Here is a 99543-nt window from a genome sequence, read left to right as displayed (position 1 = left end):
TCGATAAGCGCATGAAAGCGTCACTTGCAGTGAGGGCGCTCGAGAACGCGCTGATGCAGCGCGGCTACCCGACAGGCGTCATCGTGCATTCCGACAGTAAGAATAGAGGTGCCTGGTCTTCTTGAATGGTTTGACCCACACAGCGATCGACCCAGAACAGCCGGTCAGGTGCCGTGAGTGCTTCCGAAAGGTTCTGACTCACATTCTGATCGACCAGCGTGTCTTTCCTCGGACCTGTCGACCATTCGAGAACACTCACGGCGAGGCTTTCGCCTCGCCGTGACCATGTGACTCAAGAAGGGCCTGAACACCTTTTCTCTTTACTGTCTTGTCCAGGTTACCGGTCGATACGAAAGCAACCCAAATAAATATCGATCGGAGGAATATCATGGCTACTCATCTTCCCAACGCTGTCGTCGGTGGGGTTGATACACATAAGGAATTACACGTCGCAGCAGTTGTTGACGAACACGACCGGGTGATCGGGACGGAGAGTTTCCCAACAACCCGGCACGGGTATAAACAGCTCGTGCAATGGTTACGCTCATTCGGTCAAATCGCTCGTATCGGTGTGGAATGCACCGGCACCTATGGGGCAGGCCTGTTGCGCTACCTCCACGCACAAGATATCGAAGTACTCGAAGTCACTGGCCCAGACCAAGCCCTCCGACGGCGCAAAGGCAAAGACGACACCCTCGATGCTGAGAACGCTGCTCACGCAGCCTATGCCCGGGTGCGCGCCGTGACACCGAAAACCCGTGACGGGCTCGTCGAGTCTTTGCGGGTGCTGAAAGTATCACGGAAAACAGCGGTTGCGGCCAGGCGTGTCGCTCTGCAAATGATTCGCATGAACATTGTGTCAGCGCCAGACGAGCTTCGTGATCAGCTTCGAAACCTTACCCGTATGAAACTGGTTCGAACGCTTGCTGCGTGGCGGCCTGACCTCACGAGATATCGTGATGTTTCTGGTGCTTACAAGATCGCTTTGAAGACCCTTGCGAGGCGGTATCTTGAGCTCACTGATGAGATCGCTGATCTGGATGTCATGATCAAAAACATTGTCGATCATCTCGCCCCAGACCTCATCAACAAACCAGCAGTAGGGTATGAATCCGCAGCACAACTGTTGATCACCGCCGGTGATAACCCAGAACGGCTCACCTCAGAAGCCGCTTTCGCAGCACTGTGTGGAGTGAGCCCGATCCCAGCATCATCGGGAAAGACCCACCGGCATCGGCTCAACAGGGGTGGTGACCGGCAAGCAAACTCTGCTCTGCATATCATCGCAATCGGCAGACTTCGAACCGACCCGAGAACACAAGAGTATGTTGCGAAGAAACTCTCCGAGGGGCACTCGAAGATGGAGGCCCTCAGATGTGTGAAACGGTATCTCGCACGAGAAATGTTTTACACTCTGAAAGCTCGCACCGCGGTCATCAACCAGACGCAGATTGCTGCTTGACACTTAGAAGGGCGTCCGCGGAGGTCAATTTCGAAGCAGGAGCTTCCAACACGCGCTCAAACGTTCGGGTTTGCGGGGCTCGATGGGGCGAGTGGGCGCGTGTGGAGATAACGCGGCGATGGAATCGTTCTTCAGTCTGTTGCAGAAGAACGTGCTCGATCGAAAGTCGTGGGGCACCCGTGAGGAGCTCAGGCTCGCGATTGTGCACTGGATCGAGGCGCGGTATCACCGCAAACGTCGGCAGCGTCGGCTGGGGAAGCTGACACCGGTCGAGTTCGAGAGCATAATGATGGATGCCGTCGCTTTGGCGGCATGAACCCCGGACTCAAGCAAACCTTCAGCAGACCCCGGATACAGGCCATGAGCGCCTGGTCCCGACGGGCCCGGGCCGATGGCTGACGCTTCTTGTAAGCGTAATACGAGCTCACAGCAATCCGTGCAGCAGTCCCTTTCAGGGCACGCACGATTGGCTCGACTCCAAACTCGTGTTTGTTCTCATCAATGAAGGTGACGATCACTTTGATGGGCGGTCGAGCTCCGCCGCGAAGAAAGCCGAAGCCCGGCGCAGGATCTCATTGGCCCTCTTAGCTTCGGCCAGCTCGGCCCGAAGCCTGCGGTTCTCTGTCTCAAAATCGATCGATTCTGCTGGCGTGCTACGACCCGAGGCTTTGTACTTACGCACCCACACCCGCAAGGTCTCTTTGTTGACACCAAGCTCAGCTGCCACACGACCGATCGCGCCGGTGGCGGTTGCAGGATCGGCCTGGGCATGAACAACTAGTTCAACTGCACGAGCCCTAAACTCGTCGGTGTACTTTACTGGCAAGAGAGAATCTCCTCCTTCCAATCTCCCTACCTCCATTATCCCCGGAGCGATACAAACCACCACCTCCGCCCGAAATGGGCACCCGTGCTCCCCGCGTGAGCGGGGATGATCCTCGGGGACCTCTATATGGCCCTCTACCTCGTGAGTGCTCCCCGCGTGAGCGGGGATGATCCTGCGGCAGCGAGCGGATTCACGTACGTGCCGGGGTGCTCCCCGCGTGAGCGGGGATGATCCGGTAACACGATCCGCACCATCGACCGAGACGGCGTGCTCCCCGCGTGAGCGGGGATGATCCGGTCCGTCCACGAGAGGCCCGCGAGAATGTCTGGTGCTCCCCGCGTGAGCGGGGATGATCCGAAGTCGAGGCCCTCGACCTGGATACGCCCGCCGTGCTCCTCGCGTGAGCGGGGATGATCCGTTCGGGCCCATGACTGTCTGGGCGTTGCAGGAGTGCTCCCCGCGTGAGCGGGGATGATCCGCTGCGCGCCGCTGGTCCTGAACCTGTTCTCCTCCCCACGGTCGTGGGGAAAATCCGGCGAACACCACAAGAAAAATAGGAATCCTAATCGGATCTGCGTATATAGGAAGACAATCCGGAGTGGATCATGTGGAGACAGGGCGCCGCCCGTCTTGAAAGAGATGACTACATGGGATTCATGCGGGCAATAAGAGGATGATCTTGGCCGCGCAAATGCGCGATTCGATCGAAGACAAAGTCGTCGGGGTCTTGCCCAGAGAATGGTGGCCGACTTCGCAGATTGGAGGAGGATGGATCGGGGATAATGGGAAGAGATTTTTACCGAAGGAGCAACGATGACGTCGCGCGATACGAGAACCGCTGTTGATAAAGCGATGGCACTTCTTCGAGCGTTCGGTGACGAAGGCTCGGTAGGTGTCGGTGTCTCCGAACTTGCGCGACGCTGCGACCTGTCAAAATCCACGGCATTCCGTCTTCTTGGCATCCTCGCAAAAAATGGAGCGGTCGAGCGCGCGGGTAGTTCATATCGCCTCGGCCCAATGTTGTTCGATCTCGCCGAACCCCCACCATCTCCGCATATCGATCTGCTCAACGAAGTCCTGACGCCCTACCTCGCGAAACTCTTTGAAGTAACGCGTCAGACGGTGCACCTCGCCGTGCTCGCGGGCCACGAAGTCATGTACCTGAACAAGCTGCACGCGCAGTTCAAGGTGTCCTCGCCTTCGCGTATTGGCGGCCGAGCTCCGGCCTACTGCACGGCGGTTGGCAAGATGATGCTCGCTTACGACCATGACGCGATGGAGCAGGTGCTCGCCGGGGATCTCCAGGCGTGGACACCCCACACCATCACCGATCCGGAGCAGCTCCGGGAAGAGCTCATCGAGATTCGTGAAACGAATATCGCCTACGACCGGCAAGAAATCATGATGGGACTGAACTGCATTGCGGCCCCGGTCATGAGCCCGGCGCGCATCCCCATCGCATCGTTTAGCGTCTCCGGCCGGGTTGGCGTCATGGATCCCGAACGCTACGAGCAACTCCTGCGCAAGGTCTGCTTCGAAGCGGCCAAGGCCATCGCGGCGCGTCGCCGCCGGCGGCCATTGCCCTAATGCCCGACCTCTATATTCAGCCCAGCCCTGGTAATCCGGACGGGCTCATCGTGCCCGCCCAGGACTTGAGCGAAAAGTTCTCCCGCAGCTCGGGTCCGGGCGGGCAGGGTGTGAACACCACGGATTCGCGCGTCCAGCTCAGCCTGAACATCGCCGAGTCGCCAGCCTTTACCGCAACACAGCGCGCCCGGATCCGAAAAAACCTCTCAGCGCGGCTCGTTGACGATGTCCTGACGGTTGACGCTTCCGAGGAGCGCAGCCAACACCGCAACCGAACCGAGGCTCGACGGCGGATGGCCGAGCTGCTCCGAACGGCACTCATGCCACCACCACCGAAAAGGCGAGCAACGCGACCGACGCGCGGCTCAATCGAGCGCCGACTCACCGCAAAGAAGAACCGCAGCTCCATCAAGCGGGCCCGACAACGTCCGGGGCGCGAAGACTAGGACCTACTGCCGCGCGAGCACCCGCGCTAGCCACTTTGGCGGCCGCTCTGCGATGTGCATCGCGAGATAGATGAGTGCGCCACCGGCAAGCAGCCGACCAGTGACGTGCTCGCCGCCGAACGCTACCGCGAATGCCGCGGCAAATACCGGCTCCGCGGTCATGATGATCGCTGCCCGCGACGCACTGATGCGAGCCTGCGCCCAGGTCTGTAGCACGAGCGCGCCGATGCTCGCCGCGATCGCCATGTAGAGCAGCGAGGCCCAACCGCCGGCGCTCGGGGGCACGCTCACGCCGCCGGGCAGGGCGCCGATGAGGCAGATCGCGGCGAGCGAGATCATCTGCATGCCAGCCAGGGCGATCGCATCCATGCCCACGGCCCAGCGCCCGAGCAGCACGATGTGCAGGGCGTACAGCGCGGCACCGAGCAACGTTGCACTCTCGCCGATCCCGAGCGAAAAGCCCTTGAGGCTCAAGACGCCGAGCCCAATGGTCGCAATCAGGACCGCGAGCTGAGTCGTGCGCGGAATGGATATCCGGGTCATTGCCCACACCACGATCGGGGTGAGGACGACGTACATTCCGGTCACGAATCCCGACACCGACGCCGGCGTCCGCTCGAGTCCCCATGTCTGAGCGATCTGGGCGAGCGCATAAATCGCCCCCAGGGCCAGCCCGTTGCGCCACGCCTCGCGCGACTGCGCGGCGAGCCGCCGCCACCAGATCGCCACCATGAAGAGGGCCGCGACGGCAAAGCGCACACCGAGGAAATCGAGCGGCGGCACCGTCGCGAGCAGGTCCTTAATGAGGAAGAACGTGGAGCCCCAGATCGCCGTCACGGCAAGCAGTGCGAGCACCGGCACGATAGCCGGGCGGGAGGCTGCAAGACAGGACACGTAAGCATCGTAGAACTTCGCGATTCGAGAAATATTTCGGTTACCCGAAACTCATATGTTAGGTTGTGCTTACACTCACCCGTCTCGCTCATTGTGGAGGATCACCACTCATGAAACGTCTGGTTGCGGCGCTGCTCGCCGTGGTCGTCATTGCCCTGTCCGCCTGCTCGCCGAATGCCGCCGATAAGAAGGGCTCGAGCGCTGCGCTCAAGGTCTTTGCTACGACGGGTTACCTCGGCGACGCGGTCGCGCGAATCGCGCCGGACGCGGACGTCACGGTCATGGTCAAGCCCGGCGGCGATCCGCACACCTACCAGCCCTCGACCAAGGATGTCGAAAAGCTCCGTGATGCCGACCTCGTCATCTGGAACGGCCTGTACCTCGAGGCCATGATGGAAGACCAGCTCCGCTCCCTTGGCGATAAGCAGCTCGCCGTCGGCGAGAAGATCGACCAGTCCAAGCTCCTGCCGTGGCCCGAGAAGGACCACGATGGCAACGACCTGTACGACCCGCACATCTGGAACTCGCCCGACATCTGGTCCGACGTCGTCGACCAGATCGCCACGCGCCTGTCCGAGGCCCAGCCCGATAACGCCGAGACCTTCGCCGCGAACGCCAAGGCCTTCAAGGACGAGATCGCCAAGCTCAAGACTGAAACCAAGGCCAAGCTCGCCGCGATCCCCGCCGCCCAGCGCCACCTCATCACCGGCCACGACGCCTTCCAGTACTACGGGGCCGTCTTCAAGCTCGACATTCGCGCGACCGACTTCGTCACGAGCGAATCGCAGCTCTCGGCGGCCGAACTCGACGAACTCGCGAGTTTCATCGCGGACAAGAAGATCCCGACGATCTTCCAAGACAACCTGAAAAACCCGCAGGCGATCACCTCGCTGAAGGAGGCCGTGCGCGCGAAGGGCTGGGAGGTGGAAGTCTCCGATAAGGAACTCTTCGCCGACTCGCTCGGCGACCACTCGCCCGTGGACACCTACCTCGGTGTTATCGAGCACAACACGAACGCGATCGTCGCGGGCCTGACGGGTAAGTAGCCGTGGCTGCGCTTGAGATCGCACACCTGAGCGTCGCCTACCAGGACGTCGTGGCACTGCGCGACGCGAACCTGGCGGTGCCGCCCGGCGTCATCATGGGCGTCGTCGGCCCCAACGGCGCCGGCAAGTCCACGCTCATCAAGGCGGCGCTCGGCCTCGTGCCGACGCGCGGCGGGTCCGTGCGGGTGCTCGGTGAACCGTTCGCGCGGGTGCGCCATCGCGTCGGCTATCTGCCGCAACACTCCTCAATCGACCGCGACTATCCCGCGACCCTGCTCGATGTGGCCCTGCTCGGCACGTTCGATGCGCGGCGCTGGTGGGCGCGCACCTCGCGCGCGGATCGGGCGGCAGCGCACGAGGCGCTCGCGGCCGTAGGGCTCGACGACCTCGCGCACCGCTCGCTTGGGGAGGTCTCCGGCGGCCAGCGCCAGCGCGCGCTGCTGGCGCGCACCCTCGCGCACGACGCGGACCTCTACCTCATGGACGAGCCCTTCGCCGGGGTCGACGTCGCGAGCCAGGACGCCATCACGCGCGTTCTGCGCTCGCTGCGCGCGGCCGGTAAGACCGTCGTCATCGTCCACCACGACCTTGCGACGATCCCCGAGCTGTGCGACGAGGTCGCGCTGATCGACGGTAGCGTCGTCGCCGCGGGGCCCGTCGGCGAGGTCTTCACGCGAGCGCTCATCGATCGCACCTACGGGCTCGCGGGGGTGCGCACGACGTGCTGAGCCTCGCCGATTTCCTCGCGACGCACACCTTCCGGCAGATGGTCCTCGGGTGCACGCTCATCGGGGCGCTCGCGGGCGCGATGGGCTGCTTCATCTACCTGCGACAGCGCACGCTCATGTCCGACGTCATCGGGCATGCGGCGACGACGGGCGTCATGCTCGCCTTCCTCATCGGCGCCGCGGTGCTCGGCGTCGACGGGCGCTCGCTGTGGCTGCTCGTCATCGGCTCGGTGCTCATCGGCACGCTCGCGGCCGTGCTCGCTGACCGGATCGCGGCGAGCACGCGCGTCGGGATCGACGCGGCGATGGCGGTGATGCTCGCGCTGTTCTTCGGCACGGGCCTCATCCTGCTGCGGGTGATTGAGCGCTCGAGCCTGCGCGGGCGCGGCGGGCTGAAGGACTACTTCTTCGGCAACGCCTCGCTGCTCACAACCTCCGACGTGCGCACCATCGCCGTGCTCGCCGTCCTCATCTCCGTGGGCCTCGCGCTCGGGTATCGGGCGCTCGCGGTGCACGTCATCGACCCGGTGGCCGGCAGCGTCGCGGGCGTGAGCGCGCGGCTCGTCTCCCCGCTGCTGCTCGTCGGCGTCGCGATCGCGGTCGTCGTCGGGGTACGCGCCGTCGGCCTCATCCTCATGGTCGCGCTCGCGGCGATCCCGCCCGCCGCAGCCCGGCAGTTCACGCGCCACCTGCACACGATGGTGGCGCTCGCCGCGGCGATCGGCGCGGGCGGCGCGCTCATCGGCAGTTACCTGTCCGTCGCGTTCGGCAAGGTGCCGACGGGCCCCGTGATCGTCCTCGTTCTCACGGCCGCCCTGGCGCTTAGTCTCCTTTTCGCGCCGGGGCGGTCCGTGCTGAGGCGGGCGGCGCTATGAGCTTCGCCATGACCGTCTTCGTGCTCGCGCTCGCGACCGCGCTCATGTGCGCGCTGCCCGGCACCTTCCTCGTGCTGCGCCGGCAGTCGATGCTCGTGGACGCCATGAGTCACGCCGCGCTGCCGGGCATCGTGCTCGCGGCGCTCGTGCTCGGTTCCATCAACTCGCCCTTCCTCATCCTTGGGGCGGGCGCGGCCGCGATGCTCGTCGTCTTCGGCGCGCAATGGCTGCGTTCGACAGGGCGCATCACCGGGGACGCCGATCAGGCGCTCATCTTCCCGGGCCTGTTTTCCGTTGGCATCATCCTCATCTCGACGCGCTTTGCGAAGGTGCACCTGCACGAGGACGCCGTCATCGTCGGCGATCTCAACTTCGCGGCGTTCGATCTGACCTACCTGCGCCTGCTGCTCGGGGTGCTCGCGCTGAACGCGCTCTTCCTGCTCATCTCCTACCGCCCGCTTGCGGCCGCGACCTTCGACGAGGGCTACGCCCGCACTCGTGGGGTGGCGACGAGCGCGCTGAACTATGCGCTCATGGCGCTCGTCGCCCTGACCGTCGTCGCGGCGTTCAATGCGGCGGGTGCGGTGCTCGTCGTCGCGCTCATGATCGTCCCGCCCGCCACAGCGCTGCTCATAGCGCGCACCGTCCCGCAGATGCTCGCGATCTCGCTCGTCATCGCCGCGGCCTCCGCCGCCGCGGGGTTCTGGCTCGCCTATGTCACCGACGCTGCCACCTCAGCGACGATGGCCGCCGTGCAGGGCGCCATTTTTGTTCTCGCGTGGGGCGCGCTGAGGATAGTTCGGCTTCGGACACATTGCGCCACGTACAATTCAGATCAACGAGGTGCCCGTTCAACGTAGACGAGAAGGAGGCTGGCTAGATGACGATACGCGTAGAAGTAGTCGGTGATCTCCTACGTTGGGCAGTTAACCGGGCAGGGTGGGATAAGGCTACGATCGATCGGCGGGCGCCGCGGTTACAGGACTGGATCGACGGAAAAGTCGAACCGACACTGAAGCAGCTCGAGAAGTTCGCTCGCGATACGCACACTCCCTTTGGGCTCCTATTTCTGCAAGAACCACCGGTCGAGAAGATTCCAATTCCGGATATGAGGACGATGCGAAGCCAGGGGATCGAGCGGCCCTCCGCTGATCTCCTGGACACCATCTATCTGTGTCAGGATCGTCAAGATTGGTACCGCGAATTTGCTCGTGAAAGCGGAATGCGCGACCTAGATTTCGTCGGCTCTGCAACGACTGTGTCCTCCCCCCTTCTCGTCGCGCAGAAGTTGAGACGAGCCTTGGGGTTTGAGTTCGCGAATAGGTCAGAATTCGCCAGCTGGAGTGACGCGCTTCGGCAGTTGATCGATCGTATCGAGGACCTTGGAGTGCTCGTTATGGTGAGTGGCATAGTCGGTTCAAACACTCACCGAAGTCTGAACCCAGAAGAGTTTCGGGGGTTTGCCCTCTCCGATCCCATTGCGCCATTGATCTTCGTTAACGGCGCCGACACCAAGGCAGCCCAGCTCTTTACTCTGATCCACGAACTCGCTCATATTTGCCTAGGTAGAAGTGCTCTTTCCGATGCCTCTATGAAGGCCTTCGAGGGAACAGGGGACGAACTATGGTGCAATGCGGTGGCTGCCGAGTTTCTGGTGCCCGCAAGAACGTTACGGTCAGAGTTTAAGGGTCGGGTGGCCGCTGAAGAACTCGATCGATTAGCAAGGATGTTCAGAGCAAGCACACTTGTGGTGCTCAAGCGGCTCTTTGACGCGGGCTTCCTGGAATGGGATGCGTTTTCAGAGATCTATGACCAGGAACGCCTGCGTGTTGTGGGCATGCTGGCGGGCCAGAACAACGGCAGTGGAGGGGGGAATTTTTACTACACTCAACCACTTCGCCTGAGTCGTCAGTTCGCCCGGTCCGTAATTGCTAGTGCTCGCTCCGGTTCTACTGCGTACCGCGACGCGTACTCTCTCCTCGGAACCAAAAAGCACGAGACTTTCGAGAATCTTGCCGCAGAGCTTGGGGTGGCTTGATGTTTTTGCTCGACGCGAATGTTTTCATTGAAGCAAAGAATCGATACTACGCCTTTGACATTGCTCCGGGGTTTTGGGACTGGCTTGAGAAGGCTCATTCCTCGTCAATCGCGTGCAGCCTTGACGCGGTCCGGAAGGAGCTCCTTGTCAAGGAGGATGAGGTATCGAAGTGGGTGAAGGACAATCCGTCGTTCTTCCGGCCTCTCGACAAGGGAGCGACTAGGCATTTTCAAGAGCTCACGAGTTGGGCAACATCTAACGGGTTCAATCAGTCCGCAATCCAGCAGTTCACCTCCAATGATGCAGACTATCTACTGGTTGCCTATGCGCGAGAACACCAACACACGGTGGTGTCGCATGAAGTATCCCACCCCACAAGGCGTAGAAAGATATTCATCCCAGACGCCTGTAGGGCTATGGGTGTCGAGTCTGTAGACACCTTTGACATGCTGCGCAAGACCGGCGCCCAGTTGGATCTTCGATCAAAGGACCGCCTTTTCTAGGACCCCTTGCGGTCAAGGCGAGCGGTGCGGGAAAAGGCTAAGACGGCCTCGATGCGACGCACGAGGCCGTCCGGGTCGGAGGCGCCGGGGGCAGCGTCACACGCTTAGCTAGCGGGACGGAAACGGTCTGCCACGAAACCCGTGAACTGCCGAAGTAAGTCGACGTCCCGTTCTAAAGCGCCGAGTGTAACCAGCCTGTTCGTTGGGCGGACGCGCCTCCGAACAGCACATGGGTGCAAGCGCCGGGGAGGGCGTCGGCAATGTGCTCGATCCCGTGGCGCTCGCGAACATCCCGCCGACGATCGCGGGCGCGGTGCGCGCGGGGCTATCGGAGGCGATCACCACGGTGTTCATCGCGGCGCTGCCCGTCGCGCTCATCGTGCTCATTGCGACCGCGCTGATCGCGAACAATCCGTTGCGCGACGCGCACGAAAACTAGACCGGCAGGCCGATCTCGCTGAGGACGTCGAGGAGCTCGGCGGCGAGCCCCGGGTGGATGGCGTAGGTCAGCTCGCAGTTCTCGCGTCCGCGACCCGGGCCGCCGACGATCGCGCCGGCTTCGCGCGCGATGAGGGCGCCCGCGGCGTGATCGAAGGGGTGCAGGCCCTTTTCGAAGTAGGCGTGCACGCGCCCGGCAGCGACTCCCACGAGGTCGAGGCTCGCGGCGCCGAAGCGGCGAATGTCCGCGGCCTTGTCGATGAGCGCGAGGACCTGGCGGGCCTGGTCGACGCGCACGTCGGCGTCGTAGGCAAAGCCCGTCGCGGCGAGCGAGGTGGCGAGCTCACGCGGGCCGGCAAGGTGGAGGAGTTCACGCGAGTGGTGGTGGTAGGTGCCGTCGTCGATCGAGTAGCGAATGAGTTCGGCGCCGCCGCCGTGGGAGGCGCGCCAGATCTCGTGCAGGTTGGGATTGACGACGACGCCGGCGTAAGGGGTCCACGTCTCGGGCTCGGCGGGGCCGGCCGCGTAGACGACCCCGATGGAGGTGGCCCACGCTGGGATGTCGTAGGTGTAGTTGACGGTGCCGTCGATGGGATCGACGACCCACGTCAGGCCCGTCGTGGAGGCCTGTTCGCCGGATTCTTCGCCGTAGAACCCATCGCCGGGGCGCAGCCGGGCGAGCTCGTCGCGGATGAAGGCCTCGGTGGCGCGGTCGGCCTCGGTGACGAGATCCGTGGGGGTGGATTTGCTTGCGGCAACCGTGACGCCTTCGCCGCGCAGCTGCTTGGCCTTGGTGGCGGCGCGGACCGCGATATCGCAGGCAAGATCGGCGATCTTCGCGGGGGAGGGCAGGGCGGCGGGAAAGTTCGTCATGCCTTGACCATACGTCGCGGTGTTCGGGATGTGTAACCCCGTTTGATTCGTCGTAACCAAGAGTTTTATTCTGGTGCTTCGGGTACCACTTGCCGGGCGCAAAGCGTCCGCCCCATGACCAGTTGGGAACACCTGCATGACTACGACCCGAGAACATCTCCCCTCCACCACGGCGGATTCCGGCGATTCGCGCTACCGCTGGAAGGCCGTGTGGGCCTCCATGGTGGGATACGCGATGGATGGCTTTGACTTCCTCATCCTCGGCTTTGCGCTGCTGGCGATATCAGCGGCCCCGGCCGACGGGGGATTGGGGCTTTCCCAAACCGAGGCCGGCTCACTCGCCACCTACACGCTCTTGGGAGCAGTGTTAGGTGGTTTTATTTTTGGCGCGCTCGCCGACACCTATGGGCGCGTGCGCGTGCTCATGTGGTCGATCATCATCTTCGCCGTGTTCACGGCACTGACCGGCCTGGCGCAAAACTACTGGCAGATCGCGCTCTTCCGCTTCATCGCGGGCGTCGGCATCGGCGCGGAATACGGCATCGGCATGACGCTCGCCGCCGAGGCGTGGCCCGCGAAGCTGCGCGCGAAGGCCACGAGCTTCGTGGCGATCGGGTGGCAGGTGGGCGTGCTCGCCGCGACCTTCGTTTCCGCCGCCGTCGTCTACCACTGGGGCTGGCGCGTGCTGTTCTTCATCGGCGTGCTGCCCGCGCTCGTCGCCGTCCTCGTGCGCCACACCGTCGAGGAGCCGGCAGCGTTTGAGGAGCGCAAGGCCGAGGGCATTGGGCGCTCGCTGAAGGACCGGTTCCCGATCCACGAGCTGGTGAAGGATGCGCGCACGACGAAGACCTCGCTCGGCATCACGATCCTGACGAGTGTGCAGAATTTCGGCTATTACGGCCTCATGATCTGGCTGCCGACGTTCCTGTCCAAGACGCACGGCCTGTCGATCCAGAAATCGGCCGTGTGGACGGGCGTGACCGTGCTCGGGATGATGATCGGCATCATGGCCTTTGGCTATCTCGCCGATCACCTCGGCCGGAAGCCCGCGTTCATCGCCTTCCAGATTGGCGCGGTCGTCTCGGTGATCGCCTACGCCCAACTCGCCACCGAAATGTCGCTGCTCATCGGCGGCTTCTTCCTCGGCATGTTCGTCAACGGCATGATGGGCGGCTACGGTGCAGTCACCGCCGAGTCCTACCCGACGCATTCGCGCGCGACCGCGCAAAACGTGCTGTTCAACATCGGGCGCGGCGTCGGCGGGTTTGCGCCGCTCGTCGTCGGATCGATCGCCGCGGCCTACTCCTTCCAGCTAGCCGTCGGGCTGCTCGCGATCATCTACGTCATCGACATCATCGCGACGCTCTTCCTCATCCCCGAGACGAAGGACGTCGAGATCGCCTAGCCGCGCGCTGCGGTGTACTGGGCAAGGTGCTTGCGGAACGCGGCCTCCGAGATCACGGGTACGCCGTAGTTGCGGGCGGTGCGGGCCTTGCCGCTGAGGGAATCGGGATCCGCCGCCACGACCACTCGCGTGGATTTCGAAATCCCGCCGGTTGTTAGGCCGTGGTGGCGGATTTCGGTGATCCAGTCTTCGCGGGGCCGGGAAAGTGTCCCGGTGAAGACGACGCGATCGCCCTCCGAAAGCAAGGTGGTGCGCGGCTGCTCGGCGGAAGTCTTCGCGGCCTGGAGCGCCTGCGTGACGTCTGAGGCGGACAGCCCCATGCACTGCGCTGCGGCCGTGAGGTCAGCGAACTCATCCGGCGTGATGACGCCGTCAGTCCAGGCTTCCGTCGCGAGCGACCGCAAGAAGCGCCGGTGGAGCTCCGTCACCCGCTCGCGGGTCAGGCCGCTTACCCGAGCGAGGCTCGCGAGCGCGCGGCCCTCCGTCGTGGAAATGGACGTATCCAGCAGCGCCTTGGACAGCAGGTCGAGGTAGGCGGCCTCGTCGGTTTCATCGGCCGCGACGACGGCGTGTGAGACGAGCTCAGCCATCCACGAATTCGGAGCCGGGGGCTTGCCACTGTGGCGCCGCGCGATCCGCGTCGCACGCCGGCCGAGCGAGCGTGGCCACGCGTAGCGTTGGGATCGTTCGAGATCATCGCCCCACCGCGGATCGAGCATGGTGTAGGGGATGAGGGAGGTCAGGAGTTGGCTCGTGGCCGCCGCATCGCCGAGGGCGCTGTGGGCATTGGTCAGGTGGATGCCCAAGGCTTCGCAGCAGTGCTCGAGCTTCGAGGTACCAAGAACGTGGCGGGACCACTGCATCGAACACACGGCGTGCGGGCGCTCGGAAAGCGAATAGCCGGCCCGCGAGAGCTCGGCATGCAGGAAGCGCATATCGAAGACGGCGTTGTGGGCAACGACGACGCGGCCGGTCACCATGTCGAGCAGGTCGTCACAGATCTCGGAAAACTCTGGCGCATCGAGGACTTCGGCGGCGGTAATGCGGTGGATGTGGGAGGCGCCGACATCTCGTTTCGGGTTGATGAGCGTCGTGAAGGAGTCTTCTTTCGCCCCGGTCCGATCGAGCAGCACCACCCCCACTTCGACAATCCGATCGGTGTGCTCGGCAGCAAACCCCGTCGTTTCAAAATCGATGACGCAAAAACCCGACACTGGACCTCACTGGAATGGCAGACGTGCCCTCAGCCTAGCCCGCCCGCGATCGCTGAGGGCTTGCAAACGTGTAAATGTCGCCTCGAGTTGAGAAACTGGAGGGGTGAGCCAGCCCAAGCCCCTGATCGATCGTCTGCTGCAGCGCGACGCCGAACACGAAGACGCCCATGAGCTCAACGAGGAAGCGCGCCACAATATCCGGCACAACTCGATGACCTTCGTGCTCGCAAACGCCATGCAGAACATCGCGGATCAGGCGGCTAAGGCCTCGACCGTTTTGCCGTGGGTCATTGCGGCGACGGGCGCGCCCGGGTGGATGACGGGCCTGCTCGTGCCGATCCGCGAGTCCGGTTCGATGCTGCCCCAGGCCGCGATGCAACCGTGGGTGCGCTCGCGCCGCACGCGCGCAGGGATCTGGATCGCGGGCGCCATCGGCCAGGCCGTCGGCGTCGCCCTCATCGCGATCGCCGCGGCGACGCTTTCGGGCGTCCTCGCCGGATCCGTCGTGCTCATCGGGCTCGCAATCCAGGCGCTTTCGCGCTCGCTGAACTCGATCGCCTCCAAAGACATCCAGGGCCGCACGATGCCCAAGGGCCTGCGCGGCCGGGTCTCCGGTCTGTCGACGATGATCTCCGGCATCGTCGCGGTCACCGTGGGCCTCGCCATCCGCGTCTTTGGCGGCGAGGACCTCTCGCGGCCCGTCCTCGCGCTCGTCATCGGCGGCGCGGCGCTCGCGTTCGTCGTGGGCGCGATCATTTTCCGCGGCGTGCGCGAGGGGGAGGGCGATGAGGTGCCCACCGAGCGCGAACGCAGCTCCTGGGTGAGCGATTCCTGGCGGCTGTTCGTCGACGACGCGCCCTTCCGTCGCTTCGTCATCGTGCGCTCACTGCTGCTCGTCTCGGCGCTCGCGCCGCCCTTCGTCGTGGCGCTATCCGCGCAGCGCTCGGGATCGTCGATGTCGTCGGTCGCGACGTTCATCATCGCCTCGGGTGTGGCCGCGCTGCTCGGCGGTCGCGTCTCCGGGGTCGTCTCTGATCGATCCTCGCGCAAGACGATGATTTACGGCGCTGGCATCGCCTCCGCGCTCGTCGTCATCTTCATCGCCTCGAACTGGATCGAGCCGCTCATCACCCAGTGGTGGTGGGGGCCGGTGATCTTCTTCCTGCTCACGCTCATCCACACGGGCGTGCGCGTGGCGCGCAAGACCTACGTCGTCGACATGGCCGAGGGCGATAAGCGCACCCAGTACGTGGCGGTCGCAAACACCGCGATGGGCGTGATCCTGCTCATTACGGGCGGCATCTCCTCGGCGCTGACCGCCTTCGGGCCGCTCGCCGCGCTCGCGTTTTTGGGCGGGCTCGGGGTTGCCGGCGTCCTTGTGGGGCGGACGCTGGAGGAAGTGAGTGTGGGACGATGACGAGCATCTTGCGCCTCCGCATTGGACCGCGCGCCGCGAGCGGCGCGGGCCGGCCGCTCGGCCTCGTCGAGATCCTCGATCACACGGGCGCGCTCGTCGGGCATATCTCGCGCGCGGAACTCTCGGGTGCGGAGGCCTCCGGAACGTTCCGGTTCTCGCCGATTTCCGGCGCCGACGTCGTCATGGGGATTCGCCGCCGCGGCGTCACCAACCCGCTGCGCAACCGCATCCTCATCGCCCACGCCTCCGGCACCGACGAACTGCAGGAACGCAAACTGGCGAACTTCATGCGGTTTTCCGCCGACGGGATCGTCGCCGGCCAGGAACTGACGATCAAGGTGCGCTTCGGCGGCGACGTGGCGATCACCCACGGCAACCGCGGGATCGCGACACTGCGCCCGCTCGATGCGCGGCGCTCGACGGTCGATATCGTCGCCGACGCCGACGAACGACTCGTCGGGATCTGCGTCCTCAGTCTGCTGATCTACCGCCGCTACGAGCAAGACGTCGACATCGCCGCCGAGTACTTCGCCTAGCCGAGCCCCTCGATCTCGCCGGTGAGGTAGCGCTGGATCGTAGGGCCGTACAGTCGGACGACGTCCTCCACCTCGAGGGAGGCGAGCGGTTCGATCCGTACAACGTGCCGCGCGATCATGAGGCCCACCATCTGGCTGCCGACGGCCGAGGCCCGGACCCGGCGTTCGGCCTCGTCGCCGCGCGCATGGGTGGCGAGGCGCGTGATGAGCCGGGTGGTGATAAACGTGCGCAGCAGCGCAGAGTTCCCGCCGATCGAGTGCCGCACGAGCGCGATCATCGCGGGTCCCGCAGCCGATGCCCACGCGCGTTCGCCCGCGCGCACGAGCTCGGCGCCCCAGCTGTCACTGTCGTCGGGGGAGAGCTCGAGGTCGAAGGCATCGGGGTTGATCGTCGCGCCAAGGACGGCGTCGAAGAGTTCTTCCTTGGAGCCGAAATAGTGGTGAATGAGCGATTGGTCGCCGCCGCTACGACCCGCGCCGCCGATCGGCGCAAGGGTTCTAGGCGATGCCCGCGACCCCGCGGACCTTCGCGATGAACGCCTCCAGTCCGGCGCGCGAGGATGGTCCGGTGCGCGCGATCGGGCTCCCATCGACGAACGCGATGACGGTCGGAACGGACTGAATCCCGACGGCCCCCGCTGCCCGCGGGCACTGGTCGACATCGACGGCCACAAAGCGGACCACATCATCGCCCTGCATCGCCTTGGCCACGTCCTCGAAGATCGGGGAGAACTGCGTACATGGCCCGCACCACGTCGCCCAATAGTCAACGAAGACGATCTTGCGCGAGGAGATGAGCTCGGGGAAGGTCTCGTCGCTCGCCTCAATCGTGATGGTCGGCTTGTCGACCCCGAGGAGCTTTTTCAGCAGGCGCATCGCTTAGTCCTCGGGCACGAACTCGGCGTGCCCGGCGGCACGGAGTGCCGCGCGGATGCGGCGCGCGACTTCCGTCATCGTGGCGTCATCGGTCGCGCCCTTCTTGTGGTCAGCATCGAAGTCATCCGAGCCATTGGCCGGAAACAGGTGCAGGTGCGTGTGGGGCACGGCAAAGCCCTCGATGACGACGCCCGTGCGCTCAGCGTCGAACTCCTCGCGCAATTCCTTACCGATCGTGTGCCCGACGGCAAACATGTGGGCGGCCAGATCGGCCGGCATATCCGTCCAGCGATCGATCTCCTCGCGCGGGACGACGAGGACATGCCCATCGGTTTGTGGGAAGGCATCGAGGAAGGCGACGACCTTCTCGTCCTGCCAGACGAAGCGTCCGGGGATCTCGCCATTGATGATTTTCGTGAAGATAGAAGCCATACCGGCAGCCTATCGCGGGGCCCACCTCAGATGCCGAGTCGCATCCAGGCTGTGCCGCGCGATCGCAGCCCCAGGACCACGGCGCGAGCAGCCATGAAGACTCCCGCCATCGCGATCCACAACCAGATGACGCCCCATGTGCCGCCCGGCGCGAACCGGGACACGAACCAGAGCGCCGGCAGGTAGGCAACGAGCGTGAGGATGCCCGCCCACGCCAGGAAGCGGCCATCGCCCGCGCCGATGAGGACCCCGTCGAGAACGAAGACGTAGCCCGCGAGCGGCATGAGGATACCGATGACGATGAGGCCGCCGACGGCCGCGGCGCGCACCTCCGGCGAGCTGGTAAATAGCGGAACGATGAGCCATGCGCCGGCCGCAATGACGATCCCGATGACCGCGCCGGCGGCGAGTCCCCATCGCACCATAATCCGGAGCATCGAGCGGACGCGGTCGGCGTCGGAGGCCCCCAGGCCCTGTGCCACGAGTGCCTGGGCGGCGATCGCAAGCGCGTCGAGCGCGAAGGCTGTCAGGCCCCACACGGAGTTGACGATCTGGTGACTGGCGAGCACGACGGGCCCGAGGGCCGTGGCCGTCGCGACGGTCGCGAGCAGCGCCAGGCGCAGCGCGGCCGTGCGAATGAGCAGCGGGACGCCGGACTTGGTCGACGCGAGCAGACCGGTGCCGCGGGGACCGAGCGTCACGCCGAGCTTGCGTGCCTTGATCCCGACGATCGTGGCGAGCGCCAGGCCCATCGCCGTCTGCACCAGGGCGGTCCCAAGTCCCGAGCCGGCCACCCCCATCCGCAGCCCGTAGATGAGAGCGGCGTTCGCTCCGATATTCGCCACGGCTCCGATCGAGGCGACGATGAGCGGGGTTTTCGTATCGAGCAGGCCGCGCAGCACGCCCGTCGCCGCGAGCACCAGCAGCATGCCGGGGATCCCGGGAGCCGAAGCCCGCAGGTAGGCAAGCGCATGCGGCAGCGTGAGCGGATCGGGGTTGAACGCGCGCGCGAGCGGGGAACCAAAGGCCAGCAGGGCTGCGGTCAGGATGAGCCCCAGGAGCAGGGCGAGCCACATGCCGTCAATCCCGTCGCGGACGGCACCCGGCCGGTCGCCCGCCCCGGCCTTGCGGGCAGTCGCCGCCGTCGTCGCGTAGGCGAGGAAGACACACAGCCCGACGACGGTCATGAGGATCGTCGAGGCGAGGCTGAGGCCCGCGAGCTCGTGGAGACCTAGGTGTCCGACCATGGCGGAGTCGGCCAGGACGAAGATCGGTTCCGCGATGAGCGCCCCGAGCGCAGGCAGCGCGAGGGACAGAATCTGACGATGGATGGGTGCCGGCGGCTGCGAACCTTGAACCTCATGTGGAGGGTTAGGGGTGTTCACAGGTTGCTCCATCACTGGTGGAAAAATGCTCTGGCTATCCACACCACGTGGATAGGTCGCGGACCGATTCTACGGGATTTTTTGTTTCGTCCAGAAGGAACTATCCACAGTTATCCACATAGTTATCCCCCCTTTGGGGATAGCGTCGGCGCGTCGCACACAGCAATTCCACAGGGTTTTAGGGGTTACCCACACGATTTAGGGCGGTCATCCACAGGAAGGTCAAAGGGTGGTCAAACTCCCGCTAGAACTGTCGGATCACCTGGGTACAATCGAATGTGCTGTGTGCCAGCGCCCCACATCGACCAGGAACATCACCACTTCATGAGCGACGCCCCTCCCGAGGATTACGGATATAACTCCGGCGGCTATGACCGCACGCCTCCGCATGACATCACGGCCGAAATCTCCACCCTCGGCGGCATGTTGCTGTCCAAGGATGCGATCGCGGACGTGGTGACCGAACTGCGGTCCACGGACTTCTATCAGCCCTCGCACTCGCTCATCTTCGATGCCATCACCGATCTGTATTCGCGCGGTCAGCCCGCCGATGCCGTGACGGTCGCCGATCAGCTGCAAAAGGGTGGGGAACTTAGCCGCGTCGGGGGAGCTCCCTACCTCCATACGCTGATCTCGTCGGTTCCCACCGCCTCGAATGCTGCGTTCTATGCGCAGATTGTGCGGGAGAAGGCCGTGCTGCGTCGCCTCGTGGAGGCAGGAACCCGGATCGCCCAGCTCGGTTACGCCACGGACGGCGGCGACGTTGAAGACCTCGTGAACTCGGCTCAGGCCGAGGTCTACGCGGTGGGGGAAAACCGCAACACCGAAGACTATGTGGCACTTCGCCATATCCTCGACGAGGTCACCGAGGAAATTCAGACTGCGGCTGCGAGCACCGATGGGCTCATGGGAGTCCCCACCGGCTTCCGGGATCTCGATCAGCTGACGAACGGTCTGCATCCCGGCCAGATGATCATCATCGCGGCCCGCCCGGCGATCGGTAAGTCGACGCTTGCGCTCGATATCTGCCGCTCCGCCTCGGTGCACAACAAGCTCGCCTCGGTTGTCTTCTCGCTGGAAATGTCCCGCACCGAGATGACGACCCGTATCCTTGCCGCCGAATCCGGGATCATGCTGCAGGAGTTGCGCAAGGGTAAGTACCTGTCAGATCAGGACTGGGCCAATATTGCCGCGACGTTGTCACGGTTGTCGGAAGCCCCGATGTTCATCGATGACTCGCCGAACATGTCGCTCATGGAGATTCGCTCCAAGTGTCGCCGGCTCAAGCAGCAGCACGATCTGAAGCTCGTGGTGGTCGACTATTTGCAGCTCATGAGCTCGGGCAAGCGGGTGGAATCCCGTCAGCAGGAAGTCTCGGAGTTCTCGCGTGCGCTCAAGCTCCTGGCAAAGGAGATCGAAGTTCCCGTGATCGCGGTGGCGCAGCTGAACCGTGGACCGGAACAGCGAACCGACAAGAAACCGATGATGAGCGACCTGCGTGAATCGGGATCACTCGAGCAGGACGCTGACGTCGTCATGCTGCTGCACCGCGAAGATGCCTATGGGCCCAGTGAGGAGCGTCCGGGCGAGGCGGACATTATTGTGGCCAAGCATCGTAATGGTCCCACGGCAACGATCGGCGTTGCCTTCCAGGGCCACTACGCGCGCTTTGCCGATATGGCGAACTAGCGCGCGGGCGAGGATGAACTCAACCGCTCAACGATTGCCTCGGCGAGGTCTTTGGACGACTTTGGGTTTTGCCCGGTGAACAAGTTGCCATCGATCACGATGTGCGAACGCAAGGGGATCAGCCCCTTTGAGTAGTCGACTCCGACGCGCTTGAGTTCGTCTTCCAGCAGCCAGGGCGCCTTGCGACCAAAGGAGTTGAGTTTCTCCTCGGCGTTCGATAATCCGGTCATTTTCCGGCCGGCGAACGGATTGGTTTCGTCATCCTTCGTGGCCGCGAGTATCGCCGCCGGAGCATGGCAGAGCAGCGCTAGCGGGCGGTCGGAGGTGATCCGCTTGGATAGCAATGCTCCGGAGACGGGATCGTGAGCGAGGTCTTCCATGGGGCCGTGACCGCCGGGGTAAAAGATGAGGTCGAAGTCGTCCGGATCGACATCGGACAGATCAACGGGATGGTCGAGGATGGGCTGAAGCTCGGCGAGTTTCTTCTTCAGCTCATTGATGGTTCCGGGTAGGCCGCCACCACCTGTCACGCTCAGGCTGATGTCGTCGACGACGGGAGTGGCGCCGTGGGGTGTCGCGACGGTGACGTCCCAGCCGGCCTGCCGGAAGGTCTCGTAGGGGACGACGAATTCTTCGGCCCAAAAGCCGGTGGGGTGTTTCGTTCCGTCGGACAGTGTCCAAAACCGGGCGGCGGACAAGACCATAAGGACGGTCGTCATGATGGACCTTTCTCGTGGGGATGCAAGCGGTCCGGTCACGCCGTGCGGAGTAACCGGGCCGTAGCGCTGAGGAGTTAGCCCTCGACGCCGAGGGCGACGTCCGTGGACTTGACCAGTACGGTCACGTCCTTACCGGGCTCAAGCCCGAGATCATCTGCGGACTCGCGAGTGATCGAGGAGGTAAGCGTGTGACCGCCTACGATCTCGACCTTGACCGTAGCCATGGCTTCGCCCTTGGTTACGGACACGACTTTTCCGGTGATCTGGTTTCGAATGGACATCTTCATGAGGTTCTCCATTCTCTAGGCGGGCGGCGGCGGGGGCGCCGGGGGTCCGTCGATATTGCGTTGTTCCGTCTCGGGATACCCAAGGCCAGCAGAATCATGATCCGAGTCCTCTGACTCCACGACCGGGAAGGGTGCGGGTTCCTCGGCGACCGTCTCGAACTGGCGGGTCTTGTCCACGTCGTCCGCACGCGGCGCTGGATCCGAAGGGATGCCGGTGCCCCAGTCATGTCCGCGGCCCTGCTGAGATGCCTCGGAGGCAGGAGCGGGTCGCTCCCATGGGTTTTCCGGCGCGGGCGTTGGCAGCTGAGTGGTTGGTGTCTCGTGGATCGACGGCGCCTGACCCCAATCGTGGGTGGGGCTTTGCTGTGGCTGATCGGGGGCCGCGCTCGGCGGAGCAGCGGGCGGGACCGCAGTTGACTGCGGAGCATTCCACGCCGGCGGCGTTTCCGAGGGAGCAGCGGGTGCGGCGGGTGGCGCGATCGGCTGGTTCACCTGCTGCACCTTCTGCTTGGCCTGCTTCAGTGCCGGCAATGCTCCCGGAACGACGAAACGAGCGACGAGATCAATCGTGGCACCCCACAGGGCATAAGCGAAGACGAGGATGAAGGACATCCCCATCCTTCCGGAGCCAAAGCCGCTCACGCCGAGCGCGTTCAATTCTTCGAGAATGCCGAGCTCGCCCGAGATCCCGGTCAGAATCATCGCGATAATGCCGGCTATAGCGAAGACCACGGCAAATACCCCGGTCCGAATCATCGGTGCTGGGGGCAGCTTGCGGCTGAGATAGACCGCGAGGCCGAACAGCAGTGCCAACGCGGCGACGATCGAAATCAGCGAGGCCCAGGCGGGCAAGAAACTAAACAGTCCTGCGGAATAGGAGCCGAACCCCGCCCCGGGAGAGCTGAAGGTCATCGGAGACCCGATTGCGAGTCCGGGCCCTGCGAAGAAGAGGTGGCCGAGAGCAAAAATAGCCGCCGCGAATCCGCCACCGGCGCCCGTGCTGCGTAGTTCCCCGGTGGACAATCCGCCGAGCACGAGCACCACCAGCGTGATGAGACCCGTGCCAAGCATCGTGTAGGCGAGGAACGGGAAGGCTTCCCGAGCGCGAATCCCCCAGAGCTTCAGCGGAGTATCGGCGACCGTAATCCGATTGATCTCGAGGATCACGCACAGGACGAGAGCGATGAGGAAGATGGCCACGATAGGAAAGCCGAAACCCGATCGCATCGTGATCGAGAAGGATCCGCCGGTGCGGAACAGGGACCCGATCGCGGAGAGCACCAGGTGCATGAGGTAGAGCGTCAACCAGAGCGACACAATCCCGGCAACCAGCGCACCGAGGGATCCGAAGGGGCGGTTCTTTCGGAGCTTTTTCAAGATGAAGTAGCCGACGATCGACACGATGATGGTGCCGGTCAGCACGGCGATCGACGCGTGCGCCCCCTGATCGCCGAACAGGGGCCCACCGCCGCTCATGTGGATGCCACCGCCGAAGGACATCCCTGCCGCAATAAACAGCAGCGCGATGAACGAGGCGTTGAAGGGACCGGTCCCACCAGAGACGGCCATGAGGAGAAGCAGACCAAGAAGGCCAACAACGAAAGCCGTCACCCACATGAGACTTGCCGTGATCGCGCCAGACTTGATGGCATCGCTGTACTTGCTCAGAATCGGCGGCACCTGAGCGGCTGAGGCACCCGCCGGCATCTGGTAGGCCGCCGTTGGCGGCTGCTGCGGCTGCGGCTGTGGCTGCGGTGGAACAGGTCCCCCCGACGAATTGCTATTCGACATTGTTCACTCCGATTGACATGGAAGGTGGCGGTTACAGGCCCTGAGCAGTTTCCGGGTCGACGGTGGACCGGGCACCGAGCTCGGCGTCCAGGCGAAGGATTCCGGGGCCGTCATCGCCGATCATCTTGATGCGACCGATGATCTCCGAGACAGTGGATTCCTCTTCAATCTGCTCGTTAACGAAATCATAGAGGAGCGGGAAGGAGTCGATGTCGTCCTCATCGCGGGCGAGACGATAGAGGGCGCGGATCGACTCGGAGACCTTCTGCTCGTGCTTGAGCGCGGCCTCGAAGGCGTCAATGGACGTCAAAACCTTGACGGTGGGGAATTCGATCGTCCCGATCTCGGGGTGGCCGTCGCGATCGAGGACGTGGTCGATGAAGCGGTTGGCGTGCACGACCTCTTCTTCCGCCTGGATCCGCATCCAGGTAGCCATGCCCGGCAGGTCCAGGTAATCGAGCTCGATGGCGAGTTGGCGGTAGACCGTCTCGGCAGTGAGTTCGAGGGTGATTTGATCGTTGTAGGCGGCAAGGAGCTTTGCAGGTATGTCCATGGTCACAAGGCTAGGCGGAATCGCCGACACTAACCACCGTGGAGCACTTTTTAGCGGCGCTGGCCCACCCCCTACGATGGGAGTATGAGCGAAGAGCAGACCGCCATCGATGTCCGAATTAACCCGCAATTAGCGCTCGCCGTCGGTGCGGGCAGCTTCGTGTACTACGCGCTGCCGGATGTGATTCGCTCTCGAGCTCTGCGCACCGTCATCAAGACTGCACTCATCGGCGCGATGGGTGCGGCGGTCGTCCAACACCAGCGTAACGCCGAAGTGGAGATCGAACCGGACGACCGCGAGGACTTCGCCGAGACCCTCGCCGATATTCCGACGCCGACCCTCATCGCGGGCGGTCTTGCCCTGACGGGGGCATCGATCGCGCTGACGGTGTGGATCGAAAAGAAGATCTTCGCGCGCGGCGAGGCCCGCCGCGCCGCCGGCGTGAGCGGCGCCCACACGCGGCAGGCGATCGGCCTGGCTGCCCTCGGTGCGATCGCGGGAGCAATCGAGTGACGCCCGCGACGCTGACCTACCGGGTCCACGGCTGTACGGTCCACGAGCACACGCTGCACCTGCCGCTAGATCGCAGCGATTCGGCCAGCGAACTCATCCCCGTCTTCGCGCGCGAGATCATCGCCGACGGCGGCGAGAACCGCCCCTACCTCGTCTTCCTGCAGGGCGGGCCCGGCTCGCCCTCGCCCCGCCAGGGAGATCCCACGAGCGGCTGGATCGGTCGGGCGCTGAAGGAATACCGCGTCCTGCTGCTCGACCAGCGCGGCACCGGGCGCTCCCACCGCCTCGACGAACTCACGCTCTCCGGCCTCGGCAGCGATGCCGAGCGCGCGGACTACCTCACGCACTTCCGGGCCGACGCGATCGTTGCCGATGCCGAGGACTTCCGCGCCGCGCTCGGCTCCGGGCCGTGGTTCGCGCTAGGCCAGTCCTACGGCGGCTTTTGCCTCACGACCTACCTCTCGCGCGCGCCGGAGGGCCTCGCCGGGGTCTATATCACCGGCGGGCTACCAGGCGTCGGCGTCAGCGTCGACGACATCTACCGCCGCACCTACGCGCAAACGATCCGGCGCAATCGCGTCTACCTCGAGCGCTTCCCCGACGCCGAACTCATCCGCGAGATCGCGCGCCACCTGGAAGCCTCCGACGAGCGCCTGCCCACCGGCGAGCGCCTCAGCGCCCGACGCTTTCGCACCCTCGGCATGAACCTTGGCACGACGACGGGCTTCGACGCCCTGCACTTCCTGCTGGAAGACCCCTTCGTCACCGTGCGCGGCCGACGCCGCCTGTCGATCCCGTTCCTCGTGCGCGCCGCCGACCAGCTCTCCTTCGCCGATCGGCCGCTGTACGCCCTCATGCATGAGACGATCTACGCCGGCGCCACGCCCGCCCTCGCCGGCATCCCCACGGCCTGGGCGGCCGATCGCATCCGCAGCGAGTTCGACGGCATGGCCGAGGACGACTCGCCCGACGGCGAGCAGTTCTACCTCACCGGCGAGCACATTTACCCCTGGCAGTTCGACGAGGATCCCGCGCTCATCCCGCTGAAGGGCACCGCGGAGCTCCTCGCCGCGAAGACCGACTGGAGCCCGCTCTACGACGAAGCGGTCCTTGCCGAAAACGACGTGCCCGTCGCGGCCGCGGTCTACGCGGAGGACATGTTCGTGCCGACGGAATACTCCCTCGCGCTCGCGGATATGCTCGGCGCTCGGGTCTGGCTCACCAACGAGTACCAGCACGACGGGTTGCGCGCCTCCAGCGGCGAAGTCCTGGGCCGCCTCATCGACCTCGCGAAGCAATAGCGGCCGCCGCGACCCCAAGCGCGACCCCGGCAAGGTCGGCGGCCACATCGGACAGCGCCCCGCCGCGCCCGGCGACGACTTCCTCCTGCGCGAGCTCGCTCGCGGGCGCAAAAATGAGCTGGCTGCCGACGACGAGCAGCGGCGAGAACCCCGCGCGCAGGCCTAGAAACGTCGGCGCGGCAAACAGCGCAGCGTGCACGAGCTTGTCGGCGCCCGGCGGCGCGAGCCGCAGCACCTTGACCGTCGCGGAGACTTGCGAACCCGCCGCGGCCGGGCGCGGCTGGCGCGCCGAACGCGGCCCGGGAATCCCAAGCGCCGCGGCCTGGGCGGCAAGGCTCGCAAAATACAGCGCTTTCACGGTGGTGTGCATGACACTAGTCTGGCACGTGCCCGCGGCCGTAACCCGTTAGGCTAAACCCGATGCCTACCGCGCCCGATCCCTCCCGGCGCCGGCGACCCCCCGGTGCATCGCGCGCGCCCTCTCCGGCCCGCGCGGCGGTTGCGCGTGCCATCATCCTCGTCTGCTTTGTCGCGGGCCTGACCGGCATCATCCTGCTGCCCACCTACGACGTGGGCCCCGCCCGCACGGCCACCACCCCGACGGCGACGCCGCTACCCGCGCCGCAGGTCGCGAACGGCCTGGCCAAGGCCACACCTCCGGCGACGACGGAGCCCGCCACCCCGAGCCCCACGCCCACGCCATCGCCGAGCCCCACGCCGTCACCAACGCCGACGGCCGATGAGGGCGGCATGCTCTCGGGCGAAATCCCGCAGCTCGCCTCGGGCACGCTGCAGCCGGTCTCGAAGGATAAGCCGGGACGCGAGAAGGGTCAGCCGATGCCCTACCGCATCGAGGTGGAAGAAGGCCTGCCGGTCGATCCGGACGTCTTCGCCGAACGCGTCCACGGCATCCTCAACGATCCGCGCTCCTGGCCTCGCACCTTCACCCAGGTCGCCTCCGGCGGCCAGATCCGCGTCGTCCTCGCCTCCCCGGACACCGTCGACAAACTCTGCGCGCCGCTACCCACCCACGGCCGGGTTTCCTGCCAGCGCGGCGATGCCGCCGTCATTAACGTCGTGCGCTGGTCCGAGGGCGCCGAGGCCTTCACCGAGGCCGGCGGCACCCTCAGTGAGTATCGCAACTACCTCATCAACCACGAGGTCGGGCACCTGCTCAGCCAGCTACACGAAAAGTGCGCCGGCCCCGGCGAGGTCGCCCACGTCATGCAGCAGCAGACCCTGAAGACCGCGCCCTGCACCCCTAACGGCTGGCCGAACCCCTAACGCGGGCATCCAGCCAGGCGAGCGCACTCGCCACGTCGCTGCGCCAGCGGTAATCGGCCTTCGCATCGCCGCGCGTCGGCCCACCATTAATGATCCCGACGGGCTTTCCCGCCGCCTTCGCATCGAGCACGAAGCGATACCCGCTCGTCACCGCAAGGCTCGTCCCGACGGTCAGCACCGAGCCCGCCGCAGCCGCAAGCTCGCGCGCCCGCGACTTTTTCACCTCGGGCACGTTCTCCCCGAAGTAGACAACGTCGGGCTTCAGCGCGAGCGAACCACACACGAGGCAGGGCGCCATGACGAAACGATCGACCCACGCCTGATCGAGCGTGACATCGCCATCGGGATTGACGAGCTCGGGGGCCACCCGAACCGCATCCAGGTAGCCGGGGTTTGCCGCCGCCAGCCGAGCATCGAGCGACGCGCGCGCCTCCGTCGCGCCACAGTCCAGGCAGCGCACAATATCGAGATCGCCATGCAGAGTAACGACGTCCGCCGCGCCCGCCTCGGCATGCAGCCCGTCGACGTTTTGCGTCACGAGCCCGGCGATCAACCCCGATGCCGCCCACGACGCCAAAATCTCGTGCGCCCGGTTGGGCCGCGCCCGATCCATGTGCCGCCAGCCCACAAAGGAGCGCGCCCAATAGCGGTGACGCGCCTTCGGGTCGTGGCGAAACTCCTGATAGGTCATGGGCCGGTGCCGCACCAGCGAGCCGTTCGGGCCGCGATAGTCCGGGATCCCCGAATCCGTGGAAACCCCCGCGCCCGTGAGCACCAGCGGCCGCGTCTCGCGCAGCAGCCGCAAAATCCCGGCGCTCGCGATGTTCGCGTCCTGCAGCGGCGCCGTTTCCGCGACGACGCGCTGAATCGAGCGAATTGCGCTGTGATGCGCGAGCGCCGCAGGGTGGGAGGTATCGAAGGAATCGTTGTCGGCCATGGTGCCTTCAGGCTATCGCGCGCCCAGTGTCTCGAGCGCAAAAATGTGTCACCATTGGGCCAGACACCCTCCAAGCTCACAAAGGATGAGACGTGACTGAAAAGCTCAAGATCATTGACGCTGTGAAGGCCATTAACTGGAACCGCATCGAGGACGAGAAGGACCAAGAAGTCTGGGATCGTCTCACCGCGAATTTCTGGCTGCCGGAGAAGGTGCCGGTATCCAACGACATCCAGTCCTGGGCGACGCTGAACGAGGACGAGAAGACGATGACGACCCGCGTCTTTACCGGCCTGACGCTGCTCGACACGATCCAGGGCACGGTCGGCGCCGTCTCACTGCTGCCGGACGCCACGACGCCGCACGAAGAAGCGGTCCTGACCAACATTGCCTTCATGGAGTCGGTCCACGCTAAGAGCTACTCCTCGATCTTCTCCACCCTGATCTCGACCGCGGAAATCGATGAAGCCTTCCGCTGGAGCGAGGAGAACCCGAACCTGCAGAAGAAGGCCGAGGTTATCCTCGGGCTCTACCACGGCGATGACCCGGAAAAGCGCAAGATTGCCTCGGTCATGCTCGAGTCCTTCATGTTCTACTCCGGCTTTTACGCCCCGATGTACTGGTCCGCGCACGCCAAGCTGACCAACACCGCTGACCTCATCCGCTTGATCATCCGCGACGAAGCTGTCCACGGCTACTACATCGGATACAAGTACCAGCGCGCGATCGAGAACCAGTCGGCTCAGCGCCAGGCCGAGCTGAAGGACTTCACCTACGAGCTGCTCGATGAGCTCTACGACAACGAAGAGCAGTACACCGAAGATCTCTACGATCCGCTCGGCCTGACCGAAGACGTCAAGATGTTCCTGCGCTATAACGCGAACAAGGCACTGATGAACCTTGGGTACGAGGCGCTCTTCCCGAAGGATGCGACGGCCGTGAACCCGGCGATCCTCGCTGCCCTGTCCCCGAATGCCGACGAAAACCACGACTTCTTCTCTGGCTCCGGTTCTTCCTACGTCATGGGTAAGGCCGAAGAGACCGAGGACGAGGACTGGGAGTTCTAGCTCCGAATGGCTAAGGGCACGGGACGACGCTGGATCCCGCTCCTCGGTGCGATCATCTTGTGGCTTGGTATCGCCTTCACCGTGTTGATGGTGGCAGTCGTCATCTACAACGTCGTGAATGGCGATCCGGTCAGCTGGGTGGTGTTTCCGATTGCGCTCGGATTAAACCTCCTTGGATACGTGCTCATTAGATTCAGTGGCGAGCGCTTCGGCGATGTCATGAACACATGGACCGGATAGGAACGAAGCGGCGCAAGCTCCTATCAGTCCTCGCTCTTGCCGTGGGCACCCTGATCGCGGCAGCTGCGGTGTCCGGCCACCGCAGCTATCCGCCAGCCCAGGCACTTTTCCAGGCTGGCGTCTGCCCTAACAAGGACGGTCAGATCCAGGAGATCCCCGTCGGAGACGCGGCTTCGTCGGTGATCTTGGATGCCTGCGACAAGGGGTGGTCGGTTGCCTCGCCGGCCCCGAGTACTCCCGAGACGGATGAGGGCCAGGCCCTTGCGGCGCTCGCACGCAACGCCCTGCGCGATGTGTCGACGCTGTCGCCGAAAGTTGCCGGAATCGTGCCCACCCAGCGGGTGGCGTATGCCGGCTGGTCGGCGAATTGGCGGTACGTGTGGCCGCGAGACGCTGCCTTTGTTGGTACTGCGCTAGCGAGAACCGGGCAGCTTGAGTCAGCGACCGAGATCTACCGGTTTCTCGCCGCGCACCAGCTCGATGATGGGACGTTCCGGGCCAGATATAAGCCGGATGGCACTCCTCCCGACGACCGCTCAGCGCAGTTCGAATCGGTGGGTTGGTACGTCTGGGGACTCTCCCAACTCGTGCCACACATGGGACCGGATGAGCGAAGCGCTCTCTGGGCAGAGTTCGGAACGTCCATTCTCGCGGCGACGGATGCGATGCTGCGGGAAACCGCCACGGGTCTGCCTGCGCCGAGCTCGGATTACTGGGAGCGTGGCGAAACCAGCCTGACGCTATCGACGGCTGCGGTGACCCTCGCCGGGTTGCGGGCCGTTTCACCCATCGTGGAAGGGATCGAGCTGTCGGAGGAACACTCACGCATCGTGGTGCTCGCCGAGGCCACGGCGGCCCGACTCGTTGACGAGATTGTGGAGCATTTCGGGCCAGACTATGGCCGTTACGGCGGAGGCACGGCGCCCGATGCTGCGGTGGCGTTCACGCTCCCACCCTTCCAACCGCTCGCACTGCCCGGGGCTTTCGAAGCTTGGCAGGAATCTCTGCCCCGCCAGTTCGTCGAGGTATCCGGCGGCTACGCTCCGGGGGCCGGGTGGAAGAAGGATGGCCTGTCGTGGACACCCGAAACTACGCTGCACGCCTGGGTGGCGGCGGAGGCGGGGTTAGCGACGAAAGCCAAGAAGATCTTGGCGTGGACGGCCGCCCACACCACGCAGACGGGAGCGATCCCCGAAAAAGTCTCCGTCGAAGGAAAGCCGAGCGCGGTGGCACCGCTTGCCTGGTCCGCTGCCAACGTCGTCCTCGCCTACCTAGCGTTGGATGACCACGAACCGCTTGAGAAAACCCTGGAGACAGCTCGCCCGTGAGCTACTGAAGGATCCGTCCCTCGGCATCGATCGATTGCGTGTTAACGAGCAGCAAGATCGCCTCAATAATCGCCCAGATCGCGGTAATGACTGCGCCAAATCCGAGCGTGAAAACCGTGATGAGGAGCTGCGCGAGACCGCGGCCGATAAAGCCGAGATAGAAGTTGTGGATTCCCAGGGTCCCGAGAAAGAGCGCTAACAGGGCTGCAAGAATGCGCGAACGGTGGGAGACATGGGCGGGTCGAAGCGGGGGATAAGGAGCGTAGTACGGATCCGGCTGAGGGTAGTTTTCAGGAACCGGATTCTCTGGGCCGCCCTGAGCATAGTGAGCATCTGGATAGGAATAGCGCGGCCCGGACTGGTGCGGGGGATTGCGGCGCTCATCCTGCCACGGATCGTGAGGCGTAGACATCGATGCTCCTAGCTTCTCGCAGCCTTCATAAGCGAGATTATCAGCGCGGTTAACGGCATTGCTACGACCGTTTGACCAGTTCACTGACCGTGACAAACATGTATCCCTTGGCCGTGAGGTTGCCGATGAAGGTATCGAGTTCACTCATGAGTTCATCGCTTGGATCGCTCCGACCATCGTGGGCGAGGGCGATCATGCCGGGCGAAGCGGAGGCTTCGTTTCGCTTCCGCACCTCGGCGGCGTGGGCGCCGGGGAAATGGTGGGACCACAGCACGGCCGTCAAACCGAGATCGGCGTAGCTGCGCAACGACGGCGAATCTAAACGGCCGTAGGGCGGGCGGCCAAGGCGCGGTGCCGGGGCGCCAGCGGCGATAATCGCCGCTTTAGTCTCGCTAAGGCGCCGGCTGAGGTCGGAAAAGCTCTGCCGCAGATAGTCGACGTGCTCCCACTCGTGAACCCCTACTTCGTGGCCCTCCCGGGCTTCACGGGCGATAAGATCCGGCAGTTTTTCACCGCCGAGCCGATAACAAAAAAGGTCGCCTTTGCTCGATGCTTAGCCAAGATGTCGAGGACTTTCGGGGTCCAGCGTTCATCCGGGCCGTCATCGAAGGTGAGCGCTACGAGTTTGTCGGCGGGATTGGTTCGAAACACCGTCTCGACGCGAAGCGCCGCCGGCACATCTTCGCTGCGCGGAGCGACCCGCTCGGAAGGCTTCAAATGGCGAGGGAGGGCGCGACCGATTCCGAGGCCTAGCGCCAGGATAAGAACAGCGCAGATCGTGGCGAGAATGATCCGTCGCCGCCGCCCCCCGGGTGGATTCATGAGACAACTGTACTGCGCCATAATGGGGATATGAGTTTCCTCGTGGATCTGGCCCTGGATCTCGTCGGCGACGCGTTCATATCAAAGCCCTCGCAACGCAAACGTCGCATGCGAAAACTCAAGGCCTGCGCCACCGATGTTACGCGCGGCGACCTGCCTGCCTTGAAGCCCGAAACCCCCGCGACGGGCGCTATCCAACCTGGATCAATCGCGTGGGCGAAGCTGCCCACCATCGAACCGGTCGTGGTGCTCGCGCTGTCAGACGGCCTATATTGCGGCGCTGGTAGACCCCGCGACGCCGGGGGCGATCCGGCTGGAGCACCTGGCCAAATTCGATGTCCTGAAAAACCGCAACGCGGTCGATATCTCTCACCTGAAGAAGCTGCCCGCCGATCAGCTCTATAGCGAAGGCAAGCAGCTTCGCCGCTCGGACTTTCAGCTCGTTGCCGCAGCCCTCGGCTACCCAACTGGCGAAGGACGCTCATGATCAAGCGCGCAATCGGCGGGATCCTCGACTTCATGACCGACGGGCTCCCGACGGAAAAACTCTTCCGCGGGTGGTACGTGCGACGCCTCGCCCTGCCGGCCACACCTGTGCCGACCGGGGCGGTCCCGCCCCTGAGCTATGACACGTCCCTTCACGTCTACCGAACGGGCATGGTCGCGTGGGTCAAGATTGACAAGCCGGAGCCCGTCATCGTGCTGGCCAAAGACAGCGAAGCAGCGTATCTGGGCCGGCTCGTTGCCGCGAGCGATCCGGCAGCCCTCGCCTTTGCGAGCCTGCGACGTGCCCGTTTCCTGCGCGGGCGCACCGCGCTCGATCTCACCCGGGCCTATCGCCTGCCGCTGGACCTCACGGGCAGGTTCGCCCGCCGCGCGGACGCGCTGAAGCTGGAGGATTGGCGAGTGGCCGAAGAGGAATTTGGACAGATCGGGCCAGCTCTTGGTCGGCCAGGAGACTGACCTCCTACCAGGCGGCACACCTGCTTGAGCAAAACCGTACCCTCGACCAGGATCATGGTCATGACGACGCGCGCCTTCTACCGGCATCTTGGTGGCAACTGGTTCGAACCGACGGAGCACGCCGAGGGGGCGTGGAACCCGGAACAGCAACACATGGCCGCGGCCTGTGGCCTGCTCGCCCAGGAACTCGAACGCCACGTCGAACTCCAAGACGGCCCCACTCCGGCCGGTCCTGCCAAGCGCTTCGCCCGCCTCGCCTTCGACATCATGGGCCTCCTGCACGGCGGCCGCTTCCAGGTTATCGTCGAGACGATCCGGCCCGGCAAAACAATCGAACTCATCCAGGCCGTGATGGTCAAAGACGGCCGCGAACTCCTCGTGCTGCGCGCCTGGCGCCTCATGACCTCCAACTCGGCGGAAATGGAAGGCTACGAGGACACCGACATTCCCGGGCCCGCCGAATGCGAGCCCTATCCGGAGATGACGAAATGGCCCGGAGGCTTCATCCGCGCCACCACCTTCCGGCAATCGGCCCGCTCCCGACCGGGCAACGGCGTCGTGTGGATGACGACGAAGCACGACGTGTGTGAGGGCCGGGAAACCAGCCCGTTTGCCCGGCTCATGGGCATGGCCGACACGACGAACGGCGTCATGCCGCGCGGCTCGAAAGACGAGTGGATGTTCCCCAACGTCGACCTGACGGTCTACCTCTACCGCGAACCGGCCGGGGACTGGATCGGCTTCGACGTCCAACAGTCCATCGGCCCCGACGGCATCGGCGTGACCTCCACCGTGCTGCACGATACCTCCGGGCCGTTTGGCCGCGCCGAGCAGATTCTGACGGTGCGAGACATGAGGTCTCATCCTTAACCGGGCGGACATATTCGCGTCACTTTCGTCCGTACGCTGAAGTCGTGAGCACAGTGGAAAACCCGATCGTCAGCGTGCGCGGTTTGACGAAAACCTACGGCCGCGGCGACGCCCGCGTGCATGCGCTGCGGGGCGTCGACCTCGACATGTCCTCGAGGGTGAGGTGTTCGGTCTCGCGGATCCGGGCCGCGGCGGCGAGGCCCGATTGCAGGGACGCGAAGGCGTCGGCGAGCGTCGTGACCGGGTCGACGATGTTGGAGGCGTAGAGCAGGAAGGCGACGAGCGTGGAGACGGCGAGTTCGCCGGAGCTCACCCGCCAGGCCCCGAGCCCAAGGATCGTGATGATGGCGAGCGCCGCGAGCGTCGTGCCAAGCAGTGGCAGGTCGAGCACCGCCATGAGGACGACGGTGCCGATGAGCGAAACCGTGCCGTTGACGATCTGGACGACGCTCGTGGCCGCGGCTTCCCGCAGCAGCACCGTATCGGAGGTCACGCGGGTGACGAGCTCGCCGGTTTTGAAGGCCCGAATGTCCTCGAGGTGGGCGCGAAAGAACCGCTGGATGAGGCTCGTTCGCGCATCGAGGACGATGTTTTCGGCCAGCCGCCCGAGCACCACCGCTTGCGCGAGGTAGGCGATCGAGCCGACAGCGAGCAGCGCGATAAGGATCGTGACGGGCCGCGCCAGCGCGCCCGGCGTGCCCAGGGTGTCAAGGACCCACTTCGTTGCCAGTGGCGAGGCGAGCCCGACGCCCGTGCCGAGCAGCCCTAGGACGATGCCGAGGCAGATCGTCGCAAGGCGGGGGCGCACATAGCCCCCAGCAGGGCGATGCCCTCGCCAAAGGGCGGGGCCTTCGCCTCGGTTGCGGGCAAATCGGGCGAGGTGGCAGGAGCGGTCATAGCGGAATCCGTCCAGAGGAAACATGGGTGGCAGCGCCCTGAGCCTACTGGGCCCCCGGGCGCCCACTCTTCCTCCTTGCGGCCCATTTTTAGGGCATAGACAGCCGGATTCAAGCCTTTTTGAGACACTAGTACCATGACTGAAAAATCCGTTAAGCCCAGCATCCTTGTCGTGTGCACCGGCAATATCTGTCGCTCCGCCATGGCCGACGTCATTTTGACGCAGCGGGCCGCCGAGCGCGGCCTTGCCATCGAGGTCGACTCGGCCGGCATCAGCAATGAGGAGGCGGGCAACCCGATCGACGATCGCGCGCAGCGCGTGCTGCGCGATGCGGGCTACGAGATCCCGCGCCACGCCGCCCGCCAGGTCCGCCCCGGCGAGCTCGCCGGCTACGATCTCGTCCTCGCGATGACCGACCGGCACCTCTCAGCGCTCAAGCGCATCGCCGAACGCGACGGGGTTAGCGCGGATAACGTCCGCATGTGGCGCGAGTTCGATCCCGAGCTGCCGAGCGGAACGCCCGTCGGCACCGAGTTGGACGTGCCGGACCCGTGGTACGGCGGCCACCAGGACTTCCTCGACACGCTCGCCGTTGTTGAGGGTTCTGCCGACGCCGTGCTCGACGCCGCCATCGCCGCCGCGAAGGCGAACTAGAGGTAGCGGCCCAGCCCCTCGAGGGCCGCGAGGCCCGTCGGTTCGCCGCCGAGCATCTCGATCTCGACGATGGGGGCGGACAGCGCGCTCGCAAGCTGCCGGATGTAGTCGGCTTCGCTCGCGCGTCGCTGCTCAAAGACCTCCCCAAGGCCCGGCGGGGTGCGGCGGTTGACGGCCAGCGCGCCGACGGAAATCCCGAGTTCACTGAGCGAGCGGGCAAACTCGATCGTCTCGAGCACGGGCATCCGCTCGGCAGTCAGCGCAAGGACGAAACTCGTCGCGGCGGTGTCGCTCAGGTGTTCGCGAAACCGCGTAAAGAGCGTGCGGCGCCGGTCCAGCACCGCGCGGATATCGGCCTCGCGCTCCTTGTCCTTTTTGCGGTAGCCGAGCGCCTCGGCCGCGTCGGAAAACGATTCGGACTTCTTCCGCCGCGAGATCAGTGCATCGGTGTACAGCGCCATCATGTCCGGCAGGTGCATGAGCCGCGCGGTGTGCCCCGTCGGAGCCGTGTCGAACACGATGAGGTCGTAGCGCCCGGCGGCATCATCGACGACGATCTGCGCGATGCGCTCCATGAGCGCCGACTCGTGGGTGCCCGGCGAATCGCGCACCACCGCGAGGTAGGTATCGACCTGGCCCTGCATCCCGTCGGCGACGAATTTCTTCATCGTCTCGCCGACGACGGCCAGGTGCTCGGCCGCGATCGCGGCCGGGTCGAGCTCGACGCCATCGAGCCTGCCGGCCCCCTCCCACAGGGTGACGGGAACGGCACCGACGCTGCGGTCCCACAGGTGGCCGAGGTTGTGGGCCGGGTCGGTCGATACGACGAGGACGCGCCCGCCGGCCTGCGCGCGGGCGAGGGCCGTGGCGGAGGCCAGCGTCGTTTTGCCGACGCCGCCCTTGCCGGAAAAGAACAGGATGCGGTGGTGATCGGCGAGATCGCGAATCGCGGGCATGTGACTCCTAGCAGCAGCCGATGTGGTCAAAGGGGGAGCGCTCCATCCCCATGCGGGTGTGCCATTCGTGCAGGTCTTCGCGCAGGTAGGGCCACAGCTCGGCGGTCTCATAGGCCATGGGGTTCGGGATGCCGAGCGCCTCGCCGAGGACGACGAGCATGAAAAAGTCGTTCTCATCGCGCGCGGTGCGGGCCATCGTGCCCCGGTAGCGCGCGTAGTAGTACTCGTGCCAGCCGGCCTTAAACGCCTGCCATTTCTCCTTCAGGGTGCGAGGTTCGAAGTCGAGCGAGCCCGCGGGAATGCGGCGCTCGCCATTGATCTCGACGGCGTCGTAGCGCTCGGGATCCTGCGTCATGACCTCTCCTCTCCTCGCGCCGGGTGGGCGGCCGGCCACGTCGGCCCGACCGCCCACCAAGGCTGCGCAATCGCGCGTTAGATATCGTGCTCGACGGGTTCGGCGGCGCGAACCTCGGCATCCGGATCACCCTGCGTCGGCGCCTTGACCATCGCGCGGATGGACTCGACGGAGACGAACAGCGCACACACCAAGATGATGATGTCCAGCACGAGCAGCAGCCAGTTGCCGTCCTTATAGAACGTGCCCAGCTGCACGACGAGCGCGAGCACGCTCATCGCCAAGATGACGCCGAACGGAATCATTGTCACGAGCGCGAGGCGCTTCTTGCGTAGCAGGATGACGGTCACGATCGCGAGCGAGAGCGCCGCCATGAGCTGGTTGGTCGTACCGAACAGCGGCCAGATGATCATGCCGCCTTCGCCGTCGGCGCCGGCCGCAAAGCTCAGCGCGAGGCAGACGACAAGGACGATCAGCGTCGCGGAGATGTGCCGCAGCTTGACCCCCATGAGCTCGCCGGCTTCCTGCACGACGAAGCGCTGCAGGCGCACGCCGGTATCCATCGTCGTGGCGGCAAACAGCACGGCCATCGTCGCAAGCACCGTCGCGGACAGCGAGTGCGGGATGCCGAGCGCGCTTTCCATGATCGCGCCGCCGCCGTCGACGAAGGCGTTCACGCCACCCTGGCCGAAGGCCGAGTAGACGGCCTCCCAGTCGGCCAGCGTCTTGAAGCCCGCGGTCGTCGCGATGATCGCACCGAGCGCGAGCAGACCCTCACCGACGGCCCCGAAGTAGCCGACGAAGCGAGCATCGGTTTCCTTATTGAGCTGCTTGGAGCTCGTACCCGAGGCCACCATGCCGTGGAAGCCGGAGACCGCGCCGCACGCGATCGTGACGAACAGCAGCGGCACGATCGAGGGCGTGCCTTCGGGCACCGCCTGGTTGACGGCCGGCGCGACGACGGTCGGCATCGTGATGAGCACCGAGATGTACAGCAGGCCGAGCCCAACAAAGAGCTGCAGCCCGTTGATGTAGTCGCGCGGCTGCAGCAGCACCCACACCGGCAGCATCGAGGCGACGCCGGCATACAGGAACAGCAGCAGGATCCAGAACGCCTTGGCGGACAGACCAAGGACGGTCTCCGGCAGCACGACGGGCACCTGGTCGCCCAGGATGATGAGGGAGTACAGGGCGACGACGCCGACGACGGAGACGATCGGCAGGTTCCACTTCAGGCGGTAGATTGCCTGGCCGACGAGCAGCGCGACGACGAGCGCGCCCCACGTGGGAATGACGGCCGTCGGCGTGCCGACGAGCAGGCCCGCGATGACGACGGCGAAGGCCGCGTTGACCATGAGCAGCAGCAGGAAGATGACGACGAGGAAGAGCACCTTGCCGCGATCGCCGATGTAGCGCCCCGACAGGGAGCCGATCGACTTGCCCTTGTTGCGAACCGAGGCCCACAGCACGCCGAGGTCGTGCATGCCGGCGAAGAACACCGTGCCGAGCGTGACCCAGAGGAAGGCCGGCAGCCAGCCCCAGATGACGGCGACGGCGGGGCCGACGATGGGCGCCGCGCCCGCAACCGAGGTGAAGTGGTGGCCCCACAGCACGAGCTTGTTCGTGGGGACGTGGTCGATGCCGTCTTCAAATTCGTGCGCCGGCGTGACGAACTTCGAGTCGAGCTGCAGCACCTTTGCCGAAATGAAGCGAGAGTAGAGGAAGTAGCCCGCCAGCATCATCGCGATGCCGACGACGGCGAGCACAAGTGAGTTCATAGGAACACTCCTAGATCCAGGGGTGCGCGGCGCCGAAAGTCACGGACATGGTTCGGCTGCGTGGCGCACACCACGAGGGTGGGTATCCCTAAGCTAATGCACCATGTGGTGAAAATGACACACCTTGCCGATATGTCACCAAATCGTGTCCTTAGCGCGGCTGCACCGGCGGCTCGGCCGACCACGGGAAGACGATCCAGTCATCGGTCTGCTTCCACACGTAGTTCGGCACGACGATCGAGCGCGGCTTGTGGTAGATCACGGCGGAGCGCACGTCGGCGCCCTCAAACTCGCCGAGCAACTCCATCACCTTGGCAAGCGTCTTGCCGGAATCGGCGACATCGTCGACGACGAGGATCTTCTTGCCGGGCAGGTCGGTGGTGTCCATGAGCGGATCGAGCAGCAGCGGCTCGTCGAGGGTTTCGTTGACGTCGGTATAAAACTCGACGTTCATCGTGCCCATGGCCTTGACACCGAGGGCGTAGGAGACGGCGCCGGCGGGCAGCAGGCCGCCGCGCGCGACGGCGACGACGAGATCGGGCCGCCAGTGATCGTCGACGATCTGTTGGGCCAGTTGGCGCGCGCTCGCGCCGAAATCGTTCCAGGTCAGCACCTCGCGGACGATGTCCGCATCCGTGCTCGCGCCGTCGTCAAAAGCAGTCATGAATCGATTCTAAAGCCCGCACCCACAACGTACGGAAGATCACGACGAATCGGACATCGCTGGGCCTGAAAGTCCCGGCTCGGCCCTGTTTGACTCACTTTCGGCCTACTTACGACCACCGATAAGGACACTGATGTCTCACTCATTCGTGTGGTCCTGCGTGCTGGCGCTCGGCTCCGATGGGCTTGCGGCGGCGCGCGAAGCGAACCTGCCCGTGCTCTCGCACCTGGCAAACGTCCACGGCGCGCCCGTCATCGCCTACCTCGGCCCGGCCATCGCGATCGCCGCGATTTGCTCCTCGTTCTTCGGCCACTACCTCGGCGCGGCCGAGGGCGCGGCTGGCATCGTGCGAAATATCGCGCCGAATGCGACGAAGTCGATGGGGGAGAAGAAGCTGGCGCTCGGCGTGGCAGCGTTCATCTTCCTTACGACGTGGGCCGCTGCGATCATCAACCCCGAGATCCTCGCTCTGATCGAATCGCTGTCCGGCCCGGTCATCGCCTCGATCCTCTACCTCATGCCGATGTACGCGATCTACAAGGTGGAGGCGCTCAGGCCCTACCGCAAGCAGGCCTCGAACATCTTCATCATCATTGCGGGCCTCGTGGCCGTGGGCGGGGTGACGTTCTCGCTGTTCCGCTAACGCTCGGACCGAACGATGCGGGCGAGGCGCCGCGCGGTGGTAGAAAGCCGCGCGCCGTCGCCCGTAATCATGCGCAGTTCGCGGCCAAGGCGCAGCGTCGTCGGGATCTCGACGAACGTGCCGGCCGCGAGCTCCGCGGCAATGGCCAGGCGCGGCACGACGGCAAGGGAGCCGTGGGCCACCGCCCGCAAGATCGCGGCAGCCGAGGAGACCTCGGGCAGCTGCGAGGGCAGGTAGGTGCCCTCGCGTAGGCATGCTTCGGCGAGGACTTCGCGAGTTCCCGAGCCCTCCTCACGCAGCACGAGCGGCAGCTCGATGAGGCGGGCCGCGGTGAGCGCCGCGTCTCCGGACAGGGCGTGGGCCGCTGCCGCATCTGGGGTCGCGATGAGGACGAGCTCGTCGCGCGTGATCGGCCACGTCGTCACACCCGGTGGATCGAAGGCGCCCTCGATAAAGCCAATCTCCGCGGCCCCCGACGAGATCGCGGCATGCACCCGAGCGGAGTTCATGACGTCCACCGAGATATTCGGCTCGCGCCCGAGCGCCGAGAGCCAGGCGGGCAGCAGATGCTCGGCGATGGTGAGCGAGGCCGCGATGTGCACGCGCGCCCCCGGAGTTATGGCCGCGCCGGCCGCGGCCGCGGCAAATGCATCGTCGGTGGCGTCCAGGGCGAGCAGGGCGTGCCGGGCGCTGCGAGCCAGGGCAAAGGCGGCCGGCTCGGGCATGAACCCGGAGGCTTTGCGAGCGATCAGCGGCCTGCCAAGGGATCGCTCGAGGGCCGCAATCCGGGAGGACACGAGCGGCTGGGAGACGTCGAGCTCGCGCGCAATCGCGGTCAAAGATGCGTGCGCGTCGAGGCATTCGAGGATCTCAAGGTCCCGGCGGGAGAGCGTCGGCATAACAAAACCTTATAACTGCCACCCGACCGGTTATGGCTGATGCGGGCCGGGAGGGCCACAATAGCGGGGTGCTATCTGACGACCCCCGCGTAGTTCGACCCTCCCGCGGCCACCGCGCCCGCACCTGGATCGCTGGTTTCCCGCGCCTGCTGCCCGGCATCGCCATCGCGGCGCTCGCGGCCGGTATCGCCTATGGCGTCAATGCGTTCGTGCCGCTGCTGTCCGCGCTGCTTGTCGCGATCATCCTGGGCGTCCTCTTGCGCAATACCGGTCTCATTCCCGCGGCCGCCGAGCCCGGATTCGCGTTCGTGGGCCGCACGATTTTGCGGCTCGGCGTCGTCCTGCTGGGATTGCGGCTCTCGATCCCGCAGGTCCTTGAACTCGGCTGGGGCGTCATCGCGATCATCGTCGTGACCGTCGCCTCGACCTACGCCATCGGGCTGGGGCTAGGGCGATTGCTGCGCATCGAACACGCGACGACGGTCCTAACCGCGACGGGTACCGCGATCTGCGGGGCCGCCGCCGTCGCAGCGATGAGTTCCGTCGTGCGCAGCGATGACGAGGAAGCAAGCACCGACGAAGCGGCCGCGACCGCCGTCGCCTCCGTCACGCTCTTCGGCACCGTCGCCCTGCTCGCGCTGCCGCCGCTGGCGGCGCTCCTCTCGCTCGCCCCGAACGCGGCGGGGGTGTGGATCGGCGCCGCCGTCCACGAGGTGGGGCAGGTCGTCGCGGGTGCCGGAATCGCCGCCTCGCACGTGACCGACGCGAGCGCCGCGACCGCGCTGGTTGATACCGCCGTCGTCACCAAACTCGGCCGAGTCGTCATGCTCGCGCCCCTCGTCGCGCTCGTCGGCGCCCTCGAAACCCGCCGAGCCCAGCGGATCGCCGCCGAGCAGGTCTCCCGCAGCGAAGCCGACGACGTCCTTGCCGGGCGCCGCGTCGATCACACTCGAGCGCGCGATACCTCGCGGCCGCCGATCATCCCGGCGTTCGTGGCGGGCTTCTTGCTGATGGTCATCATCCGGTCGCTGACGGATCTGCCGGCCGCATTCCTCGCCGCGGCCGATTCGGCGGCGACGATCCTGCTGATCTGCGCCATGGTCGCGATGGGTGCGGGCGTGCGGCTTAAAAAGCTCGTGACTTCCGGGGCGAAAGCCCTCGGACTTGGCGCAATTCTTGGTGTGGTGGCCGCCATCATTTCGCTGCTGGGGACGATTATGTTGGTCTAAAGCGCCGCTTCAGGCCATCAAGGGGGGCCATGATTGGCGATCGCCGCGACCAACGCGTCGCCGTCCTACGCACATACATCACCGCATTTTTCATCGTCACGCTCGTGGCCCGGATCCTCATCGCCCTGTTCATCACGCGCGAGGGTTTCCAGTTCTCCGCCTGACTTGAGCCTAGGACGTGGATCGGCGTCGGGGGATTTGCCCTCATTGCCGTGGTAGGTCGCCGTTACTACGCGGCGAAGGAAGCAGCCCACAGCGACAGGTAAGTGGTTGTAGCCGCCGCCGTGAGTTGGCCGACGGATCCGTGCAGATCGTCGATGCACTCGGAACCGCTGCAGGTGCATTCCTCGCGTCGCCCACGTCTTTCGAGATTCGCGAACTTAACCGCCGTCGAAGCCTGATTCGCGAGATTTCACCTGTCTCAAGTCCCAGATAAATGTGCGGTCCACCGCCTATCGTTAGGGGCGTGATCACCATTGCTGCCCCCCGCGAGCCAGCGCCAGAAACGCGGGTTGCTCTCGTTCCTGAAACTGCCTCTGCCCTCACGCGCGCGGGCCATCGCGTCCTCATCGAAAACGGTGCGGGCCTCGCCGCCGGGCACACCGACGCGGACTACGAAAAGGCTGGCGCCGACGTCGTCGCCGGGATCGACCTCGCCGCGATCGACGTCCTCGCGCACATCACCCCGCTACCGCCCGAAGCGATCGCGCGGCTGCGGCGCGGCGCCGTCACCATCGGCCTCATGGCGCCCTTTACCGACGAGCGCCTCGCGGCCCTGACCGAGGCGGGCGTCACCGCGCTCGCCTTCGAAAAAGTCCCGCGCACCTCGCGCGCGCAGGCGATGGATGTTCTTTCCTCGCAGGCGCTCGCGGCCGGCTACCGCTGCGTGCTTGAAGCGGCGATCCGCCTGCCGCGGTTCTTCCCGCTTGCCATGACGGCCGCGGGTACCGTCCCGCCCGCGAAGGTCGTCGTGCTGGGCATCGGCGTCGCCGGGCTGCAGGCGATCGCCACCGCGAAGCGGCTCGGCGCGAACGTCGCTGCGAACGACATCCGCCCCTCCTCGGCCGAAGAGGCGCGCTCCGTCGGCGCAACCTTCATCGACGTTGGCCTCGATACCGCCGAAGGCACGGGTACCGGGGGCTATGCGCGCGCCCTCGGGCAGGATTCCGCCGCCCGGCAGCAGGCCGCGCTCGCCCCGCACATCGCCGACGCTGACGTCCTCATCACCACCGCGGGCGTGCCCGGCAAGACCGCGCCGCGCCTCGCGACGGCCGAGATGATCGCCGCGATGCGCCCCGGCAGCGTCGTGATCGACATGCTGGCGGCCTCCGGCGGCAACGTCGAAGGCTCCGTCGCGGGCGAGGATGTCAAGGTCCCCTCCGCCCGTGGCGACGGCGAGATCACCATCGTCGGACTCACGGTCCCGGCCGCCGACCTGCCCGCCGACGCCTCCCGCCTGTACGCGAAGAACGTCCAGAACATCATCAACCTGCTGGTGACTGACGACGGCTTTACCGTCGACTTCGCCGACGACATCCTCGACGGCGCAGCCATCACACACGACGGCGTCAACCGCCTCGCCGCCCCCGAGACCGGCCCGAGCGATCCGGAACCCGAACCCGATCCCATTCCGGCCGAAGATGCCCAGCCCACCGAAGGAGACCAGCCGTGATCACGATCCTCACGATCTTCGTCCTCGCCGCATTCGTCGGCGTCGAAGTCGTCTCCAAAGTCTCCTCGACGCTGCACACGCCGCTCATGAGCGGCGCGAACGCCATCCACGGCATCATCCTCGTCGGCGCAATCCTCGTCACGGCGCACTCGCCGAACTGGATCCTGACGGTCCTCGGCTTCATCGCCGTGCTGCTCGCCACCGTCAACCTCGTCGGCGGTTTCGTCATCACCGACCGCATGCTCGAGATGTTTAGTGCGAAGAAGGCGCCCAAGCCCGTCGGAAACGAAGGAGAGGCCAAGTGAAGCTCCTCAGCTACGACGTCGCCGCCCTGCTCTACCTCGTCGCGGCGGTCTGCTTCATCCTGGCCCTCAAGGGCCTGTCCAACCCGCGGCACGCGCGCCGCGGCAACGTGCTCGGCGCGGCCGGCGCGGCCCTCGCCGTCGTCACCGCGCTGCTCTCCACCGACTTCTACGGCGCGAACCTTGCCGTCACCCTCGTGGCGATCATCCTTGGCTGCCTCATCGCCGTGCCGTGGGCGCGCATGGTCAAAATGACCGACCTGCCCCAGCTCGTCGCGATCTTCAACGGCGTGGGCGGCGGCGCCGCGGCCGTCGTCGGCATCATGGAGCTCACCGAATGGGGCGGGGCGAGCTCGACGTTCGCGACCTCGGCCACGGCCTTCGCGATCCTCGTCGGCTCCCTGTCGTTTGCCGGCTCGATGCTGACGTTCGCCAAACTCCAGGGCATCATGACGGGCCGACCGATCGTCCTGCCCGCGGCCCCCGCGATCATGGGCGGCACCATGCTCATCAGCGCGGTGCTCGCCGTCGCGGTCGCCGTCACCGGCAACGTGTGGCTCGGCCTCGCGCTGCTGATCGCGGGCCTGGCCTCCGGCGTCCTCACGGTGCTGCCCGTGGGGGGCGCCGACGTCCCGATCGTCATCTCCCTGCTCAACGCCTTCACCGGCCTGGCCGTCGCGGCCTCCGGCTTCGCGATGCCTAACACGCTCATGCTCGTCGCCGGTACCCTCGTCGGCGCCTCCGGTTCCATCCTCACGATCGCGATGGCGAGCGCGATGGGACGCTCGGTGCTCGGCATCCTGTTCGGCGCCCTCAAGGGCGGCTCGACGGCCGGCTCCACCCAGCAGTCCGACCGTCCGGTGCGCCGCGCCCAAAGCGACGATGTCGCGATCGCGCTGGCCTACGCCTCGCGCGTCGTCGTCGTTCCCGGCTACGGGCTCGCCGTCGCCCAGGCCCAGCACACCTGCGCCGAGCTCGTCACCGCCCTGCGCGAGCGCGGGATCGACGCGGTCTACGGCATCCACCCCGTCGCGGGCCGCATGCCCGGCCACATGAACGTCCTGCTCGCCGAAGCGAACGTCCCCTACGAGCTGCTCATCGAGGCCGACGACGTGAACGCGGCCATGCCATCTACCGACGTCGTGCTCGTCGTCGGCGCCAATGACGTCGTCAACCCGGCCGCCCGCACCGATCCGTCCGCGCCGATCTACGGCATGCCGATCATCAACGCGGACTACGCCGGCCAGGTCTTCTTCCTCAAGCGCTCTATGCGTCCCGGCTTCGCCGGAATCGAAAACGAGCTGCTGTTCTCGGACAAGACGCAATTGCTCTTCGGCGACGCCAAGGAGTCCCTCGCCGCGGTCGTCGCCGCCCTCAAGGAGGTCTAACTGAGCGGTAGCACTACCGCCGCGCACGCCCCAGCCGTCAACCTGAAAGGGTAACGACGACGGGGGAGCGCGCATGGTAATGGTGCCAGCAAAAGCGATCGCGGCAGCGGCTGCAGTGTCAGCACTCATGATTTCCGGGTGCACGACGCCTGCCACGACGACATTCGAACCGAGCGATGACCTTATCCTGTCGAGGTCGCCAACTGAGGACGGCATCAGCTTCGATGCCGCATGGTGGGGAACCTTCGTCGCCAAGAACGGCTGCGTCGCAACCCGTCATGGGCGGCGGCAGATACTTCACCGCCAAGGACTTCCCCGACCTGCCCGAGGTCGCCCGGTGTGTCGAGGCGGTAGGTACGCCCGCCGAAGACTCGGTCGTCGTCATCAGCGATATCAAGATCGACGAATAGCCGTCGTCAAAGCCCTAGCCGGAGACGTAGGCCCGTCAGTCGTAGAAGTGGACGGCCTTGCGGATTTGGTCTGCAAATTGGTAGATCTCATCGAGAGAGTCGATTGGATGCCGAGTTTCCTTCTTATCCGCGTCGAACAACCCGATGTATTTCTGGGAAGTGTTGAACCAAAGGCGGGCGATCGGTCGGCGGTTGTTGTCATCGAGAAGGACGCCAAAGTAGGTCTTGGTGTCTCGCTGTGCAATGCGTGAAGGAAGCACTTCGCTGCAGGCGATGGCTCGAACGATGTGGAAGGCTTCCAGCTCCTCCAGGGTAGTTTCGATTCCTTCGCGCTTCTCCACTTTCTCAATCGCCTGTTCTGCTGCGGTTTCGCTTGCCTCGGGGGAGGACACCGATTCGTCGTCTCCGATCATGGCTTGTCCACCCAGGGCAGCCTTCAAGCGATCATTAACGCGGTCATTAAGGAACTGCTTGGCCGCCTTTTCCACGAGTCGCGTGAACTGCCCACGGATCTTCTGAGTGAACGCGCCCTCGTAGACGCGAGCAGTCAGGAACTTGACCCAGTCGGCATCCGGAGAGGAAAACTGCGAGGCGAGGACACGCTTCAGCTCGCCGACGTACTTCAGTTCTTCCGCTGCATTGATGATCGAGTCAAGGTCGAAAGCGTCCTTCGTGAGTTTCCTCAGCTCCGGAATCAACGCGGAGTCCATGTCGGACACCTGCACGACGAGGAATGGCTTCTCGTCCATCTTGTTGGGGGCGTCGAGATCCGTGAAGAACTGATATTCATCGCCGTTCGTCAACACAGCGATGCGGGCGTTAGCCACCGCGAAGTACCGGAAGAGTTGTGAGGCGTGCTTGATGTTTAGAGGAGCGCCGATGTGTTTGCACTCCATGAGGATCTGCACTTGGCCGTCCTTGACGATCGCATAGTCGATCTTCTCGCCCTTCTTAGTCCCAATGTCAGCTGTGAACTCTGGTACTACCTCGTTCGGATTGAACACGTCATAACCCAGAACGAGTGAGATGAACGGCATGACGAAGGCGTTCTTTGTCGCTTCTTCAGTTTCGATCGTCGCCTTCTGCTGCGCAATCTTGGTGGCGAGACTAGCCAGTCGTTCCGCAATATCTGCCGACACTGTGAGCTCCTTAACATGGGTTGGTGGTGAGTTGATCGTAACGGAGAAGCGGAGGCGAAACCGACTAATCGGCGGTGGGGCGCCCACGTGCGAGGCTCTCATTGTCACCGTGGCCTGGATTCCGCCTATATCGAACTCACGCCGATGTTTGACCCGCCCACAGCGTTCCAATGAGCTCAGACTCATTCTGCATGGAATGACCTTCATGATTTATCGCTTGGGGTTTTTGTGGGCTTTATTGCGACTATCGAAACCATATTTTTCGCAACTCTGACGTTGGGTAATTGCTCCTGTCCATGGTCCACGATCAGCGGCTCTTCTGAGGCTGCTGTTTTGGGTGAACATTACATTGGTTTTTCTGCGGTATTCCGGCAAATTCATGGGCGAAGTAGGACGAGAGTCCCAGGTTTCTCCGACACTGCTGTCACCACAATGGAGACACCAGCGAAATCGTATATAAAAATTGGTGTGGGGCATTGTTAGCGAAAAAACTCGCGCAGCCCCACTCGTGACACAGGTAGACCGGGTCATCAGGAGGCAGACCATGACGATCGATTCAGGTGAACGAGCCAGCGAGGCGGAACCACGCCCCGGAATGACCCGCCGTTCGGTCCTGGCCTGGGGCTCGGCCGTGGGGGCCGGCGCCGCGCTCATGTCCGCGGCCGGGTGCTCCTCCGAGTCCGACACCTTCGGCCTCGATAACCGCAACGTCGAATACCGCCCGCTGCCCGATGGCGCCAAGGAAGTCTGGTCCGCGTGCGTCGTGAACTGTGGCTCGCGCTGCCCGCTGCGCCTCGTCGTCAACGACGGACAGATCGTGCGCGTCCTGCCGGACAACACCGGCGACGACTCGCTGCTCGGGCGCCAGATCCGCGCCTGCCCGCGCGGCCGCAACATGCGTCAGCGGATCTACAACCCCGACCGCATCAAGGCGCCGCTCAAGCGCGTCGAGGGCGCGAAGCGTTCCGAGGGCAAGTTCGAGGAGATCACGTGGGAAGAGGCCTTCGACCTCTTCGCAGAAAAACTCCGCCATACGATCGATACCTACGGCAACGAAGCGATCTACAAGAACTACGGCTCGGGCGTGTGGAACGCGCACCTGGGCTATTCCGGCGGCTGGCCGCGGCTGTTCAACCTACTCGGCGGCTTCCTCGGCTACTACGGTAACTACTCCTACCTGCAGATCTCGCAGTGCACCCGTTTCCACTACGGCGCCCCCGATGAGCAGATCTCCAACTCGTTTGAAGACGCCATCGAGAACTCCAAACTCCTCGTGCTGTGGGGTAACAACCCACAAGAAACCCGCATGAGCGGCGGCGGCCTGACCTTCGTGTCGAACTTCGCCCACCAAAAGGGCCTGCGCATCATCGTCGTCGATCCGCGCTACTCGGACTCCGCTTCCGTGCTCGCCGACGACTGGATCGCGCCTCGCCCCGGCACCGACGCGGCCCTCGTTGCGGGCATCGCCCACGTCCTGTTCACCGAGAACCTCGCCGATACCGCCTTCCTCGATAAGTACTGCATCGGCCACGACGAAGAGCACATGCCCGACGGCGTGCCGGCGAACAACTCCTACCGCGCCTACATCATGGGCCAGGGCGAGGACGGCGTCGAAAAGACCCCGGAATGGGCGGCCGACATCACCGGCGTGCCCGCCCACAAGATCGTCTCCTTCGCGCGCGAACTCGGCACCACCAAGCCAGTCAACATCTCCCAGGGCTGGGGGCCGCAGCGCCACGCCAACGGCGAGAACCAGGCCCGCGCCATCTACACACTGGCTGCGCTCACCGGAAACATCGGCATCCCCGGCGGCGGCACCGGCGGCCGCGAAGGCTACTACTGGCCGGTCACGCAGTGGTTCCCCGACGGCGACAACCCCGTCACGACGACGATCTCGTGCTACTCCTGGGTCGACGCGATCGACCACGGCGAAGAGATGACTGAGCTCAAGGACGGCGTGCGCGGCCGCGAACGCCTGCAAACCGGTATCAAGTTCCTGCTCAACTACGGCTCGAACATGTCCGGCAGCCAGCACGGCGACATCAACAAGACCCGCGCCGTCCTCGATGACGAAACCAAATGCGAATTCGTCGTCACCGTCGACAACCAGTTCACCGCGACGGCCCGGATGTCCGACCTCATCCTGCCGGACTGCACCACCTCCGAGCGCTGGGACCTCATCCCGAGCGAATACACCGGCGATATGGCCTACCTCATCATGGGCGAAAAGGCGATCGAACCGATCTTTGAGTCCAAGCCCGCCTACGAAATGTGCACCGAGATTGCCAAGCGGATGGGCATCGAAGAGGAGTTCACCGAGGGCCGGGATCTGGAGGGCTGGGCGCGCTGGATGCAGGAGCAAACGGTCGCCGAGCACCCCGATTTCCCGAGCTTCGACGAACTACGTGAGCAGGGCGTCTACCGGTACTACAACCCCGATGGCCTGACGGTCGCGCTGAAGGATTTCCGCGACGATCCCGACGCCAACCCGCTCGATACCCCGAGCGGCAAGATCGAGATCTTCTCCAAGCAGCTGTGGGACATGTCCAAGACGTGGGAGTTCCCCGACGCGCTACCGGGCGACAAGATCACCGCGCTGCCCGAGCACGTGGACACCTGGGAAGGCGCGCTGGAAGCCCGCAAGAACGAGAAGTACCCGCTGCAGTGCATCGGCCACCACTTTAAGGGCCGCACGCACTCCACCTACGGCAACCTCACGCTCAACCGCGAGGCCCACCACCAGCGCGCGTGGATCAACACCCTCGACGCGAAGGATCGCGGCATCGAGAACAACGACATGGTCCGCATCCACAATGATCGCGGCACCATTCAGCTGCCCGCCATGGTCACGCCCCGCATCATGCCCGGCGTCATCTCCGTGCCGCAGGGCGCCTGGCTCAACATCGACGCCGACGGAGTCGATCACGGCGGCGCCGTCAACATGTTGACTAGCCAACACAAGACGCCGTACGCCAAGGGCAACGGCCAACACACCGTCCTCGTCGAAGTCGAACTGGCCCCCGCCGGCGCCAGCTATCCGGACCCGGATCGGCACATCGACCTCAACGAAGCCCCGGTGACCTACACATCCACCTTCGAGACCGCGTCCGGCTCGAGCCCGAACGACATCGCGCGCCAGGCCGCCGCCTTCGCCGCGATCGCGCTCGGGACCGCCGACGCCGGCACCCACGCATAAGGCACGGTGAGACATCATGGCGGAAAAACTCGGATTCTACTTCAACCAGACCCTGTGCAACGGCTGCAAGGCCTGCCAGATCGCCTGCAAGGATAAGCACTCGCTGCCCGAAGGCGTCACCTGGCGCCGCGTCGTCGAATACACCGGCGGCAGCTGGCAGCGTGACGGCAACACCGTCACGCCCAACGTCTTTTCCTACTACACCTCGATCTCGTGCAACCACTGCGAGGACCCGATCTGCGTCAAGGTCTGCCCGACGACGGCGATGCACCAAAACGAGGACGGTACGGTCTCCGTCGACGCCGATAAGTGCGTCGGCTGCCGGTATTGCGAATGGGCCTGCCCCTATTCCGCGCCGCAGTACCACCCCGGCCTTGGCCACATGACCAAGTGCGACCTGTGCGCCGATTACCGCTCCGAGGGCAAGGACCCGGCCTGCGTCGCCGCCTGCCCCTCGCGGGCGCTCGGCTGGGGCCCTATCGACGAGCTGCGCGATGAGCACGGCCACGTCGATAACACCGAGCCGCTGCCCGATCCCTCGATCACCCGGCCGCACCTCGTCATTACGCCGCACCGCGATGCGCAAACCTCCGGCTCCGGCACGGGCCAGATCATGAACCCGCGGGAGATCTAGCAATGAACGTCCACGAACTGCCCCTCATCTCCTTCACGATCCTCGCGCAGATGTGCGTGGGCGCCTTCGTGATCCTCGGGCTCATCCAGGTGATCGGCCCGCGGCTCTACCACCTGAGTGACGCCGAACGACGCGGCGCCGCCCCCGCCGCCGCGGATGATGCGACGACGAGCAGCGCAGCGACGAGCAGCGCCGCGACCAGCGAGCCCACGAACCCGATCGCGCGGCTGCTCAAGCGCTTCGGCCTCGACTACGTGCCCGCCACGAACGTGCTCGACAAGCTCACCGACCCGGCGCTGTTCGCCATCGGCCCGATCCTCGTGCTGGGCCTGCTCGGCTCGATGCTCCACCTCGGTAACCCGTTTAACGCGCTGAACACCTTCCGCCACCTCGGCTCGAGCTGGCTCTCGCGCGAGATCCTCTTCGGCGTCGGATTCGCCGCGGCCGGTTTCGTCTTTTCCTTCCTGCAGTGGAAGAAAATCGGCAGCCCGCGCCTGCGCCAGGCCCTCGGCGTCATCACCGCGCTCATCGGCCTGGGCCTCGTCTACGTCATGTCGATGGTCTACGCCTCCCTGCCCACCGTCCCGTTCTGGCACCTGTGGACCACGCCCGCGACGTTCTTCGTCACGACGTTCACCCTCGGGGCCCTCGCCGTCGGGGCCGGCCTGCTCACGGTGACGATGTGGCGCCGCCGGCGCCTCGGCGGCCGCGACGACGTGATCGATGACCGCACCCAGGCGATGCTGCAGCGCACCGTCGAGATCCTCGCGGTCGCGATCGTCGCCCTCGCCATCGCCCAGATCGTCCTGCTCATCTTGCAGCTCACAACGATGGGCGCGGACCCGGCCATGCCGGAGGCCTCGCGCGCCGCGTTCTACAACAACTGGTTCCTCGCCCGCGTTCTCCTGCTCATGATCGGGGCATGCCTGCTCGGGTTCCTCATGTACCGCTTCGCGGCCGCCCACCGCTCGCTGCCCACCCTCGCGACCGTCGCGACGTGCGCCTTCGTCGTCGTCCTCGCCTCCGAGGTCCTCGGCAGGTCGCTGTTCTACGACGCGATGACCCGCATCGGAATGTAGCTGGGCGAGCAAAAGGCGATAGCCTGACAAGCGTGGCGGCGTCGGAGTGTGCGCCACCAGCGGCCCACGACGCGGGCCGGAGCCGCCACGCGAGTATCCCGCGGCGCAGGGGAGGACCCGATGACAACGACCCGCTCGAAGCGCTCTGCCCTGTTCGCAGCCCTGGCCGCCAGCGCGCTGCTGCTGTCCGCCTGCGGCGGCGGCGGAACTCAAGCCCCGGCCGCATCGCCCGCGGCGACGGATACCGCCGCCAGCCAGGACCTCTCCGGCGATGTCACCGTCTTTGCCGCGGCCTCGCTGAATAAGGCATTTTCGGATATCGCCGACGAGCTCGCCACCACCCACCCCGGCGTCACTGTCACCTTCTCCTTCGAAGGCTCCTCCACGCTCGTGGACCAGATGGCCGAAGGCGCCCCCGCGGACGTCTTCGCCTCGGCGGATGAAAAGAGCATGACGCGCGCCACCGAGGAAAACCTCGTTGGCGACGCCAAGGAATTCGCCACCAACGTCCTGACCCTCATCGTGCCCGCCGGAAACCCGGGCGAAATCACGGGACTCAACGACTCCCTTACCGGTAAGCGCCTCGTCGTGTGCGCCCCCGGCGTGCCGTGCGGCAACGCCACCGAAACCCTCGCGAAGAACCTCGGCGTCACGCTTGAGCCCGTCTCCGAGGAACAAAAAGTCACCGACGTGCGCGGCAAGGTCGAGGCCGGCGAAGCCGATGCGGGCCTCGTTTACACGACGGACGCGAAGGCCGCGGGCGACAAGGTCGAGGTCATTGACGTCGACGGCGCCGACGAGGTCGTCAACCGCTACCCGATTGCCATGACCACCAAGGGTGCGGACAATGCCGCAGCCCAGGCCTTCATCGACCTGGTGCTATCCGAGCGCGGGCAGAAGATCCTCGCCGACTACGGCTTCGGCGCCGGCGCCGACGCGGCCAAGTAGCGATCGCGCTAGACCTTGGCGTACTTCGCCTTGGCGAAGCTGTAGATGCCATAGGCGGCGAAGCCGACGGCGATCGCGAGCAAGATGATCGTCCCGAAGGGGAGCTCCCGCAGCTTTTCGATCCCGTCGGCCAGCCCGCCGGCTTCCTCGGCATCGTGCTGCCACGCGGCAAAACCAAACAGCGAGCCCGTCGCGAGCAGCGCGATCCCCTTGGCGATGTAGCCGATCCGGCCCGCGGCCGTCAGCGACGCGGGCGGATTCTTGTCGAGATCCTCTAAGAACTTCGCCGTCGCGCCACTGTAGATGTGGTAGCCACCGATCGCGAGGATGACGATCGCGGCGATCGCGACGAGGAACTGGCCGCCGGGCATCGACAGCGCCGTGCCCGTCGCCTCCTCCTCGGTGCCCGAGGACGTCGACGAACCGATCGCGATGAAGAACGCGACACCCGCGATCACGAGGTAGACGACGGCCTTACCCGCCGCCGAAATCCGCTTGCTCGTCTTGCTCAGCGTCACCGCCTCGGTGATCTGCCAGACGGCGAGCAGCACGAGCCCGGCGATGACGACCCACAGCAAGACGGCCCCCAGCGCGGACTGGCCGAGCAGCGAGAGCGCACCCGACTGGTCGGTGTCCTCCTGGCTGCTGCCGAGCGCGAGCTGCGCGATGAGATAGGCGACGATGAGATGCAGCAGGCCATTAGCCGCATGGCCGATGCGCGCCCCCGTGCGCACCACATCAGAGCGCCCCGCCTGCTCCGTCAGGTTTTTCGCGTCCTGCGTGTCCATCGTTCCTCCCGAAAAGTTTGCTATAAAAAACCCTAATGCCGAGCTGAGGTAGCCTCCAGTTATGCCAGAAAACTTGCGTCGCGGCACTGTGCCGGCGTGGCTCTACCTGCTGGCCGGCCTGGGCCTTGCGGCGCTCGCGATCCCCCTTGTTGGCCTCGGCACGCGCGTGCCGTGGGCCCGCATCGGCGAGATCATGGCAGAGGGCGACGCGCGCACGGCCCTGTGGCTCTCGCTGAAGACGTGCCTCGCCTCCACGGTGCTCGCGGTCGTGCTCGGCATCCCCACCTCCGTGCTGCTGTCCGGCTCCTGGCGCGGCGTGAAGATCGCGCGCATCCTCGTCCTGCTGCCGATGGCGCTGCCGCCCGTCGTCGCCGGCCTCGCCCTGCTGCAAACCTTCGGGCGCCGCGGCCTCATCGGATCCTGGCTCGACGCGATCGGCATCCAGATCGGATTCACGACGACGGCCGTCATCATGGCGCAGACGTTCGTTTCGATGCCCTTCCTCGTCGTCGCGTTGCAGGGCGCGCTGCAGGTGCGAGAAAAAGGGCACGAATCGATTGCTGCGACGCTCGGCGCGGGCCCCTCGCGCATCCTTGGCCGTGTGACGCTGCCGCTCGTCGCCCCCGCGATCGCGCAGGGCACGGCGCTCGCGCTCGCCCGCTCGCTCGGCGAATTCGGCGCGACGCTCACCTTCGCCGGCTCGCTCACCGGCGTCACCCGCACGATGCCGCTGGAGATCTACCTCCAGCGCGAAACCGATCCCGACATCGCGCTCGCCCTCGCCGCCGTCCTCATCGTCGTCGCGATCCTCGTCGTCGCCATCACGGCCTGGCAACACACGGGCACGACGAGGCGCGCCGCAATATCCGACGACGATCAGCTCCCGGGCGCCGACACCGGCGCCGACACCGCCGCCAACACCGCCGCCGCAGATACCCCCGACGCCTCCCATACTCGCGGCCCCGCATCCCCGGAATCCGTCGACGGGCCAGGTGCGAAAACCGCAGCCCGAACTGCCCCGCGCGGCCGCGCCATCCGCGCACACATCGCCGTTCCCGAGCGTGGCACCGACGTCCATCTCGACGTTGCGCCCGGCGACGTCGTCGCGCTGCTCGGTCGCAACGGCTCCGGCAAATCCACCTGCGTGCAGGTCATGAGCGGCCTGCTCGAGGGCCCCGGCTCCACCGTGCGCATCGGCGAGCGCGTCCTCGATGACGCCACCACGCACGTGCCAACCCGCGACCGCGGCATCGCTCTGCTCGCCCAGCGCCCGCTGCTGCTGCCACACCTGTCCGTGCTCGATAACGTCGCCTTCGGCCTGCGCGCCCGAGGCCACCGCACCGCCGCCGCCCGCGCCCGCGCCCGCCGCGAGCTCACCGCCGTCGGCTGCGCGCACCTCGCCGAGCGCCGCCCCTTCCAGCTCTCCGGCGGCCAAGCCGCCCGCGTCTCCCTCGCCCGCGCGCTCGCCACCGATCCGGCCGTCGTCTTCCTCGACGAGCCCATGGCCGCCCTCGACGTCGACGCCGCCGCAGCCATCCGCTCCCTGCTCGCGCGCCGTTTCGCCGCCACCCGCCCCACCGTCGTCCTCGTCACCCACAACCTGCTCGACGTCGCCTCGCTCGCCACCCACGTCGTGGTCCTCGACGACGGCCACGTCATCGAGCAGGGTCCCGCGCCCGAAATCCTCACGCACCCGCGCACCGAGTTCACCGCGGCACTCGCGGGCATGAACATGCTCATCGGCCGCGCCTACCGCGACGACGCGGAGCCCGCGGACCCGCACCTCGTGACGATCGCCGCCGATCCGTTCGCCATCACGGGCATCGCGGACAGCGAGGCCGACGCGCGCGAGCTCGCCTCCTGCCGCGCCGTCGCGCTGTTCCCGCCCTCGGCTGTCTCGCTCTACCCGGCCGGCACGGAGCCCGCCGGCTCCCCGCGCAACGTGCTCGCCACGCGCGTCGTCGGCATCGAATCGGCCGGGCGTCTCGCGCGCATCACCCTCGACGTGCTGCGCCCCGAGGCCCGCACCGCCGCCGCACCCCGCACCGCCGCCGCACCCCGCACCTGGCGGCTCAGCGCGGACATCACCCTCGGCTCGGTGCGCGCCCTCGGCATCGAGGTCGGCACGCCACTTGTCGCCGTCATCAAGGCAGCTGAGGTGAGCGTCGTCAAGACGGCAGATGGGAGCGCACCCGCGGACATGGCTCCGAGCGAGGCGAAGAACAGGTAGGCTGGCTTCGAGCGCCCCATGCGCACACCCCTCCCGGCTCGAGGCCGGGGCCGCAACGACGCGGAAGGAGGTCACATGAAGGTCATCGTCGTCGGCATTGCAAACCAACGCACGACACTGCCCATCGGCGCCTTCCCCGTCACCCCCGGAGCTGGCCCGTCCTATCACCATGAAATCCGCTACAGCGTGGGCGGAATCGCCTTCGCCGTCGCGCGTTCGCTGGCCGCGCTCGGAAACGAGGTCGACCTCGCCGCGCCCCTCGGGGAGGACTACCCCACCTCGCTGATCGATAACGAGGCCTACCGCTTCGACCTGTCCACCCACCTGTGCACCCGCACCCTGGCGCGCACGCCCCGCTCCGTCGTCCTGTACGCCGAGGACGGCACCCGCCAGGTGTTCAACGATCTGACCGACGCCTCGCGCGCGAGCTTCCGCCTGAGCGATCTGCAGCCCGACGTCGCCGACGCCGATATCACCATCCTCGCCTCGCGCCGCATGACCGCGCCGCTGGCCGCCGAACTCGCCGACGCCGGCCTGCCGTTTGCCGTCGATTTGCACGAGGTCGGCCCCCATATCCTCGACGACGCGCCCGGCGAGCCGTCGGAGGAGTTCGCCCAGTGGGTCGCGCCCTTCCTCTCCGCGCGCTACCTGACGATGTCCGCCGAGCGCGTGCCAGGCCGCGAGAAAGCGGCCCTCACCGCCCTCGCGCATGCCTCGCGCGCCGAGCTCGTCATCATGACGCTGGGATGCCGCGGCTGCCTGCTCCTCGTCCGGCAGCCCGACGGCAGCTGGCCCGCCGAGCCAGTACACGTGCCCGCCTCGCCGGTGCGCATCACCAACACGATCGGCGCCGGCGACGCGTTCTTCGCCGTCTTCCTGCACGAACTGCTCACCTGCCGCGCGGATCCGATCACCGCGGCCTCGCGCGCCAACACGGCCGTCGCCCGGCTGCTCGCCGCCGAACCCGCCCACGGCGGCATCGGCGTGGACCGCCTCGCCGAGCTGCTCGGACCGGCATGCGCCCCGCGCGTGGACCCCACCGCCGTGCTGCAGGCCGATCCCACTATCGTGGAGGCGTGAGAGCCACAACGATCGCTGTCATCGCCGCAGCCCTACCCGTCGCTGCTCTTGCCGCAGCGCTGCCCGCTGCCCAGTCCGCCACCCAGTCGGGAGCCACGCTCGCCGCCGCCCACCCCTGGATTTCGATCCTGCCGCCGCTCATAGCGATCGTTCTGGCCATCCTCACCCGCAAGGTCATCCTGAGCCTTGGCCTCGGCGTCCTGGCCGCCGCCCTGCTCATCGCCAACCTCAACCCACTCACCACCCTGAAGACGATCGGCGCCGCCATCCTCGGCCTGTTCTACGCCGACGGCGCCCTCAACACCGACCACATCTACATCCTCGCCTTCCTCGCGCTGCTCGGCGCCATCACCGCGCTCGTCCTCATGGCCGGCGGCTCCCAAGCATTTTCCGACTGGGCCGCCTCCCGCATCAAGGGCCGCCGCGGCGCGCAGTGGCTCGGCACCGCCATGGGCGTCGGCATTTTCATCGACGACTACTTCAACGCCCTCGCCGTCGGCCAGGTCGCCAAGCCCGTCACCGACAAATACCGCGTCTCTCGCGCCAAACTCGCCTACATCATCGACTCGACGTCCGCGCCGGTGACCGTCCTCGTGCCGTTTTCTTCCTGGGGCGCCTCCATCATTGCCCTCATGGCCCCGACGGTCGCCGCCTCCGGGCTCGCCGTCTCCGACATCGGCGCCTTCATGCGCGCCGCCGCCGCGAACTACTACGCCATCGCGGCCGTGCTGCTCGTGACCGCCGTCGTCGCCTTCTCGCTGGACTTCGGGCCGATGCGCGCCGAGGAGCGCCGCGCGATCACCGCCGGGCGCCCCTACTCCAAGGACGCCGACATCCCCGGAGAGGTCTCCGAGCACCTGCCGCACGCCGAATCCGGCCGCATCGCCGCCCTCATCGGCCCCTTCATCACGCTCGTCATCGGCGTCGTCGGCGCTATGTTCGTCACCGGCGCCCTCAAGGGCGGCACGACGAACATCCTGCGCATGCTCGAAAACACGATGGTCGCCGAATCCCTCGTCATCGGCGGACTCGCGGGTCTCGCGGCCGCACTGTTCTTCTGCTGGCGCGCGATCCGCCCCGTCGAGCACATCTCCGCCGGCACCATGGTGCGCGGCATCGGCTCCGGCGCCGCCTCCATGTGGCCCGCCATCCAGATCCTGCTGCTGGCCTGGCTGCTCGGCGATCTCATCGGCAAGCTCGGCACCGGCCGCTACGTTGGCGATCTCGTGCGCGGCGCGGATCTGCCCGTCGCCTGGCTCATCCCCGTGATGTTCCTCGCAGCCTCCATCATGGCGTTTTCCACCGGCACATCCTGGGGCTCCTTCGGCATCCTCATCCCCATTGCCGGCGACATCATGAACTCGCTCGGCGCCACCGAATTCCTGCTGCCGGCCCTCGGCGCCGTCCTCGCCGGAGCCGTCCTTGGCGATCACTGCTCCCCAATTTCGGATACGACGATCCTGTCCTCGACGGGCGCCGGCTGCGACATCATCACGCACGTGCTGACCCAGCTGCCCTACGCCGGCGCCGCCGCGATCGCCGCCCTCATCGGCTATACGACGCTCGCCGCCACCGCATCCATCATCGCCGGCCTCATCGCGACGCTTATCGCGCTGGGCCTCTCGGTCCTTGTCCTGGTGCGCATGACGACGACGCTGGAGACGGAACATTGCGCCCGCCGCGAAGGCGCCAGCTAGCAGGAGCCGCCACCATCAGATGATCGGGTTGAGCTCTTTTTTGAACCTGTTCATCCCGATGATGAAGGTGCGCGTGGTGACTGGCTGGAGGAGTTCTTGGGACTCGACGGCCTCGCGCCCCACGCGCGCCAGGAGCTGGCGGCCGCCTTCCGTGACCAGGTAGTAGGCGTCCCGGTCGGACGGGGTATCGATTGACGTAAAAGTCCCAAGGATCGTGTCGCTGAAAACGAGCCCGACCCAATCAAAGAACCGCTCCGGCCCGGTATTCACCTTGGAGCGGATCAGCGGGATGATGCTGGTCGCGCGGGGGTGGGCCGCCATCACTGCGGCGTGAGCCTTCTTCTTGAGGACCTTTCCTTTTGGGCGGATCGCGGTGAGCTCATCGAGATTAATCGGGACGCGCACGGTCGGGCTTGGAGAGATGGCGACGTTGGTGAGGAGGTAATCGACGGAGACATCAAAGAGTGCGGCGATCGCTTAGATATTGCCGATATCGGGCGTCCCGCGCCCCGATTCCCACTTCGAGACCGCCTGGCGCGACACCGAGAGCTTTTCCGCCAGTTCGGTTTGGGACAGGCCGGCTTTCGTCCGCAGCTCCTTGAGCCGTTCATGGATGTCCATCGTTCCTCGTCTCTGCTGTGGGTGGAATGGGGCTATCTTCATTGCAGCAGCAGAGCCCGACGAGGACCAGGGTTCTTGGGGGCACGACTGCGCACCATCGCGCTGCTTTTCGTTGACACGCAGTTTCCGGCCCCGGAAGCGCCCGGCTAGAAGTCCATATCTTCGAGGCGGGGTGGCGGCCCGGCGTGGCGGCGCTTGCGCCGCTTGCTGATAAGCCAGCCGAGGCCGAAGAAGGTGAGCGCGAGCAGCACCAGGACGACGATCGGCGCGAAGACGGCAGCGAGCGAGAGCGCCACGCTCGTCGCATCCTCCCCGGCGGACAGCACCGGCGCCGCGAGCCCCGCCGTCGTGACGTTCGCAACGGGCCGCGCCGTCGACTTCGTCAGGTGCACGATGAGGGCCACCGCCGCACCTACGGCAAAGCCGACCCAGCGGCCATCGCCGAAGGCCGAGGCGGAATCGCTCACGGTCTGCGGATCGCCCATACCGGAGGCGAACACGATGCCACCCGAGGCTGGCCGCACAATCGTCTGCACGACGTCGTTAATGGAGTCAACCGCGGGGATTTTATCGGCGACGACTTCCACGACGAGCAGCACCGCCACGATCGCGAGCAGCCAGCCATCCGACAGCCACGTCCAGCCTGCCGGCAGGTTCACGACGGAGGTGTAGCGGTCCAGCAGCCCGACGATAAGCATCGGGATGTAGGCATTCAGGCCCGCAGCGGAGCCAAGTCCCAGCGCAGAGACGATATCCATGGCACAAGTCTGCTACACATGTGCGCTGTCCGGTGGTTGTAGCGTGCGTATAGCTCTCCACGTAGTTGACAAGCGCTCTTTTGATTGGAATTGACGTTTGCCCGGGTGCAAACCTGAAGGGCAACGGGAGGAGCTAGGTTGAACATAGTTGGGTGAAGACCTCGACGCATATTTTGGGCCCTCGCCTTACATCGGTGTGGCGGCGGCAGTGACTGTGGTAGCCATCCTTTGCACCGTGCGCCGCGTTGGCAAGCCACGTCTCTGAGCTGGGCATACTGGCGTCGGTGGTGTGCCCCGCTACGTCGCCCAGATGCGCACCCGGTGGTAGATGTCCACTTGCCGCTCCTGAAGGAGCTTTGGCCCGAGGATCCACCCGACGACGAGCATGATCGTGCCCCCGGCGAGCGCTACCCACGGCGCGGCCGCGGCCCAACTCGGCCGCAGGAAGCCGCCGAGGAACAAGACCCCAGCGGGTAGCAGCGGCACGGTGATCGCTACCATTCCCACGATCGCGGAGATCCACGCGCCCGCACCCTGGGCCGCGTTGCCCTTGAAAGCATTCGTGCCCGGCGGCTGCACGGCGTAGGGCAACAGCGGGGAGACGATTGCCGCCGCGCCCGTCGCCGAGAATGCTGCCCCAACAATCCATGGCCCGTAGGTGGCAATCGCGCGAAGCGAACCCGTCGCCCACACAAGAACGACGGCAAGAATGAGCAGCATCGGCGAGATAACGAGCAGCGCCGCGATGCCGCGCCCGCGGATATTTGCCCGCGGGTCTGCGTCGTGCACGATGGAGTGCCACATCGCGGGCCCGTCATAGCCGAAGTCGTTCAGGATCGGCTGCAGGGTGAGCGCGAGCATGAAGCCGGCAATCGGAATCGTGGAGGGGTTGTCGTTGATGAGGGCCATCCCGACGAGGAAGCCGACGACGAGTGGGGAGATGAGCAGCCCCAGCGAATAGCGCGAGTCACGCACCCAGGTGCGTAGCGACCGGCCGATCACCGCACCGAGCGGGATGGCCGGAAGTAGCCGCATGATGCCCGCCCCGCCAGCGCGGCGCGCACGCCTCGCGCTTTGATTCTGGGGACCGGAAACGAGCGCCTCGGACAGCGCGCGCTCCCACCACAGCCAGACCCCGGCGACACTCGCGGCAACGATCACCGCGCGCCCGGCGGCGGTGAGCCACGCCCCGCTCGCGATGTCGAACGGCAGCGCAAAGGGCGCACCAAAGGGCGTCCACGCGGCGATCGTTGCCACCGTCGTTAATGCCCGAGTTAGCTCTTCGCCGCTCGCATTTTCTAGCACGGGAGCGCCCCACAGCATCGCCGCGTAGGTCAGGCCGAGCAGCCCGGCAAGCCCGAGCGCGCTGCCTAGCTCCCGGCGGCGGCGGGAGACCCCGCCAGCCGAGGTCGCGGCAAGCAGCGCCCGCGGCACCATCAAACACAATGCCAATCCAGCGCCAAAACTCACCGGCGCGATCGCCATCGCAAGAATCCGTCCGGGCATTGACGCATCGCCCACCTGCCAGGTAGCGAGCGCGATTTCGCTGAGCAGCAGCGCTCCGATCAGCGCGATAGCGGTCAGCACCGCGGGAATCGAGACGAGGCCCGCAACAAGGAGCCCGGGCTGGAGCTCGCGCGCCCGCCGGGGTAGCAACGCGAATCGGTTCGCCGCCAGCGGGTCATCGAGCCCGAAAGCCACGATCGGTACCGTCGACCACGCGAGAACGATTCCCGCACCGGCGCCCACCAGCACGTGCGGCAGCATCACTGGAGCCTCGCGCGTCAGGGCTCCCAAGGCGAGCCAGAACAACCCGATGAGTGGCACCGTGTACACGACGCCGATGATCGCCGTGATCCAGCGCCGCTTGGAACGGTACTCCGTTCGCCACAGCCGCCAGCGCAGGCGCGTCAGGAGCGCAACCACGTCAGGCTCCCCTCGGCGAGGTGCTTGGCGCCGACGAGCTCGATGAACCTGTCGACGAGTGAGAGCTCGCCGCGCACCTCGGCGAGTGTCCCGGCCGCGCGCACCCGCCCCTCGTGGATGATCGCCACGTGATCGCACATCGTCTCGACGAGCTCCATGACGTGCGAAGAGATGACGACGGTGCCACCGCCATCGACGTAGGCCGCGAGGATTTCGCGCATCGTGCGTGCGGAGACGGGATCGACGGACTCGAAGGGCTCGTCCAAGATGAGCAGGCGCGGCGCCGCGATGAGCGCGGTGGCGAGCAGGATCTTCTTGCGCATACCCGCGGAATAATCGGCCACCTGCTTCGCGCCGTCTCGCCCGAGGTCGAGCGCCTGCAGCAGCTCATCGCACCGCTGGTCGACGACGTCGGGTGCCAGCCGGTGCAGCAGCCCCGTGTAGGTGAGCAGCTCGCGGCCGGTGAGCCGGTCAAACGTCGCCATCTCATCGGCGAGCACGCCCATGTGCGCCTTAGCCGCCGGCGGGTCTGCCCACACATCGATGCCCGCCACATACGCGTGCCCCCGCGTGGGCCGCAGCAACCCCGTCGCCATGGACAGCGTCGTCGTCTTGCCCGCGCCATTGGGCCCGACGATGCCATAAAACGACCCTGGCGGGATATCGAGCGAGAGCTCATTGACGACGAGCCGCCCGTCGAAGTCCTTGGTGAGCGAATCCAGCCGCAGCGCAGGCGTAACCGAGCCTTCAGGAGTGGTCATAGCGCCAGCATATGGTGTGCGTCACTGCCGCCGAATCCTCCGAGGGAAGGATCGTGTGTGCGCTGAGCCTGGGGGATACGCTGTAGCCACAAACTCAGGGGGACAAATGACCGACGATGGTGATCGCTTTTCAGTTCGATGCTGGTGGGGCGTGCTCGCGCTGTTTCTCGCTGGCCTCGCGCTGTGGTGGTACGGGCATCACTACGCCTCAGCCGTCTCAGATTCCGGGTATCGATTGGGTTTCGCCATCATCACCCTGGGGGTTGGCTACCTTTCCTACCGGATCAAGGCACCGGATACGCAAGGCTGGCGCTCGACGGCGAAGATACGACGCTTTGTCAGCATGTGTGCCGCTGTCGGTGCGGGACTGACGCTGAGTTACGTGACAGACTCCGTCAGGACGCAGCTCGAGGGACTCGAAGTGCCTGCTTATCCCCGCTGGCAGTCGAATGCGGGCTTGCTGCTCCTCATGCTCCTGTTTGCCCAGGCCTTCCTCGTCGGTTTTCTCACGCGCGATGGGCGCGGGGCGGATAGCTCGCCGGAGGGGGTTACTTCGCCGCGTTGACCTTGTCGAGCTGTTCCTGGATGACCTTTTGGAAGTACTCGGTTGGCTGGGCACCGGAGACGACCTGGTCGTTGATGATGAACGCGGGGGTGCCGCGCAGTCCCAGTCGCATGACGGCCTCATCTGTCGCCTTGAAGACGGCCTCTTCCAGTGCCGGATCCTCAATTGCGGCGCGGAACTTGTCCAGGTCTTCAACGCCGGCTTGCTTGGCGAACTCGACGTACTGATCGACGGTGTAGGACGGGTGGCCCTGCCCGGAGTGGTCGGCGAAGACGAGGTCGTGGAACTCCCAGAACTTGTCCTGCGCTGCGGCCGCGCGGCCCGCGGCGCCGGTCGTCTTGCCCTCGGGGAAGAGCGCGAGGTCGCGCCACTCGAAGCGGACGGTCCCGTCGTCGATGAGCTTTTGGATCTCGGGCTTGGTCTTCGTCGCGAACTGCGCACAGAACGGGCAGGAGAAATCGGAGTACTCCACGATCACGACGGGGGCGTCGACGGCGCCCTGGGCGAAGGGATCGCCCTCCTCGCGCTTGGGTTCCTTCCGGATGAGCTCGAGCACCTCGGGCGGGGGCTCGGGCAGCGTATCGCGCGTCTCGCCCGGCTGCGGCTGCTGGCCCTGGCCCTGGCCGCCTTGACCCTGACCGCCCTGGCCCTGGCCTTGGCCACCGCCCGGCGCGCTCGCTCCCGGCGCGGGCGTCGCCTTACTGCTGTAGGCGTAGCGCCCCGCGAGGAAGCCGGCGACGACGAGCAGCAGCCCCAGCAGCGTCGCCAGCACGATGACGAGCGGGGAGAGCGTGGGCCGCGACGGCTTGTGCGGAGTCGGGGTGTTCGGGCTGTAAGACGACATGCCCCCGATACTACCTGCGCCGCTTGTGCCCACAGCTTGCAGTTCCTCACACCGGCCGGTCAGGGTTTTCCCCTCCTTACCGGCGAAGCCGCCCGCGCCCGCCCCCTCCGAACGGCCGATAGTGCGCAGCCCGCAGATGCTGGCACGATGGTGGTATGTCGAGCATCTCTGCCGCGATCCGCGCGGAAAACCTGACCAAGATCTACGGCTCCGGCGACGCCGCGGTGAGAGCCGTCGACAACGTGAGCGTGGCAATCGAAGCGGGGGAGTTCACCTCGGTGATGGGGCCGTCGGGCTCGGGCAAATCGACGTTCCTGCACTGCGTGGCCGGGCTCGACTCGGTGACGAGCGGGCGCGTTCAGATCGCGGGCGAGGACATTACGGCGATGAGCGATGCGCAGCTCTCGCGGTTTCGTCGTGATCGCATCGGGTTCGTCTTCCAGGCGTTCAATCTGCTGCCGACGATGACCGCGCAGCAAAACATCGTGCTACCGACGAAGATGGCGCGCAAGAGCGTCGATCAGGCCTGGTTCGATCAGCTCATAGAGACGCTGGGGCTCGCCGAGCGGCTCGATCACCGCCCCTATGAGCTCTCCGGCGGACAGCAGCAGCGCGTCGCGGTGGCGCGGGCGCTGCTGACGCGGCCGGCGGTGCTGATCGCCGATGAGCCGACGGGCAACCTCGATTCGGCCTCGAGCGCCGAGGTGCTGCAGCTTTTGCGCAGCGCGGTGGACGATCTCGATCAGGCCGTCCTCATGGTCACGCACGACCCGAACGCCGCCGGTGTGGGCGACCGGATCCTGTCGATGGCCGACGGGGTGATCGTCTCCGATGAGCGCCCAGGTCACAGCCAAGGTCGGCGGGTGGCGGAGTGAAGGACGTTCTGCTCACGCAGCTGCGCTCGCGGCCGAGCCGCCTCATCGCGACGACGATCGCAGTCATCGTTGCGGTGGCCTTCGTCGTCGTCACGCTGTCCCTCGGCGGGGCCTTCACCTCCACGATGCGCCAGGCATTCGCCGAGATACTGAAGAACTCCGACGTGCAGATCTCCTGCCAGGAGTCGGCGCTGCAAAGCGCGGGCGACGCGGGCGGCGTAGGCGACGCGGGGGGCGTAGGCGATGCGGGCGGGGAAGATGGCGCGGCACCGCGCGACCTGCCGACGTGCGAGGACGTCGCGGCAAAGGTGCGGGACGTCGACGGGGTTGCGGCGCTTGGCGTCGTCAATAATTCCGCGCTCGAGGTGCGCCATGCCGGGGAGCGCACGCACGTGCAGGCCTTCCCGCTCATCGACGCCGATGTGCGCTGGCAGACGATGGACCGCGGCAGCTGGCCGGAGGCGGACAACCAGATCGCGCTCGACGCGGATTCGGCGGAGCTGCTCAAGGTCGACGTCGGCGATTCGATGGAGGTCGCGCCTATCGGGCAGGACCAGCAAGGCACGCAGGTGGCCGTCGTCGGAGTATTTCCTAAGAGCGGTTTTTCCTTCCCCCAGGCCGTCGTGCCCGCGGCCGAGCAGAGCTGGTCCGGCCCGACATTCGACTCGGTGACGCGGATCATCGTCAAGGCGGCGCCGGGCGTGGGGGCGGCGACGCTGATCGATCGCCTCCAGGCGGCGCAGTTGCTGCCCGCGGGGGTATCGGCGGCCGATGCGCCGGATGCGCTGACCTTCTTGACCGTCGATCAGGCCGTGGAAAAGGAGCTCGAGCAGTTCACGACCGGCACGGGCATTCTCACGGGGATCGCGACGGCGTTTGCGCTCATTGCCGTGGTGGTGGCGGGCATCGTCATCACGCTGACGTTCCAGGTGCTGGTGGTCCAACGCACCCGCGAGCTGGCGCTGCTGCGCTGCATCGGCGCCGAGGGCGGGCAGGTGCGCCGTCTGGTGCTGGGCGAGGCCGCGATCGTGGGGCTGGTGTCCTCGGCGATCGGGGCGCTCGTGGGGGCGGGGCTCGTCATGTGGACGTTCCCGATGCTGCAGTTGACGCCCGAGTTTGCTGACACGTACGTGCCAATGCTCGCGGGTCTTGCCATCGGGGTGGTGCTGACGGTGATCTGCGCGCTGGGGCCGGCGCGGCGGGCGACGCGGGTGGCGCCGCTGGCGGCACTGCGGCCGATGGACGTGGCACCCGTGCGGTCCCGGCGCGGCATCGTGCGGCTGATCCTGGGCTTGCTGCTGACCGGCGCGGGCGCCGCGGCGGCGGTTGCGGGCATCGTCAAGGAGTCGCTCATTATCGCGATGCCAGGCGGGATGGCGCTGTTCGTCGGGCTCATCATGCTGTACGTCTACATGGTGCCGCCGCTGCTGCGGGTGCTGTCGGCGGGATGGGCGAAGCGGCGGGCGCCGAGCGAGCTGGCTGCCGCCAACGCCCAACGCAATCCCGGACGCACTGCGGCGACGGCGGCAGCCCTTGTCGTCGGGATTGGGCTCGTGACCACCGTTATTACGGGACGGTATTCGCTGGAGAATTCGCTCAGCCAGACGCTGTCGGAGCGGCGGCCCGTCGATCTCATCGCGCAATCGAATGAGTTTTCGGACGCGCAGCTGCGCGATATTGCGAACCTGGACGGCGTGGCCCAGGCCGTCGGGGTAGAGGTAGCGCGTGGATACCTTGGCAGCGGCACGATCCTGCCGGTGCGGCCGGAATCGGAAGGCGTTCCCGGGTCCGAGGGCCAGCCGGGGGCCGAGGAGAACCCGGAGCAGGGAGCAGCTGCCGGTGGTCCGGGATCTGAAGGGGGCGATGCTGAGGGGGCCGCTGGTGAGGGGGCAGGCAGCGAGACCGAATCGAGCGATGAGCAGGTGGCGACGCCCGTTGCTGTCTTCGGCATGACGCCGGAGGCCTACGATGTGGGGCGCTCGCGCGTCGCGCGCCCGGAAGCTGGTGAGCTCGGGGTGCGCTCGATTAGCGCGGTGGACGGGGCGAGCGATGGCAAGGGGGAGCTGCGATTCCTGCCTGCCGACGCGGCCGCGGACCCGCGGGCGAATCCTGGCGAGCAAGCCGTCGGCATGCAATACACCCTCGTCGAGGGGCGCGGGCCCGACCAGGCGTCGGTATGGCTCAATGCGAGCGAACTTTCGTCGCTGACGAGTGAACATGACATTGCGGTGACGCGCGGGGCCATCATCATCAAGCTGGATGACGACGTGGATACGCGACAGCTCAACAAGATCGCGAGTGCGATTCGGGGCAGCGGCGAGAATGTTCAGCTTGATGGTGGCGCGTTTGAGCGGATCCGCTACCTTTCGATCCTCGACACGATGATGTACGTCGTGCTGGGGCTGCTGGGCGCGGCGGTGGCGATTTCGATCATCGGGGTCTCCAATACGCTGGCGCTTTCGGTGCTGGAGCGGACGCAGGAGTCCGGGCTGCTGCGCGCGCTTGGGTTCACGCGGGGCCAGATGCGCGCGATGCTCTCGGTGGAGGCGCTGCTCATTGCGCTGGCGGCGGCCGTTGGCGGGCTGGCGCTTGGCATCTTCGAGGGCTGGCTGGGGATACGGGCGCTCGCGGCCGAGACCGGGTTCGACCTTGGGCTATCGCTGCCCTGGGGTTGGCTCGCGGGGATCTTCGCGGTTGCGGTCATCGCGTCGCTCATTGCGTCCGTGTTGCCGGCGCGAACGGCGGCGAAGACGAGCCCGATTCAGGCGATGGTCGCCGAATAAGCACGCCGAACACCCCGTCTGCTGCGGGCACCACACGAAAGTGCGGGCAGCAGGCGGGGTGTTGGCGTTGGGGGATGCGGCGCGGAGGTGCGGCCGGGGATGTCGCGGCGCGGAGGGGCTTATCGGCTAGGAGGCTCGGGCCGACTCGCCGATTCCGTCGTCGGGCCACTCGCGCGCGACGGGAGACTCGACGTCGTCGTCAGGATTGTCTGACTCGTCGTCGGGGATTTTTCCGCGGAACCATCGGCCGAGGCGATCATCGTCGGGGGTGAAACGTTCGTGGCGCCGGGGTGTTTGTTGTGGGTCAATGCTGACCGGCGGGATGACCTCGGGTAGGCCGTCGGGGCCGATGCGTGCGGTCCAGTGGGTGCGGCTGCCGGGTTCGTGCTGCAGGAGCAGGTGGTGGGCGCGGCAGACGAGGACGAGGTTGAAAAAGCTGGTGGGGCCGCCGTCCGCGAAGGAGTGCAGGTGGTGGATTTCGCAGCGGTAGGGCTCGGCGGTGCAGTTGGGGTGGATGCAGCCGCCGTCGCGCAGGCGCACCATGAGGCGCAGGTCCGGGGAGGGGCCGCGGGCGGTGCGTCCGAGATCGTGGGGCGTTGCGGGGGCCGCGGCGCCGTAGGAGGCCAGCGCGGCGGTCACGGCGGCCTTGGCGGTCGCGACGGTGAGCGTGGCGCTGCGGGCCGTGGGGTGGAAGGAGCGGCGGGGCGAGTTGCTCGCGATCGGCCCTGGGGCGGCGACGGCGTCGTCGTAGGGCAGCGGCGCGAAGGCGCAGGATTCGACCGGGGCTGCGCGGACGCGCCTGGCGTGTGAGCGGCTAAGGAAGGACATGCGGCCCGGGGCCTCGACCAGCGTCGCGGCCGGATCGAGGTGCGGCGGCGGAGCGGGGTAGGGGTTTGGCGCGTCCGGGGTGCGCGGATCGGGCGGCGTCGGGAAACGGTTCTTCCACGCGGGATCGTCAGTAAAGAAGTTGGCCACGATCCAGGCGAGGGCGTCGGCACGGCGGGTGGCGGTGGTGCCGGTGGGCAGGCCCGCGCTCTTGAGGGTTTGGCGTTGGCGTTCGGCGAAGTACTCGATGACGGGCAGGACGGCGTCGTACTGTTCGGCGGTGAATCGCACGCTCATGCGCGCGCCGGCGCGGCCGTCGTCGACAAGAATGAGGCTGGCGCTGCGCTGGGCGTATGAGCGAGTGCGGTTAATGCGCTCCACCTCGTCTTGTTTCCGGGCGGTTTTTCGGTTGGCGCGGCGGATGAGTTCGCGGGTGCGGCGGCGGAAGTTTTCCGGGATGGGGGTGGTGGCGGCGGCGAGGACGTCGGCTTCGATGTCGGGGAGTTGCTCGGGGGTGACGACCTCGGCGATTTCGCTCAGAGTCTCGATGCAGGGTTTGAAGTTGCGTTCGTTCATGTGGCCGGCGGCGGCTGCGGCGAGCGCGTTGGGGTGGGCGATCGCGCTGCGGGAATCGAGGACCGCGGTCAGGCCCGCCGGACGGGGGACGCGGCGGCGTTCGGCGACGTAGTCGGCCATCGTCATGCCGTGGACTTTTCCGGCCTTGGCTTGATCGGCGGCGGCCAGGGCCCGCATCCGCCCGTAGGTGGCGTAGCGGTGGGATGCCTCGTACGCGTCGTAGATCGCGAGGTGGTCCTCGCGGGAGGCAGCGGTAATGCCGCGATCGAATGCGCGGTTCAGGAGCTCGGCGGCGAGGGCGACCGTCGATGCGGCAACGGGATCATCGCCGTCGGAAAGAGATGACAGGGCTGCGGCGATCTCGTCGGGGCTGAGTAGTGCCATCGGCTGCTCCTTTTCTCTTCCGGGTCCCCGTCCGGTGCGGCGGGGACGTGCTGTCGTGAATGACAGTCAAGCCGGGAGAGAAAATCGCCGCAAGGGCCGATGGTGAAACTGTGGATAACTTTTAGGCGAGCAGCGCTGCGACGGTGTGGGCGGCGCGGGTGGCGACCTCCTGCAGGCTCAGGTGGAAGGCCTCGGAGGCGGAGCCATCGCACAGGTCCGAGATGGCGCGCACCGAGACGAAGGGGATGCCCGCGAGGTGGCAGGCGTGGGCCAACGCGGTGGACTCCATGTCGGTGGACAGGGCGGTGGGGAAGGTGCGGCGAATATCGTCGACGAGGTGCGCAGCGATGAAGGAATCACCCGAAAGCATGCCGCCGATATGCACGGGCGCGTCGGGGCTGGCAGGCAGGGTTCGGGCATGCTCGATTGAGTCGGCGTCGCCGAAAAACGCCGGGGGCATCCCGGGGATCTGGCCGAGCTCGTAGCCGAAGGCGGTGGCGTCGGCGCCGTGGTAGCGGTAGTCGGATCCGATGACGACGTCGCCGATGGAAAGCCCCTGGCCGAGGCCGCCCGCCGATCCTGTGGATACCACGAGGCGGGGGTGCAGCTCGGTGATGAGGCGGGTGGCGGTGACGGCGGCGTTGACGGCGCCGATGCCGGTGACGGCGATGGTCGCGTCGAGGTCCATGTCCTCATAGGGGGCGGCTTCCTCGGGCATCGCCGCGAGGATAAGAGTGCTCGATTTTCCACGCATCATGTTCCCACTCTAGTTCTGGAGACCTTTAGAAAAGACGCCTCTATATCAGCTGACGTCGTTACGTTACGGAATAGCCTGCGAACACTTGTTCGTCGGCTCAATGTCATCGTTCGTGCCTAGTGTCTCAATGTAAAGCTTCCTGCACATCGGACGTGCAGGTGTCACAAAATATCCGAACCAGTCGATCGCTCGTCCCCACTGTCATGGAGTCAATCCGCGGTGCTGCGAGAGCAAGGGAACACATGTCCACCCAACTCCCAGAAGAACATTCACATCCGTATCCGGTCGCCTCAACGCCGGAATCCAATAATGAGACGATTGCCAATACCCCTCGCGGGGCGAAGGCGGCATTTGCTTCGAGTTCGAGAGCATCGAAGGCGGCGATATCACTTTCGGCCGTGTGGTTACTTGTCTGCCTGGCAATTGGGCTGTCGATCATGCTCCCGAAAGATGCGGCGCTGCCAACGATGCCTCCAGCGTATGCGGAACTCATGTCTAACAGCTCTCGCACTAGCTACGGCGGAGACGCCTATACAGGCATACAGAACGCAGCGTCCGACACAGAAAAAGCCGTTATCGCAGCGGCCAACTCTGCGCAGATGTCGTCGAGGGCGATAGAGAAATGGCGAGCTGACTTCGAGGCGAACGCACTCAACTATGCGACGAGTCCGTTGCGTTTGGGGATAGGTACCCTCGTCATCGGTTCGGGGTTGCTACCGCTGGTCGTGTCACTGGCACTGATGGGCCGGAGGATTGACGAGCAGTTGAGTCCTACCGTCGCTGAGGCTACGGCCACCGCGGGTTGATAGTAGGGCTTTTTAGGCCATGACCTCGTGCCAGACGTCGCGGCTCTCGAGCATCGCCTTGGCGGCGGCCTTAGCACCGGCAAGATCGTGGGAGGCGCCCCAGCCGCACTGGACTTCGTTAGCGGCGGGGACTTCGTCGGCGGCTAGCACATCGCTCAGGCCCGCGGCGATGAGGTCGAAGATTTCCTGATCTTCGTGGTCGCCGCTCACGAGGAGGTAGAAGCCCGTCTGGCAGCCCATGGGGGAGAAGTCGATGACGTAATCGGCGTGATTGCGCACCTTTTCCGCGAACGTGTGCTCTAGGGAGTGGATCGTCGGCATCTCAAGATGCGCGCGGTTGGGCTGGGTGAAACGCACGTCGTATTTCACGAGGACGTCGCCGGCGGGCAGAACTTTGCGATCTGCGACACGCACGTAGGGCGCGGCAACCTTCGTGTGGTCGAGGTTGAAGGATTCGACGTTCATCTTGGGGGTAGTCATGGCCCCATGGTAGCCCGGCGGTGGGTAGGAAAATCGCCCGAAACGTGACACCATACCTCTGGCAAGCGACGCGCGCGGGCCCGACGAGGAGGTTAGGCATGGAAGAAGGCGAGATGCGCGAAACGACGGCTGATAACGCGGGAGATGGCGGGGCGCCGACGCTGCCCGAGCCGCCGACAGCCACGAAGCCGGGAGCCCACGTCGAATATCACTTGACGCGGCCGCATTCGTCGCGACGCCAGTTGGCCATCACTCCCGTGGAACGTTCGGTCATGCCGGGCCGGGCGCGGGCGACGGGCCGGCGCGGGCCTGACACGCTGTACGCCGGGGCGACGCCCGCGGCCGAGGCGCCGCGCCCGCTATCCGTCGCGGATCTATTCAAGATCGGGCTCGGGCCGTCCTCCTCGCACACCGTCGGGCCGATGAAGGCCGGGCACGCGTTCGCGAGCGAAATCGTGGCGGCGGTGCGCTCAGGGGTCAGCCCGCAGCGCGTCACCGTCGACCTGTATGGCTCCCTTGGCGCGACTGGCCGCGGGCACGCGACGGACCGGGCCGTTGTGTGGGGGCTTGCCGGGTTCCTGCCCGACAGCGTCCCGATGGATGTCGTGACGAACCTCGTCGATCGGATCGAGCAGAGCGGCACGCTGAGCGTCGCCGGCTCCGTAGACGTGCCGTTCGCGTTTGATAAGGACGTCGCGCTCGTGCCGGACACGGTCCTCGATTACCACGTCAATGGCGTGACGTTCCGGCTGCACGACGAGCAGGGCGTCGCGCTTGAGCGCACGTATTACTCCGTCGGCGGCGGCTTCGTCGTCGAACAAAGTCCCGACGACGAGCTGTCCGAGGAGGAACGCGCCGAGGACGTCACGCGCGTGCACTCGTTGTCGAGTGTCCGCGGCGAGGATCATGATTCGGCCGAGCCCGCGCCCTATCCGTTCTCCTCCGCGCAGCAGCTCCTCGATCACTGTGAGGCGTCCGGGCTGCGGATCTCCGACGTCGTGCGCGCCAATGAAGAAGCCGCCCGCGCGCGCATCGACGTCGACAAGCATCTCGATCAGATCTGGGACGCCATGAGCGAGTGCATCGACGCGGGCTGCCGCACCGATGGCATCTTGCCGGGCGGGCTGAACGTGCCGCGCCGCGCCGCGAAGCTGTTTGCGGAGCTGTCCGCAGGCGAGCAGCGCGGGCCGATCGGCGATTATGAGGACCCGCTGCGTGCCGTCGACTGGGTCAACCTGTACGCCCTCGCGGTCAACGAGGAGAACGCCGCGGGCCACCGCGTCGTGACGGCCCCGACGAACGGCGCCGCGGGGATCGTGCCCGCGGTCATCAAGTACTACCTGCAGTTCGTGCCCGATTCGGACAGCGAGGGGGTGCGTCGCTTCCTGCTGGCCGCCACGGCCGTCGGGTCGCTCATCAAGACGAACGCGTCGATCGCGGGCGCAGAGGTCGGCTGCCAAGGTGAGGTCGGCTCGGCCTCCGCGATGGCGGCCGGCGGACTGTGCGAAGCGATGGGCGGCACCCCCCTGCAGGTGGAAAACGCTGCCGAGATCGCGATGGAGCACAACCTCGGGCTCACCTGCGATCCCGTCGGCGGCCTCGTCCAGATCCCGTGCATCGAACGCAACGCCATCGGCGCAATGAAGGCAATCAACGCCGCGCGCATGGCGCTGTGGGGCGATGGCCGGCACACCGTGAGCCTTGACGTCGTCATCGAAACGATGCGGCAAACCGGCGAAGACATGCTGAGCAAGTACAAGGAAACCTCCCGCGGCGGGCTCGCCGTGAACGTCGTGGAGTGCTAGGACGAGGCCGCCCGAAAGTTTCACGTCGCAAGATTCTGGTAGCGCGGGCCGCCAGATTCTGGTCGACTACCCCGTGGGAGGGGCTTACCGGGGGCTCCGATGAGAACTCAAGGAGTCACATGTCTCGCACGATTCGAGCCCTGGGGGCTACCGCCACGCTCGCCGCGCTGATTTTGGCGGGCTGCTCGTCCAACGACGGCGCCACGACCACGAGCCCGTCCGTCACGACGGAAGCAGATGGCGGGCAGTCCACCGATGACGCCACGCCCACCGACGACGCGTCGCCCACCGAAGAGGCCGAGGGCGAACCGCCTAGCGATCTGTCCTCGAGGGCCTGACCTACGACGGCGCACCCCTGAAGGTGGAAGATCCGCAGAAGTCCATCGACATGATCAAGCAGTTCGGCGACTTCGCTACGGGACAGGGCGCTCAGAACATTAAGCCTGAGGCGTGCAACGCAGTCGTGTCCAAGGGCCCATCCACCGTCTTCGACCTAGACAAGGTTACGGCCGACGATTTTGCAATGGCCGTCCCGGAACAGCCGAGCGTCACGGTTCAGGTGATCAAGGAGCAGGTCGCTAACTTCGACATTGCGCTCTCTAAGGAGATGCTCAATGCCTGCAAGACGTCGTCGATGGAGAGTGAGTTCGGAACTATCGAAATGACGATGGCGGAACAGCCGCTGAGTGTTCCGGCGCGCGAAGCTATCGCGTATCAGCAGGATGTCACGATGGGCGACACGAAGTCCGGCACCTATACGGCAACCGCCAAGAAGTCGGGCGTCGTCGTCGCCGTGAACCTCACCGACCCGACGGCCGAAACCATTGATAAGGCCAATGGGCTCCTCACGACTGTGCTGGATCGTCTCTAAGGAAGTACGGTCCGATGTCCGCCCCGGCTCGCCCATCATGGTGCCGCGCCGGGGCGGTCCTGGTGACAGCGCTCATCGTCGTGATCAACTAGAACTCGATGAGCGCACCCAATAGATAAGGACGTGCCCGATGACCTTGCGCCGGAGCCTTGCAGCCGTCATCGCTGCTGGAGCAATGACACTTTCGATCGCCGCCTGCACTTCGCAGTCGACGACTCCGGAAGCGACGACGAGCGCGCCTTCGAGCGCTGCACCCTCGCCAGAGGCCAGCCCAGAGGCCGAGACCAGCTCAGCCCCAAGTGCGCCCGCCGACGTCGACCCGAACAATACGACGGTGCCGATCGTGAGAGATCTTTCCTACGACGGCACTCCGCTGGAGGTCATGCACGGGGCGCCGCTGACCGATATCCTCATCAGCGCTGCGGAACAGGTCAACCAGCTCGACCTGACGGTCAAGCCGCCCGAATGTGAGCACGCGTTCGTGCCGCAAACCGGCAATACCGCCGATTACAAGAATGTCGACATCGCGATGGCCGCCAACGCGAGCGGCATCTCGGTGTCGGCGTCACAAGATTTCGCGGTCCAGCGCCGCAACGTCGACATCGCCCGCGAGTTCCCGGCCATCTGCCCCTCGGTGGACCTCACCGTGGCCGGCGCTCCCGCCACCATCACCGTCGAAAAAGTCGAGACCCCGATCAGCGGCGCCGACGACGCCTTCGGCTACTCCATGGTCAATGGCGAAAACCCGCCCCAGTACACCCTGTATGCGACCAAGGGGGATTACATCCTCATGGTGCAGTCGGGCATGCAGGCCTCATCGCCCAACGTCGCCGCCCTCACCGAACTTTTGCAAACCATGACTGAACGGATCCCGTAATGCGCACTCAATTCACCGGCCGCTCCGGCCTTCGTACCGCCCTGCTAGCGACCGTCGCGGTGGGATCCCTCGTCCTTGCCGCCTGTTCCTCGGACTCCACCCCGGAGAAGTCCGCAGAGCCAACCACCTCGGCGGCGGCGACGCCCGCGGACGCTACCCCGAGCGAGACCGCCGAGACCTCCGCATCGCCCAGCGGCGATAGCGCTCCGGAAGCGGCCCTCACCGGCCTGACGTTCAAAGGCAAAGAACTGAGCGTAGCGAGCAAGGAAGAGTCCGCCGCGATCTTTTCCGGCTCCAACGGTGCCGCCACCCAGGTGACGGTCGAGCCCCAATCCTGCCAAGCACTCGTCAACGAGCGCCTCACCGAAGCCGCCGGCCGCGATACCTCCTCCTGGCAGATCGCAAGTGCCCAGCTGAAGGAGGACAATCTCGCCGTCGTCATCACCGATTCCGCTAAGGAATCCTGGTCCAGCGAGATCTCCGCACGGTTCAAGGACGACTGCGACGATATGACCTGGAAGATCGGTAATGAGGAGATCGAGGTCCACAGCGGGGGATTCGACACGCCCGCTGATGACCACTACGGCCAGGTGCAGCGCATCAAGCAGGGCGACCAGGAGGTCTTCTTGCACCAGCTCTTCGCGACGAAGGGCGACTACATCGTTATGGTCCAACTGGCCGATTCGGCCCAGGTGGATGAGGCGACGGCCAGGGAGCTGGAATCGCTCATCAACACGATCGTCGAGCGACTCTAACCCGGTAGGAGCTACATGTCCCGCACGCTTAGCACCAGCGCCCGCAACCGAACTCTGGCCGCGCTAGCGGCTGCCGCACTGGCGATCACCGGCTGCAGCCAAGCCGAGACCACGAAGCCCTCCCCGGACGCATCGGCGACGACGTCGCAGGAAGCCACCACAGCGACCCCGGCACCGACTGAGTCGGCCACCACCTCGGCAGCGCCCACGCAGGGCTCGCCCGACACAGCCAAGGCCCTGGCCGATCTCACCTACCGCGGTGAGCCCCTTACCGCCCTGCCACCGGTCCAGGTCGATGCCTACGTCGAGTCCCTCCGCTCGGCCCTGCGGACCGAAGGCGCGACCTTCGAGCCGGAGGTCTGCGGCAAGCTGAATACGGAGCTGAACGAAAAGCTCATCGCCCACACAAGCGATCTGAGCCTGGCCGCCGGCGAGGTCGATGGGGCACAGGTCGTTGCCCAGGTCTCGCCCGGCGGCGCCGACGGCATCGATTTCGGCAACGTCACCGACGTGATCACGAAGTGCCCGCAGTTCACCGTGAGCGCCCACGGCCAATCCATCACATCCGCGGTCTCCCTGATCCCCACCTCGATCGCTGCGGACTCCTCCCTTGGGCAGCACGTCACCCAGGAACTGCCCAAGGGCACCGTGCACGTGTACACGATGCTCGCGAAGGTCGGCTCCACCCTCGTCACGACGGTCTTGACCACTACCGAGGACACGGACATCGCGGACCTGGAAGAACTCACCTCGACGATCGCCACCCGACTCTAAGAAGTCCGTTCCTCACCGGCCCGCTCGCGACACGCCGAGCGGGCCGGTAATTTTTGCGATCTGGTTTTCACCATCCACCCCTCCCAGCTCACCTATCCACAGCCTCCACAGCCTGTGGATGGATCCTCATCCCCAGCGTGCACATGGCAGTGTGGGCTTTCGCGGCGACGCGGCGGACATGGTCCACCAGGTGCCGATTCGTACAAACGACGCGGCCCCTGGGCCGCTCGTGTCCGAGGTTGATGGCAGGCTTCAGCACACGGGCAATCGCAACCGCCATTCCCATCCACATTCGAGCCGCGGCCGTCCACAGGAGGTGGTGAATAAACTTGGATAAATATTCACGCTGGAATAATGAGACCACTACATCTAGTGGTCGCGCATTCGATCGATCACAAGGTATAGTGACGGAAGTCAGCGACGGGGTCCGAGATGAATCGAACCACACGGATGTAACATCCGGGGAAAACCGCTCGCCGGACCGTCATTACGAAGCAAAAAGGAGTGTGCTCCCATGAGCATTACCGTGTTCAGCAAGCCGAACTGCGTGCAGTGCGATGCCACTTACCGTGCGCTGAAGAAGAACGGCTTGGAGTACACCGTCGTCGACATCACCGAAGACGCCGAGGCCCTCGCCAACGTGAAGGCACTTGGCTACGTTCAGGCTCCCGTCGTCTTCGCTGACGGCGACCACTGGTCCGGGTTCCGTCCCGACCGCATCAAGGCGCTCGCCCGTCAGAGCGTCGAGCAGACCGTAACTGCCTAGTCCCGACGGTTCGGTGCGCCCCTGCATGCACCGGAAAAACCCCGCAGGATCATGAATCCGGGAGGACGGCATGGCCCATATCGTGTACTTCTCATCGGTGTCGGGATACACCGATCGATTTGTGAAGCGACTCGGGCTTCCCGCCTCCCGGATTCCGCTGTATCCGAACGACCCCCCGCTGCGCGTCGAGGAGGAATACGTCCTGATCGTCCCCACCTACGGGGGCGGCAATAACAAGGGCGCGGTTCCTAAGCAGGTCATCCGCTTCCTCAACGACGAGCACAACCGCTCATTGATCCGCGGCGTCATCGCCTCGGGCAACTCTAACTTTGGCACCGCTTTCTGCATCGCCGGCGACATTATCTCCGCCAAGTGCAAGGTGCCCTACCTCTATCGTTTCGAGCTGCTTGGCACCGCCGACGACGTCGCGCGGGTCAAAGAAGGATTGGAAGAATTTTGGCAGAAACGCTCACTGATACCGGCCTAGAGTCCTTTGCCAGCGAAGATCTTGACTATCATGCGCTGAACGCCAAACTGAATCTTTACGACGAAAACGGCAAGATCCAGTTTGATGCGGACCGACAGGCCGCGCGGCAGTACTTCCTGCAGCACGTCAACCAGAACACCGTCTTCTTCCACTCCCTGGACGAGAAGCTCACCTACCTGGTCGACGAGGGCTACTACGAGGGACACGTCCTTGAGAAGTACTCCAAGGAATTCCTCCAGCGCATCTTCGACTACGCCTACGCCAAGAAGTTCCGCTTCCCCACCTTCCTCGGCGCCTTCAAGTACTACACCTCCTACACGCTGAAAACCTTCGACGGAAAGCGCTACCTGGAGCGCTTCGAAGACCGCGTCGTCATGGTGGCTCTCACCCTGGCCGACGGCGACGAAGACTTCGCGCTGCAGCTCGTTGACGAGATCATTGCGGGCCGGTTCCAGCCCGCAACCCCGACGTTCCTGAACTCGGGCAAGGCCCAGCGCGGCGAAGCCGTCTCCTGCTTCCTGCTGCGCATCGAAGACAACATGGAGTCGATCGCCCGCGGCATCAACTCCGCCCTGCAGCTGTCCAAGCGCGGCGGCGGCGTCGCGCTGCTGCTGACGAACCTTCGCGAGTACGGTGCGCCGATCAAGAAGATTGAGAACCAGTCCTCGGGCGTCATCCCCGTGATGAAGCTGCTGGAAGACTCCTTCTCCTACGCCAACCAGCTTGGAGCCCGCCAGGGTGCCGGCGCCGTCTACCTGCACGCGCACCACCCGGACATCATGAGCTTCCTCGACACCAAGCGCGAGAACGCCGACGAGAAGATCCGGATCAAGACGCTCTCGCTCGGCGTCGTCATCCCCGACATCACCTTCGACCTCGCGCGCAAGAACGAGGACATGTACCTCTTCTCGCCCTACGACGTCGAGCGCGTCTACGGCGTGCCATTTTCCGACATCTCCGTGTCGGAGAAGTACTACGAGATGGTCGACGATAAGCGCATCCACAAGAAGAAGATCAACGCTCGCCGCTTCTTCCAGACGCTCGCCGAGATCCAGTTCGAATCCGGTTACCCGTACATCATGTTCGAGGACACGGTGAACCGCTCCAACCCGATCAAGGGCAAGGTCATCATGTCCAACCTGTGCTCGGAGATCCTGCAGGTCTCGGAAGCCAGCGAATACAACGAGGACCTCACCTACTCCCACATCGGCAAGGACATCTCCTGCAACCTGGGATCGCTCAACATCGCGATGGCGATGGACTCGCCAGACTTCGGCAAGACCGTTGGAACCGCGATCCGCGCCCTGACGGCCGTCTCCGATCAGACGACGATCAACTCGGTGCCCTCCATCGTGCGCGGCAACGACGAATCGCACGCCATCGGACTTGGCCAGATGAACCTGCACGGCTACCTGGCGCGCGAGAACATCTTCTACGGCTCCGACGAGGGCCTGGACTTCACGAACATCTACTTCTACACCGTGCTGTTCCACGCCATCACCGAATCCAACAAGCTCGCGATCGAGCGCGGCCGTCCCTTCGGCGGCTTCAAGGACTCGACCTACGCCTCCGGCGAGTTCTTCGACAAGTACACCGATCAGGTGTGGGAGCCGGAAACCGATCGCGTGCGCCAGCTGTTCGCCGACGCGGGCGTCCACATCCCCACGCAGGAGGATTGGCGCGAGCTGAAGGCCTCCGTCATGGAGCACGGCATCTACAACCAAAACCTCCAGGCGGTGCCGCCGACGGGCTCGATCTCCTACATCAACAACTCGACGTCCTCGATCCACCCGATCGTGGCGAAGGTTGAAATCCGCAAGGAAGGCAAGATCGGCCGGACCTATTACCCGGCGCCGTTCATGACGAACGACAACCTGGAGTACTACCAGGACGCCTACGAAATCGGGCCCGAGAAGATCATCGACACCTACGCGGCTGCCACCCAGCACGTCGACCAGGGTCTGTCGCTGACACTGTTCTTCAAGGACACGGTCTCCACGCGCGACCTCAATCGCGCGCAGATCTATGCGTGGCGTAAGGGCATCAAGACGCTCTACTACATCCGACTGCGCCAAAAGGCGCTCGTTGGCACCGAAGTAGAAGGTTGCGTCTCCTGCGAGCTGTAGCTCGATAACACACAAGTGGCCCGGCAGAATCTGCCGGGCCACTTGCGTGCGGGGATTAGCTCGCCTGGCGGCGGCGCACCAGCACCACGCCGGAGGAGATCAGGCCGGAGGCCAGCAGCGCGAGCATGATGAGCTCGCCACCCGTGACGGGCATCTTCGGAGCCGAGGCGATCGGCTTACCGGGCTGCTTCGGACCGATCGGCAGTGGCTTCGCGTCGTGCGTGGGCTTCTCGCTCGTCTCGGCCGTCGGCTGCTCTGTCGGAGCTTCCGTGGGCTGCTCGGTTGGCTGCTCGGTAGGCGCCTCGGTGGGCTGCTCGGTGGGAGCTTCGGTCGGGGCTTCCGTGGGCTGCTCGGTCGGCTGTTCGGTCGGCTCTTCCGTCGGGTCCGCGGCGCGCCACAGGTCCTCGATCAGGAAGTTGGCAAGGGCCGTGTTATCGAGGAAGGCGCCGCGCACCGGGTCCTCGCCCGTCGCGTGGGCGGCCAGCGTCGCCGCACCTGCGCCCTTGAAGAACACGGGGACGAGCACGTTGGTGTGATCGCCCGAGTGCCAGCTGAGCTTCGGTACCTCGCCCTTGTTACCGGTCATTGCGTCGAAGGCGGGATCGGACTCGGGGCCCACGAGGTAGCCGGTTTCGTGATCCGCGGTAACGATAACGAGCGTTTCCTTCCACGAGGAGTTCGCTTCGACCCACTGCGAAACAGTGGAGACGGCGTCAAAGAAGTCGACGGTCTCCTCGATGTTGCGCACCTCGTCGTTGGCGTGGCCGGTCCAGTCGATAGCGCCGCCTTCGACCATGGCGAGTGCGGTGCCGGCAGCGGCGGAATCCGTCGGATGCTTCTTCACCCAGTTGAAGTCGCTCCAGGCGGCCTTCGGGTCATAGGAGCCGGTGACGGGGAAGGTCTGCTGGGAGACGCGGTTCCAGGTTTCGAACTCCTGGCTGGGGGTGCCGCCGAGCTCGCCGCCGGTGAAGGTGGCGGGATCCCACTCGACCTGCCAGCGCGTCGTGCCGGCCAGGTAGGAGGAGGCGTTATCGATGTGGTTGTACCCCATGCCGTCGCCGATCAAGACGATGACGTTCTTGGGGGCGGAATCGGCCGCGACCGGGGTGGCGGCCAGGCCGCCGGCCACCAGGGTGGCGGCAGCGAGGGCAGAGACAATCAAGCGTGACATGGACATCCTTTTGATGGGTGGTGGTGTCACCCGACAGGTTAGGAGCGGGGTGTAACCGGCACTTGACGCCATGTGGGCCGCCATCGCAACAGTGAGTGTACGTCCGGGGGGCTCTACGATGGCGGGGTGGAAGCGTTTTTGCTGCGCCTGGCGCGGTTGTTACTCGGTGGCGGACTCTCGGCTCGCGACGTCGAGACGGAGGTCATCGCCGCGGGTAAGGCGCTCGGCTACCCCGACGTGCAGGTGGCGGCGCTGCCGACCGGCGTCTTCGTCGGCCTATCGCCGGACGCGCCCGTGCAATTTTCGGCCGCAAAATCCTATATTCGCTTCGATCAGCTCTCGGAGTTCCTCTCCATTACGGCGCGGCTGCGCGCGGGCGACCTGCCCGCCGATCAGGCGTGCGAACTGCTGGAGAGTGCGGCGGCGAAGCGGGCGCCGTGGAGCTATGGGGTGGCGAACCTCGGATCGATCCTCGTCGGGGTGGGGCTCGTCGCGCTGCTTTGCCCTACGTGGCCCACCGTGGCGGCCGGGCTGATTGGCTCGGCGCTCGTTGCGGGGCTTGCCACGATCGCCGGGCGGGTGAAGGCGATGGCGGAGTTTTTGCCCGTGATCGCCGGCTTCCTCGTGTCCTATCCGATCCTGCTCGCAGCCGATGCGGGCTGGCTCGACTACCCGTTCCGCACGATCGTCGCGGTGCTCGCGATCCTGTTCCCCGGCTCGGTGTTCGTCACCGGGCTCGCGGACCTCGTCGCGGGGCATTCGTCTGCGGGCACGGCGCGGCTCGCGGCGGCGCTCATGCAGTTCACGCTGTTCTTCGTCGGCATCGCGCTGGCGGTGATGGCCGCGGGGCACCAGTTGAGCGAGCTGCTCGACATCGCGGCGCCGGCCTGGCCGTTGGGCATCAAGCTCGTGGGCGTCATCCTCGCGACGATCGGGATCATGGTGTTTTGCTATTGTCCGCTGCGCCACGCTGCCTCGATCATCGCGCTGTCGGGCGTGGCCGGCGCACTGCAGGTCTACCTCGGCGGAGAGGTCTCGCCCGCGCTCGGTGGGCTCGTCGCGGCCCTCGTCGCCTCCGTGGGGGCGCAGGCGCTCGCCCGGGTGGGGCCGCCGTGGCACGTGACGTACCTGCCGGCGTTCATGATCGTGGCGCCCGGCTCCTTCGCGTTCATGACGGCGAGCCAGGTCAGCGGTTATTCGGCCTCGCCGCTGGTGAGTGCGGGCAGCGCATTTTTAGGAGTGGCCGTCGGCACGCTACTCGGCGGCGCCATCAAGGAGCTTGAGTTCTCCAAGACGCTCGCGCGCGGGGTGCGCCGGCGACGCGCCTAGCTGATGCGGTGGGCGCGGCCGCCGGGGCGCGTGATGAGGGTCGTGGCGCGCTGGCCGGGCACGGGGAAGGAACGCTGGTAATCCGCGAGCCACTGCGCCGCGAACGCCTCCGCGTCGCGGGTCTTGACGAGCGCCCATACCGAGCCGCCGAAACCCGCGCCGAACGCGGAGGCCGCCGCGGCCCCCAGGCTGCGCGCCGAGCGCTGCAGGTGCACCGTCTCGGGGACCTGGTTGCCAAGTCCCTCCTCGCTCCAGCGCTGGGAGGTATCAATGATGCGGCCGAATTCGCTGATCCGGCCGGCGGCGAGCGCGGCGCTCGCGCGCGGTACGAAATCCTCGGATTCGCTGATGAACTGCTCCAGGCGCCCGCGCAGATAGGCGTCGGGGGAGGTCAGGGAGCGTAGCTGATCGTGCGCATCGCCGCCCGCGCGCACCGCGTCGGCGAGCCAGACGTCCTTGCGGCCCGTCGCGCGATTCCACCGGCGCACGATCTCCGAGGTCGAGAGTGCCGCGCGGTTGTACAGCTCCATCGCGGAGCCGGTTTTTTCTGCGAGGACCCCGGAGACGGCGACGACGAAGGAATAGTCGGCCGGGAAGGGGATGATGGCCTCGCGCAAGGTGGGGCAGAAACGATATTGGACGAGCGCATCCGCCTCAGCGCACAGCATCGCGGTGTGGTCCTCCGAACCGCCGAAGGTGCCGACGCCGCGGTGGCCGGCAAGCTCGCCAAAACTCATGCCGTTTTCCACGCACGCGAGGTACATCGCGAGGTCCTCGGGCGTGCGGATGTGGGAGGTGAAAGCGGGGTGGTCCTCGATGCCGGAGAGGTCAAACAGCGAACGCGCAAGGCCCACGATCATCGCCGAGGAGGAGGACATTCCGGAGGCGAGCGGCAGCGTCGCGTCGACGGTGATGTGCGCGCCGGAGACCGCGTCCGGGAAATTGGCGACGAGGCGGGAGACGACGGCGGCGGGGTAGCCGGCCCAGTGGCCGCGCGGCACGTCCTGGTCGATCGCGAGCGGCAGGGTCACCGTGTCGTCGACGGCGCGCGAGGTGATCCGCACGATGGGTTCGCTGAGGGCGCGCGCGTGGAAGGTGATGCCGACGTCGGCGGCGGCGAGCAGCGAGCGGCCGCCGGCGTAGTCGGTGTGCTTGCCGAGAACCTCGATGCGGCCCGGAACGAACCACGAGGTGATCACAGGTTGACCTCGATGCTCGCGAGGCGCTCCTTCACGGCGGCGATGTCGTCGCGGCGGGACATGTCCAGGCAGCCAGCAGCGACGGGCACGACGGTGAAGTCCCCATCGCTGGCCATGACGGCGGAGGCGAGTTCCAGCTCGCCGCGCTCGGACGGTTCGATGGTGCGTGCGGCGTCGAAGATCGTGGGCGTGAAGACCCACGCGTTCATCGAAATGGGGGCGTCGCCGTAGTGCGCGAGCGTCGCTGCGTCAGGTTTTTCGACGATGCGGCGCAGATGCCCGGCGTCGTCGACGTCGAGGATCGCGAAGGCCTGGATGCGTTCGGCCGGGATATTCGACTGCGCGATGAGCGCGGCCCGGTCGAAGCCGAGCAGGGCGGCGCCGGGGGCATTGAGCAGGGCGTCGAGCGTCTCGGGCGGGTAGTAGTTATCGGAGTTCACGACGAGGAAGCGATCCTCGCCCGCGAAGTCCTCGGCGGCGGCGACGGCGTCGGCGGTACCGCGCGGCTCGCGCTGGATGGCGTAGTGGATGCGCACGCGGGTGGGGTGCAGCTGATCGAAATGCTCCCGGATCATGCCGTGTTCCGGGCCGATGACGAGGCAGACGTCGGTGATGCCGACGTCCGCGAGAGCGGAGACGAGGTAGTCCAGGAAGGGCCGCCCGACGTCGATCATGCCCTTGACGCCCGCGTTGGCGGCGCGTTCGGCGCTCGGGTCCAAGGTGGCGCTCGCGGAGGCCTCGCGCATTCGCGTGCCAAGGCCGCGAGCGAGGATAACGGCTTTCGTCGGGCGTTGCTGCATACCCATATGGTATCGAGGCCGCCGCGTGGTTGGGCGCGCCACCGTGTCGTAGCATCAGTGATATGCAGCCAACTGACCTGACCTTGATTCGTCACGCCGGGATGCCCTCCCTCGCGCCCGATGGGTCGCGCGTCGTCGTCGCCGTCAGCCATCCGGACTTCGCGACCGACGCCAACGTCTCCCTGCTTCGCGAGTTTGCCGTGGCGGATGCGCCGGAGCCCGCGGCAGCGGGAGCCGGCCGGCTGCTGACCCGCGGCCCGAGCGATACCTCGCCCGCATTTTCGCCCGACGGCGCGATGCTCGCGTTCTTGCGCACCGCGCCGGCCGCGCTCGGGGAGACGGACATGGGGCAGGCGCCCCAGCTGCACGTCGTCGATGCGCGCGGCGGCGAGGCGGTGGCGATGACGGATCTGCCGCTCGGCGTCACCGCGTTTCGCTGGCTGCCCGACTGCGAGGGCATCATCTGTGAGGCGCCCGTGCCGGTGGAGGGGCGCTACCGTCCCGATATCGAACCCGGCGCCGAGCCGCCGCGCACGCTGCCGGGCTTCCAGGGCCGAGCCGATGGCCACGGCTACGTCTTCGATCGTCCGCACCACCTCTTCTACGTGCCCGTCACGCAGGTGCATTCCGATCCGAGCTATGAGCCCGTCGGGCGCGCCAAGGCCAACGGCGATGCCGAACGCTTCGACGTCAAACTCCCGCCGGTCACCAGGCTGACGCGCGGGGAGGTCGGCTTCTCGCTGACAGCCGTGACCGCCAGCCACGCGCTCGCGATCGCGGGGCTGCACGAGGGCCACGACGCCGATGTGCGCACCGACCTGTTCGCGATCCGCATCAAAACCAAGGGCGAAGACCCGGATCAGCCCATCGCGCTCACGACCTCCGGCGGCCCGGAGATCTTCGCGGTCTCGGGCGCCTGCCCCGTCGGCGAGGGCCTGTACCTCGCGGCCTCCAGCCTCGGGGAGACCGGCCTGGATTTCGTTGGCCGCTCCGATGCGCTCTACCGCATCGACGATCTCGTCGCGGCGCTCGCGGGCGATCCGCTCGACCTCGGACACGCGCAGCGCCTGACCGACCCGGACAGCCAGCGCCTCATCGGCCCTTTCCTCGCGGCCGGCCCCACCGACCTCATCTGCGGCCTGGAGCGACGCGGCTCCACGCTCGCGATCCGCATCGCGCCGGACGGCGAGCTGACCGAGCTCACCGCCGAGGGCAGCGTCGTCACCGGCTGGGATGCGAACGACGCCGGCAAGATCGTCGTCACCTACGGCGATCACACCTCGCCAAGCGAGGTCGGCGTCATCGCGGCCGGCATCGAGCGCCTCTCGGACCTCGCGCGCCCGCTGCGCGCCGCCCAGCTCATCACGCCGCAAGAACGCACCTACGACAGCGCCGACGGCTACCCCGTGCACGGCTGGGTGCTGCTGCCCGATAAGACGATCGGAGCGCCCGTCATCCTCATGATCCACGGCGGCCCGCACGCCGCTTACGGCCCGGCCGTCTTCGACGAAGCCCAGGTACTTGCCGCCGCCGGCTACGCCGTCGTCATGTGCAATCCGCGCGGCTCTTCCGGCTACGGCACCGAGCACGCGCGGGCCATCCGGCACGCGCTCGGCACCCTGGATGCCGACGATGTCCTCGCCTTCCTCGACGGCGCGCTCGCGGAGTTTTCGGATTTGGGCGACGCCCGCCTTGGCATCATGGGCGGCTCCTACGGCGGCTACCTCACCGCCTGGATCATCGCCCACCACCACCGCTTCGCCGGCGCGATCGTCGAGCGCGGCTACCTCGATCCCGCGACGTTTGCCGGCCCGTCGGATATCGGCTGGTTCTTCTCCGAGCAGTATGTCGGCACCGACCCAGCGCAGGTTGCCGCGCAGTCGCCGATGGCCGTCGTCGATCAGGTCGAGACGGCAACGCTCGTCATGCACTCCGAGCAGGACCTGCGCTGCCCGATCGAACAGGCGCTGCGCTATTACACCGCGCTGAAGGCCTGCGGGGTGGACGCGACGTGCGTCATTTTCCCGGGCGAGAACCACGAGCTGTCGCGCTCGGGGCGGCCCTGGCACCGATTGGACCGTTTCGAGGAGATTCTGGCGTTCTGGGAGCGCCAGTTGCCGCGGCATATCGCGCCGTAGCCGCCGCGCGTGCGCCACAATAGAGGTATGGATAAGAAGCACGCTCTCATCCGCCGGCCCTCACCGCGTTTGGCCGACGGTCTCGTCACGCATATCGAACGCAGCCCCGTCGACGTCGAGCTCGCCAAGCGCCAGTGGGAGGATTACGTCGCCGCGCTGCACGACGCGGGCTGGCAGACCCACGAGGTCGCGCCCGCCGATGACTGCCCCGACGCCGTCTTCGTCGAGGACACCATGGTCGTCTACGGCGATACGGCCGTGATCGCGCGCCCGGGGGCCGACGAGCGCAAGCCGGAGACGCCGGCCGCGGAGGCCGCGGTGCGCGAGCTCGGCTACCGCATCGCGCGCATCGAAGCGCCCGGCACCCTCGATGGCGGCGACGTCTTGAAGTTCGGCGGCACCGTGTGGGTGGGCCGCGGCGGTCGCACCAACGACGAGGGCATCGCCCAGCTCGCGGCGCATCTCGAGCCGCTCGGCGCCCGCGTCGTCACCGTGCCGCTGACCAAGGTGCTGCACCTGAAATCGGCGGTCACCGCCCTGCCCGACGGCACCGTCGTCGGATATGAGCCGCTCGTTGACGACCCGGGCGTGTGGGAGAACTTCCTTGCCGTGCCGGAAGAATCCGGCGCGCACGTCGTGCTGCTGGACGGCGAGACGATCCTCATGGCGGCGGACGCGCCGCGCACCGCGGAGCTCTACCGCGAGCGCGGCTACCGCGTCATCGAGGTCGATATCTCCGAGTACGAAAAGCTCGAGGGCTGCGTGACGTGCCTGTCGGTGCGGCTGCGCGGCATGCCGGACTAATCGAACTCCGGGCGCCGGCCCCACGTTGAACTGCCCGGCGGCAGCGTCGCGCCGGGCAGCGCGAGCGTAAGATCGCGAACCATGCCCGCGAGCGCCTCCGGGTCGGCGCCGAGCGACTCGCGCTGCGCGGAGCGCTTGGCCGCCTGCACGATCTGCGCGGCGGCCTCCCCGATGCGCGGCGCCTCCTCGGCGGCCTCGGCCTGCAGCGCCCACAGCAGCCGCCGAATCTCGAACAGGTGCTGCGCGAGCTGCTCTTCCTCGCGCGACGCCCCCGCGAGCACCTGCGCCGCGCGGACATAGCCGTAATCGCGCGAAATCCGGATGAGGCCCGGCTCCACCGTCATCGAATCGTGCACCTCCATGAGCGGCTCGATGATCGTCATGCCGGCGGCGCGGGCGCGCGCCACTTCCTGGCGCGAAAGCTCCTCACTCATGAGCGTTGCCGAGGACCGCACCACCGTCGAGACAATATTCGACTCCGCGTAGGACTCCGCCGTCTGCACGCCCTGCGGCGCCGACGAAATCGCGATGCACTCATCGGCGCCAAGGTGCTGCGCGACGATGTCTGCCGGCAGGTTCATTCGCACCCCGCCATCGACGTAATGCTCTGCGCCGAGCTTGACGGGCGCGAAGACCGCCGGGATGGCGCACGAGGCCGCAATCGCCGCCACGAGGTCGACGCGCTCGCCAAGCGGCTGATCCGCGCGATCACGCAGCTCGCCGCGTTCATCGACGTAGCGCAGTTCGCCCGATTCGAGGGCGACGACGGCGACGCGCAGCCGCACTCCGGAGGCGGCGACGCGCGCGGGTTCGAAGGTCTCAACGATGCGGTCGACGAGGTCCCCGGGAGTGAAGATCGAGGATGAAGTCAGCGCCCCGCGCGCGATCGAATCGAAGCCCGAGCCGGGCCCCGCCACGGCCCACAGGTCCGACATCGTCGTGAGCGCCTGCGGTAGCTGGGGCAGCCGCACCGTCGTGGGCTCGCTTGCCTCCTCGCGTTTCCATGGCCAGTTAAAGGCTGGAATCTCGATGGTGTGCGGCGTCCTGCTGGAGGCGTCGGAGCGGAGGATCTTTTGCCACACGGGCGCCTGATGCTGCAGCAGCGAGAACCAGGGGCGCTCGCGGAACATATCGGCCGGCCCGCTCATCTCGGTCCACAGGCGTTCCAACTCGGCGACGGCGGCGCGTTGGCCGGCGGGGTCGGCGTGCTGGGCGATGACGCCCCCGAGGATCGAGCCGGCGCTCGTGCCCGCGATGGTATCGAAGGCGAGGGTCTCGTCCTCGTAGATGCGGGCCAGGGCGCCGATCTGGAAGGAGGAGCGCGCCCCGCCGCCGGAGAGCACGAGCGCCCGCCGCACCGGCGCCGGCTCGCTCCCGAGCCGCTTGAGGGCGCGCGCGCCGCTAGCGGCGAGCTGCGAAAGCCATGTCTGCATGCCCCCAGTCTAGGAGCGGCCCGACATGACACGTCGCCAGCCGATACGATCGACTGGAGGAGCGAGAAACGAGGAGCGAGAACGTGGCATCTACCCGAGTCGAATACGCGGTGACCCGGATTCTCGACGCAATCGCCGACGGTGAGTTCGTCCCCGGATCTGCGCTGCTGCCCGAAGACGAGTTGGCGCACTGGCTAGAAGTCTCGCGCCCGACGATGCGCGAGGCCGTCAAGATTCTGAAGGAACGTGGGGTCCTCATCGTCGTCCACGGTCGTGGGACGTTTGTCGCTGACCCGGAACAGTGGACCGATCTCGCCTCGATCATTTGGTGGACCGTACGCACCGCGCCGCCAGCGCTCGCGGGGGAGCACCTCGTCGAAGTTCGCCGCATGATCGAGGTGGGAGCATGCGGGCTAGCTGCCGAACGCCGCACCGAGGAGGATCTGCAACGAATGCGAGAACTCCTCGACACCTACGATGCTGCATCCCTCGACGACGACATCGACCACGCGGTCGCTGCGGATCTTGCCTTCCACCAGGCCGTCCTCAAGGGCTCGCACAACCCGTTCGTCGCCGCGATTTTGCACCCGCTGGAAGAAGCCCTGAGATCATCGCGCCAACTCACGACGCAGGTGCCGGAAGTGCGGCAACGAGCTGCCGCCCATCACCGGCGGATTTTTGCCGCCATCGAGTCCGGCGACGCTGCAGCCGCGAAAAAAGCGATGCGGGAGCACATGACTCAAACGCGCAACGATCTGCAGACCTTCGCTCAGTAGCCCGCTAGCCTGGAGCACTTTTCGCTCGTAGGTCGTTCTCCCCTTGACAGGACGCGATGACGACACTTACTCTCTGATCAAGACCTCAGAGGTCTAAGGTCAAAGGAGATGGAATGTCAACGCAGACACTGGAACAACTGCTCGCTGATTATCTCCGTGATGTCACTGTTAGTGCTTCATCCGTGCGCGAAGCCGATGCGGCTTCGCCCGCCCAATCAGTACTGATTGTGCTCGACGACGATCCAACGGGGACCCAGTCAGTTGCCGACCTCCCGGTCCTCACGGCGTGGGAGGAACCCGATCTGCGATGGGCTCTTTCGACTGGCGCTCCCGCTGTGTACGTCATGACGAATTCCCGCTCACTTTCTGCGCGGGACGCGGAGAAGATTAACCGCGATGTCGTTCGCGCTGCCCTTGATGCTGCCAAGGAATTGGACCGACGAGTGACCTTCGTGTCGCGTTCCGATTCGACGCTGCGGGGACACTTCCCGCTTGAGCCGAACGTCTTAGCGGAAGAGGTCGAAGCCGCTACGCACGAGGAAATTGACGGAATCCTCATCGTGCCGGCGTTTGGCGACGCAGGGCGGATCACCGTTGGTGGTGTCCACTACGCAGGATCTGCTGCCGATGGCTTCGTTCCGGTCGGAGAAACGGAGTTCGCTAAGGACGCGACCTTTGGTTACCGCAACTCTCGCCTCGTGGACTGGGTTGAAGAGAAGACGGATGGCGAAATTTTGGCTGCAGACGTCATCGCGATCCCACTAAGCGTTCTGCGCGCTGATCGCGACGAGACAGTCCGGCTTTTGAGGTCTGCATCTTCTCGGCAGCCAATCGTCGTGGATATCGTGACCGAAGATGATTTGCGCCTGTTGTCTTTGGCGTTGATCGAAGCAGAAAGTGCCGGCTCCCGCTACATCTACCGGGTTGGGCCGCCGTTCGTTCGCGCTCGCATCGGTCAAGAGGTTCACGCTCCCTTGACGGAGGCGGAGATCGAAGCTGCTCGTGGTGGGCGCGAACCATCTCCCCACGGTCTCGTCGTCGTTGGCTCTCACGTCGGATTGACGACGCGCCAGTTGAACACGCTCCGCGACGCACGCTCGCTGATTGAACTCGAAATTGACGTTGCGAAGGTTCTAGGGCCCGACCGAGATGAGCATCTCGGCGCGTTAGTGGACGAGGCAGTGGCGGGTCTGTCCACAGACACGGTCGTCGTGCGGACGTCGCGGCTCCTGGTGACAGGCGCTGATGCTGACGACAGCCTCAGCATCTCGCGGCAAGTCTCTGCCGCGGTTGTCGACGTCGTCCAGGGCATTGTCGCCCAAACCGCGCCAAGATTCGTCATCGCCAAGGGAGGAATTACCTCCTCAGACGTTGCGTCGAAGGGCCTCGGTATCCGTCGCGCTTTCGTTGTTGGCCCCATGCTTCCCGGGATCGTCTCTATGTGGTCCGGCCAGGACGGCCGTGCCGAAGGAGTTCCCTACATCGTGTTCGCCGGAAATGTCGGGGACGAGTCCTCGCTCGCGACCGTCGTCGACACCCTCAGTCTCTAATCCCACCTATCTAGGAGTTTTTCATGACCACCATCGCAGTACTAGGACTGGGCGCAATGGGGTTGCCCATGGCGCAGACCTTCGCTCAATCATTCGAGGTGCGGGGATATGACATCTCGCAGGAACGCCTCGGTCTCGCCGCAGCTGCCGGAGTCACGACGACTGACTCCGCGCGGGAGGCGGCCCGCGGTTCTGATGTCGTCTTGTTGGCAGTTCGCAACCGGGCTCAGCTCGAAGATGCGCTCATCGGCACGGACGGAATCCTGGAGGTCATGGAGCCAGGATCCGCTCTCATTCTCACCTCGACGGTTGGAGGTGACGCCATTGACTGGGTTGATCCGCTGCTTCAGGAAGCTGGGATCCACTTGGTTGACGCACCAGTATCTGGCGGCCCGGTTCGTGCCGGCAATGGCGATCTCCTCGTCGTCGTGGGTGCTCGACCGGAAGCATGGGCAGCGGCCAAGCCAGTGCTCGACGCGATGAGTTCAACACTGGTTCTCGTCGGGGATGAGCCCGGCAAGGGACAAGCAATGAAGACGGTTAACCAGCTGCTGTGTGGTGTCCATATCGCCGCTGCCGGGGAGGCTCTTGCTCTCGCTCGGGCTCTTGGGCTCGACACTCACCAGGCGCTCGATGCCCTCATGGCGGGGGCAGCGGCCTCCTTCATGTTGGGGGACCGAGGCACTCGCATGCTGCAGGCCTACGATGAGGAGCCAGTTGAGGTGAAGTCCCGACTCGACATCTTCGTCAAGGACATGGGAATCGTCACCACGGCAGCGAAGAATGCCGGACTCGCAGTCCCAACGGCTGCTGCTGCCGAGCAGGAATACCTGCTGGGTGTCGCACACGGCATGGGGGCGATGGACGATTCCTCGATCATCCGTGTCGTCGCTCCGGAAACCAACCACTAATCGACCTCATCAATCTAAGGAATAGCCATGTCGGGATCGTTACTCTTACTCGTATTTTTAGCGTCAATTGCCCTGCTCTTTGTATTAATCATTGCCTTTAAGTGGCAGCCTTTCCTGGCCTTGATCGTGGCGACACTCGCGGTCGGCCTCGCCACAATGCTCCCGTTTGATGAAGTTATTTCAACGATGACCGGCGGATTTGGTACCTCATTAGCGGGTGTCGGTATTCTCATTGGTCTCGGAGTCATGTTTGGTCAACTTCTCGGTTCCGCGGGAGCAATCCAGAAAATTGCCCAAGCGATGCTCAAAGTAACGGGCGTGAAGGGTGCCCCTGCTGCAGTTGCGGTGACGGGTTCCCTTGTGTCGATTCCCGTATTTTTTGATGCCGCATTCATCATTTTGGTGAACCTCATTCGGAATGTCTCTCGCTCCGCGAAGATCTCGATGATGACCCTGACAACCGCTTTGGCAGTTGGTCTTATTACGACTCATGGACTCGTCCCGCCGACACCTGGGCCAATCATCGTTGCATATAACGTCAATGTGCCCCTTGGGGTTTTCCTTGGATATGCGATCATCGTTGCAATTCCTGCCGTTATTGTTGCGGCTATTTTCTACGCACAATGGATTGGACGTGGGCAAGCGGTATACGGCGAAGGGAGCGAGGAAGAGGTCGTCGCAGGTGGCGACAGCGTGGCTTCTCGTGGATCCCAACAGGTAGCAACAAAACCTGAAATCTCGACGACGCGTTCCTTTGTCCTTCTGTTGCTTCCGATTGTCATCATCCTTGTTGGCTCGCTGATGACCATGCTTCCCTTCGACAACGGAGTGACGCGATTCCTCGCATTCCTCGGAGACCCCAATATTGGTCTGCTCATCGGTGTGGTTGTCACCTGGATCGGTGTCCGCCCGTACCTCACCGAGGATCCGAACGAGTTGTTCACGCAAGCTATCGCCGATGGCGGACTTGTGATTCTCATTAGTGGCGCTGGTGGTGGCTACGGAGCGATACTCAACGCGAGTGGTGTCGGTGAGTATCTCGTGGAGCTCATGAAGGGCTGGAACATGCCGATCATTCTCTTGGCCTTCCTGTTCGCACAGATCCTTCGTGCAGCTTTGGGTAACACTACTCTGGCATTGATCACGGCTTCCACGGTCCTCGGTCCGCTTGCTTCCGGTCTCGATGTCTCGCCACTATTGCTCGGCTTGGCGATCTGCGCTGGAGGCATTGGCCTGTCACTTCCCAACGACTCGGGATTCTGGGTTGTCAACCGCTTCTCCGGACTGACCGTGCCGGAAACCCTCAAAACGTGGACCGCTGGCGGCACCCTGGCAGGGCTTACGGCTCTCGCAATGATTTTCGTTTTGAGTCTCTTCTCTGGCGTCCTGCCAGGTATGTAGATTTGTCTAGGAGACGATGATGTTTTTCAAGAGTATTAGTGAGATTTCCCATCTGATCCGCACGCGTAAGCTCTCCGTTGTCGAATTAACGCAGGGAATTCTTGATCGTATTGATTCGATGGATTCGGAGTTTCATTCCTACATATTCGTCGATCATGAAGGTGCTCTATCGGTAGCACAGAAACTTCAGGCTGAGATAGAACGCGGACAATGGCGGGGACCCCTGCACGGGATCCCGGTGGCTGTCAAGGATATTTACAGCATCGCTGGCCAGCCGTTCGAATTAGGAATGCCGAGTCGGGTCGGGAAAGTCGCTGAATCCACGGCAACCGTCGTCACGCGTCTCGAGCAAGCAGGCGCCATTGTTGTGGGGCGCCTCAATCTCACGGAAGGAGTCTACTCCGAGCACATCCCGCCGTTTACGACGCCGAAAAACCCGTGGGCAAAGGATCGGTGGGTCGGATCCTCGTCGAGTGGAAGTGGCGTCGCTACAGCGGCAGGCTTGGCCTTCGGCACACTCGCATCCGATACTGGTGGCTCGATTCGTATTCCCGCATCATGCAACGGAGTGACAGGCCTGAAACCTACATGGGGACGGTGTAGTCGCAGTGGGGTGTGGGACTTTGCGGCGACGCTTGACCATGTTGGCCCTATGGCGCGCAGCGCTATCGACACGGGATTGATGCTTGAAGCAATCGCCGGCTACGACGCAGCGGATCCAACATCTCTAAGTGCCTCAGTCCCACAGTTTTCCTCAATTAGGCCAGGCGGACTACAGGGGACGACGATCGGTATCGATCTCGAATGGGGACTTCAGGGGGTCACGGCAGCCACGCAGCAAGCACTGTTCGATGCCATTGATGTCTTTGCGGAGCTTGGTGCTGAGATCGTCCCGATTGAGTTCCCTGATCCAACAGTGATTATCGACGACTGGTTCAAGGTATGCGGAGTGCAAGCCGCCCATGTGACTCACGATTGGTTTAAGGACCATCGTGAGTCGTATGGGGGGGCGCTCACGGAGCTGCTAGATCTTGGGCTTTCGGTTTCGGCCTTCGAGTACCAAGATCTGATCCGACGACGTTTGGAATTCACAGGCAAGGTGAAGCACGCTATCGAAACAGTCGATGCACTTCTAATCCCCGGACTCCCTTTTGAAGCTCCGCTAGCTAGTGACATGGTCGACATGGACGAGCAGAAGATTTCGGATATCCATCGATTCACCGTGCCCTTTACTATGAGCCAGCTTCCAACGATCACGATGCCTGGCGGTTTTTCGGAGGAGGGACTTCCGGTATCGGTTCAGCTGGTTGGCGGTTCTCTCAGTGAGGCAACGTTGGTCCAGCTCGGTGCAAGCTATCAAGGCGTGACTGATTGGCATCGCCGTACGCCTCCCTGCTAAGCGGGCACTCGTGTCCTTAGCGGATATACGAAGCGCGGCGTCCCAGCTCGGGGACGCCGCGCTTTTGCGTCTTAGCGGTTAACGGAGCGCGCCTTGCGGTCCTCGGCGCTCAGCGATCCGCCGGCCGCTGCCAGCTCCCGCGCCTCTTCGAACTCCGCGAGAATTTCCGGATTCTCGGTGTACGTCGCGTTCGAGACGAAGTAGGCGACGAGCCCCGCGAACAGGAAGCCCGGCAGGATTTCGTACAGGTCGAAGATGCCGCCCGACAGATACTTGCCCCACACGACGACGGTGACGGCGCCAACGATCATGCCGGCGAGCGCACCCTGGTAGGTCAGCTTGCGCCAGAACAGGGCGAGTAGAATGATCGGCCCGAAGGCGGCGCCGAAGCCGGCCCACGCGAAGCCCACGAGGTCGAGGATCGAGGAGCCCGGATCCCATGCGAGCAGCGCCGCGATGACGGCGGTCGCGAGCACGGCGATGCGGCCATAGAGAACCATGCGCTTTTCGGTGAGCTGGCGCGAGGACTTAGAAAACACCTTGTAGATGTCCTCCACCAGCGCCGAGGACGTCACGAGCAGCTGCGAGGAGATCGTCGACATGATCGCCGCGAGCACGGCCGCGAGCAGGAAGCCGGAAATCATCGGGTGGAACAGGATGCGCGACAGTGCGATGAACACCGTCTCCGGGTCGGCGAGCTCCTCGCCCTGGCCGGCGAAGAAGCCGAGACCGACGATCGCCACGAGCGCGGTGCCGACGACCGAGATGATCATCCAGCCGATGCCGATGCGGCGCCCGGCCTTCGCGTCGTGGGCGGTACGCAGCGCCATGAACCGCACGATAATGTGCGGCTGGCCGAAGTAGCCGAGGCCCCACGCGAGGTTGGAGACGACGGCGATGACCGTCGTGCCCGTCAGCATCGACCACAGCAGGGGGTTGACCTCGGCGGCCTTGTTGAACAGATCGCCCGCGCCGCCGTCGTATTCGGCGACGGCAACGATCGGGATCATGACGAGGGCGGTCACCATCATGAGGGCCTGGACGAGGTCGGTCCAGCTCACGGCGAGGAAGCCGCCGATGAGGGTGTAGAGCACGACGATGCCGGCGACGAGAACCATGCCGAGGTGGTAGTCCATCCCGAAGGACGAATCGAAGAACTTGCCGCCCGCGACCATGCCGGAAGAGACGTAGAAGGTGAAGAAGACGAAGATGATGATGCCCGAAACGATCCTCAGCATGCGCGTCTTATCGCGCAGGCGGTTATCGAGGAAGGACGGCACCGTGATCGAGTTGCGCGCCACCTCGGTATAGGTGCGCAGGCGCGGCGCGACGAACACCCAGTTGAGGTAGGCGCCAATCGTCAGGCCGATCGCGATCCAGAAGCTCACGAGGCCTTGCGAGTAGATCGCGCCCGGCAGGCCCATGAGCAGCCAGCCGGACATGTCGGAGGCGCCCGCGGACAGGGCCGCGACGGCCGGCGGCAGCTTGCGCCCAGCGAGCATGTAATCGTCGAGATCATCGGTGCGCTGGTAGGCCCATAGCCCGATGATGATCATCCCGACGAAGTAGATGATCAGGGCTATGGCTTGCGCTGTCGTTTCAGACATGGAACCGCCTTCGCAGAAATCGAAAACCGGCTAGGGGATGCCGGGTTGGCCTTGAGCCTACCGAGTTTTTCTGCACCTGTGGGCGATGTTGCCATTCCGCAACATACGGGTTAGGCATGAAGTATGACTCGCGTCCCGCTCTCCATCCTTGACCTCGCTCCCGTCTCCGCGGGTATGACCCGCGCCGAGGCGCTCGCGGCCAGCCGCCAGCTGGCAATCACGGCCGACTGCGGTGGCTATCAGCGCTACTGGATGGCAGAGCATCACTCCTCGGAGACGTTCCTATCGTCTGCGACGTCACTCCTGCTCGGTCACCTTGCGGAGCACACCTCGCGCATCCGCCTCGGGGCCGGCGGCGTCATGCTTCCCAATCACGCGCCGCTCATGGTCGCGGAATACTACGGGACGCTCGCAACGCTCTACGGCGATCGCTTCGACCTCGGGCTCGGGCGCGCGCCGGGCACCGGGCCCGCCACCGCGCGGGCGTTGCGACGCGGCGGGGCCGAACTGCGCGATTTTGCCGCCGACGTTTCCGAGCTCGCCCAGTATCTCGGGCACGCTCGGGGCGATGAGGACGCCGCAGCCGCGCAGGCGCGCTATGTGAACCCGGCCCTCGATCGTGTACGCGCAATCCCGGGCGATGACACGCGCGTTCCGCTGTGGATGCTCGGCTCCTCGACGGGCGGTGCCCAGGTTGCGGCCGCCCTCGGCCTACCGTTCTCCTTCGCCTCGCACTTCGCGCCCGCCCAGATGCGCGACGCGATCGAGATTTACCGCCGCTACTTCAACGCCGATGCGCCGACCGCCCAGGTTCCAGCGCCCTACGTCATGGCCGGCGTCAACGTGCTCGTCGCCCCAAGCGATGAGGAGGCTGCCTTCCTCTATACCTCCGCGATCCAGCTGCAGGCCGCGATCCGTACCGGCCGGCTCGGGCCCATCCAACCGCCCGTGCACGATCTCAACGACGTCCTCGATCCGCGACTGACCAATCTGTTGACGCAATCCCGCTCGATCGCCGCGGTCGGATCGCCCGCCACCGTCGTGTCATACCTGGAGGACTTCGTCGCCGACTATGACCTCGACGAACTCATCACCGCCACCTACACCTTCGACCCTGCGCTGCGCATCCGCTCCTACGAGATGCTCGACGAGGCATGGCAGAGCTGACGCGGGCGACGCCCGCCGATCTTTCGCGCGATCCGGTCGCGCTCGCGCCGCGGTTGCTCGGCGGGGTGTTTCGCGTTGCCGACGTGGCGGTGCGGCTCACGGAGGTCGAGGCCTACTGCGGCCTGGCCGACCCGGGCTCGCATGCCTACCGGCGGATCACGCCGCGCACCCGCGTCATGGCGGGCGAACCCGGGCATTATTTACGTCTATTTTTCTTACGGGATGCATCACGCCGTGAACATCGTCGCGCACGAGGCGGGCGACGTCGGGGCGATTTTGCTGCGGGCGGGCGAGATCGTCGAGGGGATCGAGGTGGCCCGCGCGCGCCGGATCGAGCTGCGCCTCGCCCGCACTGCGCGCTCATCCCGGCCCGCCCGCACGCCTCGGGATGCCGGCACGTCTGGCCCGCTTATCCCCGACGCGCAGCTCGCGCGCGGTCCGGGCAATCTCGCGGCGGCGCTCGGCCTGACCCGCGCCGACGATGGCGCACCGCTGAGCAATCGATACGAACTCTGGCTGCCGACGCAGCCCCTTGATGCGTATGTCGCGACGGGTCGCACGGGCGTTGCGGGGCCGGGCGGCGAGGCGGAGCGCTATCCCTGGCGGTTCGCGCTCAAGGGCGATCCGACGGTCTCTGCCTACCGCCCTGCTGCGCGAAGAACTCCTCGGCAGTGATACTGGCGGTAGTGCGTCGACTCGCCGCGATACTGCGCGTCTTGTCCGCGGCCGGGGACGAGCAGACGCTTAAGTGCGCGCAGCCTCGTCCTCCCGACGGCTCGCCGGCAGCGCAAACGACGCCGCCACGCCGATCAGCAGGATGCCCGCGCCGATCCCGACGGTCAGCCGCGCGGCGTCGATGAGCGAATCGGCAGCGGCCTTGCCGGCCTCGGGCGAGCGCTGCGAAATCGCCGGAATGGCGGCGCCGACGGAGTCGTGCACGGCCGTGGAGACCTGCTCCACCTGCGCCGGCGGCACGCCCGCATCGGTCAGCCGCTGCTCGGTGTGCGTCGTGAGCTGGCCGATCATGAGCCCGCCCAGCACCGCGATGCCCATCGCCGAGCCGAGCTGCCGAATCGTCGTCTGCAGCCCGGAGGCCATGCCGGATTTCTCGACGGGCACGTCCTGCATCGTCGTATCGGTCAGCTGCGCGTTCGCAAGGCCGACGCCCACCCCGTAACTGAACAGCGCGATCGCCATGACGAGCGCGGACGCCGGCGTCGCGAGCGCCAACGCGCCAACGGCCGCGGCCTCGATGATGAGCCCGACGCGAATGACGGCCGTCTTGCCCCAGGACTTCACGAGGTGGGGGACCAGCCCCGAGGCCACGAACGTGCCGGCCGCGAGCGCCATCATGAGCCAGCCGGTGCCGAGCGTGTCGTAGCCGAGCGCGCCCTGCAGCAGCAGCGGCAGCACGAACAGCAGCCCGAATTCGCCGAGCGAGACGAGGAACGCCGTGCTCACCCCGAGGCTGAAGGTGCGCACCCGAAACAGCGCCAGGTGCACGAGGACGGGCTTGCCCGCCCGATCGCGCCGATATTCGACGACGACGAAGACTGCGAGCAGCACAAGGCCCGCGATGAGGGTGGGCGTGATGGGCGAGAGCGCGCCGTCGGCGCCGCGCCACCAGCCGAAGCTGGATGCCTCGATGAGGGCGAAGACGATGGCGCCCATCGCGAGCGAGGCGAGGATGACGCCGAGGACGTCGAACGACGCCTGGGAGCGCTCATCGCGCGTGTTCGGCGCGAAGGCGAGCAGCCCGGCGAGCGCGAGCAGGCCGAAGGGGATGTTGAGCCAGAACGCCCAGCGCCACGTCACCTCGGTCGCGAGCCAGCCGCCGACGAGGGGGCCGACGGCCGCCATGCCACCGATCATCGAGCCGTAGACGGCGAAGGCGATGGAGCGGTCCTTGCCGCGGAACATGGCATTGATGCTGGACAGCGTCGCGGGCAGGACGCAGGCGGCGCCGATGCCCTGGATCGTGCGGGCCGCGATGAGGAAGCCGGGCCCGTTCGCGCTGCCGGCCGCGAGCGAGGCGGCCAT

At 65.6% G+C, this 99543-nt stretch carries 100 protein-coding genes, 3 pseudogenes, 1 CRISPR repeat array and 1 other annotated feature (1 of these 105 only partly in view); of the genes and pseudogenes, 63 read left to right on the top strand and 40 right to left on the bottom strand.

The features are described 5' to 3' along the window. Nucleotides 1-388: 388 nt before the first annotated feature. Entirely contained in the window at nucleotides 389-1462 is a 1074-nt protein-coding gene (locus BLU67_RS04450; RefSeq protein WP_092562727.1) for an IS110 family RNA-guided transposase, read from the top strand. Between the two features lie 16 nt (nucleotides 1463-1478). Beyond that, a pseudogene (locus tag BLU67_RS04445) lies at nucleotides 1479-1778 on the top strand (IS3 family transposase); the annotation flags it as partial. 121 nt (nucleotides 1779-1899) lie between these two features. Beyond that, nucleotides 1900-2016: a sequence feature (AL1L pseudoknot), on the bottom strand. Here BLU67_RS04445 and BLU67_RS04440 read toward each other — a convergent pair. After that, entirely contained in the window at nucleotides 1977-2288 is a 312-nt protein-coding gene (locus tag BLU67_RS04440; RefSeq protein WP_176780695.1) for a transposase, read from the bottom strand. (Overlaps the previous feature by 40 nt.) Nucleotides 2289-2372: 84 nt before the next feature. Then, nucleotides 2373-2766: a CRISPR direct-repeat array (repeat unit 28 nt; unit sequence GTGCTCCCCGCGTGAGCGGGGATGATCC). Nucleotides 2767-3101: 335 nt separating this feature from the next. Here BLU67_RS04440 and BLU67_RS04435 point away from each other — a divergent pair. Both BLU67_RS04435 and arfB read left to right on the top strand, forming a co-directional pair. Continuing rightward, the gene (locus BLU67_RS04435) at nucleotides 3102-3875 is read left to right on the top strand and encodes an IclR family transcriptional regulator (RefSeq protein ID WP_092562724.1); all 774 of its coding nucleotides are present in this window, start codon (nucleotides 3102-3104) and stop codon (nucleotides 3873-3875) included. Next, nucleotides 3875-4321: an alternative ribosome rescue aminoacyl-tRNA hydrolase ArfB gene (gene arfB, locus BLU67_RS04430; RefSeq protein WP_092562721.1), complete on the top strand. Its 447-nt coding sequence runs from the start codon at nucleotides 3875-3877 to the stop codon at nucleotides 4319-4321. Before BLU67_RS04435 ends, arfB begins: the two co-directional genes overlap by 1 nt. A gap of 3 nt (nucleotides 4322-4324) precedes the next feature. On the opposite strand, the gene BLU67_RS04425 is transcribed toward arfB, so the two are convergent. Further along, nucleotides 4325-5215, bottom strand: coding sequence for a DMT family transporter (locus BLU67_RS04425; RefSeq protein ID WP_092562718.1), 891 nt, complete (start codon nucleotides 5213-5215; stop codon nucleotides 4325-4327). A 110-nt stretch (nucleotides 5216-5325) separates the two neighbouring features. Between BLU67_RS04425 and BLU67_RS04420 the strand changes: the two genes are divergently transcribed. The 7 genes from BLU67_RS04420 (at nucleotide 5326) to BLU67_RS04390 (ending at nucleotide 10844) form a co-directional block, all read left to right on the top strand. Beyond that, complete coding sequence (locus BLU67_RS04420; protein WP_092562715.1) at nucleotides 5326-6261, top strand: metal ABC transporter substrate-binding protein; 936 nt, start codon at nucleotides 5326-5328, stop codon at nucleotides 6259-6261. A gap of 2 nt (nucleotides 6262-6263) precedes the next feature. Further along, nucleotides 6264-6989, top strand: coding sequence for a metal ABC transporter ATP-binding protein (locus BLU67_RS04415; protein ID WP_092562712.1), 726 nt, complete (start codon nucleotides 6264-6266; stop codon nucleotides 6987-6989). Continuing rightward, nucleotides 6983-7864, top strand: a complete 882-nt coding sequence (locus BLU67_RS04410) for a metal ABC transporter permease (protein WP_222842376.1) — start codon at nucleotides 6983-6985, stop codon at nucleotides 7862-7864. The genes BLU67_RS04415 and BLU67_RS04410 overlap by 7 nt, the downstream gene beginning before the upstream one ends. 8 nt (nucleotides 7865-7872) lie before the next feature. Next, a complete protein-coding gene (locus tag BLU67_RS04405) occupies nucleotides 7873-8724 on the top strand; it encodes a metal ABC transporter permease (protein WP_261977027.1) in 852 nt (283 codons plus the stop codon). A 20-nt stretch (nucleotides 8725-8744) separates the two neighbouring features. Further along, nucleotides 8745-9902 (top strand): ImmA/IrrE family metallo-endopeptidase, encoded by a 1158-nt coding sequence (locus BLU67_RS04400; protein ID WP_092562706.1) that lies wholly within the window; start codon nucleotides 8745-8747, stop codon nucleotides 9900-9902. After that, a complete protein-coding gene (locus BLU67_RS04395) occupies nucleotides 9902-10405 on the top strand; it encodes a DUF4411 family protein (protein ID WP_092562703.1) in 504 nt (167 codons plus the stop codon). Before BLU67_RS04400 ends, BLU67_RS04395 begins: the two co-directional genes overlap by 1 nt. Before the next feature lie 229 nt (nucleotides 10406-10634). Beyond that, nucleotides 10635-10844, top strand: a complete 210-nt coding sequence (locus BLU67_RS04390) for a hypothetical protein (protein ID WP_092562700.1) — start codon at nucleotides 10635-10637, stop codon at nucleotides 10842-10844. Here the strand turns inward: BLU67_RS04390 and BLU67_RS04385 are convergent. Then, nucleotides 10841-11716: an inositol monophosphatase family protein gene (locus tag BLU67_RS04385; RefSeq protein WP_092562697.1), complete on the bottom strand. Its 876-nt coding sequence runs from the start codon at nucleotides 11714-11716 to the stop codon at nucleotides 10841-10843. The genes BLU67_RS04390 and BLU67_RS04385 overlap by 4 nt on opposite strands. 136 nt (nucleotides 11717-11852) lie before the next feature. On the opposite strand from BLU67_RS04385, the gene BLU67_RS04380 reads away from it, so the two are divergent. Further along, the gene (locus BLU67_RS04380; RefSeq protein ID WP_092562694.1) at nucleotides 11853-13121 is read left to right on the top strand and encodes an MFS transporter; all 1269 of its coding nucleotides are present in this window, start codon (nucleotides 11853-11855) and stop codon (nucleotides 13119-13121) included. Here BLU67_RS04380 and BLU67_RS04375 read toward each other — a convergent pair. Next, the gene (locus BLU67_RS04375; RefSeq protein WP_092562691.1) at nucleotides 13118-14335 is read right to left on the bottom strand and encodes an exonuclease domain-containing protein; all 1218 of its coding nucleotides are present in this window, start codon (nucleotides 14333-14335) and stop codon (nucleotides 13118-13120) included. The genes BLU67_RS04380 and BLU67_RS04375 overlap by 4 nt on opposite strands. Before the next feature lie 103 nt (nucleotides 14336-14438). Here BLU67_RS04375 and BLU67_RS04370 point away from each other — a divergent pair, with 103 nt between their 5' ends. Together BLU67_RS04370 and BLU67_RS04365 are read left to right on the top strand one after the other, a co-directional pair. Beyond that, nucleotides 14439-15752, top strand: a complete 1314-nt coding sequence (locus tag BLU67_RS04370) for an MFS transporter (protein ID WP_092562688.1) — start codon at nucleotides 14439-14441, stop codon at nucleotides 15750-15752. Continuing rightward, on the top strand, nucleotides 15749-16288 hold the full coding sequence (locus BLU67_RS04365) for a hypothetical protein (protein ID WP_092562685.1): 540 nt from the start codon (nucleotides 15749-15751) through the stop codon (nucleotides 16286-16288). The genes BLU67_RS04370 and BLU67_RS04365 overlap by 4 nt, the downstream gene beginning before the upstream one ends. Here BLU67_RS04365 and BLU67_RS12065 read toward each other — a convergent pair. Genes BLU67_RS12065 through BLU67_RS04345 form a run of 4 tightly spaced genes read right to left on the bottom strand, consistent with a single transcriptional unit; the run spans nucleotide 16285 to nucleotide 18981 of the window. Further along, on the bottom strand, nucleotides 16285-16878 hold the full coding sequence (locus BLU67_RS12065) for a TetR/AcrR family transcriptional regulator (RefSeq protein WP_143027336.1): 594 nt from the start codon (nucleotides 16876-16878) through the stop codon (nucleotides 16285-16287). The genes BLU67_RS04365 and BLU67_RS12065 overlap by 4 nt on opposite strands. Then, complete coding sequence (locus BLU67_RS04355; RefSeq protein WP_092562679.1) at nucleotides 16787-17164, bottom strand: thioredoxin family protein; 378 nt, start codon at nucleotides 17162-17164, stop codon at nucleotides 16787-16789. The genes BLU67_RS12065 and BLU67_RS04355 overlap by 92 nt, the downstream gene beginning before the upstream one ends. Nucleotides 17165-17167: 3 nt before the next feature. Next, nucleotides 17168-17596, bottom strand: a complete 429-nt coding sequence (locus BLU67_RS04350) for an HIT family protein (RefSeq protein ID WP_092562676.1) — start codon at nucleotides 17594-17596, stop codon at nucleotides 17168-17170. Between the two features lie 26 nt (nucleotides 17597-17622). Then, nucleotides 17623-18981 carry an MATE family efflux transporter gene (locus BLU67_RS04345; protein ID WP_261977026.1) on the bottom strand — a complete coding sequence of 453 codons (1359 nt, stop codon included), beginning with the start codon at nucleotides 18979-18981 and terminating at the stop codon, nucleotides 17623-17625. 324 nt (nucleotides 18982-19305) lie between these two features. Here BLU67_RS04345 and dnaB point away from each other — a divergent pair, with 324 nt between their 5' ends. Continuing rightward, complete coding sequence (gene dnaB / locus BLU67_RS04340; RefSeq protein WP_092562767.1) at nucleotides 19306-20670, top strand: replicative DNA helicase; 1365 nt, start codon at nucleotides 19306-19308, stop codon at nucleotides 20668-20670. Here dnaB and BLU67_RS04335 read toward each other — a convergent pair. From BLU67_RS04335 to BLU67_RS04320, 4 genes are all read right to left on the bottom strand, one after another. Continuing rightward, complete coding sequence (locus tag BLU67_RS04335; protein WP_092562671.1) at nucleotides 20667-21389, bottom strand: type 1 glutamine amidotransferase domain-containing protein; 723 nt, start codon at nucleotides 21387-21389, stop codon at nucleotides 20667-20669. The two genes, dnaB and BLU67_RS04335, sit on opposite strands and share 4 nt — an antisense overlap. Before the next feature lie 74 nt (nucleotides 21390-21463). Continuing rightward, nucleotides 21464-21676: a TOBE domain-containing protein gene (locus BLU67_RS04330; protein ID WP_092562668.1), complete on the bottom strand. Its 213-nt coding sequence runs from the start codon at nucleotides 21674-21676 to the stop codon at nucleotides 21464-21466. A 15-nt stretch (nucleotides 21677-21691) separates the two neighbouring features. Continuing rightward, on the bottom strand, nucleotides 21692-23467 hold the full coding sequence (locus BLU67_RS04325) for a hypothetical protein (RefSeq protein WP_143027335.1): 1776 nt from the start codon (nucleotides 23465-23467) through the stop codon (nucleotides 21692-21694). Nucleotides 23468-23498: 31 nt separating this feature from the next. After that, nucleotides 23499-24020, bottom strand: coding sequence for a ferritin (locus BLU67_RS04320; RefSeq protein WP_092562662.1), 522 nt, complete (start codon nucleotides 24018-24020; stop codon nucleotides 23499-23501). Nucleotides 24021-24104: 84 nt separating this feature from the next. On the opposite strand from BLU67_RS04320, the gene BLU67_RS12535 reads away from it, so the two are divergent. Then, entirely contained in the window at nucleotides 24105-24533 is a 429-nt protein-coding gene (locus tag BLU67_RS12535) for a hypothetical protein (protein ID WP_092562660.1), read from the top strand. Further along, on the top strand, nucleotides 24530-25834 hold the full coding sequence (locus BLU67_RS04310; RefSeq protein ID WP_092562657.1) for an alpha/beta fold hydrolase: 1305 nt from the start codon (nucleotides 24530-24532) through the stop codon (nucleotides 25832-25834). Before BLU67_RS12535 ends, BLU67_RS04310 begins: the two co-directional genes overlap by 4 nt. On the opposite strand, the gene BLU67_RS04305 is transcribed toward BLU67_RS04310, so the two are convergent. Further along, a complete protein-coding gene (locus tag BLU67_RS04305) occupies nucleotides 25812-26204 on the bottom strand; it encodes a hypothetical protein (protein WP_092562654.1) in 393 nt (130 codons plus the stop codon). The genes BLU67_RS04310 and BLU67_RS04305 overlap by 23 nt on opposite strands. Nucleotides 26205-26254: 50 nt before the next feature. Here BLU67_RS04305 and BLU67_RS12230 point away from each other — a divergent pair, with 50 nt between their 5' ends. Continuing rightward, nucleotides 26255-27118 (top strand): DUF3152 domain-containing protein, encoded by an 864-nt coding sequence (locus BLU67_RS12230; protein WP_092562651.1) that lies wholly within the window; start codon nucleotides 26255-26257, stop codon nucleotides 27116-27118. On the opposite strand, the gene BLU67_RS04295 is transcribed toward BLU67_RS12230, so the two are convergent. Then, a complete protein-coding gene (locus BLU67_RS04295; protein ID WP_092562648.1) occupies nucleotides 27096-28055 on the bottom strand; it encodes a Sir2 family NAD-dependent protein deacetylase in 960 nt (319 codons plus the stop codon). The genes BLU67_RS12230 and BLU67_RS04295 overlap by 23 nt on opposite strands. Before the next feature lie 92 nt (nucleotides 28056-28147). Between BLU67_RS04295 and nrdF the strand changes: the two genes are divergently transcribed. The 3 genes from nrdF to BLU67_RS04280 are packed head-to-tail and all read left to right on the top strand — an operon-like array spanning nucleotide 28148 to nucleotide 30690. Beyond that, nucleotides 28148-29122: a class 1b ribonucleoside-diphosphate reductase subunit beta gene (nrdF, locus tag BLU67_RS04290; protein ID WP_092562645.1), complete on the top strand. Its 975-nt coding sequence runs from the start codon at nucleotides 28148-28150 to the stop codon at nucleotides 29120-29122. A gap of 6 nt (nucleotides 29123-29128) precedes the next feature. After that, nucleotides 29129-29362, top strand: coding sequence for a hypothetical protein (locus tag BLU67_RS04285; RefSeq protein ID WP_092562642.1), 234 nt, complete (start codon nucleotides 29129-29131; stop codon nucleotides 29360-29362). After that, complete coding sequence (locus BLU67_RS04280; RefSeq protein WP_143027332.1) at nucleotides 29350-30690, top strand: glycoside hydrolase family 15 protein; 1341 nt, start codon at nucleotides 29350-29352, stop codon at nucleotides 30688-30690. Before BLU67_RS04285 ends, BLU67_RS04280 begins: the two co-directional genes overlap by 13 nt. 1 nt (nucleotide 30691) lies before the next feature. Here BLU67_RS04280 and BLU67_RS04275 read toward each other — a convergent pair whose 3' ends face one another. From BLU67_RS04275 to BLU67_RS12525, 3 genes and pseudogenes are all read right to left on the bottom strand, one after another. Then, on the bottom strand, nucleotides 30692-31102 hold the full coding sequence (locus BLU67_RS04275) for a TM2 domain-containing protein (protein ID WP_092562638.1): 411 nt from the start codon (nucleotides 31100-31102) through the stop codon (nucleotides 30692-30694). A 61-nt stretch (nucleotides 31103-31163) separates the two neighbouring features. Continuing rightward, nucleotides 31164-31409 carry a polysaccharide deacetylase family protein gene (locus BLU67_RS12530; RefSeq protein WP_261977028.1) on the bottom strand — a complete coding sequence of 82 codons (246 nt, stop codon included), beginning with the start codon at nucleotides 31407-31409 and terminating at the stop codon, nucleotides 31164-31166. Nucleotides 31410-31433: 24 nt separating this feature from the next. Next, a pseudogene (locus BLU67_RS12525) lies at nucleotides 31434-31924 on the bottom strand (polysaccharide deacetylase family protein); the annotation flags it as partial. 30 nt (nucleotides 31925-31954) lie between these two features. On the opposite strand from BLU67_RS12525, the gene BLU67_RS12050 reads away from it, so the two are divergent. The 3 genes from BLU67_RS12050 (at nucleotide 31955) to BLU67_RS04260 (ending at nucleotide 33757) form a co-directional block, all read left to right on the top strand. After that, nucleotides 31955-32329: a hypothetical protein gene (locus BLU67_RS12050; protein ID WP_143027331.1), complete on the top strand. Its 375-nt coding sequence runs from the start codon at nucleotides 31955-31957 to the stop codon at nucleotides 32327-32329. A gap of 78 nt (nucleotides 32330-32407) precedes the next feature. Then, complete coding sequence (locus tag BLU67_RS04265; protein WP_092562636.1) at nucleotides 32408-32887, top strand: hypothetical protein; 480 nt, start codon at nucleotides 32408-32410, stop codon at nucleotides 32885-32887. A gap of 60 nt (nucleotides 32888-32947) precedes the next feature. After that, complete coding sequence (locus BLU67_RS04260) at nucleotides 32948-33757, top strand: thioesterase family protein (protein WP_222842373.1); 810 nt, start codon at nucleotides 32948-32950, stop codon at nucleotides 33755-33757. 94 nt (nucleotides 33758-33851) lie between these two features. On the opposite strand, the gene BLU67_RS04255 is transcribed toward BLU67_RS04260, so the two are convergent. Continuing rightward, nucleotides 33852-34565 (bottom strand): ABC transporter transmembrane domain-containing protein, encoded by a 714-nt coding sequence (locus BLU67_RS04255; protein ID WP_222842372.1) that lies wholly within the window; start codon nucleotides 34563-34565, stop codon nucleotides 33852-33854. Between the two features lie 225 nt (nucleotides 34566-34790). On the opposite strand from BLU67_RS04255, the gene BLU67_RS04250 reads away from it, so the two are divergent. After that, nucleotides 34791-35309, top strand: coding sequence for a low molecular weight protein-tyrosine-phosphatase (locus tag BLU67_RS04250; protein ID WP_092562626.1), 519 nt, complete (start codon nucleotides 34791-34793; stop codon nucleotides 35307-35309). Here BLU67_RS04250 and BLU67_RS04245 read toward each other — a convergent pair. The 4 genes from BLU67_RS04245 to BLU67_RS04230 form a co-directional block, all read right to left on the bottom strand. Then, on the bottom strand, nucleotides 35306-36265 hold the full coding sequence (locus BLU67_RS04245) for an ArsA family ATPase (protein ID WP_092562623.1): 960 nt from the start codon (nucleotides 36263-36265) through the stop codon (nucleotides 35306-35308). The two genes, BLU67_RS04250 and BLU67_RS04245, sit on opposite strands and share 4 nt — an antisense overlap. A gap of 7 nt (nucleotides 36266-36272) precedes the next feature. After that, entirely contained in the window at nucleotides 36273-36620 is a 348-nt protein-coding gene (locus tag BLU67_RS04240; protein WP_222842371.1) for a cory-CC-star protein, read from the bottom strand. A 77-nt stretch (nucleotides 36621-36697) separates the two neighbouring features. Continuing rightward, nucleotides 36698-38398, bottom strand: coding sequence for a carbon starvation CstA family protein (locus tag BLU67_RS04235; protein ID WP_092562620.1), 1701 nt, complete (start codon nucleotides 38396-38398; stop codon nucleotides 36698-36700). A 151-nt stretch (nucleotides 38399-38549) separates the two neighbouring features. After that, on the bottom strand, nucleotides 38550-39062 hold the full coding sequence (locus tag BLU67_RS04230; RefSeq protein ID WP_092562617.1) for a phosphoribosyltransferase: 513 nt from the start codon (nucleotides 39060-39062) through the stop codon (nucleotides 38550-38552). Nucleotides 39063-39195: 133 nt separating this feature from the next. Between BLU67_RS04230 and BLU67_RS04225 the strand changes: the two genes are divergently transcribed. Continuing rightward, the gene (locus BLU67_RS04225; RefSeq protein WP_176780694.1) at nucleotides 39196-39705 is read left to right on the top strand and encodes an SLC5/6 family protein; all 510 of its coding nucleotides are present in this window, start codon (nucleotides 39196-39198) and stop codon (nucleotides 39703-39705) included. On the opposite strand, the gene BLU67_RS04220 is transcribed toward BLU67_RS04225, so the two are convergent. Next, the gene (locus BLU67_RS04220) at nucleotides 39702-40604 is read right to left on the bottom strand and encodes a LysR family transcriptional regulator (protein WP_092562614.1); all 903 of its coding nucleotides are present in this window, start codon (nucleotides 40602-40604) and stop codon (nucleotides 39702-39704) included. The two genes, BLU67_RS04225 and BLU67_RS04220, sit on opposite strands and share 4 nt — an antisense overlap. Nucleotides 40605-40672: 68 nt before the next feature. On the opposite strand from BLU67_RS04220, the gene BLU67_RS04215 reads away from it, so the two are divergent. From BLU67_RS04215 to BLU67_RS12515, 6 genes are all read left to right on the top strand, one after another. Continuing rightward, the gene (locus tag BLU67_RS04215; RefSeq protein ID WP_261977025.1) at nucleotides 40673-41833 is read left to right on the top strand and encodes a YeiH family protein; all 1161 of its coding nucleotides are present in this window, start codon (nucleotides 40673-40675) and stop codon (nucleotides 41831-41833) included. Between the two features lie 29 nt (nucleotides 41834-41862). Beyond that, on the top strand, nucleotides 41863-41997 hold the full coding sequence (locus BLU67_RS12520; protein ID WP_261977024.1) for a hypothetical protein: 135 nt from the start codon (nucleotides 41863-41865) through the stop codon (nucleotides 41995-41997). A gap of 302 nt (nucleotides 41998-42299) precedes the next feature. After that, the gene (locus BLU67_RS04210) at nucleotides 42300-43505 is read left to right on the top strand and encodes an NAD(P) transhydrogenase subunit alpha (RefSeq protein ID WP_222842370.1); all 1206 of its coding nucleotides are present in this window, start codon (nucleotides 42300-42302) and stop codon (nucleotides 43503-43505) included. After that, on the top strand, nucleotides 43502-43810 hold the full coding sequence (locus tag BLU67_RS04205; protein WP_092562605.1) for an NAD(P) transhydrogenase subunit alpha part 2: 309 nt from the start codon (nucleotides 43502-43504) through the stop codon (nucleotides 43808-43810). Before BLU67_RS04210 ends, BLU67_RS04205 begins: the two co-directional genes overlap by 4 nt. Further along, nucleotides 43807-45195 (top strand): NAD(P)(+) transhydrogenase (Re/Si-specific) subunit beta, encoded by a 1389-nt coding sequence (locus BLU67_RS04200; RefSeq protein ID WP_092562602.1) that lies wholly within the window; start codon nucleotides 43807-43809, stop codon nucleotides 45193-45195. The genes BLU67_RS04205 and BLU67_RS04200 overlap by 4 nt, the downstream gene beginning before the upstream one ends. Nucleotides 45196-45473: 278 nt before the next feature. Beyond that, a complete protein-coding gene (locus tag BLU67_RS12515) occupies nucleotides 45474-45605 on the top strand; it encodes a hypothetical protein (protein ID WP_261977023.1) in 132 nt (43 codons plus the stop codon). A gap of 35 nt (nucleotides 45606-45640) precedes the next feature. On the opposite strand, the gene BLU67_RS04195 is transcribed toward BLU67_RS12515, so the two are convergent. Further along, nucleotides 45641-46831 carry a type I restriction endonuclease gene (locus BLU67_RS04195; protein WP_261977022.1) on the bottom strand — a complete coding sequence of 397 codons (1191 nt, stop codon included), beginning with the start codon at nucleotides 46829-46831 and terminating at the stop codon, nucleotides 45641-45643. Between the two features lie 457 nt (nucleotides 46832-47288). Between BLU67_RS04195 and BLU67_RS04190 the strand changes: the two genes are divergently transcribed. The 4 genes from BLU67_RS04190 (at nucleotide 47289) to modA (ending at nucleotide 52601) form a co-directional block, all read left to right on the top strand. Further along, a complete protein-coding gene (locus BLU67_RS04190; protein WP_176780693.1) occupies nucleotides 47289-49940 on the top strand; it encodes a DMSO/selenate family reductase complex A subunit in 2652 nt (883 codons plus the stop codon). Nucleotides 49941-49956: 16 nt separating this feature from the next. Continuing rightward, nucleotides 49957-50574 (top strand): DMSO/selenate family reductase complex B subunit, encoded by a 618-nt coding sequence (locus tag BLU67_RS04185; RefSeq protein WP_092562596.1) that lies wholly within the window; start codon nucleotides 49957-49959, stop codon nucleotides 50572-50574. Nucleotides 50575-50576: 2 nt separating this feature from the next. Next, entirely contained in the window at nucleotides 50577-51653 is a 1077-nt protein-coding gene (locus BLU67_RS12395; protein WP_092562593.1) for a dimethyl sulfoxide reductase anchor subunit family protein, read from the top strand. A 120-nt stretch (nucleotides 51654-51773) separates the two neighbouring features. Then, complete coding sequence (gene modA / locus BLU67_RS04175) at nucleotides 51774-52601, top strand: molybdate ABC transporter substrate-binding protein (RefSeq protein WP_092562590.1); 828 nt, start codon at nucleotides 51774-51776, stop codon at nucleotides 52599-52601. An 8-nt stretch (nucleotides 52602-52609) separates the two neighbouring features. On the opposite strand, the gene BLU67_RS04170 is transcribed toward modA, so the two are convergent. After that, on the bottom strand, nucleotides 52610-53389 hold the full coding sequence (locus BLU67_RS04170; protein ID WP_092562587.1) for a DUF1206 domain-containing protein: 780 nt from the start codon (nucleotides 53387-53389) through the stop codon (nucleotides 52610-52612). A 61-nt stretch (nucleotides 53390-53450) separates the two neighbouring features. Here BLU67_RS04170 and BLU67_RS04165 point away from each other — a divergent pair, with 61 nt between their 5' ends. The 3 genes from BLU67_RS04165 to BLU67_RS04155 all read left to right on the top strand — a co-directional run bounded on the left by BLU67_RS04165 (nucleotide 53451) and on the right by BLU67_RS04155 (nucleotide 58396). Further along, complete coding sequence (locus BLU67_RS04165) at nucleotides 53451-55619, top strand: ABC transporter permease (RefSeq protein WP_092562584.1); 2169 nt, start codon at nucleotides 53451-53453, stop codon at nucleotides 55617-55619. A 75-nt stretch (nucleotides 55620-55694) separates the two neighbouring features. After that, the gene (locus BLU67_RS04160; RefSeq protein ID WP_176780692.1) at nucleotides 55695-56699 is read left to right on the top strand and encodes a carbohydrate kinase family protein; all 1005 of its coding nucleotides are present in this window, start codon (nucleotides 55695-55697) and stop codon (nucleotides 56697-56699) included. Further along, complete coding sequence (locus BLU67_RS04155) at nucleotides 56696-58396, top strand: Na+/H+ antiporter NhaC family protein (protein ID WP_261977021.1); 1701 nt, start codon at nucleotides 56696-56698, stop codon at nucleotides 58394-58396. The genes BLU67_RS04160 and BLU67_RS04155 overlap by 4 nt, the downstream gene beginning before the upstream one ends. 15 nt (nucleotides 58397-58411) lie before the next feature. Here BLU67_RS04155 and BLU67_RS04150 read toward each other — a convergent pair whose 3' ends face one another. From BLU67_RS04150 to BLU67_RS04130, 5 genes are all read right to left on the bottom strand, one after another. After that, nucleotides 58412-58801, bottom strand: a complete 390-nt coding sequence (locus BLU67_RS04150) for a hypothetical protein (RefSeq protein ID WP_092562576.1) — start codon at nucleotides 58799-58801, stop codon at nucleotides 58412-58414. 72 nt (nucleotides 58802-58873) lie between these two features. Beyond that, entirely contained in the window at nucleotides 58874-59017 is a 144-nt protein-coding gene (locus tag BLU67_RS04145; protein WP_092562573.1) for a helix-turn-helix transcriptional regulator, read from the bottom strand. A 146-nt stretch (nucleotides 59018-59163) separates the two neighbouring features. Then, the gene (locus tag BLU67_RS04140; protein ID WP_092562570.1) at nucleotides 59164-59775 is read right to left on the bottom strand and encodes a DUF4126 domain-containing protein; all 612 of its coding nucleotides are present in this window, start codon (nucleotides 59773-59775) and stop codon (nucleotides 59164-59166) included. A gap of 297 nt (nucleotides 59776-60072) precedes the next feature. After that, the gene (locus BLU67_RS04135) at nucleotides 60073-61701 is read right to left on the bottom strand and encodes a hypothetical protein (protein WP_092562567.1); all 1629 of its coding nucleotides are present in this window, start codon (nucleotides 61699-61701) and stop codon (nucleotides 60073-60075) included. Next, nucleotides 61686-62462 carry an ABC transporter ATP-binding protein gene (locus BLU67_RS04130; protein ID WP_092562564.1) on the bottom strand — a complete coding sequence of 259 codons (777 nt, stop codon included), beginning with the start codon at nucleotides 62460-62462 and terminating at the stop codon, nucleotides 61686-61688. Before BLU67_RS04130 ends, BLU67_RS04135 begins: the two co-directional genes overlap by 16 nt. 106 nt (nucleotides 62463-62568) lie before the next feature. On the opposite strand from BLU67_RS04130, the gene BLU67_RS04125 reads away from it, so the two are divergent. Next, entirely contained in the window at nucleotides 62569-63027 is a 459-nt protein-coding gene (locus BLU67_RS04125) for a hypothetical protein (RefSeq protein ID WP_092562561.1), read from the top strand. On the opposite strand, the gene BLU67_RS04120 is transcribed toward BLU67_RS04125, so the two are convergent. Continuing rightward, a complete protein-coding gene (locus tag BLU67_RS04120) occupies nucleotides 63011-63871 on the bottom strand; it encodes a DsbA family protein (RefSeq protein ID WP_092562558.1) in 861 nt (286 codons plus the stop codon). The genes BLU67_RS04125 and BLU67_RS04120 overlap by 17 nt on opposite strands. Nucleotides 63872-64026: 155 nt before the next feature. Between BLU67_RS04120 and BLU67_RS04115 the strand changes: the two genes are divergently transcribed. Beyond that, nucleotides 64027-64746 (top strand): ABC transporter ATP-binding protein, encoded by a 720-nt coding sequence (locus tag BLU67_RS04115; protein WP_092562556.1) that lies wholly within the window; start codon nucleotides 64027-64029, stop codon nucleotides 64744-64746. After that, a complete protein-coding gene (locus BLU67_RS04110) occupies nucleotides 64743-67529 on the top strand; it encodes an FtsX-like permease family protein (protein WP_092562553.1) in 2787 nt (928 codons plus the stop codon). Before BLU67_RS04115 ends, BLU67_RS04110 begins: the two co-directional genes overlap by 4 nt. A gap of 126 nt (nucleotides 67530-67655) precedes the next feature. Here BLU67_RS04110 and BLU67_RS04105 read toward each other — a convergent pair whose 3' ends face one another. Together BLU67_RS04105 and mtnN are read right to left on the bottom strand one after the other, a co-directional pair. Beyond that, nucleotides 67656-69314, bottom strand: coding sequence for an HNH endonuclease signature motif containing protein (locus BLU67_RS04105; RefSeq protein WP_092562549.1), 1659 nt, complete (start codon nucleotides 69312-69314; stop codon nucleotides 67656-67658). Nucleotides 69315-69435: 121 nt separating this feature from the next. Beyond that, nucleotides 69436-70071 (bottom strand): 5'-methylthioadenosine/S-adenosylhomocysteine nucleosidase, encoded by a 636-nt coding sequence (gene mtnN, locus BLU67_RS04100; RefSeq protein ID WP_092562546.1) that lies wholly within the window; start codon nucleotides 70069-70071, stop codon nucleotides 69436-69438. A 242-nt stretch (nucleotides 70072-70313) separates the two neighbouring features. Between mtnN and BLU67_RS04095 the strand changes: the two genes are divergently transcribed. Further along, the gene (locus BLU67_RS04095; RefSeq protein WP_143027330.1) at nucleotides 70314-70877 is read left to right on the top strand and encodes a hypothetical protein; all 564 of its coding nucleotides are present in this window, start codon (nucleotides 70314-70316) and stop codon (nucleotides 70875-70877) included. A gap of 12 nt (nucleotides 70878-70889) precedes the next feature. On the opposite strand, the gene BLU67_RS04090 is transcribed toward BLU67_RS04095, so the two are convergent. Continuing rightward, the gene (locus BLU67_RS04090; protein WP_092562540.1) at nucleotides 70890-71357 is read right to left on the bottom strand and encodes an S-ribosylhomocysteine lyase; all 468 of its coding nucleotides are present in this window, start codon (nucleotides 71355-71357) and stop codon (nucleotides 70890-70892) included. Nucleotides 71358-71629: 272 nt separating this feature from the next. Between BLU67_RS04090 and BLU67_RS04085 the strand changes: the two genes are divergently transcribed. The 9 genes from BLU67_RS04085 (at nucleotide 71630) to nrdE (ending at nucleotide 79818) form a co-directional block, all read left to right on the top strand. Beyond that, a complete protein-coding gene (locus BLU67_RS04085) occupies nucleotides 71630-73162 on the top strand; it encodes an L-serine ammonia-lyase (protein ID WP_092562757.1) in 1533 nt (510 codons plus the stop codon). A 119-nt stretch (nucleotides 73163-73281) separates the two neighbouring features. Next, nucleotides 73282-73500, top strand: a complete 219-nt coding sequence (locus BLU67_RS04080; RefSeq protein ID WP_092562537.1) for a hypothetical protein — start codon at nucleotides 73282-73284, stop codon at nucleotides 73498-73500. Between the two features lie 23 nt (nucleotides 73501-73523). After that, nucleotides 73524-74033: a hypothetical protein gene (locus BLU67_RS04075; protein WP_092562534.1), complete on the top strand. Its 510-nt coding sequence runs from the start codon at nucleotides 73524-73526 to the stop codon at nucleotides 74031-74033. A 130-nt stretch (nucleotides 74034-74163) separates the two neighbouring features. Next, entirely contained in the window at nucleotides 74164-74910 is a 747-nt protein-coding gene (locus BLU67_RS04070) for a hypothetical protein (protein ID WP_092562531.1), read from the top strand. Beyond that, nucleotides 74910-75665, top strand: coding sequence for a hypothetical protein (locus BLU67_RS04065; RefSeq protein ID WP_092562529.1), 756 nt, complete (start codon nucleotides 74910-74912; stop codon nucleotides 75663-75665). The genes BLU67_RS04070 and BLU67_RS04065 overlap by 1 nt, the downstream gene beginning before the upstream one ends. Before the next feature lie 15 nt (nucleotides 75666-75680). Further along, on the top strand, nucleotides 75681-76439 hold the full coding sequence (locus tag BLU67_RS04060) for a hypothetical protein (RefSeq protein WP_092562526.1): 759 nt from the start codon (nucleotides 75681-75683) through the stop codon (nucleotides 76437-76439). A 514-nt stretch (nucleotides 76440-76953) separates the two neighbouring features. Further along, the gene (nrdH, locus tag BLU67_RS04050) at nucleotides 76954-77205 is read left to right on the top strand and encodes a glutaredoxin-like protein NrdH (protein WP_092562520.1); all 252 of its coding nucleotides are present in this window, start codon (nucleotides 76954-76956) and stop codon (nucleotides 77203-77205) included. A 70-nt stretch (nucleotides 77206-77275) separates the two neighbouring features. Continuing rightward, nucleotides 77276-77692, top strand: coding sequence for a class Ib ribonucleoside-diphosphate reductase assembly flavoprotein NrdI (gene nrdI, locus BLU67_RS04045; protein ID WP_092562517.1), 417 nt, complete (start codon nucleotides 77276-77278; stop codon nucleotides 77690-77692). Further along, nucleotides 77662-79818, top strand: a complete 2157-nt coding sequence (gene nrdE / locus BLU67_RS04040) for a class 1b ribonucleoside-diphosphate reductase subunit alpha (protein ID WP_187337931.1) — start codon at nucleotides 77662-77664, stop codon at nucleotides 79816-79818. Before nrdI ends, nrdE begins: the two co-directional genes overlap by 31 nt. A 55-nt stretch (nucleotides 79819-79873) precedes the next feature. On the opposite strand, the gene BLU67_RS04035 is transcribed toward nrdE, so the two are convergent. Continuing rightward, nucleotides 79874-80989, bottom strand: coding sequence for an alkaline phosphatase (locus BLU67_RS04035; protein WP_222842369.1), 1116 nt, complete (start codon nucleotides 80987-80989; stop codon nucleotides 79874-79876). A gap of 126 nt (nucleotides 80990-81115) precedes the next feature. On the opposite strand from BLU67_RS04035, the gene BLU67_RS04030 reads away from it, so the two are divergent. After that, entirely contained in the window at nucleotides 81116-82318 is a 1203-nt protein-coding gene (locus BLU67_RS04030) for a threonine/serine exporter family protein (RefSeq protein ID WP_176780690.1), read from the top strand. Here the strand turns inward: BLU67_RS04030 and BLU67_RS04025 are convergent. Both BLU67_RS04025 and BLU67_RS04020 read right to left on the bottom strand, forming a co-directional pair. Further along, the gene (locus BLU67_RS04025) at nucleotides 82315-83517 is read right to left on the bottom strand and encodes a galactokinase family protein (RefSeq protein ID WP_222842368.1); all 1203 of its coding nucleotides are present in this window, start codon (nucleotides 83515-83517) and stop codon (nucleotides 82315-82317) included. The two genes, BLU67_RS04030 and BLU67_RS04025, sit on opposite strands and share 4 nt — an antisense overlap. Further along, entirely contained in the window at nucleotides 83514-84317 is an 804-nt protein-coding gene (locus tag BLU67_RS04020) for a nucleotidyltransferase family protein (protein ID WP_092562748.1), read from the bottom strand. Before BLU67_RS04020 ends, BLU67_RS04025 begins: the two co-directional genes overlap by 4 nt. Before the next feature lie 62 nt (nucleotides 84318-84379). Between BLU67_RS04020 and BLU67_RS04015 the strand changes: the two genes are divergently transcribed. After that, the gene (locus BLU67_RS04015) at nucleotides 84380-86455 is read left to right on the top strand and encodes a S9 family peptidase (protein ID WP_092562511.1); all 2076 of its coding nucleotides are present in this window, start codon (nucleotides 84380-84382) and stop codon (nucleotides 86453-86455) included. Nucleotides 86456-86482: 27 nt separating this feature from the next. Beyond that, nucleotides 86483-87259: a dimethylargininase gene (gene ddaH, locus BLU67_RS04010; protein ID WP_092562508.1), complete on the top strand. Its 777-nt coding sequence runs from the start codon at nucleotides 86483-86485 to the stop codon at nucleotides 87257-87259. Here ddaH and BLU67_RS04005 read toward each other — a convergent pair. After that, a complete protein-coding gene (locus BLU67_RS04005) occupies nucleotides 87256-88692 on the bottom strand; it encodes a patatin-like phospholipase family protein (protein WP_092562505.1) in 1437 nt (478 codons plus the stop codon). The genes ddaH and BLU67_RS04005 overlap by 4 nt on opposite strands. An 83-nt stretch (nucleotides 88693-88775) precedes the next feature. Here BLU67_RS04005 and BLU67_RS04000 point away from each other — a divergent pair, with 83 nt between their 5' ends. The 5 genes from BLU67_RS04000 to BLU67_RS03980 all read left to right on the top strand — a co-directional run bounded on the left by BLU67_RS04000 (nucleotide 88776) and on the right by BLU67_RS03980 (nucleotide 94729). Continuing rightward, complete coding sequence (locus BLU67_RS04000; RefSeq protein WP_092562502.1) at nucleotides 88776-89468, top strand: FadR/GntR family transcriptional regulator; 693 nt, start codon at nucleotides 88776-88778, stop codon at nucleotides 89466-89468. A 113-nt stretch (nucleotides 89469-89581) separates the two neighbouring features. Continuing rightward, nucleotides 89582-91018 carry a four-carbon acid sugar kinase family protein gene (locus BLU67_RS03995; RefSeq protein WP_092562499.1) on the top strand — a complete coding sequence of 479 codons (1437 nt, stop codon included), beginning with the start codon at nucleotides 89582-89584 and terminating at the stop codon, nucleotides 91016-91018. Nucleotides 91019-91041: 23 nt separating this feature from the next. Next, nucleotides 91042-91929 (top strand): NAD(P)-dependent oxidoreductase, encoded by an 888-nt coding sequence (locus BLU67_RS03990; protein WP_092562496.1) that lies wholly within the window; start codon nucleotides 91042-91044, stop codon nucleotides 91927-91929. A 27-nt stretch (nucleotides 91930-91956) separates the two neighbouring features. After that, nucleotides 91957-93330 carry a GntP family permease gene (locus BLU67_RS03985; RefSeq protein ID WP_092562493.1) on the top strand — a complete coding sequence of 458 codons (1374 nt, stop codon included), beginning with the start codon at nucleotides 91957-91959 and terminating at the stop codon, nucleotides 93328-93330. A gap of 16 nt (nucleotides 93331-93346) precedes the next feature. Then, nucleotides 93347-94729: an amidase gene (locus tag BLU67_RS03980; RefSeq protein WP_092562490.1), complete on the top strand. Its 1383-nt coding sequence runs from the start codon at nucleotides 93347-93349 to the stop codon at nucleotides 94727-94729. A gap of 71 nt (nucleotides 94730-94800) precedes the next feature. Here BLU67_RS03980 and putP read toward each other — a convergent pair whose 3' ends face one another. After that, entirely contained in the window at nucleotides 94801-96336 is a 1536-nt protein-coding gene (putP, locus tag BLU67_RS03975; protein ID WP_092562487.1) for a sodium/proline symporter PutP, read from the bottom strand. 123 nt (nucleotides 96337-96459) lie between these two features. On the opposite strand from putP, the gene BLU67_RS03970 reads away from it, so the two are divergent. From BLU67_RS03970 to BLU67_RS03965, 3 genes and pseudogenes are all read left to right on the top strand, one after another. Further along, a complete protein-coding gene (locus BLU67_RS03970; protein ID WP_092562484.1) occupies nucleotides 96460-97503 on the top strand; it encodes an LLM class flavin-dependent oxidoreductase in 1044 nt (347 codons plus the stop codon). Then, a pseudogene (locus BLU67_RS12510) lies at nucleotides 97491-97643 on the top strand (DNA-3-methyladenine glycosylase); the annotation flags it as partial. The gene BLU67_RS03970 and the pseudogene BLU67_RS12510, both read left to right, overlap by 13 nt. Nucleotide 97644: 1 nt before the next feature. After that, the gene (locus BLU67_RS03965; RefSeq protein WP_261977019.1) at nucleotides 97645-98178 is read left to right on the top strand and encodes a DNA-3-methyladenine glycosylase; all 534 of its coding nucleotides are present in this window, start codon (nucleotides 97645-97647) and stop codon (nucleotides 98176-98178) included. Between the two features lie 69 nt (nucleotides 98179-98247). On the opposite strand, the gene BLU67_RS03960 is transcribed toward BLU67_RS03965, so the two are convergent. Further along, nucleotides 98248-99543: the 3' portion of an MFS transporter gene (locus BLU67_RS03960; protein WP_092562481.1), read on the bottom strand. Its footprint extends 243 nt past the window's final position; only the last 1296 of its 1539 coding nucleotides appear in the window; the start codon falls outside the window, past its right edge; it ends in the stop codon at nucleotides 98248-98250.

This window comes from Bowdeniella nasicola, from assembly GCF_900107735.1.
GTDB classification, from domain to species: Bacteria; Actinomycetota; Actinomycetes; order Actinomycetales; family Actinomycetaceae; genus Bowdeniella; species Bowdeniella massiliensis.
Note: the sequence above shows the minus strand (reverse complement) of the source record. Positions and strands in the feature narration are given on the sequence as shown.

Excerpts from the sequence above, each read along its gene's own strand:
- BLU67_RS04325 (WP_143027335.1), bottom strand. The coding sequence starts at position 23,467 with ATGTCGAATAGCAATTCGTCGGGGGGACCTGTTCCACCGCAGCCACAG.
- BLU67_RS03965 (WP_261977019.1), top strand. The coding sequence starts at position 97,645 with ATGCCTACCGGCGGATCACGCCGCGCACCCGCGTCATGGCGGGCGAAC.
- BLU67_RS04230 (WP_092562617.1), bottom strand. The coding sequence starts at position 39,062 with ATGACTGCTTTTGACGACGGCGCGAGCACGGATGCGGACATCGTCCGC.
- BLU67_RS12395 (WP_092562593.1), top strand. The coding sequence starts at position 50,577 with ATGAACGTCCACGAACTGCCCCTCATCTCCTTCACGATCCTCGCGCAG.
- BLU67_RS04265 (WP_092562636.1), top strand. The coding sequence starts at position 32,408 with ATGATCAAGCGCGCAATCGGCGGGATCCTCGACTTCATGACCGACGGG.
- BLU67_RS04390 (WP_092562700.1), top strand. The coding sequence starts at position 10,635 with ATGGGTGCAAGCGCCGGGGAGGGCGTCGGCAATGTGCTCGATCCCGTG.
- BLU67_RS04235 (WP_092562620.1), bottom strand. The coding sequence starts at position 38,398 with ATGAACTCACTTGTGCTCGCCGTCGTCGGCATCGCGATGATGCTGGCG.
- BLU67_RS04130 (WP_092562564.1), bottom strand. The coding sequence starts at position 62,462 with ATGACCACTCCTGAAGGCTCGGTTACGCCTGCGCTGCGGCTGGATTCG.
- BLU67_RS03985 (WP_092562493.1), top strand. The coding sequence starts at position 91,957 with ATGTCGGGATCGTTACTCTTACTCGTATTTTTAGCGTCAATTGCCCTG.
- BLU67_RS04120 (WP_092562558.1), bottom strand. The coding sequence starts at position 63,871 with ATGTCGTCTTACAGCCCGAACACCCCGACTCCGCACAAGCCGTCGCGG.
- BLU67_RS04190 (WP_176780693.1), top strand. The coding sequence starts at position 47,289 with ATGACGATCGATTCAGGTGAACGAGCCAGCGAGGCGGAACCACGCCCC.
- BLU67_RS04280 (WP_143027332.1), top strand. The coding sequence starts at position 29,350 with ATGGACCGGATAGGAACGAAGCGGCGCAAGCTCCTATCAGTCCTCGCT.
- BLU67_RS04385 (WP_092562697.1), bottom strand. The coding sequence starts at position 11,716 with ATGACGAACTTTCCCGCCGCCCTGCCCTCCCCCGCGAAGATCGCCGAT.
- BLU67_RS04090 (WP_092562540.1), bottom strand. The coding sequence starts at position 71,357 with ATGACTACCCCCAAGATGAACGTCGAATCCTTCAACCTCGACCACACG.
- BLU67_RS12515 (WP_261977023.1), top strand. The coding sequence starts at position 45,474 with ATGGGCGGCGGCAGATACTTCACCGCCAAGGACTTCCCCGACCTGCCC.
- BLU67_RS04260 (WP_222842373.1), top strand. The coding sequence starts at position 32,948 with ATGACGACGCGCGCCTTCTACCGGCATCTTGGTGGCAACTGGTTCGAA.
- putP (WP_092562487.1), bottom strand. The coding sequence starts at position 96,336 with ATGTCTGAAACGACAGCGCAAGCCATAGCCCTGATCATCTACTTCGTC.
- BLU67_RS04125 (WP_092562561.1), top strand. The coding sequence starts at position 62,569 with ATGACCGACGATGGTGATCGCTTTTCAGTTCGATGCTGGTGGGGCGTG.
- BLU67_RS04350 (WP_092562676.1), bottom strand. The coding sequence starts at position 17,596 with ATGGCTTCTATCTTCACGAAAATCATCAATGGCGAGATCCCCGGACGC.
- BLU67_RS04020 (WP_092562748.1), bottom strand. The coding sequence starts at position 84,317 with ATGCAGCAACGCCCGACGAAAGCCGTTATCCTCGCTCGCGGCCTTGGC.
- BLU67_RS04240 (WP_222842371.1), bottom strand. The coding sequence starts at position 36,620 with ATGACGCAGGATCCCGAGCGCTACGACGCCGTCGAGATCAATGGCGAG.
- BLU67_RS04320 (WP_092562662.1), bottom strand. The coding sequence starts at position 24,020 with ATGGACATACCTGCAAAGCTCCTTGCCGCCTACAACGATCAAATCACC.
- nrdI (WP_092562517.1), top strand. The coding sequence starts at position 77,276 with ATGGCCCATATCGTGTACTTCTCATCGGTGTCGGGATACACCGATCGA.
- BLU67_RS04015 (WP_092562511.1), top strand. The coding sequence starts at position 84,380 with ATGCAGCCAACTGACCTGACCTTGATTCGTCACGCCGGGATGCCCTCC.
- nrdH (WP_092562520.1), top strand. The coding sequence starts at position 76,954 with ATGAGCATTACCGTGTTCAGCAAGCCGAACTGCGTGCAGTGCGATGCC.
- BLU67_RS04435 (WP_092562724.1), top strand. The coding sequence starts at position 3,102 with ATGACGTCGCGCGATACGAGAACCGCTGTTGATAAAGCGATGGCACTT.
- BLU67_RS04395 (WP_092562703.1), top strand. The coding sequence starts at position 9,902 with ATGTTTTTGCTCGACGCGAATGTTTTCATTGAAGCAAAGAATCGATAC.
- BLU67_RS12230 (WP_092562651.1), top strand. The coding sequence starts at position 26,255 with ATGCCTACCGCGCCCGATCCCTCCCGGCGCCGGCGACCCCCCGGTGCA.
- BLU67_RS04405 (WP_261977027.1), top strand. The coding sequence starts at position 7,873 with ATGACCGTCTTCGTGCTCGCGCTCGCGACCGCGCTCATGTGCGCGCTG.
- mtnN (WP_092562546.1), bottom strand. The coding sequence starts at position 70,071 with ATGATGCGTGGAAAATCGAGCACTCTTATCCTCGCGGCGATGCCCGAG.
- BLU67_RS04140 (WP_092562570.1), bottom strand. The coding sequence starts at position 59,775 with ATGGATATCGTCTCTGCGCTGGGACTTGGCTCCGCTGCGGGCCTGAAT.
- BLU67_RS12065 (WP_143027336.1), bottom strand. The coding sequence starts at position 16,878 with ATGGGAGCCCGATCGCGCGCACCGGACCATCCTCGCGCGCCGGACTGG.
- BLU67_RS04095 (WP_143027330.1), top strand. The coding sequence starts at position 70,314 with ATGTCCACCCAACTCCCAGAAGAACATTCACATCCGTATCCGGTCGCC.
- BLU67_RS04005 (WP_092562505.1), bottom strand. The coding sequence starts at position 88,692 with ATGCAGACATGGCTTTCGCAGCTCGCCGCTAGCGGCGCGCGCGCCCTC.
- BLU67_RS04250 (WP_092562626.1), top strand. The coding sequence starts at position 34,791 with ATGACTGAAAAATCCGTTAAGCCCAGCATCCTTGTCGTGTGCACCGGC.
- BLU67_RS04220 (WP_092562614.1), bottom strand. The coding sequence starts at position 40,604 with ATGCCGACGCTCTCCCGCCGGGACCTTGAGATCCTCGAATGCCTCGAC.
- BLU67_RS04330 (WP_092562668.1), bottom strand. The coding sequence starts at position 21,676 with ATGAAGATGTCCATTCGAAACCAGATCACCGGAAAAGTCGTGTCCGTA.
- BLU67_RS04160 (WP_176780692.1), top strand. The coding sequence starts at position 55,695 with ATGAAGGTCATCGTCGTCGGCATTGCAAACCAACGCACGACACTGCCC.
- BLU67_RS04400 (WP_092562706.1), top strand. The coding sequence starts at position 8,745 with ATGACGATACGCGTAGAAGTAGTCGGTGATCTCCTACGTTGGGCAGTT.
- BLU67_RS04380 (WP_092562694.1), top strand. The coding sequence starts at position 11,853 with ATGACTACGACCCGAGAACATCTCCCCTCCACCACGGCGGATTCCGGC.
- BLU67_RS04035 (WP_222842369.1), bottom strand. The coding sequence starts at position 80,989 with ATGTCACGCTTGATTGTCTCTGCCCTCGCTGCCGCCACCCTGGTGGCC.
- BLU67_RS04080 (WP_092562537.1), top strand. The coding sequence starts at position 73,282 with ATGTCTCGCACGATTCGAGCCCTGGGGGCTACCGCCACGCTCGCCGCG.
- BLU67_RS04115 (WP_092562556.1), top strand. The coding sequence starts at position 64,027 with ATGTCGAGCATCTCTGCCGCGATCCGCGCGGAAAACCTGACCAAGATC.
- BLU67_RS03970 (WP_092562484.1), top strand. The coding sequence starts at position 96,460 with ATGACTCGCGTCCCGCTCTCCATCCTTGACCTCGCTCCCGTCTCCGCG.
- BLU67_RS04245 (WP_092562623.1), bottom strand. The coding sequence starts at position 36,265 with ATGCCCGCGATTCGCGATCTCGCCGATCACCACCGCATCCTGTTCTTT.
- BLU67_RS03990 (WP_092562496.1), top strand. The coding sequence starts at position 91,042 with ATGACCACCATCGCAGTACTAGGACTGGGCGCAATGGGGTTGCCCATG.
- BLU67_RS04305 (WP_092562654.1), bottom strand. The coding sequence starts at position 26,204 with ATGCACACCACCGTGAAAGCGCTGTATTTTGCGAGCCTTGCCGCCCAG.
- BLU67_RS04355 (WP_092562679.1), bottom strand. The coding sequence starts at position 17,164 with ATGCGCCTGCTGAAAAAGCTCCTCGGGGTCGACAAGCCGACCATCACG.
- ddaH (WP_092562508.1), top strand. The coding sequence starts at position 86,483 with ATGGATAAGAAGCACGCTCTCATCCGCCGGCCCTCACCGCGTTTGGCC.
- BLU67_RS04365 (WP_092562685.1), top strand. The coding sequence starts at position 15,749 with ATGACGAGCATCTTGCGCCTCCGCATTGGACCGCGCGCCGCGAGCGGC.
- BLU67_RS04165 (WP_092562584.1), top strand. The coding sequence starts at position 53,451 with ATGCCAGAAAACTTGCGTCGCGGCACTGTGCCGGCGTGGCTCTACCTG.
- arfB (WP_092562721.1), top strand. The coding sequence starts at position 3,875 with ATGCCCGACCTCTATATTCAGCCCAGCCCTGGTAATCCGGACGGGCTC.
- BLU67_RS04450 (WP_092562727.1), top strand. The coding sequence starts at position 389 with ATGGCTACTCATCTTCCCAACGCTGTCGTCGGTGGGGTTGATACACAT.
- BLU67_RS04225 (WP_176780694.1), top strand. The coding sequence starts at position 39,196 with ATGTCTCACTCATTCGTGTGGTCCTGCGTGCTGGCGCTCGGCTCCGAT.
- dnaB (WP_092562767.1), top strand. The coding sequence starts at position 19,306 with ATGAGCGACGCCCCTCCCGAGGATTACGGATATAACTCCGGCGGCTAT.
- BLU67_RS04185 (WP_092562596.1), top strand. The coding sequence starts at position 49,957 with ATGGCGGAAAAACTCGGATTCTACTTCAACCAGACCCTGTGCAACGGC.
- BLU67_RS03980 (WP_092562490.1), top strand. The coding sequence starts at position 93,347 with ATGATGTTTTTCAAGAGTATTAGTGAGATTTCCCATCTGATCCGCACG.
- BLU67_RS12050 (WP_143027331.1), top strand. The coding sequence starts at position 31,955 with ATGAGTTTCCTCGTGGATCTGGCCCTGGATCTCGTCGGCGACGCGTTC.
- BLU67_RS04070 (WP_092562531.1), top strand. The coding sequence starts at position 74,164 with ATGACCTTGCGCCGGAGCCTTGCAGCCGTCATCGCTGCTGGAGCAATG.
- BLU67_RS04105 (WP_092562549.1), bottom strand. The coding sequence starts at position 69,314 with ATGGCACTACTCAGCCCCGACGAGATCGCCGCAGCCCTGTCATCTCTT.
- BLU67_RS12535 (WP_092562660.1), top strand. The coding sequence starts at position 24,105 with ATGAGCGAAGAGCAGACCGCCATCGATGTCCGAATTAACCCGCAATTA.
- BLU67_RS04420 (WP_092562715.1), top strand. The coding sequence starts at position 5,326 with ATGAAACGTCTGGTTGCGGCGCTGCTCGCCGTGGTCGTCATTGCCCTG.
- BLU67_RS04145 (WP_092562573.1), bottom strand. The coding sequence starts at position 59,017 with ATGGACATCCATGAACGGCTCAAGGAGCTGCGGACGAAAGCCGGCCTG.
- BLU67_RS04060 (WP_092562526.1), top strand. The coding sequence starts at position 75,681 with ATGTCCCGCACGCTTAGCACCAGCGCCCGCAACCGAACTCTGGCCGCG.
- BLU67_RS04275 (WP_092562638.1), bottom strand. The coding sequence starts at position 31,102 with ATGTCTACGCCTCACGATCCGTGGCAGGATGAGCGCCGCAATCCCCCG.
- BLU67_RS04335 (WP_092562671.1), bottom strand. The coding sequence starts at position 21,389 with ATGACGACCGTCCTTATGGTCTTGTCCGCCGCCCGGTTTTGGACACTG.
- BLU67_RS04065 (WP_092562529.1), top strand. The coding sequence starts at position 74,910 with ATGCGCACTCAATTCACCGGCCGCTCCGGCCTTCGTACCGCCCTGCTA.
- modA (WP_092562590.1), top strand. The coding sequence starts at position 51,774 with ATGACAACGACCCGCTCGAAGCGCTCTGCCCTGTTCGCAGCCCTGGCC.
- BLU67_RS04085 (WP_092562757.1), top strand. The coding sequence starts at position 71,630 with ATGCCGGGCCGGGCGCGGGCGACGGGCCGGCGCGGGCCTGACACGCTG.
- BLU67_RS04285 (WP_092562642.1), top strand. The coding sequence starts at position 29,129 with ATGGCTAAGGGCACGGGACGACGCTGGATCCCGCTCCTCGGTGCGATC.
- BLU67_RS04295 (WP_092562648.1), bottom strand. The coding sequence starts at position 28,055 with ATGGCCGACAACGATTCCTTCGATACCTCCCACCCTGCGGCGCTCGCG.
- BLU67_RS12520 (WP_261977024.1), top strand. The coding sequence starts at position 41,863 with ATGATTGGCGATCGCCGCGACCAACGCGTCGCCGTCCTACGCACATAC.
- BLU67_RS04170 (WP_092562587.1), bottom strand. The coding sequence starts at position 53,389 with ATGGACACGCAGGACGCGAAAAACCTGACGGAGCAGGCGGGGCGCTCT.
- BLU67_RS03995 (WP_092562499.1), top strand. The coding sequence starts at position 89,582 with ATGTCAACGCAGACACTGGAACAACTGCTCGCTGATTATCTCCGTGAT.